The 112,269-nt window shown below is 66.6% G+C and carries 105 protein-coding genes and 1 tRNA gene (2 of these 106 running past the window's edge); 74 read left to right on the top strand and 32 right to left on the bottom strand.

All coding sequences use genetic code 11. The features are described 5' to 3' along the window. The 7 genes in view from folB to ACFVVC_RS16810 are tightly spaced (each overlapping or abutting the next) and all read left to right on the top strand, a layout consistent with a single transcriptional unit that may run on beyond the window. Positions 1-232, top strand: partial view of a dihydroneopterin aldolase gene (gene folB, locus ACFVVC_RS16840; protein ID WP_387455736.1) — the 3' portion only. It extends 161 nt beyond the left edge of the window; 232 of the gene's 393 nt are visible here — the last part of the coding sequence; its start codon lies beyond the left edge, outside the window; the stop codon is at positions 230-232. Continuing rightward, the gene (gene folK / locus ACFVVC_RS16835) at positions 229-774 is read left to right on the top strand and encodes a 2-amino-4-hydroxy-6-hydroxymethyldihydropteridine diphosphokinase (RefSeq protein ID WP_387455733.1); all 546 of its coding nucleotides are present in this window, start codon (positions 229-231) and stop codon (positions 772-774) included. Before folB ends, folK begins: the two co-directional genes overlap by 4 nt. Then, a complete protein-coding gene (locus ACFVVC_RS16830; RefSeq protein WP_387455730.1) occupies positions 771-1,316 on the top strand; it encodes a DUF3180 domain-containing protein in 546 nt (181 codons plus the stop codon). Before folK ends, ACFVVC_RS16830 begins: the two co-directional genes overlap by 4 nt. Continuing rightward, entirely contained in the window at positions 1,297-1,809 is a 513-nt protein-coding gene (locus tag ACFVVC_RS16825) for a PH domain-containing protein (RefSeq protein ID WP_387455727.1), read from the top strand. Before ACFVVC_RS16830 ends, ACFVVC_RS16825 begins: the two co-directional genes overlap by 20 nt. Next, a complete protein-coding gene (locus ACFVVC_RS16820) occupies positions 1,806-3,368 on the top strand; it encodes a PH domain-containing protein (protein ID WP_387455724.1) in 1,563 nt (520 codons plus the stop codon). The genes ACFVVC_RS16825 and ACFVVC_RS16820 overlap by 4 nt, the downstream gene beginning before the upstream one ends. Then, entirely contained in the window at positions 3,361-4,254 is an 894-nt protein-coding gene (locus tag ACFVVC_RS16815) for a Rossmann-like and DUF2520 domain-containing protein (RefSeq protein WP_387455721.1), read from the top strand. The genes ACFVVC_RS16820 and ACFVVC_RS16815 overlap by 8 nt, the downstream gene beginning before the upstream one ends. Next, positions 4,255-5,181 (top strand): 4-phosphopantoate--beta-alanine ligase, encoded by a 927-nt coding sequence (locus ACFVVC_RS16810; protein ID WP_387455718.1) that lies wholly within the window; start codon positions 4,255-4,257, stop codon positions 5,179-5,181. A gap of 37 nt (positions 5,182-5,218) precedes the next feature. Here the strand turns inward: ACFVVC_RS16810 and ACFVVC_RS16805 are convergent, their stop codons facing one another. After that, the gene (locus tag ACFVVC_RS16805; RefSeq protein WP_387455715.1) at positions 5,219-5,485 is read right to left on the bottom strand and encodes a hypothetical protein; all 267 of its coding nucleotides are present in this window, start codon (positions 5,483-5,485) and stop codon (positions 5,219-5,221) included. Positions 5,486-5,793: 308 nt separating this feature from the next. Between ACFVVC_RS16805 and ACFVVC_RS16800 the strand changes: the two genes are divergently transcribed. Both ACFVVC_RS16800 and ACFVVC_RS16795 read left to right on the top strand, forming a co-directional pair. Continuing rightward, on the top strand, positions 5,794-6,360 hold the full coding sequence (locus tag ACFVVC_RS16800; RefSeq protein ID WP_387455712.1) for a type 1 glutamine amidotransferase domain-containing protein: 567 nt from the start codon (positions 5,794-5,796) through the stop codon (positions 6,358-6,360). A 128-nt stretch (positions 6,361-6,488) separates the two neighbouring features. Further along, positions 6,489-7,979 (top strand): DHA2 family efflux MFS transporter permease subunit, encoded by a 1,491-nt coding sequence (locus ACFVVC_RS16795; RefSeq protein WP_387455709.1) that lies wholly within the window; start codon positions 6,489-6,491, stop codon positions 7,977-7,979. Between the two features lie 16 nt (positions 7,980-7,995). Here the strand turns inward: ACFVVC_RS16795 and ACFVVC_RS16790 are convergent, their stop codons facing one another. Both ACFVVC_RS16790 and ACFVVC_RS16785 read right to left on the bottom strand, forming a co-directional pair. Next, positions 7,996-8,832 carry an alpha/beta fold hydrolase gene (locus ACFVVC_RS16790; RefSeq protein ID WP_387455706.1) on the bottom strand — a complete coding sequence of 279 codons (837 nt, stop codon included), beginning with the start codon at positions 8,830-8,832 and terminating at the stop codon, positions 7,996-7,998. Between the two features lie 56 nt (positions 8,833-8,888). Beyond that, complete coding sequence (locus ACFVVC_RS16785) at positions 8,889-9,560, bottom strand: TetR/AcrR family transcriptional regulator (RefSeq protein WP_387455703.1); 672 nt, start codon at positions 9,558-9,560, stop codon at positions 8,889-8,891. A gap of 229 nt (positions 9,561-9,789) precedes the next feature. Here ACFVVC_RS16785 and ACFVVC_RS16780 point away from each other — a divergent pair, with 229 nt between their 5' ends. Genes ACFVVC_RS16780 through atzF form a run of 5 tightly spaced genes read left to right on the top strand, consistent with a single transcriptional unit; the run spans position 9,790 to position 18,494 of the window. Next, a complete protein-coding gene (locus ACFVVC_RS16780) occupies positions 9,790-11,295 on the top strand; it encodes an amino acid permease (RefSeq protein WP_387455700.1) in 1,506 nt (501 codons plus the stop codon). A gap of 44 nt (positions 11,296-11,339) precedes the next feature. Beyond that, a complete protein-coding gene (locus tag ACFVVC_RS16775; RefSeq protein WP_387455697.1) occupies positions 11,340-12,215 on the top strand; it encodes an urea amidolyase associated protein UAAP1 in 876 nt (291 codons plus the stop codon). Then, entirely contained in the window at positions 12,212-12,883 is a 672-nt protein-coding gene (locus ACFVVC_RS16770) for an urea amidolyase associated protein UAAP2 (protein ID WP_387455695.1), read from the top strand. Before ACFVVC_RS16775 ends, ACFVVC_RS16770 begins: the two co-directional genes overlap by 4 nt. Then, positions 12,880-16,617, top strand: a complete 3,738-nt coding sequence (gene uca / locus ACFVVC_RS16765) for an urea carboxylase (RefSeq protein WP_387455692.1) — start codon at positions 12,880-12,882, stop codon at positions 16,615-16,617. The genes ACFVVC_RS16770 and uca overlap by 4 nt, the downstream gene beginning before the upstream one ends. Further along, a complete protein-coding gene (gene atzF, locus ACFVVC_RS16760) occupies positions 16,614-18,494 on the top strand; it encodes an allophanate hydrolase (RefSeq protein ID WP_387455689.1) in 1,881 nt (626 codons plus the stop codon). The genes uca and atzF overlap by 4 nt, the downstream gene beginning before the upstream one ends. On the opposite strand, the gene ACFVVC_RS16755 is transcribed toward atzF, so the two are convergent. Further along, positions 18,472-19,386 (bottom strand): alpha/beta fold hydrolase, encoded by a 915-nt coding sequence (locus ACFVVC_RS16755; protein WP_387455686.1) that lies wholly within the window; start codon positions 19,384-19,386, stop codon positions 18,472-18,474. The genes atzF and ACFVVC_RS16755 overlap by 23 nt on opposite strands. 68 nt (positions 19,387-19,454) lie before the next feature. On the opposite strand from ACFVVC_RS16755, the gene lysS reads away from it, so the two are divergent. The 10 genes from lysS to ACFVVC_RS16705 all read left to right on the top strand — a co-directional run bounded on the left by lysS (position 19,455) and on the right by ACFVVC_RS16705 (position 30,047). Beyond that, entirely contained in the window at positions 19,455-20,993 is a 1,539-nt protein-coding gene (gene lysS / locus ACFVVC_RS16750) for a lysine--tRNA ligase (protein WP_387455683.1), read from the top strand. Positions 20,994-20,995: 2 nt separating this feature from the next. Then, on the top strand, positions 20,996-21,172 hold the full coding sequence (locus tag ACFVVC_RS16745) for a hypothetical protein (protein ID WP_387455680.1): 177 nt from the start codon (positions 20,996-20,998) through the stop codon (positions 21,170-21,172). Between the two features lie 141 nt (positions 21,173-21,313). Next, on the top strand, positions 21,314-21,646 hold the full coding sequence (locus ACFVVC_RS16740) for an Lsr2 family protein (RefSeq protein WP_285243237.1): 333 nt from the start codon (positions 21,314-21,316) through the stop codon (positions 21,644-21,646). Positions 21,647-21,989: 343 nt separating this feature from the next. After that, positions 21,990-24,482, top strand: a complete 2,493-nt coding sequence (locus ACFVVC_RS16735; protein ID WP_387455677.1) for an ATP-dependent Clp protease ATP-binding subunit — start codon at positions 21,990-21,992, stop codon at positions 24,480-24,482. A gap of 87 nt (positions 24,483-24,569) precedes the next feature. Then, on the top strand, positions 24,570-26,696 hold the full coding sequence (locus tag ACFVVC_RS16730) for a prolyl oligopeptidase family serine peptidase (protein WP_387455674.1): 2,127 nt from the start codon (positions 24,570-24,572) through the stop codon (positions 26,694-26,696). 34 nt (positions 26,697-26,730) lie between these two features. After that, the gene (locus ACFVVC_RS16725) at positions 26,731-27,240 is read left to right on the top strand and encodes an amino-acid N-acetyltransferase (RefSeq protein ID WP_387455671.1); all 510 of its coding nucleotides are present in this window, start codon (positions 26,731-26,733) and stop codon (positions 27,238-27,240) included. A 238-nt stretch (positions 27,241-27,478) separates the two neighbouring features. Next, positions 27,479-28,480, top strand: coding sequence for a dihydroxyacetone kinase subunit DhaK (gene dhaK, locus ACFVVC_RS16720; protein ID WP_387455668.1), 1,002 nt, complete (start codon positions 27,479-27,481; stop codon positions 28,478-28,480). Between the two features lie 2 nt (positions 28,481-28,482). Then, complete coding sequence (gene dhaL / locus ACFVVC_RS16715; RefSeq protein WP_387455665.1) at positions 28,483-29,115, top strand: dihydroxyacetone kinase subunit DhaL; 633 nt, start codon at positions 28,483-28,485, stop codon at positions 29,113-29,115. Beyond that, positions 29,112-29,804: a dihydroxyacetone kinase phosphoryl donor subunit DhaM gene (gene dhaM, locus ACFVVC_RS16710; protein ID WP_387455662.1), complete on the top strand. Its 693-nt coding sequence runs from the start codon at positions 29,112-29,114 to the stop codon at positions 29,802-29,804. Before dhaL ends, dhaM begins: the two co-directional genes overlap by 4 nt. A gap of 69 nt (positions 29,805-29,873) precedes the next feature. Further along, a complete protein-coding gene (locus ACFVVC_RS16705; RefSeq protein ID WP_387455659.1) occupies positions 29,874-30,047 on the top strand; it encodes a hypothetical protein in 174 nt (57 codons plus the stop codon). A 7-nt stretch (positions 30,048-30,054) separates the two neighbouring features. Here ACFVVC_RS16705 and ACFVVC_RS16700 read toward each other — a convergent pair whose 3' ends face one another. The 3 genes from ACFVVC_RS16700 to ACFVVC_RS16690 all read right to left on the bottom strand — a co-directional run bounded on the left by ACFVVC_RS16700 (position 30,055) and on the right by ACFVVC_RS16690 (position 32,053). Next, positions 30,055-30,537, bottom strand: coding sequence for a hypothetical protein (locus tag ACFVVC_RS16700; protein WP_387455656.1), 483 nt, complete (start codon positions 30,535-30,537; stop codon positions 30,055-30,057). Between the two features lie 79 nt (positions 30,538-30,616). Continuing rightward, complete coding sequence (locus ACFVVC_RS16695; RefSeq protein WP_387455653.1) at positions 30,617-31,048, bottom strand: DUF3592 domain-containing protein; 432 nt, start codon at positions 31,046-31,048, stop codon at positions 30,617-30,619. Positions 31,049-31,108: 60 nt separating this feature from the next. Beyond that, complete coding sequence (locus ACFVVC_RS16690; RefSeq protein ID WP_387455651.1) at positions 31,109-32,053, bottom strand: A/G-specific adenine glycosylase; 945 nt, start codon at positions 32,051-32,053, stop codon at positions 31,109-31,111. Between the two features lie 148 nt (positions 32,054-32,201). On the opposite strand from ACFVVC_RS16690, the gene ACFVVC_RS16685 reads away from it, so the two are divergent. Beyond that, a complete protein-coding gene (locus tag ACFVVC_RS16685; protein ID WP_387455648.1) occupies positions 32,202-32,885 on the top strand; it encodes a hypothetical protein in 684 nt (227 codons plus the stop codon). 46 nt (positions 32,886-32,931) lie between these two features. On the opposite strand, the gene disA is transcribed toward ACFVVC_RS16685, so the two are convergent. From disA to ACFVVC_RS16670, 3 genes are all read right to left on the bottom strand, one after another. Next, on the bottom strand, positions 32,932-34,008 hold the full coding sequence (disA, locus tag ACFVVC_RS16680) for a DNA integrity scanning diadenylate cyclase DisA (RefSeq protein ID WP_018763186.1): 1,077 nt from the start codon (positions 34,006-34,008) through the stop codon (positions 32,932-32,934). A 245-nt stretch (positions 34,009-34,253) separates the two neighbouring features. Further along, on the bottom strand, positions 34,254-34,757 hold the full coding sequence (locus ACFVVC_RS16675; protein ID WP_387455644.1) for a 2'-5' RNA ligase family protein: 504 nt from the start codon (positions 34,755-34,757) through the stop codon (positions 34,254-34,256). Positions 34,758-34,797: 40 nt separating this feature from the next. Next, positions 34,798-35,040: a hypothetical protein gene (locus ACFVVC_RS16670; RefSeq protein ID WP_387455641.1), complete on the bottom strand. Its 243-nt coding sequence runs from the start codon at positions 35,038-35,040 to the stop codon at positions 34,798-34,800. Between the two features lie 195 nt (positions 35,041-35,235). Between ACFVVC_RS16670 and ACFVVC_RS16665 the strand changes: the two genes are divergently transcribed. Together ACFVVC_RS16665 and ACFVVC_RS16660 are read left to right on the top strand one after the other, a co-directional pair. Further along, positions 35,236-36,849 carry a peptide chain release factor 3 gene (locus ACFVVC_RS16665; protein ID WP_285246791.1) on the top strand — a complete coding sequence of 538 codons (1,614 nt, stop codon included), beginning with the start codon at positions 35,236-35,238 and terminating at the stop codon, positions 36,847-36,849. 19 nt (positions 36,850-36,868) lie between these two features. Then, the gene (locus tag ACFVVC_RS16660) at positions 36,869-38,095 is read left to right on the top strand and encodes a beta-ketoacyl-[acyl-carrier-protein] synthase family protein (protein ID WP_387455637.1); all 1,227 of its coding nucleotides are present in this window, start codon (positions 36,869-36,871) and stop codon (positions 38,093-38,095) included. Positions 38,096-38,315: 220 nt separating this feature from the next. On the opposite strand, the gene ACFVVC_RS16655 is transcribed toward ACFVVC_RS16660, so the two are convergent. Beyond that, positions 38,316-38,957 carry a TetR/AcrR family transcriptional regulator gene (locus tag ACFVVC_RS16655; protein WP_387455634.1) on the bottom strand — a complete coding sequence of 214 codons (642 nt, stop codon included), beginning with the start codon at positions 38,955-38,957 and terminating at the stop codon, positions 38,316-38,318. A gap of 184 nt (positions 38,958-39,141) precedes the next feature. On the opposite strand from ACFVVC_RS16655, the gene ACFVVC_RS16650 reads away from it, so the two are divergent. The 14 genes from ACFVVC_RS16650 to ACFVVC_RS16585 all read left to right on the top strand — a co-directional run bounded on the left by ACFVVC_RS16650 (position 39,142) and on the right by ACFVVC_RS16585 (position 58,518). Then, positions 39,142-40,497, top strand: a complete 1,356-nt coding sequence (locus ACFVVC_RS16650) for an MFS transporter (protein ID WP_387455631.1) — start codon at positions 39,142-39,144, stop codon at positions 40,495-40,497. 30 nt (positions 40,498-40,527) lie between these two features. Continuing rightward, a complete protein-coding gene (locus ACFVVC_RS16645) occupies positions 40,528-43,200 on the top strand; it encodes a family 78 glycoside hydrolase catalytic domain (protein WP_387455628.1) in 2,673 nt (890 codons plus the stop codon). A gap of 51 nt (positions 43,201-43,251) precedes the next feature. Continuing rightward, positions 43,252-44,484: a glycoside hydrolase family 1 protein gene (locus ACFVVC_RS16640; RefSeq protein ID WP_387455625.1), complete on the top strand. Its 1,233-nt coding sequence runs from the start codon at positions 43,252-43,254 to the stop codon at positions 44,482-44,484. After that, entirely contained in the window at positions 44,481-45,302 is an 822-nt protein-coding gene (locus tag ACFVVC_RS16635; RefSeq protein ID WP_387455622.1) for an SDR family NAD(P)-dependent oxidoreductase, read from the top strand. Before ACFVVC_RS16640 ends, ACFVVC_RS16635 begins: the two co-directional genes overlap by 4 nt. Before the next feature lie 128 nt (positions 45,303-45,430). Continuing rightward, positions 45,431-46,492, top strand: coding sequence for a LacI family DNA-binding transcriptional regulator (locus ACFVVC_RS16630; RefSeq protein WP_387455619.1), 1,062 nt, complete (start codon positions 45,431-45,433; stop codon positions 46,490-46,492). Positions 46,493-46,626: 134 nt separating this feature from the next. Next, positions 46,627-47,280, top strand: a complete 654-nt coding sequence (locus ACFVVC_RS16625; RefSeq protein WP_387455616.1) for a TetR/AcrR family transcriptional regulator — start codon at positions 46,627-46,629, stop codon at positions 47,278-47,280. Between the two features lie 356 nt (positions 47,281-47,636). Continuing rightward, positions 47,637-49,196 (top strand): ABC transporter substrate-binding protein, encoded by a 1,560-nt coding sequence (locus ACFVVC_RS16620; RefSeq protein WP_387455613.1) that lies wholly within the window; start codon positions 47,637-47,639, stop codon positions 49,194-49,196. Positions 49,197-49,304: 108 nt separating this feature from the next. Beyond that, positions 49,305-50,246: an ABC transporter permease gene (locus ACFVVC_RS16615; protein WP_387455610.1), complete on the top strand. Its 942-nt coding sequence runs from the start codon at positions 49,305-49,307 to the stop codon at positions 50,244-50,246. Beyond that, on the top strand, positions 50,243-52,024 hold the full coding sequence (locus ACFVVC_RS16610; protein WP_387455607.1) for a dipeptide/oligopeptide/nickel ABC transporter permease/ATP-binding protein: 1,782 nt from the start codon (positions 50,243-50,245) through the stop codon (positions 52,022-52,024). The genes ACFVVC_RS16615 and ACFVVC_RS16610 overlap by 4 nt, the downstream gene beginning before the upstream one ends. Then, positions 52,024-52,884 (top strand): ATP-binding cassette domain-containing protein, encoded by an 861-nt coding sequence (locus tag ACFVVC_RS16605; protein WP_387455604.1) that lies wholly within the window; start codon positions 52,024-52,026, stop codon positions 52,882-52,884. The genes ACFVVC_RS16610 and ACFVVC_RS16605 overlap by 1 nt, the downstream gene beginning before the upstream one ends. Next, positions 52,881-54,353 carry a family 43 glycosylhydrolase gene (locus ACFVVC_RS16600; protein ID WP_387455601.1) on the top strand — a complete coding sequence of 491 codons (1,473 nt, stop codon included), beginning with the start codon at positions 52,881-52,883 and terminating at the stop codon, positions 54,351-54,353. The genes ACFVVC_RS16605 and ACFVVC_RS16600 overlap by 4 nt, the downstream gene beginning before the upstream one ends. A 157-nt stretch (positions 54,354-54,510) precedes the next feature. Then, on the top strand, positions 54,511-55,551 hold the full coding sequence (locus ACFVVC_RS16595) for a Gfo/Idh/MocA family protein (RefSeq protein WP_387455598.1): 1,041 nt from the start codon (positions 54,511-54,513) through the stop codon (positions 55,549-55,551). Between the two features lie 76 nt (positions 55,552-55,627). Then, positions 55,628-57,484 carry a beta-glucuronidase gene (gene uidA, locus ACFVVC_RS16590; protein WP_387455595.1) on the top strand — a complete coding sequence of 619 codons (1,857 nt, stop codon included), beginning with the start codon at positions 55,628-55,630 and terminating at the stop codon, positions 57,482-57,484. Further along, on the top strand, positions 57,481-58,518 hold the full coding sequence (locus tag ACFVVC_RS16585; protein WP_387455592.1) for an SDR family NAD(P)-dependent oxidoreductase: 1,038 nt from the start codon (positions 57,481-57,483) through the stop codon (positions 58,516-58,518). The genes uidA and ACFVVC_RS16585 overlap by 4 nt, the downstream gene beginning before the upstream one ends. 113 nt (positions 58,519-58,631) lie before the next feature. On the opposite strand, the gene ACFVVC_RS16580 is transcribed toward ACFVVC_RS16585, so the two are convergent. The 4 genes from ACFVVC_RS16580 to ACFVVC_RS16565 form a co-directional block, all read right to left on the bottom strand. Beyond that, positions 58,632-60,251 carry an aldehyde dehydrogenase (NADP(+)) gene (locus ACFVVC_RS16580; protein ID WP_387455589.1) on the bottom strand — a complete coding sequence of 540 codons (1,620 nt, stop codon included), beginning with the start codon at positions 60,249-60,251 and terminating at the stop codon, positions 58,632-58,634. Positions 60,252-60,288: 37 nt separating this feature from the next. Further along, the gene (gene kdgD / locus ACFVVC_RS16575) at positions 60,289-61,203 is read right to left on the bottom strand and encodes a 5-dehydro-4-deoxyglucarate dehydratase (RefSeq protein WP_387455586.1); all 915 of its coding nucleotides are present in this window, start codon (positions 61,201-61,203) and stop codon (positions 60,289-60,291) included. A 161-nt stretch (positions 61,204-61,364) separates the two neighbouring features. Beyond that, on the bottom strand, positions 61,365-62,249 hold the full coding sequence (locus ACFVVC_RS16570; RefSeq protein WP_387455583.1) for a LysR family transcriptional regulator: 885 nt from the start codon (positions 62,247-62,249) through the stop codon (positions 61,365-61,367). Between the two features lie 104 nt (positions 62,250-62,353). Next, positions 62,354-62,842: an NUDIX domain-containing protein gene (locus ACFVVC_RS16565; RefSeq protein WP_387455580.1), complete on the bottom strand. Its 489-nt coding sequence runs from the start codon at positions 62,840-62,842 to the stop codon at positions 62,354-62,356. A gap of 116 nt (positions 62,843-62,958) precedes the next feature. Between ACFVVC_RS16565 and ACFVVC_RS16560 the strand changes: the two genes are divergently transcribed. Next, positions 62,959-63,198 (top strand): hypothetical protein, encoded by a 240-nt coding sequence (locus ACFVVC_RS16560; protein WP_387455578.1) that lies wholly within the window; start codon positions 62,959-62,961, stop codon positions 63,196-63,198. A 17-nt stretch (positions 63,199-63,215) separates the two neighbouring features. On the opposite strand, the gene ACFVVC_RS16555 is transcribed toward ACFVVC_RS16560, so the two are convergent. From ACFVVC_RS16555 to ACFVVC_RS16545, 3 genes are all read right to left on the bottom strand, one after another. Beyond that, positions 63,216-64,904: a sensor histidine kinase gene (locus ACFVVC_RS16555; RefSeq protein ID WP_387455575.1), complete on the bottom strand. Its 1,689-nt coding sequence runs from the start codon at positions 64,902-64,904 to the stop codon at positions 63,216-63,218. Positions 64,905-65,015: 111 nt separating this feature from the next. Continuing rightward, positions 65,016-66,389 (bottom strand): DNA repair protein RadA, encoded by a 1,374-nt coding sequence (gene radA, locus ACFVVC_RS16550; protein ID WP_387455572.1) that lies wholly within the window; start codon positions 66,387-66,389, stop codon positions 65,016-65,018. Between the two features lie 69 nt (positions 66,390-66,458). Then, positions 66,459-67,586, bottom strand: coding sequence for an aromatic acid exporter family protein (locus ACFVVC_RS16545; protein ID WP_387455569.1), 1,128 nt, complete (start codon positions 67,584-67,586; stop codon positions 66,459-66,461). 251 nt (positions 67,587-67,837) lie between these two features. Between ACFVVC_RS16545 and pstS the strand changes: the two genes are divergently transcribed. The 5 genes from pstS to ACFVVC_RS16520 all read left to right on the top strand — a co-directional run bounded on the left by pstS (position 67,838) and on the right by ACFVVC_RS16520 (position 72,502). Next, entirely contained in the window at positions 67,838-68,959 is a 1,122-nt protein-coding gene (gene pstS / locus ACFVVC_RS16540; protein ID WP_387455567.1) for a phosphate ABC transporter substrate-binding protein PstS, read from the top strand. A 104-nt stretch (positions 68,960-69,063) separates the two neighbouring features. Further along, positions 69,064-69,996, top strand: coding sequence for a phosphate ABC transporter permease subunit PstC (pstC, locus tag ACFVVC_RS16535; RefSeq protein ID WP_387455564.1), 933 nt, complete (start codon positions 69,064-69,066; stop codon positions 69,994-69,996). Further along, the gene (gene pstA, locus ACFVVC_RS16530; RefSeq protein ID WP_387455561.1) at positions 69,997-71,109 is read left to right on the top strand and encodes a phosphate ABC transporter permease PstA; all 1,113 of its coding nucleotides are present in this window, start codon (positions 69,997-69,999) and stop codon (positions 71,107-71,109) included. It abuts the gene before it with no gap. 78 nt (positions 71,110-71,187) lie between these two features. Continuing rightward, entirely contained in the window at positions 71,188-71,967 is a 780-nt protein-coding gene (gene pstB / locus ACFVVC_RS16525; RefSeq protein ID WP_018763202.1) for a phosphate ABC transporter ATP-binding protein PstB, read from the top strand. Between the two features lie 97 nt (positions 71,968-72,064). After that, a complete protein-coding gene (locus ACFVVC_RS16520; RefSeq protein WP_387455557.1) occupies positions 72,065-72,502 on the top strand; it encodes a hypothetical protein in 438 nt (145 codons plus the stop codon). On the opposite strand, the gene ACFVVC_RS16515 is transcribed toward ACFVVC_RS16520, so the two are convergent. From ACFVVC_RS16515 to ACFVVC_RS16505, 3 genes are all read right to left on the bottom strand, one after another. Further along, positions 72,485-73,495, bottom strand: a complete 1,011-nt coding sequence (locus ACFVVC_RS16515; protein ID WP_387455554.1) for an anion permease — start codon at positions 73,493-73,495, stop codon at positions 72,485-72,487. The two genes, ACFVVC_RS16520 and ACFVVC_RS16515, sit on opposite strands and share 18 nt — an antisense overlap. A gap of 1 nt (position 73,496) precedes the next feature. Beyond that, the gene (locus ACFVVC_RS16510) at positions 73,497-74,114 is read right to left on the bottom strand and encodes a DUF47 domain-containing protein (protein WP_387455884.1); all 618 of its coding nucleotides are present in this window, start codon (positions 74,112-74,114) and stop codon (positions 73,497-73,499) included. Positions 74,115-74,417: 303 nt separating this feature from the next. After that, the gene (locus ACFVVC_RS16505) at positions 74,418-75,077 is read right to left on the bottom strand and encodes a hypothetical protein (protein WP_018763206.1); all 660 of its coding nucleotides are present in this window, start codon (positions 75,075-75,077) and stop codon (positions 74,418-74,420) included. A 210-nt stretch (positions 75,078-75,287) separates the two neighbouring features. Between ACFVVC_RS16505 and ACFVVC_RS16500 the strand changes: the two genes are divergently transcribed. Together ACFVVC_RS16500 and ACFVVC_RS16495 are read left to right on the top strand one after the other, a co-directional pair. Next, positions 75,288-75,360 (top strand) — tRNA-Lys (locus tag ACFVVC_RS16500). Positions 75,361-75,530: 170 nt separating this feature from the next. Beyond that, entirely contained in the window at positions 75,531-76,544 is a 1,014-nt protein-coding gene (locus tag ACFVVC_RS16495; RefSeq protein WP_387455551.1) for a LacI family DNA-binding transcriptional regulator, read from the top strand. A gap of 55 nt (positions 76,545-76,599) precedes the next feature. Here the strand turns inward: ACFVVC_RS16495 and ACFVVC_RS16490 are convergent, their stop codons facing one another. Further along, positions 76,600-77,547: an ANTAR domain-containing protein gene (locus tag ACFVVC_RS16490; RefSeq protein WP_387455548.1), complete on the bottom strand. Its 948-nt coding sequence runs from the start codon at positions 77,545-77,547 to the stop codon at positions 76,600-76,602. A gap of 309 nt (positions 77,548-77,856) precedes the next feature. Here ACFVVC_RS16490 and ACFVVC_RS16485 point away from each other — a divergent pair, with 309 nt between their 5' ends. The 11 genes from ACFVVC_RS16485 (at position 77,857) to ACFVVC_RS16435 (ending at position 87,500) form a co-directional block, all read left to right on the top strand. Next, complete coding sequence (locus ACFVVC_RS16485) at positions 77,857-79,383, top strand: alpha-N-arabinofuranosidase (RefSeq protein WP_387455545.1); 1,527 nt, start codon at positions 77,857-77,859, stop codon at positions 79,381-79,383. 59 nt (positions 79,384-79,442) lie between these two features. Further along, positions 79,443-80,030: an HhH-GPD-type base excision DNA repair protein gene (locus tag ACFVVC_RS16480; protein WP_387455543.1), complete on the top strand. Its 588-nt coding sequence runs from the start codon at positions 79,443-79,445 to the stop codon at positions 80,028-80,030. Beyond that, entirely contained in the window at positions 80,030-81,034 is a 1,005-nt protein-coding gene (locus ACFVVC_RS16475) for a LacI family DNA-binding transcriptional regulator (protein ID WP_387455541.1), read from the top strand. The genes ACFVVC_RS16480 and ACFVVC_RS16475 overlap by 1 nt, the downstream gene beginning before the upstream one ends. Positions 81,035-81,121: 87 nt before the next feature. Further along, positions 81,122-81,424: an urease subunit gamma gene (locus ACFVVC_RS16470; RefSeq protein ID WP_285245108.1), complete on the top strand. Its 303-nt coding sequence runs from the start codon at positions 81,122-81,124 to the stop codon at positions 81,422-81,424. 11 nt (positions 81,425-81,435) lie between these two features. Further along, the gene (locus ACFVVC_RS16465; RefSeq protein WP_387455537.1) at positions 81,436-81,774 is read left to right on the top strand and encodes an urease subunit beta; all 339 of its coding nucleotides are present in this window, start codon (positions 81,436-81,438) and stop codon (positions 81,772-81,774) included. After that, complete coding sequence (gene ureC / locus ACFVVC_RS16460; protein ID WP_387455534.1) at positions 81,771-83,513, top strand: urease subunit alpha; 1,743 nt, start codon at positions 81,771-81,773, stop codon at positions 83,511-83,513. Before ACFVVC_RS16465 ends, ureC begins: the two co-directional genes overlap by 4 nt. 17 nt (positions 83,514-83,530) lie before the next feature. Then, the gene (gene ureE, locus ACFVVC_RS16455) at positions 83,531-84,010 is read left to right on the top strand and encodes an urease accessory protein UreE (protein ID WP_387455531.1); all 480 of its coding nucleotides are present in this window, start codon (positions 83,531-83,533) and stop codon (positions 84,008-84,010) included. Between the two features lie 147 nt (positions 84,011-84,157). After that, positions 84,158-84,826, top strand: coding sequence for an urease accessory protein UreF (locus ACFVVC_RS16450; protein WP_387455528.1), 669 nt, complete (start codon positions 84,158-84,160; stop codon positions 84,824-84,826). 42 nt (positions 84,827-84,868) lie between these two features. After that, positions 84,869-85,486, top strand: a complete 618-nt coding sequence (gene ureG, locus ACFVVC_RS16445) for an urease accessory protein UreG (RefSeq protein ID WP_387455526.1) — start codon at positions 84,869-84,871, stop codon at positions 85,484-85,486. Between the two features lie 146 nt (positions 85,487-85,632). After that, positions 85,633-86,463 (top strand): urease accessory protein UreD, encoded by an 831-nt coding sequence (locus ACFVVC_RS16440; protein ID WP_387455523.1) that lies wholly within the window; start codon positions 85,633-85,635, stop codon positions 86,461-86,463. Beyond that, positions 86,463-87,500, top strand: a complete 1,038-nt coding sequence (locus tag ACFVVC_RS16435) for a HoxN/HupN/NixA family nickel/cobalt transporter (protein ID WP_387455520.1) — start codon at positions 86,463-86,465, stop codon at positions 87,498-87,500. The genes ACFVVC_RS16440 and ACFVVC_RS16435 overlap by 1 nt, the downstream gene beginning before the upstream one ends. A gap of 66 nt (positions 87,501-87,566) precedes the next feature. Here the strand turns inward: ACFVVC_RS16435 and ACFVVC_RS16430 are convergent, their stop codons facing one another. Next, positions 87,567-89,414 carry an adenylyl cyclase gene (locus tag ACFVVC_RS16430; RefSeq protein WP_387455881.1) on the bottom strand — a complete coding sequence of 616 codons (1,848 nt, stop codon included), beginning with the start codon at positions 89,412-89,414 and terminating at the stop codon, positions 87,567-87,569. 260 nt (positions 89,415-89,674) lie between these two features. Here ACFVVC_RS16430 and ACFVVC_RS16425 point away from each other — a divergent pair, with 260 nt between their 5' ends. Beyond that, positions 89,675-90,727, top strand: a complete 1,053-nt coding sequence (locus ACFVVC_RS16425; protein WP_387455518.1) for a LacI family DNA-binding transcriptional regulator — start codon at positions 89,675-89,677, stop codon at positions 90,725-90,727. A 34-nt stretch (positions 90,728-90,761) separates the two neighbouring features. Here the strand turns inward: ACFVVC_RS16425 and ACFVVC_RS16420 are convergent, their stop codons facing one another. From ACFVVC_RS16420 to ACFVVC_RS16400, 5 genes are all read right to left on the bottom strand, one after another. After that, on the bottom strand, positions 90,762-91,211 hold the full coding sequence (locus tag ACFVVC_RS16420; RefSeq protein ID WP_387455515.1) for a transferase: 450 nt from the start codon (positions 91,209-91,211) through the stop codon (positions 90,762-90,764). 113 nt (positions 91,212-91,324) lie between these two features. After that, entirely contained in the window at positions 91,325-91,984 is a 660-nt protein-coding gene (locus ACFVVC_RS16415; RefSeq protein ID WP_387455879.1) for a GntR family transcriptional regulator, read from the bottom strand. A 119-nt stretch (positions 91,985-92,103) separates the two neighbouring features. Continuing rightward, entirely contained in the window at positions 92,104-93,114 is a 1,011-nt protein-coding gene (locus tag ACFVVC_RS16410; RefSeq protein WP_387455512.1) for a transketolase family protein, read from the bottom strand. Next, a complete protein-coding gene (locus ACFVVC_RS16405; RefSeq protein ID WP_387455509.1) occupies positions 93,111-94,022 on the bottom strand; it encodes a transketolase in 912 nt (303 codons plus the stop codon). The genes ACFVVC_RS16410 and ACFVVC_RS16405 overlap by 4 nt, the downstream gene beginning before the upstream one ends. Before the next feature lie 36 nt (positions 94,023-94,058). Further along, positions 94,059-95,396: an MFS transporter gene (locus ACFVVC_RS16400; RefSeq protein WP_387455506.1), complete on the bottom strand. Its 1,338-nt coding sequence runs from the start codon at positions 95,394-95,396 to the stop codon at positions 94,059-94,061. Positions 95,397-95,583: 187 nt separating this feature from the next. Between ACFVVC_RS16400 and ACFVVC_RS16395 the strand changes: the two genes are divergently transcribed. The 5 genes from ACFVVC_RS16395 (at position 95,584) to ACFVVC_RS16375 (ending at position 100,042) form a co-directional block, all read left to right on the top strand. Further along, positions 95,584-96,408: a sugar phosphate isomerase/epimerase family protein gene (locus tag ACFVVC_RS16395; protein WP_387455503.1), complete on the top strand. Its 825-nt coding sequence runs from the start codon at positions 95,584-95,586 to the stop codon at positions 96,406-96,408. 25 nt (positions 96,409-96,433) lie between these two features. Next, entirely contained in the window at positions 96,434-97,207 is a 774-nt protein-coding gene (locus ACFVVC_RS16390; RefSeq protein ID WP_387455500.1) for an SDR family NAD(P)-dependent oxidoreductase, read from the top strand. 35 nt (positions 97,208-97,242) lie between these two features. Further along, positions 97,243-99,012, top strand: a complete 1,770-nt coding sequence (locus tag ACFVVC_RS16385; protein ID WP_387455497.1) for a dihydroxyacetone kinase family protein — start codon at positions 97,243-97,245, stop codon at positions 99,010-99,012. Continuing rightward, positions 99,009-99,500: an RpiB/LacA/LacB family sugar-phosphate isomerase gene (locus ACFVVC_RS16380; protein WP_387455494.1), complete on the top strand. Its 492-nt coding sequence runs from the start codon at positions 99,009-99,011 to the stop codon at positions 99,498-99,500. The genes ACFVVC_RS16385 and ACFVVC_RS16380 overlap by 4 nt, the downstream gene beginning before the upstream one ends. A gap of 101 nt (positions 99,501-99,601) precedes the next feature. Then, a complete protein-coding gene (locus ACFVVC_RS16375) occupies positions 99,602-100,042 on the top strand; it encodes an SRPBCC family protein (RefSeq protein WP_387455491.1) in 441 nt (146 codons plus the stop codon). Here ACFVVC_RS16375 and ACFVVC_RS16370 read toward each other — a convergent pair. Next, entirely contained in the window at positions 100,020-101,567 is a 1,548-nt protein-coding gene (locus tag ACFVVC_RS16370) for a carboxylesterase/lipase family protein (RefSeq protein ID WP_387455488.1), read from the bottom strand. The two genes, ACFVVC_RS16375 and ACFVVC_RS16370, sit on opposite strands and share 23 nt — an antisense overlap. Before the next feature lie 51 nt (positions 101,568-101,618). After that, positions 101,619-101,915: a hypothetical protein gene (locus ACFVVC_RS16365; RefSeq protein ID WP_387455485.1), complete on the bottom strand. Its 297-nt coding sequence runs from the start codon at positions 101,913-101,915 to the stop codon at positions 101,619-101,621. Between the two features lie 126 nt (positions 101,916-102,041). Between ACFVVC_RS16365 and ACFVVC_RS16360 the strand changes: the two genes are divergently transcribed. The 3 genes from ACFVVC_RS16360 (at position 102,042) to ACFVVC_RS16350 (ending at position 103,595) form a co-directional block, all read left to right on the top strand. After that, positions 102,042-102,743: an AAA family ATPase gene (locus tag ACFVVC_RS16360; protein ID WP_387455876.1), complete on the top strand. Its 702-nt coding sequence runs from the start codon at positions 102,042-102,044 to the stop codon at positions 102,741-102,743. A gap of 94 nt (positions 102,744-102,837) precedes the next feature. Next, complete coding sequence (locus ACFVVC_RS16355) at positions 102,838-103,122, top strand: hypothetical protein (protein ID WP_387455482.1); 285 nt, start codon at positions 102,838-102,840, stop codon at positions 103,120-103,122. 35 nt (positions 103,123-103,157) lie between these two features. Then, a complete protein-coding gene (locus ACFVVC_RS16350) occupies positions 103,158-103,595 on the top strand; it encodes a universal stress protein (protein WP_387455479.1) in 438 nt (145 codons plus the stop codon). On the opposite strand, the gene ACFVVC_RS16345 is transcribed toward ACFVVC_RS16350, so the two are convergent. Beyond that, a complete protein-coding gene (locus tag ACFVVC_RS16345) occupies positions 103,570-104,424 on the bottom strand; it encodes a methyltransferase family protein (RefSeq protein ID WP_387455476.1) in 855 nt (284 codons plus the stop codon). The two genes, ACFVVC_RS16350 and ACFVVC_RS16345, sit on opposite strands and share 26 nt — an antisense overlap. 297 nt (positions 104,425-104,721) lie before the next feature. On the opposite strand from ACFVVC_RS16345, the gene ACFVVC_RS16340 reads away from it, so the two are divergent. Beyond that, positions 104,722-105,546 (top strand): nucleoside hydrolase, encoded by an 825-nt coding sequence (locus tag ACFVVC_RS16340; RefSeq protein ID WP_387455473.1) that lies wholly within the window; start codon positions 104,722-104,724, stop codon positions 105,544-105,546. A gap of 61 nt (positions 105,547-105,607) precedes the next feature. Here ACFVVC_RS16340 and ACFVVC_RS16335 read toward each other — a convergent pair whose 3' ends face one another. Next, complete coding sequence (locus tag ACFVVC_RS16335; protein ID WP_387455470.1) at positions 105,608-106,867, bottom strand: glycoside hydrolase family 1 protein; 1,260 nt, start codon at positions 106,865-106,867, stop codon at positions 105,608-105,610. Positions 106,868-107,085: 218 nt separating this feature from the next. Between ACFVVC_RS16335 and ACFVVC_RS16330 the strand changes: the two genes are divergently transcribed. From ACFVVC_RS16330 to ACFVVC_RS16315, 4 genes are all read left to right on the top strand, one after another. Continuing rightward, positions 107,086-108,642: an ABC transporter substrate-binding protein gene (locus ACFVVC_RS16330; RefSeq protein ID WP_387455468.1), complete on the top strand. Its 1,557-nt coding sequence runs from the start codon at positions 107,086-107,088 to the stop codon at positions 108,640-108,642. A gap of 65 nt (positions 108,643-108,707) precedes the next feature. After that, positions 108,708-109,661: an ABC transporter permease gene (locus tag ACFVVC_RS16325; protein ID WP_350224059.1), complete on the top strand. Its 954-nt coding sequence runs from the start codon at positions 108,708-108,710 to the stop codon at positions 109,659-109,661. Then, positions 109,658-111,763, top strand: coding sequence for a dipeptide/oligopeptide/nickel ABC transporter permease/ATP-binding protein (locus tag ACFVVC_RS16320; RefSeq protein ID WP_387455465.1), 2,106 nt, complete (start codon positions 109,658-109,660; stop codon positions 111,761-111,763). The genes ACFVVC_RS16325 and ACFVVC_RS16320 overlap by 4 nt, the downstream gene beginning before the upstream one ends. After that, positions 111,760-112,269, top strand: partial view of an oligopeptide/dipeptide ABC transporter ATP-binding protein gene (locus ACFVVC_RS16315; RefSeq protein WP_387455463.1) — the 5' portion only. It continues 498 nt past the right edge of the window; the window shows 510 of its 1,008 coding nt (coding positions 1-510); its start codon is at positions 111,760-111,762; its stop codon lies off the right edge, out of view. The genes ACFVVC_RS16320 and ACFVVC_RS16315 overlap by 4 nt, the downstream gene beginning before the upstream one ends.

The following is a 112,269-nucleotide window of genomic DNA, read 5'->3' as shown; positions in this document are numbered from 1 at the left end:
CGAGGTGGCGCAGCGTATTACCGACTGGATCGCCGGGGAACCCCTGAACCTCATCGAGGCCTTGGCCGTGCGCATTGCCGAGGGCCTGCTTGACGAATTCCCGCTCCAGGCGGTGGACATCACCGTCCACAAACCCCAGGCTCCCATCGAGGTGCCCTTTGGCGACGTCGCCGTGACCGTCCACCGGAGCCGTATCCCGGCCGCCCGCGTCCTGTCCGGGGAACAGGCATGAACGGCCTGTACACGAAGGCCGTGCTTGCCCTCGGAAGCAACCTTGGCGAGCGGAACGAGACCCTGACCGAAGCCGTGGCAGACCTCGTGGATCCGCCGGAAGTCCGGCTCCTGGCTGTTTCCCCGATCGTCCAGACCAAAGCCGTGGGCGGCCCGTCCGGCCAGCCGGACTTCCTGAACATGGTGATTACCGTGGAAACCAGCCTGGGTCCGCAGGAACTGCTGGAGCACTGCCAGGCGGTGGAGAACAAGCACCTCCGGGTCCGCGAGGTCCGCTGGGGGCCGCGGACACTCGACGTCGACATCATCACCTACGGCGACCTGCACAGCGACGATCCGGCGCTGACCCTCCCGCATCCCCGCGCTGCCACCCGGGCCTTCGTCCTGTACCCGTGGTCGCTGATCGAACCCGCCGCCACGCTGGGCGGGGAGCGGATCAGCGCCTTGGCGGTCCGGGCCGCGGACTTTAACGACCTTGCCCCGTTCGACGGTTTCGGGGACTTCGACGGGATGCCGACGGCGGGAGCGGTGGAGCCGCGATGAAACCCATCAACCCGCTGCGCCTGATGCTGATCGGCGTCATCCTTGCCGTCGCGGGCTGGTCGGCGACCGTGGTCACCAGCCGCTACAGCGTTGCCACGCCCGTCCTTCCCTCCACCGCGCTGGCCACCATGGGCGTCATCGTCATCATCACGCTGATCCTGGGCATCCGGGTCTTGCGGTGGCGCAACAGCCTCAAGCCCGGCAGCAAGGCAAAGAAGACCCAACTGGATCCGCTGCTGGCGGCGAGGACGCTGGTCCTTGCCCAGGCGTGCGCCTACGCTGGCACAGTCCTGCTGGGCTGGCACGTGGGCATCTTCCTGGACCAGTTGAGGATCTGGAGCCTGCGGAGCGACCAAGGCATCACCTGGCTTGCCTTGGCCATGGCCGGGGGCGGGCTGGTGATGATCGTGGTGGGACTCGTGGTGGAGCGGTTCTGCCGGATTCCCCCGGAGGACGGCGACACAACCAGCGCCGACGGCAAAGGCCGCCCTGCCCGCGGGGAGGCCGCCGGGGAAGGCGAATATGCGTACCGAGGCGATTGACCCGCCCGGTATTGCCTGGCAGCGGGTGTCGTCGCGGTACGTCACTGTCCGGCTGGCGGAGTGGGCCCTGGGCAACCTGGTTGCGGTGCTGCTCCTGTCCGCTCCGCTGGTGTTTGTCCTCCTGGGCTGGTGGTCCTGGCCGCCGCTGTGGCTTGCCGTGACCGTCCCGGCCGCCATGCTGGTGCTTGCCCTGTGGCGGCTGGTGCTCATTCCGCGGCAGGTCCGGGCTATCGGCTACGCCGAACGGGATGAGGACCTGCTGGTCAGGGGCGGCATCTTCTTCCAGCGCACCATGGCCGTGCCGTACGGCCGCATGCAGTACGTGGATATTGCCGTGGGGCCGGTGGAGCGCGCGCTGGGCCTGTGCACACTGAAGCTCCACACCGCCTCGCCCGGCACCCACGCCCGCATTCCCGGCCTGCCGGCGGCTGAGGGCGCCCGGCTCAGGGAAGAGCTGACGGCCCGCGGCGAAGCCAGGCTGGCCGGGCTGTGACCGCTGACGGCCCGCTGCCTGCGATGCCGCCCGCAGCGGCCGGCCGGGACACCGTTGCAGCGTCCGACGACGGCTGGCAGCGGGTGCACCCCGCGTCGCCGTTCGTCAGGGGCTGGTTTGCCCTGGCCGCCATTGCGTTCTTCTTTGGGCGGGACATCTTTGAAAGGGCCCTGCAGGGCCAGCCCGTTTTCGAGGAAGGCCTGGGGCGGCGCGCCCCGTGGCTCCTGGGCGGCGGCGCGGCCGTGCTGGTGGTGGCGGTGCTGGGGTTCGTGCTGACCTGGTACTTCACCAAATACCAGGTGTCCGGCGGCTACGTCCGGGTCACCAGCGGCCTGCTGTTCCGCCAGCACCGGCAGGCGCGGCTGGACCGGGTGCAGGCCATCGACATCGTGCAGCCGTTGCTGGCCCGCATCTTCGGGCTGGCCGAACTCAAATTCGAGGTGGCCGATGCGGGGGAGTCCGCGGTGCGGCTCGCCTACCTCAGGATCGACGATGCGCGCCAACTGCGTGCCACCATCCTGGCCCGCGCATCGGGTGCCGCAATCGTCGCCGTGCCCGGGGCCGGCGCCGCGTCCGTCGACGGACAGCCGGCCCCGCCCGCCTCCGAGGCACCGGAATTGGCGGTACTTGCGGTCCCGCCGTCGCGCCTTCTCGGGTCGTTGCTGCTGAGTGAGCAGAGCTTCTTCGTGGTGGTGGGCGGCGCCGCCTCCGTGGTGTTGTCCGCGGTGACGGACAACCGCGCCTTCTATTTCTACCTGGTGCCGGCGGTGCTGGGCCTGGCGGCGGGCTACTGGAATTTCTTCAACAGGGGCTACAACTTCACGGCGGCCGTCTCACCGGACGGCATCCGGCTGAGATACGGGCTGCTGGACACCCAGGCGCAGACCCTTCCGCCCGGCCGGATCCAGGCGGTGAAGGTGGCCCAGTCGCCGCTGTGGCGCCCGTTTGGCTGGTACCGGATGCAGGTGAACGTGGCCGGTTACGGGCAGTCCGGCAACGCCGTCGAGGGGAATACCCGGACCGTCCTCCTGCCGGTGGGCAAGCTTCCCGACGTCCTGGCCATGCTCTCCCTGGTGCTGCCGGACCCCGGCACTGACCAGCCCGCGGCCGTCTTTGCCGCCGGCTTGAACGGCAGGGATTCCGACGGCGGGTTCATCACGACGCCGCGGCGGGCGTGGCTGCTGGCACCCTTCGCCTGGCGCCGCAACGGCTTTGCCGCCACGGACACCGCCCTGTTGATCCGTTCCGGGCGCTGGTGGCGTGAGCTGGTGCTGGTTCCCCACCAGCGGACGCAGTCGCTCGCCCTGCAGCAGGGGCCTGTGGCGCGCCGGTTCCGGGTGGCGGACCTGGTGCTCCACACCACCGCCGGGCCCGTGGCCCCGCGGCTGGCCCAGGCGGGACTGGATGAGGCCCGGCAACTCTTCAACGACCAATCCGCGCGTGCCCGGCTGGCTCGGAAACGGCAAACCACGGAGCAGTGGCTCCAGCAGGTTGCCCCGGCCGCAGGACCAATGACCACCCGCACCCCTTACCGACAGGAAGGCCAGCAGCATGGCTAAACCCGGACGCCTCGGCGTCGGAATCATCGGCGCCGGAAAGGTGGGGGCCGTGCTGGGTGCGGCCCTGCGCGCTGCCGAGCACGCCGTCGTCGGGGTCTCGGCGGTCTCGGACGCAAGCCGGGAACGGGCTGAGGCCCTGCTGCCGGGCGTTCCCATCCTGGAGGTGCAGGACATCGTGGAGCGCGCCGAGCTGGTGCTGCTGGCCGTGCCCGACGACGCCCTGCCGGGTCTCGTGGAGGGACTGGCAAAGCTTGGCGCCTGGCAGCCCGGCCAGCTGGTGGCCCATACCTCCGGACGGTTCGGCGTCGGCGTGCTGCATCCCGTCCGCGCCGCCGGTGCCATTCCATTGGCGCTGCACCCTGCCATGACGTTCACCGGCATGAGCCTGGACCTCACCCGGCTGCTGGACTGCACCTTCGGGGTGACAGCCGATGCCGCCATGCTGCCGATCGCCCAGGCGCTGGTGGTGGAGATGGGGGCGGAGCCGGTGGCCATCGCCGAAGCGGACAGGACGCTCTATCACGCTGCCTTGGCCCATGGTTCCAACCACCTGGTCACCCTGGTGGCGCAGGCGTCCCAGCTGCTGCGCGAGGTGGGGGTGGAGCTGCCGGAGCGCATGCTCGGCCCGCTCCTGCGGGCAACGCTGGAAAACGCCCTGGCTTCCGGCGAATCCGCGTTGACCGGCCCGGTGGCCCGCGGCGATGTGGGGACGGTCCGTGCCCACGCGGAAGCGCTGCGGGAGTTCGACGGCGGCGGGCACGGTGACGTGCTGGAAGCTTACCTCGCGATGGCCCGGGCCACAGCCCTGCGGGCGGAGGGCCGCGGACTGCTTAAACCCGACCAGCTTAAGGGGCTGCGCGAGGCCCTCGACCCGAAGGAAGACTGAATGTCCATTCAACTCGTCACCACCGTCGCCGGCCTGCACGCGGCGAGCGCCCGGCTGCTCGCCGCCAAGAGTGGTGTCTCACAGGGGCTGGTCCCCACCATGGGCGCACTCCATGATGGCCATGCCGCGCTGGCGCGAACCGCCGTCGAGCACAACGACGTGGTGGTGGCGAGCATCTTCGTCAACCCCCTGCAGTTCGGCGACGCCGGGGACCTGGACCGCTACCCGCGGACGCTCGAGGCGGACCTTGCCCTGCTGGAGGAACAGGGCGTGGACCTGGCCTTCGCGCCCTCCGTGGAGGAGGTCTATCCAGGCGGGGAACCGCTGGTTCGGATCACGTCCGGCCGCCTTGGCGAAAAGTGGGAGGGCGCATCGCGTCCCGGCCATTTCGACGGCGCGTTGACCGTGGTGGCGAAGCTGCTGCATTACGGCATGCCCGCTGCCGGTCTTCCGGCCGGGGCCGCAAACCCGGCTTTGCCTGGTGGACTCCCGGCGTACCGGGCTTACTTTGGGCAGAAGGACGCCCAGCAGCTGGCCCTGGTGCGGCGGATGGCGGCGGACCTGAACTTCCCGGTGGAGATCGTCGGGGTGCCCACGGTGAGGTCGGCGGACGGGCTGGCGTTGTCCAGCCGCAACCGCTTCCTGTCCGCGGACGAGCGGGACGCTGCGTTGGTCCTGTCCCGGGCACTGCGGCTGCTGGAGGAGCGCGCGAATGCTCACGAACCGCTGGACCTGGAATCGGCACTGGCCCTGGTGGAGTCACAACCGCTGGTGGAACTGGACTACTTCGACGTGGTGGACCCCGGCACGCTTGAGCCGTTGGCGGAGAACTGCAGGGAGACCCCGTTCCGCGGCGACGCCCTTGCCCTCATTGCGGCCAAGGTGGGGCCGGTCCGCCTGATCGACAACATGCCGCTGAGTTCCTGAGCGCCGGGGGCTTGGCGCCCGCGGGATGTGGCCCGGGCTATAAACCTGGCCTGTCCGGGCTGTTCATGAGCTGTTCGAGGAGTGCGCGCTCCGGACGCCCGGGATTCCTGGCCACGCACCCGCGGAGCCGGTCCCGCACCCACTCTTCCCGCGGATCCCTGCTGCAGAGCACCTCATCGATGATCTCCTGCGCCTGCCACCGGAGCGATTCGATGGCGAACTGCCGGACGTCCTCGGGAGTGTCGCCGGACATCCAGGGGTCCGGGTCCGAGGGAACACCTTGGAACATCCGCTCTACTGTCATCGGGGCCTCCTTGCACCAATCCGAAGCGGCCCGTGGGGTGGCCGCTGCGGCGTCGAGAGCACTGCGCGTAGGTGAAACCTTACTGCCGGAATCCGGGTTCTGTCTGTACCCCGATCCCGCAGAAAACCGCAGCACCAGAGTCGAAGGTCCCGAGTAGGAAACCGGTCCGTAGCGCCGCCTGGAATCCAATATAGTCAGCTTGCTTATTACTTTCACCTTTCCTAGGGTGGAAATTGTCAGGAATTCAACTCTGGAAGCGGATCCGGGCACCGCGTTGGTGCGTGGTCCGCCGCAGGCAAGGAGGAGCTATGTCGGAGCACAACATCGCAGGCAAGAAGGTCGCATTCCTGCTGACTGACGGCGTGGAGCAGGTGGAGCTCACCAGTCCCTGGCAGGCCGTGAAGGACGCCGGCGGCGAGCCCACCCTCTTGGCACCCAAGAGCGGCAAGCTGCAGGGCTACAACGGCACGGACAAGGGCGATACCTTCGACGTCGACCTCGCGGTGGCGGAGGCAAATCCCTCCGATTATGACGCGCTGGTTCTTCCTGGCGGGGTCGTCAACGCGGACCATCTGCGGGTGGACAAGGACGCCCAGGCCTTCACGCGCAGCTTCTTTGAGCAGCACAAGCCGGTGGCGTCCATCTGCCACGGGCCGTGGCTGCTGATTGATGCAGGAGTCATCAAGGGCCGGAACGTCACGTCCTACTTCACCCTTGAGACGGACCTGAAGAACGCCGGCGCCAACTGGTCGGACCAGGAAGTGGTGGTGGACCAGGGCCTGGTGACCAGCCGCAACCCGGATGACCTCCCGGCATTCAACAGCAAGCTGGTGGAGGAGATCTCGGAAGGCCGGCACGCGGGCCAGACGGCCTGAAGCCCCAACTGTTCCCTCAGGGTTTAGGCGAAATTCCCATGCCGGGGAATTACTCCAGCGGGTAGAGTGTTGGCATCTGCAGCGGCGCCGACCGCGCATCACTTCCAAAAACCCCTGAGGGAACACCCATGTCTACCGAAGTCTCTCCCACCGCCGGCGGCCAGTCCGTTCCAGTCGCAGGAACCGTGGCGGAACCCCGCACAGGCACCCCGCCCGCTGCGCCGGAGAAGATGTCCCGGGAGTCGGTGACCATCATCAGCACGCTGCTGGTGGCGACGTTCGTGGTGATCCTCAACGAGACCATCATGAACGTCGCCCTGCAGCGGCTCATGGTGGACCTCCGAGTGGACGCGCCCACCGTCCAGTGGCTGTCCACCGGGTTCATGCTCACCATGGCCGTGGTCATCCCCACCACCGGCTTCATCCTGCAAAGCCTGACCACCCGGGCCGTGTTCATGCTGGCCATGGGACTTTTTGCGGGCGGTACCGCACTGGCGGCCGTGGCTCCCGGATTCGAAGTCCTGCTGCTGGCACGCATCGTCCAGGCGGGCGGCACGGCCATCATGCTCCCGCTGCTGATGACCACCATCCTCACCCTGGTCCCGCTGGCCAAGCGTGGCGCCGTCATGGGCAACGTCAGCATCGCCATCTCGGTCGCCCCCGCCATGGGCCCCACTGTTTCCGGGCTGATCCTTGAACACTTCACCTGGCGCTTCATGTTCGTGTTCGTGCTGCCGGTGGCCCTGGCTGCCCTGGCCATCGGCGCGAAATTCCTCACCAACGTGGGCGAGGCGGAAAAGACCAAGCTGGACTTCTTCTCCGTACTCCTCACGGTCCCTGCGTTCGGCGGCCTGGTTTACGGGCTCAGCCAGATCGGCGGCGGCCAGTCCGGTCCCGGCGCCGCAGCCATCGCCGCCCTGGTCATCGGGGTGGCCGCCCTTGCGGTGTTCGTCCTCCGCCAGGTCCGCCTGCAGAAGGCCGCCGCGCCACTGCTGGACCTGCGTGCCTTCAATTTCCGGATGTTCACCGTCTCGGTCCTGCTGATGGTGGTGGCCATGATGGCACTGTTCGGCGGGGTCATCCTGCTGCCGCTCTACCTGCAGGAAGTCCGCGGCCTGGGTTCGCTGGAAACCGGACTCGCGCTGCTCCCCGGCGGCCTGGCCATGGGCCTCCTCGGTCCGGTGATCGGCCGCGCGTTCGACAAGGTGGGCCCGTTGCCGCTCACCGTGACGGGATCCGTCCTGATGGTGGTGACGCTCTGGCAGTTTTCAATGCTCGACGCCGGCACGGCGGTGTGGTGGATCATCACCCTGCACGTCGGGCTGAGTTTCGGCCTGGCCCTGCTGTTCACCCCGGCCTTCACCACGGGGCTGAACCCGCTGCCGCCGCACCTCTACTCGCACGGCTCGGCGATCATGAGCACCACCCAGCAGGTGGCCGGCGCTGCCGGCACGGCGCTGCTGGTGTCCATCTTCGCGGTGGTGAGTGCGACGTCGGGACTCGTCGCCGGGATGAGCGCCGCCTTCCTGACGGCAACGGTCATAGCCCTTGCCGCCGTCGTGCTGTCCGCGATGATGCGCAAGACCGAAGGCGCCGAGGCAGGGCGCGGCGCGCACTAGCCCAACCGCGCCGGGGTCAGCCGGCGAAGAAGTCGCTCAGTTCCTTGATCAGCTTGTCCGGGGCCTTGATGGCGCCGTCGTGGCCGAAGCCGGGCAGGATGGTGTAGCTGGAGCCGGAGAGGACGTCGTGGATCTGGCCGCACGCGATGCCGAAGTAGGCCGGGCTCTTTTCGCCCACCACAATCAGCGTCTCCAGGGGGAGTGCCTGGAACGGTTCGGCCGGCATATCGGCGGCGATGATGGCTTTGATTTCGCGGACGCCGGTGCGCATCAGTTCGCGTTGCTGTTTGCCTTCCGTGGTGCCCGCGGTCAGCTTGTTGGCCAGCGTGAGCATGGACAGCGGCATGCGCGAGGAGAACGCGCCGCCGGCCTCAAGGCCGCGCTGGATGACCGCGAGGGCGCGGTCGTCGTCTCCGGCGGCGATGGCGCGTTCGTATTCCACAATCCAGCTGGCCGTGACGCTGCCGTTCACGGAGACGGCGGGGTCGTAGACGGCCAGCCGCTCCACCGGCAGGGTCCGTGCCGCGTGCAGGGCAACTGCCCCGCCGAAACTGTGGCCGAAGACGTCGGTGCTGGCGGTGTGCTTCATGACCGTGTCCAGGTCCCGGATGTCCACGTCCAGCGTGTAGTCCTCGGGCTGCGGGGACGATGAGCCGCGGCCGCGACGGTTGAAGGTGTGCACCGGCCTGCCCAGGGCGGCGCTCAGTTTATGGGCAAATTTGGTGTAGTCCGCAGCCGTCACCATGGAGGGCGGCACCACCACCACGCCCGAACCTGCCGAAGCGAGTTCCGCACCGGTGGAGAAGAGCTCCACAGTGCCGCCGTCGGGGGTCCTGATGTTCTCTCGCGTCATGTTCCGAGCCTAGCCGAGCAAGCCGGGTGCGGGCATCACGGACGGCGCGGCCGGGCTCAGGCGAGCCGCCCGATCAGTTCCCGGCTGGCCGTGCGGATGGCCGGCAGTTCCGGGCCGAGTCCGCAGAGGATGAGTCCGGCGTCCGCCGCCTGCAGTGCTGATTCTGCGTTGGCGGCTCCATCGGCGCGAAGGTAGATCAGCGATTCGACCAGGCGGAAGGTGAAGTCGCCGCCGTCCGGTCCGGAGGCTGTGGCCGACAGGCCGCTGCCAAGTTCCCCGTAGAGCCGCCGCAGTTCGTGCCGGTCGGCCAGGAAGCGGGCAAAGCGCGTGCTGCGGACCTCGGGCAGGTGGTACAAGACGCCGAGGTTCCAGCGTGCGCTGCACAGTTGCGTGCCGTCATAAAGCGCGACGGCGTGCAGCCGGCTCCCAGCCGGGCTTTCGGTTCCTGCGCTGCCGGCGGGCAGCGCGGCCACGGCCCGGGCGAACTCCAGGCCACCGGATACCGTCCCCTCGAGCAGGTCCTCGAGGATGTCGTCCTTGGTCTTGAAGTGGTGGTAGAGGGATGACTGCCGGATCCCGACGGCGTCCGCGATGGACCGGGTGGAGGTGCTGGCGAAACCCTGGGTGGTGAACAGTTCCGCGGCGGCGTCGAGGATTTCGTCGCGTGCGGTGGCGCCTGGCCGTGAGGGCTGTTGGTGGCGGGGGCGTCCCGGTCCGGCGTAAGTCACCGACTCATTCTTGCACCGCAAGGCGTGCTCGAAGGTGCCCGGCAGGGGCGGTGAGGGGACGGAAATGTGCCCGAAACAAGATGTCTATCCGCCTTTTACAGAGGTGAAACTGTTTGGGGACATCGCGCTGGAAAACTATCAAGTGACCGGTAATCCGCAGCCTTCGGCCGAGCGCTGCGCTGCCGGAAGGCTTCGCCCCCAAGACCCCTTTCCAGCCCCGGAGATTCCCATGACATCAACCGTTCTCCCCACCGTCCACCAGGACGATGCAGACCTGACGTCCCTTGGCTACCAGCCCACCCTGCACCGAAAGCTCGGCCGCTACGCTTCCTTTGCCGCCGGCTTCTCCTTCGTCTCCATCCTCACCACCATCTTCCAGCTCTTCGCCTTCGGCTACTCTTTCGCAGGTCCCGCGTTTTTCTGGACCTGGCCGGTAGTGCTGGTCGGCCAGCTCCTGGTGGCCCTCAACTTTGCCGAACTCGCCGCCCGCTATCCGCTCTCCGGAGCCGTCTACCAGTGGGCGCGCCGCGTCGGCGGGGAAGCCGTGGGCTGGTTTGCCGGCTGGTTCATGGCCATCGCGCAGGTGGTCACCGCGGCCGCCGCTGCCATCGCCCTGCAGGTGGTCCTGCCCCAGCTGTGGGACGGATTCCAGGTGGTGGGCGGCGACCCGGCCCTCAACACCGTCACCGGGGCTTCGAACGCCGTGATCCTGGGCGCCGTGCTGCTGGTGGCCACCACCATCATCAACTCCCTGGGCGTCAAGCTCATGGCGCACGTGAACTCGGTCGGTGTCACCTGCGAAATCGTCGGCGTCGCAGCCGTGATCCTTGCCCTCGTCAGCGCCGCACAGCGCGGACCGGACGTGGTGGCGGACACCACCGTGCTGCAAGGATCGGACCTGGGCGCCGTGGGAGCCTTCCTGGTCTCGGGGCTGATGGCCGCCTACGTCATGGTGGGCTTCAACTCCGCCGGTGAGCTGTCCGAGGAAACCAAGGACCCGCGCCGCACCGCACCCCGCACCATCCTCTCCGCCCTGCTCATCTCCGGCATCGGCGGCGCCCTCATGATCATCACCGCCCTGATGGCCGCCCCCAGCCTCGACGACGGCCGCCTCGCCACCGAGGGCCTGCCCTACGTCCTCACCGCGGTCCTGGGCACCTTCTGGGGCAAGGTCCTGCTGGTTGATGTTGCCATCGCCATCTTCGTCTGCACCCTGGCCATCCAGACCGCCGGTTCCCGGCTCGTCTTCTCGATGGCCCGCGACGGGAAGCTCCCGGCGTCGGCCCTGCTCTCCTCGGTCCACCCCACCCGGGGCACTCCCATGTGGCCCTCCATCGTGATCGGCGCGCTGGCAGTTGCCGTGCTGGCCATCAACGTGGGCAACGCGGCCCTGTTCACCACCCTGTGCAGCGTCTGCATCGTGATGGTCTACATCGCCTACCTCCTGGTGACCATTCCGCAACTGGTCAACCGGCTCCGCGGGGACTGGGACCGGGTGGGCCAGACCATGCCCGCCGGCCTCTTCTCGCTGGGCCGCTGGGGACTTCCGGTCAACATCCTCGCCGTCCTCTACGGAGGCGTCATGGTGGTCAACCTCGCCTGGCCCCGGCCCGAGGTGTACGACCCCTCCGGCGACAACGGGCTCCTCCTGTGGTCCGCGCCGCTGATGGTCGCCGCCGTCCTGCTCCTGGGCGTCGGGGTCCGGCGCCGGAACCTCGCAGCCGCCAAGGCCTGACACCCACTTCCCCCACCATTCCCGACACAAACCAGGACTTGACCATGACACAGACCATCGACACGGCTGCCACCGGCACCGCCACCACGGCCGGCGCCCGCGCCCACGCCAGGGACCAGCACGGCAAGACCGCCGAAACCATGCGTTTCGTCCCGGCAGCCTCCGCGCCGGGTCGCCTCCTGGCAGGAATGCCCGACGGCGTGTCCCCCAGTTGGGCGGAGTCCTTCGCCTTTGGCCGCTACACCACCATGGCATTTGCCCGCGGAACCCGTATTCGGCTTACCGATACCGCCGGCGACGCCTGCGTCCACGCCCTCCTGTACCGGACCGGCGCCACCCACGAACGACTGAACGTCGCCGACACCGTCAAGGTCCCGTGGCAGGCCTATCCCGCTGCCGGGCACCCGCTGCTGTCCGACGCCGGCCGGCTGATGGCCACCATCGTGGCCGATACCTCCACCCGGCATGATGCCCTGACCGGGGCCACCACCCTCGCCGGCAACACCGCGAGATACGGCGCCGGAACAGCCCACAGCGCATCCCCGGCCGCGCGCGAACTGCTTACGCTGGGCGCCCTGAAAAACGGGATGGGTCCGCGGGACGTCGCTCCGTCGCTTTCCTTCTTCAAGGGCATCACCGTTAACCCGGCCGGCAGCATCACCTTCACCGGCAGCGCCGGGCCCGGTGCCGTCGTCGAACTCCTCCTCCATATGGACGCCATCCTGGTCCTGGCCAACACCGCGCACCCGCTGGACCCCCGCCGGGAGTTCACCGGAACCGCCGTGGACATCCTCGCCTGGCACGCGCCGCAGGACCTTCACGAAGTCGAAGCAGGCCGCCTGGTGGGCCCGCTGGCCCCGGAACACCTGCAGGCCCTGCTCAACACCGAACACGATCTCACGGCAAGGAACGCCCGATGAACACCGCCATCAAGACCCGCCCGGACGCTGCAGGCACCGCGCTGGCCCCCGGCACCGTGATCCTGGATGAATTCGTCGAAGCCCGCGGCCCCTGGTCGGCAGTGGTGGCAGCCGGAGACGTCCTGACCATCGTGGACCTGGAAGGCAACCAGGCCGTGGACTGCCTGCTCTACGCCGCCGGGGACACCGCCGTGCGCTACTCGGCGGCCGCCACCATCGCCGCGCAGCAGTCCATCGTCCTCACCACCGGCTCCGTCCTCCGGGCGGACACCGGGACCCCGCTCATGACCGTCGTTGCAGACGAAGTAGGCGTGCACGACACCATCGGCGGCGCCTGCTCGCAGGAATCCAATACCCTCCGCTACGGCCAGCACACCCGTGAACAGCACGCCTGCGTGGAGAACTTCCTGATCGAGGGCTCGCGCTGGGGCCTGGGCAAGCGGGACCTGGTGTCCAACATCAACTGGTTCATGAACGTCCCGGTGGACCCGGACGGCGCCCTGGGGATCGTGGACGGACTGTCCGCCCCCGGCAAGCGCGTGGCCCTGAAGGCGGAGGTGGACACCCTGGTGCTCGTCTCCAACTGCCCGCAAATCAACAACCCGTGCAACGGCTTTAACCCCACGCCCGTCCGCATGATCGTCACCCGGCCGGAGGCTGCACTGTGAATACGTTCGACACCCTGCTGGTCGCCAACCGCGGCGAAATCGCGTGCCGCATCATCGAATCCGCCAAGAAGCTCGGGCTCCGCACCGTGGCCGTCTTCTCCGAGGCGGACCGGGGCGCCAAGCACGTCCGGCTCGCCGACGCCGCCGTGCTCCTGGGCCCCGCACCGGCCAAGGAGTCCTACCTCCGGGTGGACGCACTCCTGGCAGCGGCCAGGGAAACCGGCGCCGGCGCCATCCACCCGGGCTACGGCTTCCTCTCCGAGGATGCGGCTTTCGCCGGGGCCGTGGAAGCCGCCGGCCTGGTCTTCGTCGGTCCCACCCCCGAACAGCTGCGGATCTTCGGTACCAAGCACACGGCCCGCGACGCCGCCCGGGCAGCCGGGGTGCCCATGATCGCCGGTTCCGGGCTGCTTGAGGACGTTGATGCGGCCGTCGCGGCGTCCACCGCCATCGGCTTCCCGCTGATGCTCAAGGCTACCGGCGGTGGCGGCGGGATCGGCATGACGGTCTGCCGCACGGAGGCCGAGCTCGTGGACAGCTTCCCCCGCGTAGCCCGGCTTGCCGGTGCCAGCTTCGGAACGGCAGGGGTTTTCGCCGAACGGTATGTGGAGAACGCCCGCCACGTGGAGGTGCAGGTCTTTGGTGATGGCGAAGGCCGGGTGGTCAGCCTGGGCGACCGGGACTGCTCCCTCCAGCGGCGCCACCAGAAAGTCCTCGAGGAGGCCCCCGCCCCGGACCTGCCCGCCGATCTGCGTGAGGAACTGCACCGCAGCTCCCGCGCCCTCTGTGCCTCCCTCAACTACCGCTCCGCCGGCACGGTCGAGTTCGTCTACGACTCCGCCCGCAAGGAAGCCTCCTTCCTGGAAGTCAACGCCCGGCTCCAGGTGGAGCACCCCGTCACCGAGTCCGTCACCGGGGTGGACCTGGTGGAATGGATGCTCCGGCTGGCCCAGGGCGGCGCCGAAGCGCACACGGTGTTGGCGGACGTGCCGGATGCGTTGCCGGTATCCGGGCACGCCGTTGAGGCCCGGGTCTACGCCGAGGATCCCGCGCGCGGCTTCCAGCCCAGTGCCGGAACCGTCACCAACGCCGCCTACCCGGGGCCGGAGGAAGCACGCGTGGATGCGTGGGTGGAAACCGGCACCGACGTGTCCACCAACTACGACCCCCTCCTGGGCAAGATCATTACCTCCGGCGCAAGCCGCACCGAGGCCTTCGACCGGCTCGCCGCCGCCTTGGAAGGCACCCGGATCGACGGCATCGAGACCAACTTGGGGCTGCTCCGCGCCGTCACCGGAATGGAGGTGGTCCGGAACGTCGGGCACTCCACCGGCACGCTTGATTCAGTGGGGGACCCCGAGCCGCGGATCACCGTGGAACGCCCCGGGCTGCAGACCAGCGTGCAGGACTGGCCGGGACGCACCGGGCTCTGGCAGATCGGCGTTCCGCCCAGCGGCCCCATGGATGACCTCTCCTTCCGCCTGGGCAACACGGCGCTGGGCAACCCCGAAGGGGCCCCGGGCCTGGAGTTCACCATGACGGGCCCGCGCCTGGTGTTCACGCATGCCACCACCGTCTGCGTCACGGGCGCCGAGGTCACGGTGACCGTTGACGGCGCGGAGGTGCCCGCCTGGACCCCCTTGACCGTCCCGGCCGGAGGGACGCTCGACGCCGGCACGGCCACCGGCAAGGGCCTGCGCGGTTACATCCTGTTCCAGGGCGGCCTGGACATCCCCACCTACCTGGGCAGCGCCTCCACTTTCACCCTGGGCCAGTTCGGCGGCCACGCCGGACGGGTGCTGCGCGCCGGCGACGTGCTCCGGGCGGTCACGGCGGATGGCGCACCCGGAGCAGTCCCGGCCGCAGCGGTGCCTGCCGACAGCCGCCCCGCCCTCGTGTCCTCCTGGGAACTGGCCGTGGCCGAGGGGCCACACGGAGCCCCCGAGTTCTTCCAGCGCGAAGACATCGAAGAACTGTATGCCGCGGAGTACGAGGTGCACTTCAACTCCGCCCGCACCGGCGTCCGGCTCATTGGCCCGAAACCCCGCTGGGCACGGACCGACGGCGGCGAGGCGGGCCTGCACCCGTCCAACATCCACGACACCGCCTACTCGGTTGGCGCGCTGGACTTCACCGGTGACACTCCCATCCTGCTGGGCCCGGACGGACCCAGCCTGGGCGGCTTCGTGTGCCCCGTCACTGTCGTGACTGCCGAACGCTGGAAGCTCGGCCAGCTGCGCCCGGGGGACAAGGTCCGGTTCGTTCCCATCAAAGCCAGCCAGGCGCCGTCGGCCACGGACCTGGGACCCGGCCGCCAGCTGGTCCTCCCGGGCGACGCCGGGTGGCCGGGCAGTGCCGCACTGAACCTTCCGGCGGGGGCAGCGGCAGGGCCGCGGCCGGTCCGCGGAGATGGCGACGACGGCGTCCTGGGCCGGGTGCCGGAAGAAACCGGCCGGCCCGCGGTCACCTACCGCCGCTCGGGCGATGACAACCTGCTGGTCGAATTCGGGGACATGGTGCTGGACCTTGGCCTGCGCGCCCGGGTTCATGCCTTGCACCAGCAGATCGAGGGGCTCCGCCTGCCCGGCATCGTGGACCTCACGCCGGGAATCCGGTCCCTGCAGATCAAGGTGGACCCGTCCGTCCTGTCCACCACGCGGCTGCTGGACCTGGTCCGGGAGGTTGAGGCAGCCCTGCCCGCGAGCTCCGAACTGGTGGTTCCCAGCCGCACCGTCCGGCTGCCGCTGTCCTGGGACGACCCCGCCACCCGCGAAGCGATCGAACGCTACATGGCCGGCGTCCGGGACGATGCCCCCTGGTGCCCGTGGAACATCGAGTTCATCCGCCGGATCAACGGCCTGGACTCCGTCAACGACGTCTTCGACACCGTCTTCAACGCCGAATACCTGGTCCTGGGCCTGGGCGACGTGTACCTGGGTGCCCCCGTCGCCACGCCGCTGGACCCGCGGCACCGGCTGGTCACCACCAAGTACAACCCGGCGCGCACCTGGACCCCGGAGAACGCGGTGGGCATCGGCGGCGCGTACATGTGCATTTACGGGATGGAAGGCCCCGGCGGCTACCAGTTCGTGGGCCGCACCACCCAGGTGTGGTCCCGGTACGCCGATTCCGCTCCCTTCGAACCCGGATCGCCCTGGCTGCTCCGCTTCTTCGACCGGATTTCCTGGTACCCCGTCAGCCCCGAGGAACTCCTGGACCTGCGCGCCGACATGGCCGCCGGCCGCGGCCGCGGCGTGGAGATCGAGGACGGCACGTTCTCGCTCGCTGAGCACGAACAGTTCCTGGCCGAAAACCGCGTGTCCATCGACGCGTTCCGGGACAAGCAGGGTGCGGCTTTCGCTGTGGAACGGCAGGCCTGGGCCGACGCCGGCGAGTTCGACCGTGCCGAGGCGCTCGCCGCCGTCGCCGCCCCCGCAGCAGATGACGTGGTGGTTCCGGACGGCGGGTCCCTGGTCTCCGCCCCGTTCGCCGCGAGTGTTTGGAAGGTGGATGTGGCCGAGGGCGACCGTGTGGCCAAGGGGCAACCCCTGGTGTCACTGGAGGCCATGAAAATGGAAACAGTCCTGGAGGCGCCGTGCGACGGGGTGGTGCTCAGGGTCCTGTCCACGGCGGGTTCGCAGGTGGTTGCCGGCGAGGCAGTGGTTGTCCTCGGCGGCAGCGACCTGGCGCTGGCCGAGGTTGAGGACCTGGAACTGGAAGGGGCAACGGTATGAACCCGCCACCCACCGGCGCCGCCACGCGGCGCGCCGAAGCAGCACTGGCCGCGGTTGACGCCGTGGACCGCCCGGAAATCTGGATAACGCTCCGCAGCCGCGAGGACGTCCTGGCCGAAGCGGCAACCATCGACGCCGCCGTTGCCCGGGGTGCGCACCTGCCGCTGGCCGGGCTGGTATTGGCCGTGAAGAACAACGTTGACGTGGCCGGGATCCCCACCACGGCGGCCTGCCCCGGCTTCGCGTATGTGCCGGAGCAGGACGCCGATGCCGTGGCGCGGCTCCGCGGCGCCGGTGCCTTGGTGCTGGGCGCCACCAACCTTGACCAGTTCGCCACCGGTTTGGTGGGGACCCGCAGCCCCTACGGTGCCGTCCGGGATTCCCGCCGTCCGGACCGGATCTCCGGCGGGTCCAGTTCCGGGTCTGCCGTGGCCGTGGCGATGGGGCTGGTGGACATCGCCATCGGCACCGACACCGCCGGCTCGGGCCGGGTGCCCGCTGCCCTGCAGGGCATCGTCGGGATCAAGGCAACCCTGGACGTGGTCTCCACGGCAGGGGTGGTGCCGGCCTGCCGGTCCTGGGACGCCGTCACGATTTTCGCCCGGCACCTGGCCACGGCCGAGCTCGCCATGGGCATCATGGCCGGCGGTGCCCGGGCATGGCCCGCGGACACAAAGCTCGCGGCGACGTCCCGGCCCCGGGTGGCCTACCCCGCCAGCCTCCCGGCCCTGCCGCCGGAATGGGCTGCGGAGTTCGCCCGCCAGGTTGACCGCCTCCGGGAGACGGGAGTGGAGGCCCGGCCGATCGAATTCGACGCCTTCCTCCAGGCAGCACGCCTCCTCTATGACGGTGCCCTCGTCGCCGAGCGCCACGCCGCCGTGGGCGGCTTCCTTGAAGCGTCCCGGGGCATGGAAACCTCCGACGGCGGGTCAGCAGGGCAGGCAGGCATCGATCCCACCGTGGAAGGCATCATTCGGGCGGCGGGAAAAGTCCCGGCGCACCGGTACGTCGCCGATACCGCCAGGCTGGAGGAATTGAAGGCCACCGCCATGGCCCGCCTCCAGGGCTTCGATGCCCTCCTGGTTCCGACGGCACCGTTCCACCCCACCCTGGCCGAGGTGGCCGCGGATCCGGTGGGCGTGAACTCGTTGATGGGCACCTACACGAATTTCTGCAACCTGTTCGATCTTTGTGCCGTGGCTGTCCCGGCCGGCGAGGTGGACGGCGCCCAGTTCGGCGTCACGGTGGTGGGCAGGGCGTTCGATGACGCCGTGGCGGCGGACATCGCCCGCCGGCTGGAAACCATTCCGGCGACGCCTGGACTCTTCGCGGCCGGGGCAGCGCCGGGTGCCGCAGGACTGGAGGCAGCCGCAGGAGCCGCCCGGCCGTCGTCGCCCATTCCCTGGCCGGTCGCCGCCGGCGCAACGGCCTTGCCGCTGGTGGTGGTGGGCGCGCACCGCAAGGGCCAGCCGCTGGCCCGGGAGCTTGAGGAACTCGGCGCCTTCTGGGACGGGCCCGTCGGCACCGCTGCGCGCTACCGGATGGTGGCCTTGGACACGGTGCCGCCGAAGCCCGGCGTATACCGGTCCGACGACGGCGCAGAGCTGGCAGGGGAGCGGTGGCTGCTGCCGCCCGCGGCCTTGGGGACGTTCCTGGCCGCCCTTCCTGAGCCAATGCTGCTCGGGTCGGTCCAGCTCCGTGACGGGACGGCCGCCGTCGGGTTCGCCTGTGACGCCGTGGCCGCTGCGGGCGGGGAGGACATCACCGCCTGGGGCGACTGGCTGGCTGACCGGAGCAAGGAACCCAGGCCGCGGACCGTGTGGCGGGACTTGGGAGTTGCCGCCCTTGCAGGCTTCAGCCGCGGGGAACGGGCATAGCTCCGGTGGCGTCCGGGCGGGGCGGCCCGTCCGGATTCCCTCCCGTGAAGTACGCGGAGATATCAGCTACGAGCTCCTTGACCGCCGCCGGGATGGAGCCGTGGAAGCACTTGGGGGAGAGCTGGTGGGTGCTGCCCGGGACGGCTGCGTGCAGCCGCTCCGCGGTCACCTTGTAATAGTCGGGGCTCTTCCCGCCGGCCATGAAGTGGGTGCCCGCCGGCAGCACGCTGAAGTCGCGGGCGTGGTCCTTTTCGTCGAAGGCCGCGCGCAACTCACCCACTCCGCTGGGCATCACCTGGCGGAACACGGTGTTCACCTTGGTCCGCGACAGCACGGCCATCAGGCCCGCCAGTACGGGATCGGGGATCCGTGCCATGACGGAGCCGGGGCTGGTGGCCTTCTTCATGTACGCCAGGGCCCGGCCCACCTTGCCGTTGTTGACGGCGTCCTCGAATCCGTCCAGCCAGCCGGTGTCGATGCTGCCGTCGATGTTCACCGCGGCGTCGTACACCGCCAGCTTGTCCGGCACGTAGCCGGTGCCGGTGAACTCCTGCACGGCATTGAGCGCCACCGCCCCGCCGAGGCTGTGGCCCAGGATGTTCCGTGCGCCGGTGGCATCCATCACGGTCCGGACATCGGCGATCTCGGTGGCCATGGAGTAGTCCGGGGGCTGCTCGGAGGAGTTGCCCCGGCCGCGCCGGTCGTACACGTCCACCGCCCAGCCGTCGCCCAGGCCCTTCGCCAGTTCCACGGAGAAGGGCCGGTAAATCGAGGCGGTGAGGAACGCGCCGCCGATCAGCACGACGCGCCGTTCTCCCGGCGCATCCTCGGTGCCGTAGCTGTATACAGCCAGCCTGCCGCCGTCGTGCGTTGGAAGTACCCGTTCTTTCACCCGCCCATCCTAGGCGGCAAGCCTGCGGGCCAGCTGAAAGTCCGGATGGCCAAGTCCCGGTAAACTTGATGATTGTGACTTCCCAAAACACCCCCGCGCCCAAGAACGCCCCGGAGCCCCTCGACGCCAGCGAGCAGATGCGGATCCGCATGGAAAAGCGCGCCAAACTTCTTGAGCGCGGCGCGGAGGCGTACCCCGTGGGAGTGGAACGCACGCATTCCCTCGCCGAGATCAGGGAAAAGTACGCCCACCTCGAGGCGGACGACACCACCGGGGACACCGTGGGCGTCACGGGCCGCGTGGTCTTCGTCCGGAACACCGGAAAGCTCTGCTTCGCCACCCTGCAGGAGGGCGGCACCGACGGCAAGGGCACGCGTCTGCAGGCCATGCTGAGCCTGGCCAACGTGGGCGAGGAAGCCCTCGCGGAATGGAAAGCACTGGTGGACCTTGGCGACCATGTGTTCATCAAGGGCGAGGTCATTTCCTCCCGCCGCGGCGAACTGTCCGTCATGGCCGAATCCTGGTCCATGGCCTCCAAGGCCCTCCGCCCGCTGCCCGTCCTGCACGCGGACCTGAACGAGGAAACCCGCGTCCGCCAGCGCTACGTGGACCTGATGGTCCGTGACGAAGCCCGCGAAATGGTCTACACCCGCGCCGCCATTACCCGCTCCATCCGCGAAACGCTGTTCCGCCGCCGTTACGTGGAAGTGGAAACGCCCATCCTGCAGCTGGTCCACGGCGGCGCCCTGGCACGCCCGTTCGAGACCCACATGAACGCGTTCGACCAGAAGATGACCCTGCGGATCGCCACCGAGCTATACCTCAAGCGTGCAGTGGTGGGCGGCATCGACCGCGTCTACGACATGGGCCGCGTGTTCCGCAACGAGGGCGTGGATTCCACCCACAGCCCCGAATTCACCACCCTTGAGTGCTACGAGGCCTGGGCCGACCAGTTCGTCATGGCGGAACGGATCAAGGAGATCATCCTCGATGCCGCGGACGCCGTGGGGGCCGGACGCGTGCTGCAGACCGAGGCGGGAGAGATCAACCTCGACGGCGACTGGGCCTGGCTGCCCGTCTACCCGGGGCTTTCCGAGGCCGTCGGGCAGGAGATTACGCCGGACACCTCCGTGGAGGTGCTCCGTGAGCTTGCAGCCAAGCACGAGGTCAAGGTCGATCCCAAGTGGGACGCCGAGAAGCTGGTGGTTGAGCTCTTCGGCGAAATCGTGGAGCCCACCCTGCTGAACCCCACCTTCGTGTACGACTACCCGCCCTCCGCCCAGCCGCTGGCCCGCCCGCACCGTGAGGACGGCCGGCTGATCGAGGCCTGGGACCTGATCATCGGCGGCATGGAACGCGGCACCGCCTTCTCCGAGCTGATCGACCCCGTCATCCAGCGCGAACGCCTCACCGAGCAGTCCCTGCACGCGGCCGCCGGCGACGTCGAAGCCATGCAGCTGGACGAGGACTTCCTGCGCGCCCTTGAGTACGGTGCCCCGCCGATGGGCGGCATCGGCCTGGGCATCGACCGGCTGGTGATGCTCTTCACCGGAGCCGGTATCCGCGAAACCATCCTGTTCCCGCTGCTGAAGCCCGAGGGGCACTGACCATGGAATACGTAGCAGTCATTCTTCCCTCCCTGGTGGTGGGCCTGATTTTCTGGTTTGCCATGAAGGCGATCTTCAACGCGGACAAGGCCGAACGCCAGGCCGAGGCCCGTGCGCAGGCTGAGGCGGATTCCCTCCCGGCGCAGCCCTCAGACGGCCCGCGGCCGGATTCACAATAGATTAAATCCCGCCGACTTTCTGCCTTTATCCACCGGGAACCAAAAGGCGCTTTGACGCGTTGCCAACATAAGAGTCATACTTTTTAGGGAAACATCCTGCTTTTCTGAAAATCGAACTTTCCAGCAAGAGGAAGACTTTTAATGGCACAGAAAGTAAACATCATCCTCGTTGATGATCTGGATGGGGGATCCGCAGACGAGAATGTTAAGTTTGGCCTCGACGGGGTCAACTATGAGATTGACCTGTCGGCAGCCAATGCCGCTGAACTCCGGTCTTCGCTGGAGCGGTTCATTGGCGTCGCACGCAAGGCTTCCGGAGCGGCCAGGGCCCAGCGGGCCAAGGCGCCCGCCGGCGGCCGCGGCCACGATTCGGCGCAAATCCGGCAATGGGCCCGGGACAACGGCTACACGGTTAACAGCCGCGGCCGAATTCAGGCCGAAATCCAGGAAGCCTACCAAAAGGCAAATTCCTAGCCCGGGCTTTAGCTCCGCAGAAACCCCGCTTACCGCCGCCAGGCGGGGCGGGGTTTTTCCATTGTGAATAAGCCGGCCGCATGGCCCGCGCGCTGCTTTGCCCATTTGGTTTTTAGGCGGGCTTCGATCGCGCCCGCCCGCCGGAACATTTGGGCCGCCCGGGCATTGGAACAGCCAGCCCATGCGGGCCTCAGGCTCCCGGTATTGCCCGGGTGCGGGGCGCCCCGTCCTGCCGCCGCGGTTATTCCCGCAAGCGGCCCGGTTTCCCCTGTGGCGAACACGCTCCACAACTCCGGACCGGGCACGTAGCATCAAAGTACGTCGTAGCTAGGAGTGTGGCGAAATGTTTGAGCGATTTACGGACCGTGCCCGTCGCGTAGTTGTGCTTGCCCAAGAAGAGGCACGCATGCTGAACCACAATTACATCGGTACCGAACACATCCTCTTGGGTCTGATCCATGAAGGTGAGGGCGTTGCCGCCAAAGCTCTTGAGTCCTTGAGCATTTCGCTCGACGGCGTTCGCGAGCAGGTGCAGGAGATCATCGGGCAGGGCCAGCAGGCTCCCTCCGGCCACATCCCCTTCACCCCCCGCGCCAAGAAGGTACTGGAGCTCTCGCTGCGCGAGGCCCTCCAGCTGGGCCACAACTACATCGGCACGGAGCACATCCTGCTCGGCCTCATCCGCGAGGGTGAGGGCGTCGCCGCCCAGGTGTTGGTCAAGCTCGGCGCAGACCTCAACCGGGTCCGCCAGCAGGTCATCCAGCTCCTCTCCGGCTACCAGGGCAAGGAAACCACCGGCGCAGGCGTCGGCAGCGGACAGCCCGAGGGCGCACCCGCCGGTTCCGTGGTCCTGGACCAGTTCGGCCGCAACCTGACCCAGGCTGCGCGCGAGAACAAGCTGGACCCGGTGATCGGCCGCGAGCAGGAAATGGAACGCGTCATGCAGGTCCTTTCCCGCCGCACCAAGAACAACCCTGTCCTCATCGGCGAGCCCGGCGTCGGCAAGACCGCCGTCGTGGAGGGCCTGGCCCAGGCCATCGTGCGCGGCGACGTCCCGGAGACCATCCGCGACAAGCAGCTCTACACCCTGGACCTCGGCTCCCTGGTGGCAGGTTCCCGCTACCGCGGCGACTTCGAAGAGCGCCTCAAGAAGGTCCTCAAGGAGATCCGCACCCGCGGTGACATCATCCTGTTCATCGACGAGATCCACACCCTGGTGGGTGCCGGCGCCGCCGAGGGCGCCATCGATGCGGCCTCGATCCTGAAGCCCATGCTGGCCCGCGGCGAGCTGCAGACCATCGGTGCCACCACGCTGGACGAGTACCGCAAGCACATCGAAAAGGACGCCGCGCTGGAGCGCCGCTTCCAGCCGATCCAGGTCAAGGAACCCTCCGTGGCGCACGCCATCGAGATCCTCAAGGGCCTCCGCGACCGGTACGAGGCACACCACCGCGTCACCATCACCGACGGCGCCCTGGCCTCCGCTGCAAGCCTCGCCGAGCGCTACATCTCGGACCGCTTCCTGCCGGACAAGGCGATCGACCTGATCGACGAGGCCGGCGCCCGGCTGCGCATCCGCCGGATGACCGCTCCGCCGGAGCTCAAAGCCCTGGACGAGCGCATCGCCAAGCTGAAGATGGAGAAGGAATCCGCCATCGACGCGCAGGACTTCGAAGGTGCCGCCGCGCTCCGCGACAAGGAGCAGAAGATGATCTCCGAACGTTCGGAGAAGGAGCGGCACTGGAAGTCCGGCGGCATGGACGACATCTCCGAGGTGGATGAGGATCTCATCGCCGAGGTGCTGGCTAACTCCACAGGCATTCCCGTCTTCAAGCTGACCGAGGAAGAGTCCTCGCGGCTCCTCAAGATGGAAGATGAACTGCACAAGCGGGTCGTCGGCCAGGACGAGGCCATCAAGGCGCTCTCCCAGGCCATCCGCCGCACCCGTGCAGGGCTCAAGGACCCCAAGCGCCCCGGTGGCTCGTTCATCTTCGCCGGCCCCACCGGCGTCGGCAAGACCGAGCTCGCCAAGGCACTCGCGGAGTTCCTGTTCGGTGAAGAGGACGCCCTCATCACCCTGGACATGTCCGAGTACTCCGAGAAGCACACCGTTTCCCGGCTCTTCGGTGCCCCTCCGGGCTACGTGGGCTACGAGGAAGGCGGCCAGCTGACCGAAAAGGTCCGCCGCCGCCCGTTCTCCGTGGTGCTGTTCGACGAAGTGGAAAAGGCCCACGCGGACCTCTTCAACTCGTTGCTGCAGATTCTCGAAGACGGCCGCCTGACCGACTCCCAGGGCCGCGTGGTGGACTTCAAGAACACCGTGATCATCATGACCACCAACCTGGGTACCCGGGATATCTCCAAGAGCGTCGCCACCGGCTTCCAGTCCGGCACCGACACGCAGACCGGCTACAACCGCATGCGTGCCCGTGTGACGGAGGAACTCAAGCAGCACTTCCGCCCCGAGTTCCTGAACCGTGTTGACGACGTCGTGGTGTTCCCGCAGCTGACCCAGGACGAGATCATCGAGATCGTGGACCTGTTCGTCACCCGCCTGGAGAAGCGCCTCAAGGACAAGGACATGGGCATCGAGCTCACCAAGGCCGCCAAGGTGCTCCTGGCAACCCGCGGCTACGATCCCGCCATGGGTGCCCGGCCGCTGCGCCGCACCATCCAGCGCGAGATCGAGGACCAGCTCTCCGAGAAGATCCTGTTCGGCGAGATCCACCCCGGCGACATCGTCGTGGTGGATGTCGAGGGCGAAGGCGACGAAGCGAAGTTCACCTTCGCGGGCAACGCCAAGCCGCGCATCCCGGAGATCGCCCCGAGCGTGTAGCCGCCACAGCCAAAGCCCCGCCACTCCCCAGGGAGCGGCGGGGCTTTCGCATTGTGATCGGCGGCACAAACCGTGTTGAATCGGGGCATGGCTAACTTGGACCCGGTGATCCCGGATGAGCAACCACTGACCCCCTTCCACGACCTCGACCACTACCTCTCCATCCCACGGGTAAGCGGCCTCGCCCTGAGCCCTGACGGCTCACGGCTGGTCACCACCGTCAGCACCCTGAACGGCAAGGGCACCGAATTCGCCACGGCGCTGTGGGAGCTGGACCCCGCGGGGCAGAAACACGCCCGCCGCATCACCCGCAGCGCCAAGGGCGAAGCGGGTGCCGCCTTCGCGGCCAACGGTGACGTGTACTTCACGTCCGCACGGCCGGACCCGGACAGCCCGGATGAGGAGCCTGTCAACGCGCTCTGGATGCTTCCGGCCGACGGCGGCGAGGCCCGGGTGGTCCTCAGCCGGCCGGGCGGCATCAGCCGCATCATGACGGCCAGGGACGCCGATGCAGCCTTCGTGACGGCAGAGGTCCTGGCCGGCTCCGCCGACGAAGGCGACGACGCCGAGCGGCGCAAGTCCCGGAAGGACAGGAAGGTTTCGGCCATCCTGCACAGCGAATATCCGGTCCGCTACTGGGACGCGGACCTGGGGCCGGCGCAGCCGCGCATCTTTGCGGTCGAACCGGGGGAGGACCAGGCGCCTGGCAAGCCCGCCACGGTTGACGCCACCGTCCCCCTTGCCCTGCGCAACCTCACGCCCGACGCCGGTCCCCGGCTGCGTGAAGCGGAAACTGTGGCCGGCCCGGACGGGAAAACCATCTACAGCAGTTACACCAAGCCCCTCGCCAAGGCTGACAGCCGCTCCATCCTGGTGGCGGTGGATGTTGCCTCGGGCGGCCTGAAGGTGCTGCTCGACCACGAAGGCATGAGCTACTTTCCGGGGCCAGTCAGCCCCGACGGCAGGACGCTCGTGGTGGTCAGCGAGTCCGACTCCACCCCGCATAAGGCGCCGGAGATCAAACTGCACCTGCTCGACGTGTCCGGTGACGCCGCCGTCGACGACGCTGCCAGCCTGCGGCCCCTCGCCCATGACTGGGACCGCTGGGCCAAGCCCGCAGCCTGGCTTCCCGACGGCTCCGCCATCCTCGTCACGGCGGACGACGACGGCGCGTCGCCGGTTTTCCGGGTCAGCGTTCCGTCCGCTGCCGCCCAGGTGGGCGTCACCCGGGTGACGCAGGACGCCGCGGCGTACACCGACGTCGTCATCTCGCCGGAGGGACGCCACGCGTACGCCCTCCGCAGCTCCTACGCCTTCCCTGCCGAGGCCGTGCGCATCGACCTGGCCACCGGCGAAACCACCCGCCTGCCCGCTCCGGCCGAACGCCCGGCCTGCCCCGGACGGCTGGAGCGCATCGCAGCCTCCGCTGCCGACGGTTCCCGCGTCCCCGCCTACCTTGCGTTGCCGGAGGGCGCCTCTGCCGAGTCCCCGGCGCCGCTGCTGCTCTGGATCCACGGTGGTCCGCTGGGCTCCTGGAACGCCTGGACCTGGCGATGGAACCCCTGGCTCCTGACCGCCAAGGGCTACGCCGTCCTGCTCCCGGATCCGGCGTTGTCTACCGGCTACGGGCAATCGCACATCCAGCGCGGCTGGGGTTCCTGGGGCAAAGCGCCGTTCACCGACCTCATGGCCGTCACGGACGCCGCCGTGGAACGCCCGGATATCGACCAGGCGCGGACCGCCGCGATGGGAGGCTCCTTTGGCGGCTATATGGCCAACTGGGTTGCGGGCAACACGGACCGGTTCAAGGCTGTGGTCACCCACGCCAGCCTGTGGGCCCTGGACCAGTTTGGTCCCACCACGGATGCCTCGCAGTACTGGCTCAAGGAAATGACCGAGGAGATGGCACTGGAAAACTCCCCGCATCTCCACGCGGAAAACATCAGCACTCCCATGCTCGTGATCCACGGCGACAAGGACTACCGCGTGCCCATCGGCGAGGGGCTGCGCCTCTGGTATGAGCTGCTGTCCAAATCCCGGCTGGCCGCGGACGACGACGGGCAGACGCCGCACCGGTTCCTCTACTTCCCGGACGAGAACCACTGGATCCTCAAGCCGCAGCACGCCAGGGTCTGGTACCAGGTGGTGGAGTGGTTCCTGGCAAAGAATGTCCTGGATCAGGAGCGGCCCCTGCCGGCAGAACTCGGCCTCTAAATTCCCGGCCACCCCGACCTCGTAGGATGGCTTTGTGACTGACTCTTTCCACATCCGTCCTGCACGAACCAGCGACGTCCCGGCCATCAAGAAGCTGGTGGCACCCCTGGCCGAGGAACGCATCCTGATGGCGAAGGAGACGGTGGCCTATTACGAAAGCCTCCAGGAGTTCCGGATCGCCGAGTCCAGCGATGGGGAAGTGATCGGCTGCGGGGCGCTGCACGTCATGTGGGAGGACCTTGCCGAAATCCGCACCCTCGCGGCCTCCGGGCAATGGCGGGGCAAAGGGGTGGGGCACGTCCTGGTGGAGAACCTGTTGGAGGAAGCCCGGGCCCTTGGCGTGGCCCGGGTCTTCTGCCTTACGTTCGAGGTGGACTTCTTCAAGCGCCACGGATTCGAAGTGATGGCCGACCAGTCCGCCGTGGACCCCGAGGTGTACTCGGAGCTCCTGCGCTCCCACGACGAAGGCGTTGCGGAATTCCTGGACCTGGCCCGCGTCAAGCCGAACACCCTGGGCAACACCCGGATGATCCGCATCCTCTGAACGGCGACTTTGCAGGGAAGCAATGACCCGTCCTTGCGTTATTCGAATTGATGGATAAACTATTCGTGGCCGGGATATGGGGGGCCTCAGCAAAGGGACAGTCATTGGGGGCTGTCCCTTTGCTGCGTCCGGGGCAGCTGTCCTGGGAAAACCGGGACGGACGAACCTACCGCCGGCGGTGACCCCGGTAGTAGGGTCGAAAAACACATCCTCCAGGAGCGCAGCCAGGAGCACCGCCATGAAGAAACTCATCAACGATCCCAAATCCGTCGTCGAGGAAGCCGTCCAGGGGTTTGGCCTGGCCTACGCCGAACTCGTCACGGTCAGCGAAGACCCCACCTACATCACGCGCAAGGATGCGCCCGTGGCCGGCAAGGTGGGGCTGGTTTCCGGCGGAGGCAGCGGCCACGAGCCGCTGCACGCCGGCTATGTGGGGAAAGGAATGCTCGACGCCGCCGTGCCCGGGGCCGTGTTCACCTCACCCACGCCGGACCAGATCCTTCCGGCCACCCTGGCCGTCAACTCCGGAGCCGGGGTGGTGCACATCGTGAAGAACTACACCGGCGACGTCCTGAACTTCGAGACCGCGGCCGAGCTCGCTGAGGCCGAAGGCGTCAGCGTCCGCACCGTCCTGGTCAACGACGACGTCGCAGTGGAGGACTCGCTCTACACGGCCGGCAGGCGCGGTGTGGGCGGCACGGTCCTGGTGGAAAAGATCGCCGGGGCCGCAGCAGAACGCGGCGACGACCTCGACGCCGTGGCCGCCGTCGGCGAGAAAGTCAATGCCAACGTCCGGACCATGGGCGTTGCGCTGTCCGCCTGCACCGTTCCACACGCCGGCACCCCGAGCTTCGACCTTGCCGACGACGAGATCGAAATCGGCATCGGCATCCACGGCGAACCCGGCCGGCACAAAATCCCGATGGAAAACGCAGACAGCATCACCAACCGCCTGCTGGAACCCGTCCTTGCCGACCTGGACATCAGCGCCGGGGACAAGGTACTGCTGTTCGTCAACGGTATGGGCGGCACCCCGCTGAGCGAGCTCTACATCGTGTACCGGCGGGCCGTGCAGGTGCTCTCCGATGCCGGCGCCACGGTGGAGCGCTCACTGGTGGGCAACTACATCACCGCGCTGGAAATGCAGGGCTGCTCCATCTCGGTGCTCCGGCTCGATGACGAGCTCACGGAACTGTGGGACGCCCCCGTCCACACCGCTGCCCTGCGCTGGGGCCTGTAGCCATGGGGCTGGATGCGAACTGGGCCGTGAAATGGCTGACCCTCTGCGCGCAGGCCATGGCGGAGCACCGGGTGGAACTGATCGAACTGGACCGGGCCATCGGGGACTCGGACCACGGCGAGAACATGGACCGCGGCTTCCAGGCAGTCCTGGCCAAGCTCGGCGAATCCACGCCCGAGACGCCCGGCGCGGCCTTGAAGATGACGGCAATGACCCTTATGTCCAAGGTTGGCGGCGCTGCCGGCCCCCTCTACGGCACCGCGTTCCTGCGTGCCGCCACGGCGGTGGGTGATGCTGCCGAGATCGATCCCTCCACCTGGGCCGATGCTCTGGCAGCCGCCCGGGACGGGATCGTGGCCCGCGGGAAAGCGGAAACCGGGGACAAGACGATGGTGGACGCGTGGACACCTGCGGTTGACGCTGCCCGGGCCGCCGCGGATGGCGGCAGCGCGGACCTCCTTGGCGTCCTCTTGGCGGCGGCGGAAGCTGCCGAAGCCGGTGCCGTTGCCACCGATCCGCTCATTGCCCGCAAGGGCCGCGCCAGCTACCTGGGTGAACGCAGCGCCGGCCACCGGGACCCCGGCGCCGTCTCCAGCGCACTGATCCTGCGCGCGGCAGTCGGGGCTGCTGCGTGACCGTAAGCATCGTGGTGGTGTCCCACAGCGCAAAGATTGCCGACGGCGCCATAGAACTTGCCGCCCAGATGGCACCTGACGTGGTGCTCCTCGCTGCCGGGGGCACCGACGACGGCAGGATCGGTACCAGCCTGGAAAAGGTCCTCGCCGCCCTGGAGGGCGCCGGCGGGGACGGGACCGTGATCCTCACGGACCTGGGGTCGGCCGTGATGACCGCCGAATCGGCTCTCGAGTTCCTTGGCGATCCCGAGGGCGTCCTGCTTGCAGATGCACCCCTGGTGGAGGGCCTGGTGGCCGCAGCCGTGGCCGCGCAGGGCGGGGCGGACGCGCGGGCAGTCAAGCGTGCAGCGGAGGCGGCATTGGGACCGGCCCGCCAGCTGGAGCCGGGTTCCGTGGAGGCCGCCGGCGAGGGGCCGGGCGCCGGCACGCCGCCGGACTGCACGGGCGACTTCGAACTGGTAAACCAGGCCGGCATGCATGCGCGGCCTGCCGCGAAAATGGCAGGCGGCCTGTCTTCCCTCGACGCGGAAGTAACCATCAACGGCGTGGACGGCGCCTCCATGACGGGCCTGATGACCCTCGGCGCCGGCAAGGGGTCGGTCCTGCATGTGGAGGCCTGGGGCGCGGACGCCGAACGGGCCGTCAGCTACGTGGGCGCCCTGGTGCAGTCCGGCTTCGGTGAGCCGTGACGTTCCAATCCAGGGCTCTGCGGTGTGTTCCGGAGGCCTGCGCGCTTTCCTGGCAATAAGCTCGATGCCATGGAACGGCCGCCTGCAGAGAACTCCCCTGATATCGAAGTGCTGGACGGCCAGATATCCGTCGAGGAGCTGCTCGCGGAACTTGGGTTCGAATGGAGCGCTGAACCGGTGGACAGCGGTGCGGCGCCCGGAACCCCGGCAGGGGAACCCTTCAGCCAGCCGGCACTCTTCTAGCCCCAGCTCAGGCCCGCGGGTGCAGCCCCGAGCTGTCCAGCGTGACCGATGCCGACACCACCTTGCCGCATTGCTTCCCGAAGGGATATGCCGCCGGCGGGTGGAATTCGAGGGTCCGTACGGGCAATGTGGACCCGTCCGCGGCGGCGCCGGAGGCCGTGATGGCCATGGGTGATTCCGTCAGGGTATCCAGCATGAGTATCCCCACCAAAGTGCCGTCGGGCGACGCCGTGGCCGAACAGAACTCACCAGCGCACCCGGGGTCAATGGATGCGCTGCCGGGCCGCAGTTCGAGGTCCCCCTCCTTGCACGAACCGTCCTGGCAGGCGCGAAGATGCAGCCTGCTGACGTGCGCAGCGTAGTCGGCGCTGACCGTGACCGAGACGGCCGTGGCCTGCGCGATCATCGGGCAGGCGCCAGGGACGGGTCCGCACGCCGGAAGGGACACCACTGCGGTGATCAATGCCAAGAGGAGCCCGGGCCTGCCCATGATTTCAGGCTACGTCCGCAAGGGGCATCGCGGAGCGGTGCCTGCAGGATTGGCGGCAACATCGTTACGCGCCACGCCTTCAGCCGAGCGGGAAAATTCCGATGAACCAGAACAGGGCGATGGCAAAGACGGCGAAGAACGGGATCAGGCACCCGAGGGCGGCACGGGACGACGAGGAGACCTGGAACGACTCGTTGGGGTTCGCCGGGTTGTACGCCACCTCCACGAAGGATCCCGGGACGGGCTGCCCGGCCAGGGAGACTTCGGACTTGCCCATAAAGAGGGTGCCCTGCGTGTCCGTGAACTGGTAAGTGGGGTAGTAGCGGAGGTTCCGGCTGGAGCCGCCCGCGCCGCTGGTCCAGCCGGTGGTACTGCCGGTCACGGTGGCCTGCGTCTTGGGCCAGGCCGCGGTCAGTTGGTCCTGCTGCCTGGTTTTGCGTACGGCGCGCACCAGCGCGACGATGGCGGCGGCAACGAACAGTGCCCACACGATGTACAGAACGATCTTCATGGCTTCCCCCGGTTCCGGTCACCAAGAAGTATGCCATCCCGGTCCTGCGTGCCGGCCCCGTCAGGCCGGGAGCCGGTAACCGCCGCCGTGCATCTCTGCCAGGCCGTCCGCGAGCAACCCGGCCAGCGCCCGTTCCAGCTGCTCGGGCGCGGAGTTGAGCCGGTGGAGGGCGGCGAGCGGTACGCCGACGCCTTCCGGGGCGAAGCCGAGATCGGCGGGCTCGCGCTGGAACATCTCCGGCGGCACGGGCGCATCGGCCAGCCGCAGGACGGCCAGCACGGCGCCGCGGACCTGCCGGTCGGTGCCGTGCCAGGCCTGGCCTTTGGGCACGTACGACGGCGGCGGCTCACCCGCGGCGAGCCAGGCGCAGGAGTCCTTCACCGGGCACGCGGCGCACTTGGGTGCCCGGGCCGTGCACACCAGCGCCCCCAGCTCCATGACCGCAGCGTTCCAGCGCACGGAGGTGTCGTCGTCGTCCGGCAGCAGTGCCGTGGCCAGGCGCATCTCGGCCGCGGTCAGCGCGGGGGCCGGAAGGGCGACGCCGGAGACCAGCCGGGCGTGCACCCGGCGGATGTTGGTATCCACCACGGTTTCCCGGCGGCCGTATGCGAAGGCGGCCACCGCCGCCGCCGTATAGCTGCCCACCCCGGGAAGCGCCAACAGGTCCGCATAGGTGTCCGGGACCTTGCCGCCATGGTCCTGCACGATTGCCGTGGCCGCGGCGTGCAGCCGGAGTGCCCGCCTGGGGTAGCCAAGCCGGCCCCAGGACCGCACGGCTTCGCCCGCCGGTTCGCCGGCCAGGCCGGCCGGAGTGGGCCAGCGCTTGAGCCACTCGTGCCAGACGGGAAGCACCCGCACCACGGGGGTCTGCTGCAGCATGATCTCGCTGACCAGCACGCCCCAGGGGGAGCAGTCAGGCTCACGCCAGGGGAGGTCTCGGGCGATGCCGGCGAACCAGCCGTTGATCCGGTGATGGAGCAGCTGCAGGTCCTCCGGGCCACGCATGGCCGGGGTGGTGGAGGTGGTTTGAGTGTCGATCCCAACACTGTAGTTGATCGCTTCGGGCCCGCTGAAAACCGGTTGTGACCAGAGCGATGGCGGCCCGGCGGCGTGGTGGCGGTGCAGAACCTGGGGCGTTCCCTAGCCTAGGAGGATGGGCAGGCAAGGCAATTCATCAGCACGCGGCACGGCATCCGGTTCCAGCACCGTCCGGAAGCCGGGCCCGGCCGTGTACCGTCGCCGCCGGCTGGTAGCCGGCGGCGCCCTGCTCCTGGTGATCGCCCTGGTGGTGGGCGGCTTCGCCTTGGCCGCTGCCTTCAAGGGCGGCTCCCAGCAGGCTTCGTCCACCCAACCTTCCGCCGCTGATCCGGCGGCTTCCCCGACGCCGTCCGCCGCCCCGCCCGCGACGCCTTCCACCGCGCCGTCGCCCACTGCCGCGGCCACACCCACATGCAACCAGAACCTGGTGACGGTGACTGCCTCCACGGACAAGGCCTCCTACGGCGCGGGAGAAAACCCGATGCTTACGCTGAAGGTCACCAACGGCGGAACCGTGCCTTGCGAAGTGAACATCGGAACCTCGCAAATGGAGTTCCTGGTGACCAGCGGCTCGGACCGGATCTTCTCCTCCAAGGACTGCCAGGCGTCAAGCGAGGACCTGGAGAAGGTCATTGCCCCGGGCGCCAGCGAAACAGCCAACTTCCCGTGGGGCCGGAACCGCAGCGCCGATGGCTGCAAGCCCGTCTCGGCAGCACCCGGCGGTGGCGGGGCGTACTACATCTTCACCGCGAAACTGGGCTCGCGGGCCAGCCCGAAGGCCGTGTTCCAACTGAACTGAGGCTCCCCCTTGCATCGATGGCTGAGCACCGGTGCCGGGTTGGGGATCAGAGGAAACGGTCCAGGAGGCTGGCTTCGGCCATCCGGCTGAGGCCCTCGCGGACGGTGCGGGCGCGCTGGTCACCGATGCCGTCCACGGTCATCAGGTCATCAATGGTGGCGGCCATCAGGAACTGCAGGCCGCCGAAATGGTCCACCAGGCGGTCGGCCACGGCCTTGGGAACTGCCTTCAGGCCGGACAGCAGCCGGTAGCCGCGCGGCTGCACGACGGCATCGAGGTTGGCCTCGCCGCCGGCGAATCCCACGATCGCCGAAATCTTGCCCAGGTCGATCAATTCCGTAGGCCCCAGGTTCACCAGTTCGCTGACGGCCTTCTCGATGTCCTCCGCGGAGGCGTTGGGGCTGGCGTAGTCGCGGATGATCACGTCGCTGCCGGGGCCCCGGCCCACGGTGAGCTCGTCGAGTTGGAGGGACAGAAGCCTGCCGTCCTCACCGAGTTCCAGGACATACTGGGAGATTTCCTCGGAGATGCGGCGGACCATCTCCTGCCGCTGCAAGGTCACAGCTACATCCCGGACCGTCACCATGGCCTCGATTTCCAGGGCCGAGAGGGAACTGGTGACCTGGTCCAGCCGGGCGCGGTAGCGCTCAAGGGTGGCAAGGGCCTGGTTGGCGCGGGCCAGGACGTTTTCGGAACCCTCCAGGACGTGCCGGAGACCGTTGACGTAGAGGGCGATGATCTGCATTGACTGGCTCACTGAGATCACGGGGACGCCGGTTTGCTTGGCCACCCGCTCCGCCGTGCGGTGGCGGGTACCGGATTCCTGCGTCTCAATGCTTGAGTCCGGGACCAGCTGGACGGCTGCCCGCAGGATGTTGCCGGCGTCCTTGTCGCAGATGATGGCGCCGTCCATCTTGGCCAGCTCGCGCAGCCGGGTGGGGGAGAATTCGATGCCGATATCGAAGCCGCCGGAGCAGATGGAGTCAATGGTCCGGTCGGAGCCCAGGACGATCAGCGCACCGGTACGCCCGCGGAGGATGCGTTCCAGGCCGTCGCGGAGGGGCGTTCCGGGGGCCACCCTGCCCAGAGTGGCCCGCAGGGATTCTTCGGGGCTCCGCGCCATAGGTGTTTCCCTTCAAAGGTGCGGACCGCCGGCCGCGGGAATGCCGGCATCCGCAGTTGGCCGGCAGGATCAAAAAGTGCGCTGATTCCCGCAAGCTCAATGATAGGGGTAAGAAACGCCACTTCCGCACGGGCAAGCCCCAAAGTGCCTCATTAGGGGGTGCGCGGAACACCTGGGAAAGTCCCCGTTGGGGCCGCGCCCGGGAGGGCATTTTCCCGCCCGTTGGGACCGGGCCCAGGCCCTGCTCAGGAGGATCCGTTGGCCAGGGGCGTCACGGTCCTTGTGCTCCCGTCCCAGAGCCTGGCACCGGTGCACCGGCCCTCGACCCGCAGGTCCAGCAGGTCCATCGCTGTTCCGAGTTGAGGTCCGGCGATGCGGCGGGCAATGGTGACGTGCGGCGTCCAGGCTCCCGGACGCGTCAGCGGAAGCGCCCCGGACACCTCCCGGTGCAGCGCACGGTGCAGGTCCAGCAGGGCGGGATCCAGCAGGACCGACCGGGCCAGGACGTACTTCCCCGTACCCGCAGGGAAAATGATCGCCCCGGAGAACGTCACGTCCAGGGGCAGCTGGTCCCAGGGCCCATCCGGACCGGCCTCCAGCTCTGCGCCTGCCGCCAGGGTGATGTGCGGGCTGTTGCTGGGCGAGGTGTGCGCCGCCAGGCTGGGGAGGCCGGCGGCCGCAAGCCGTGCCCAGTCGGCCCTGACCAGGGAATCGGTGGGGTCATCGAAGACCAGCTCGATGCTGCGCATGAACACATCATGCCGTTCCCGCGGCACGATGGCGGGAACTTCAGCGTTTACGCTCCCTGAGCATCCGCTCCAGATCACGGCTGACTTTGGAGAGGGAAGCTGCCCGCAGCGCCTTGTGTTCGGCGGCCGACTGGATCCCGCGCTTCCGCGCCGCCCCGGGGTGCCTGGCGGGAGCCGGGTCGGCAGTTCCGGCGGTGGCCAGGCCTGCCGCGAGGTTGTTGCCGAGGTTTGTTGCCAGCGGATCGAAGAAGAGGTTGCCGGAGAAGGTGGGAGCGTGCATCATCCGGCCAAGCTAGCCGGTACGCATTTCGTGGCCTTGAACGCCCGGTTTCGCACTCGTTAAGCGGAACGGCTCCCGTTTGCGGCCCTGCGATAAACTTGTACTTTGGCCGCTTGCCAATGACATTCCCCGCCCTCGAGCCGCAGCGCACTACCCGACAGGCCCCTGGGCAGCCACAACCGCAGCGAAAGTAGCACCGTGTCCCAAGATGTCCTGACCCCCGCCCGGATCTCCGAGATTCACAAGGAAGCAGGCCGCCGCAGGACCTTCGCCGTCATTTCCCACCCGGACGCCGGCAAGTCCACGCTCACCGAAGCCCTGGCCCTGCACGCAAAGGTGATCGGCACGGCCGGCGCCTCCAGCGGCAAGGCCAACCGCAGGGAAACGGTCTCGGACTGGATGCAGATGGAAAAGGACCGCGGTATCTCCATCAGCTCTGCGGCACTGCAGTTCTCCTACCGGGATACCGTCATCAACCTGCTGGACACCCCCGGCCACGCCGACTTCTCCGAGGACACCTACCGCGTGCTCGCCGCCGTCGACTGCGCCGTGATGCTGGTGGACGCCGCCAAGGGCCTGGAAACCCAGACCATGAAGCTCTTCGAGGTCTGCAAGCAGCGCAACCTGCCCATCATCACCGTGATCAACAAGTGGGACCGGCCAGGCCTGGATGCCTTGGCGCTGATGGATGAAATCACCGAACGCACCGGCCTGCAGCCCATGCCGCTGACCTGGGCCGTGGGCATCTCGGGCGATTTCCGCGGCGTCTGGGACCTCCGCAACGACCGCTTCGCCCGGTTCCAGCGCAACAACGCCGGCGCGCAGATCGCCATCACGGAGTACTTCACTCCCGAGGAAGCCGCCGAAAACCAGGGCAGCAACTGGTCCGACGCCGTGGACGAGGCCGGGCTGGTCATCGAGTCCAACCTCGAGTTCGACGTTGACGCCTTCCACGCCGGCAAGGCCACCCCCATCCTGTTCAGCTCGGCCGCACTCAACTTCGGCGTCAAGGAACTGCTGGACGCCCTGGTGGACTTCGCCCCGCCCGCAGCTCCCCGGCCGGACATCGACGGCAACCCCCGCGCGGTGGAAGCACCGTTCTCCGGCTTCGTGTTCAAGGTCCAGGCCGGCATGAACAAGGCGCACCGCGACCATGTGGCCTTCATCCGCGTCTGCTCCGGCGTCTTCGAACGCGGCATGGTGGTCACCCAGACCCGCACCGGCAAATCCTTCGCCACCAAGTACGCGCAGCAGGTCTTTGGCCGCGAACGCGAGGTAATCGACGAGGCCTACCCCGGGGACGTGGTTGGCCTGGTCAACGCTTCCTCGCTGCGGGTGGGCGACAGCCTGTTCCTCGAGGAAGCGGTGGAATACCCGGCCATCCCGCTGTTCGCCCCGGAACACTTCCAGGTGGCGCGGTCCAAGGATCCCAGCAAGTTCAAGCAGTTCCGCCGCGGCATCGAACAGCTCGAGCATGAGGGCGTCATCCAGCTGCTCCGCTCCGACCTCCGCGGCGACCAGGCGCCGGTGCTCGCCGCCGTCGGACCCATGCAGTTCGAGGTGGTGGAGGACCGCATGGCCCACGACTTCAGCGCCCCCATGCGCCTGGAGCGCCTGCCGTACTCCCTGGCCAGGATTTCGACGGCGGACGCCATGCCTGCCCTGGCCAACGTACCCGGCGCGGAGGTGCTCCTGCGGTCCGACGGCGAATACCTCGCTTTGTTCAACGACGTCTGGGCGCTGCGGCGGATCGAGAAGAACCATCCAGACCTGACGCTCGTGCCCATCGGCACGCACAACCCGGCGAAGTAGGGCGGCTCCGTTGCCTGACATGCCTGTACAACCACGCGTCCTGGTCACCGGCGCCGGAACCATCAACCCGCTCGGGTCCACCGTCAAGGAGACCTGGGAGGCCCTGCTGGACGGGCGCTCCGGGATTGCGGAGCTGACCCAGGACTGGGCGGAACAGTTGCCGGTCAGGATCGCGGGGCAGGTCGCGGCGGACCTTTCGGAGCACCTGGGCACCCGTGAAATGAAGCGGATGGACCGCTGCGGCCAGCTGGCCCTGGTCGCGGCGCGGGAAGCCTGGACGCAGGCCGGTGCCCCGGACGTGGACCCCGAGCGGTTCGCCGTGGTGATCGGCTCTGCCTATGGCGGCCTCGGCTCCACCATCGAGCAGGACCGCGCGCTGGGCCGGTCCGGCCCGCGCAAGGTGTCCCCGCACACCCTCACCCGGCTGATGGTCAACGGCCCCGCCGCCTGGGTGTCCATCGACCTTGGTGCCCGTGGTGGCGCCCGGACCCCCGTCAGCGCCTGCGCGTCCGGGGCTGAGGCGATTGTCCAGGCCGCCGAAATGATCCGCGCGGGTGCGGCCGACGTCGTGATTGCCGGCGGGGTGGACGCCTCGGTGAACGACCTCGTGATCAGCGGCTTTTCGCAGATCCGTGCCCTGTCCACGCGCACCGGCGATCCGCAGCGCGCCTCCCGCCCGTTCGACGGCGGCAGGGACGGCTTTGTGCTGGCCGAAGGCGCCGCTGTGGTGGTGCTGGAGAGCGAGGCACACGCACGGGCGCGCGGTGCCACCGTGCTGGGTGCCGTTGCCGGCGGCGCCGTGACCTCCGACGCCAACGACATCGTGGCCGCGGACCCGGCCATGCAGCGGCGGGTCATGCAGAAGGCGCTGGACTCTGCGGGCATGCTGCCGCAGGACATCGGGTTCGTCCATGCGCATGCCACCTCCACTCCCGTTGGCGACCGGCTTGAAGGCCAGGCCATCAACGCCGTTTTCGGCGCCGATGTGCCGGTCACCTCCACCAAGGGGCACACCGGCCACTTGCTGGGCGGCGCCGGTGCGCTTGCCGCCGTCGTGGTCATCGAAGCCCTGCGGACCGGCCAGGTGCCGGGAACGCTGAACGTGGAGGCGAAGGACCCCGAAGTCGACCTTAACGTGGTCACCGAAGGCACCCACCGGCTTCCGCCGGGATTTGCCCCGGCAGGGTTGGTGAATGCCTTCGGTTTTGGCGGCCACAGCGTGGCCCTGGTGATAACGGGCGCGTAGGTTACGCGCCCAGCGCGGCCGCCTCTTCGGCGGGCGCAACCTCGCCGTTGATGATCGTCAAGGCATCCTACGGTGCTCAAGGTCAGCCCACCCGCACCTCTTGCCCGCCCGTCCGTTTAGAGCGCAAGCCAACCTGTCACACGAAGCCTTGCTGACTTCCAGAAGTGGGGGGCGTACACCCGTCTACTGCGAGTCTGAATATTTACCGAGTATCCCTGGATCAACTGGACGCACTTTGGGTTTGCTCTGGTGACGCGATGAACTGCATGAGGGTGTCCATAAGGTGAAGTGTCGGCCGTTGGGGGTCGAGGAGGAACTGTATCCGGAGGCCGTCGACCATGGCCATCACCATGGTTACCTTGTCGTCCGCGCTGAGTTCCTTACTGTCCTGGGTGGTGGCGAGTCTCTTGCTTGTGAAGTGTTGTCGCATGCGTTCCCGTCGGGCGACAAAAAAATCGTGGGCGGGGTGGCTTGGATTTGTTGCAGCGATGGTGATGGCGAGCCAGTTCCGCAGGTGTTCAGGATTGGCAAATTCCTCCTGAAGGATGTTGCTCATGACCTTTTCCTTGGGGACTTTTGATTCGAGGATGCGTCGGGCGAGCTCCTCGTCGTCGGCGTCGCGCTGGGCTAGGGCTGATAGGAGAAGATCGTCCTTGGTGGGGAAGTGGCGGAGCAATGCGGCGTGGGTCAGGTTTGCCCGGCCGGCGATATCCCTGAGGGAAGCCCGCTCGTAGCCGTGCTCGGCGAAGCTGGCGGAAGCGGCCCTGACGATCTCCGCCCGGCGGGCAGGAGTTGATGCGTAGGGCCCGCGGCGTCGTGGGCCGGCCTTTTCTCCGGCTTGTTGCTCTGCGGTGGTGGTCACGGTGCGGGTCTCTTTTCTGTGGCTGGTCTTTTCTTCCCGGGGGCTATTGCCAATTGTAACCACCGTGACTACTATTTATCGAAGAATAACCACGATGGTTACTATTTACTTGGCTTTCGACGCTGCTGTCGTCCGGGACCTGCGCTGCAGCAGGGCTGGAAGCCATTCGATTAAGGAGTCATAGGTGACTACGAACGACCACGAGGCTTCTGGCCTCGCTGGCGGCATCGCGGCCGCTCAACCGGTGCCCGACAGCCAAAATCCGGGCGAAGCTTCCGACAGTTTTTTGACCGTGCCCGAGGAACCCCAAACACCAGTGAGCAGGAGTTATATTCTCTGGCTGATGCTTGCCAGCTTTGGGGCATCTATCGCCATGATGGTCCCGCTCTCGTACGGCATCGCAGTGCGGATCAGCGAACTGGCCCCCGGCCACGAAGAGGTTCTTGGGTACATCACCGGCACGGCCCAGCTGATCTATCTGGTGATCAGCCCGATGGTGGGTATCTGGAGCGATCGTATGCGGTCCGGCCTTGGCCGCCGCACCCCGTTCATATTCCTCGGCACAGGGATCGGCTTGGCAGGGCTGGTGGTGATGGGGCTGGCTCCCGATCTGCTGATCGTGGGAGCGGGCTGGGTGCTGGGCATGTCCGGTTGGTCGATTTCAGGCGCGGCTATCCAGAACCTGATGGCTGACAAGTTGCCGGACCAGCAGCGCGGGCGGGTTTCAGCGCTGACATCGCTTATGACTCAGAGCGCGCCCGTCCTGGGCATCGGGGTGGCTTACGCGGTCTCGTCAAACACCCTGCTGGTCTTCGTCCTCCCTGGCGTGATCGGCGCCGTGCTGCTGGCCTTGCTTCCGGTCATCAAGCCGGAGGGCAGCTCCAGGGACCTTGCCGTTACCTCCCGGGTCACTGCAAAGTCGGTGGTTGCTGGTTACGGCTTCAACGTGAGCAAGTACCCGGACTTCGCGTGGAACTGGCTGGGCCGTTTCGTGTTCTTCATCGGGCTGTACTTTAACACCACGTTCGGCACGTTCTTCTATGCCCAGCGGCTCAACCTGCCGGTGCGGGAAGTAGCCGGGGTAGTCGCGACCATCGGTATGCTCGGCGTCGTGGCGGCCGCAGCGGGCGCGCTCTTGGGCGGGTTCCTGTCCGATAAGCTACGGCGCCGCCGCCTGTTCGTGATGATCGCCGCGCTGCTTTTTGTAGGCGGTGCGCTGGCTGAGGCAACTGCGTGGTCCTTGCCCCAGCTCATCGTCGGTGCCGTGCTGATGCAGACGGCTATCGCCGTCTTCGCGACAGTTGATCAGGCGATCATTTTCGCGATCCTGCCGAACCGCAGCGAAACCGGGCGGTACATGGCAGTGGTGGCCTTCGCGCAGAAGATTCCGAGCGCGGTAGCTCCACTCATCGCGTCCCTGCTTATTACTATCGGCGCCACGGGTGCGGAGAAAAACTACACGCTCCTGTACCTCACTGGCGCCGTCTTGGCCCTGCTGGGCGGTACCGTGATCGCGCTCAAGGTCAAAGCAGTCCGCTAAGACGCCATTACAAAGGAAGAAGGACCACCCATGGGCGGAACGCCCTACGATCTGGCCGTCGACAGCGGCGGGGACCAGTTCCCTGTCACGGGGCCCGCCCCCAGGCTGTCCTGGAAGGTACCAGCGGATTCTACGGCTTCTTATGAACTCGAAGCGACCATCGACGGGGTACTTCAGCCCGCGGCGACGACGGATCAGCGCCTGTACGTGCCCTGGCCGTGGCCTGCCCTGAGCAGTCGGCAGCGGGTCCAGTGGCGGGTCCGGGCCCGAACCTCGGGCGACTGGTCCGCGTGGTCCGCTTTCGAAGCCGGGCTCCTGGCCGCGGACTGGACCGCCGCCTGGATTTCCCCGGTCGAGCCGGAGGACCCGGGCTACGGCCGCCGGCCCGCCTACCTCCTCACCACCCATTTCGAGCTGGCGGCTGCCGTGACGTCTGCCCGGCTCTACGCCACGGCACTCGGCGTCTACACGGCGGCGCTCAATGGCGAACGGGTGGGTACAGCGGAACTGTCCCCAGGGTCGACGTCGTATGACCGTACGCTCTACGCGCAGGCTTTCGACGTAACATCCTTCCTCCTGTCAGGACACAACCGGGTGGATCTTGAATTGTCCGACGGCTGGTACCGCGGCCAGGTGGGCGCGTTCCGGCTGCCCGCCGGCTGGGGAACCACCTTGGGAGCACGTGTAGAACTGCACATCGAACTCGGCGACGGAACCCGCCGGGTCATCCGCACCGACGACACGTGGACGAGCGCCCCCTCTACCACCACCCGTGCCGACCTGATGGACGGGCAAAGCATTGACTTCGGGAAAGCCGCCTTGGCAACGACGACAGTACTCGTGGACCAGGTCGAGGCGCCGCCCATCGACTGGTCGCCCGCGCCACCTGTGCGTGTCATTGATTCCCGTCCGCCGGAAAACGTGCATGAAATCAGGCCGGGTGTGTGGGTGGCGGACTTCGGCCAGAACGCATCCGGGTGGATCCGGCTGACGGACCTCGGATCAGAAGGCACATGCACGGTGATCGAGTACGGCGAACACCTTGGCCCGGACGGGGACCTCTCAACCTCCCACCTCGATTCCCACCGGCCGGGCGAGCCGCCCAGGATCTTCTCCCAACGTGATGAAGTGACAGCAGGACCTGTTCCCGCAGTCTTCGAACCGCGCCACACGGTCCACGGCTTCCAGTACACCCGCATCAGCCGCGACGGGGCTCCCTTGGACCCCTCGGCGCTGACCATGCAGGTGGTCCATACCGACCTTCGCCGTACCGGAGAATTCTGGTGCAGCGATCAGGACCTGAACCGCCTGCACAGGATGGGCGAATGGAGCTTCCTCGGGAACGCGGTGGACGTGCCCACCGACTGCCCCACCCGGGAACGGTTGGCCTGGACCGGTGACTACCAAGTATTCGTCTCCACAGCCACACGGCTTCGGGACGTGCACGGCTTCAGCCGGAAATGGCTCAAGTCGGTCCGCGATGACCAGCTCGAGGACGGCCGGGTCGCCAACTTTTCCCCCGACGGGCGCCGCATCAAAAACAACCTGGATGACCAGTTCGCGATGATGACCGGATCTGCCGGCTGGGGCGACGCGATTGTCGCAGTTCCCTGGGCGCTCTACGAGGAGTACGCCGATGAGGCGGTCCTCGCCGAGAACTGGGACGCCATGGACCGATGGGTCCAATGGGCCCTCGAGAAAGCCCGCACCACCCGCCACCACGCCCGCTCCCACGTCACACCCGAGCCGGAACCCTTCGAAGAGTACCTTTGGGACGGCACCTTCCACTGGGGCGAATGGACCGAGCCGAAAAAGCGCGACGCCGATGGGAAACTGATCGACCCCGTCCAGGACAACCCGATGGCCTGGTTCATGGAAGACAAGGGCGAGGTGGGTACGGCATACCTCTACCGTTCGGCGGCAACACTTTCCCGGACCGCGCACGTCTTGGGACGCACGGAAGATGCAGCACAGTACGCGGACATCGCGGAGTCCGTCCGGCAGGCGTGGCAGGACGCCTATCTTCGCGCGGATGGAAACACCGCCACGGACAGCCAGGCCAGCTACGTCCGGGCGCTCTCATTCGGCCTCCTGCCGGACGAAGCCCGCGGGCCAGCCACCGACCGGCTCGTCGAGCTGATCCGGTCCGAGGACGTGCATCTCGGAACCGGGTTCCTCTCCACGGGAGACCTCCTGCCGGTTCTCGTAGAGGCCGGCCGGGAGGACGTCGCCTACGAGCTGCTCCTGCAACGCAGCACACCGTCTTGGCTGAACATGGTGGACAAAGGCGCCACCACCATCTGGGAATCCTGGGAAGGAATAGATGAAGACGGTAACGCCCACGAGTCCCTGAACCATTACAGCAAAGGCACAGTGCTCCGGTTCCTTCACGAATTCACGCTCGGCCTGCGACAGGATCAGGGGTCGGTGGGCTGGCGCTCCATTGTCATCGCTCCAACCCCCGGGCCGGGACTTACCTGGGCGCGCGGGTCGCACGAGACGCCCAACGGGAGCATCAAGGTTCACTGGCAGCTCGATGGTGAAGAACTAGGGATCGACGCCGACATACCTGCCGACACTACGGCCCGCATCGTCTTCCCTGACGGCGCCGAATATGCCGCTGGTCCCGGCAGGTTCCGCGCGACCGGCGCCCTCGCACAAACAAACACGGCAGACCCACACCGCTCAGCGGCACCAGTTTAGGAAACCTGCCCGTCCTGGGCGCCACGACAAATACTCAGATCAGAGGATGACATGACTACTTTCCCCGAAGGCTTCCTGTGGGGCGCCGCAACTGCCGGCCACCAGATTGAAGGCAACAACGTCAACAGCGATTGGTGGGCCCGCGAACTGACCATGCCCGGCATGGAGCTCTCCGGCGACGCCTGCGACAGCTACCACCGTTACCGGGAGGACATTGACCTCCTGGCCGACGCCGGCCTGACTTCTTACCGGTTCAGCCTTGAATGGGCCCGGATCGAACCAGTCCCCGGGCGCTTTTCCACGGCGGAGCTGGCACACTACCGCCGCATCATCGAGTACTGCTTCGAACGAAACATCACCCCTGTCGTCACCCTGCAACACTTCACCACGCCGCAGTGGTTTGCCAATGACGGCGGCTGGTTGGCTCCGGATGCGTCCGAAAAGTTCCAGCGGTATGTCACAGCCACCACAGATATCCTCGAAGGTGTTGAGTGGGTCGCCACGATGAACGAGCCGAACATGCAGGCGGCCATCATGACGGCCATGCGCCGCATGCAGCAGAATCAGGGTGCCCAGTGGCAGAGCCCCACCGTGGAAGGAGAGGGGGAGCAAAAAAAGACCCACAGCGAATTCCTCACCTATGCCGACCCGGAAATTGGGCGTACCTTCACTGCCATCCACCACGCCGCCCGGGACATCGTGCGCGCACGCACCAACGCGAAGGTCGGATGGACCATCGCCGCCGGAGCCCTTACCCCTGCCTCCGGCGGGGAGGAGAAGCTCCTTGAAATCCGGTACGGCAAAGAGGACGTCTACTGGGAAGGGAGCCGAGGCGACGACTTCGTCGGCGTCCAGGCCTACTCCAGCCAGGAAGTAGACGCCCACGGCCTCGTCCCGCACCCGCCCCACCCCGACAACACACTCGTCGGCACCGCCTACCGCCCCGACGCCCTCAGCATGGCCGTCCGCCACGCATGGGACATCACCGGAGGTGTTCCGGTCCTGATCACGGAGAACGGCATCGCCACCGCTGATGACGAACAAAGGATCCGCTACACCATGGAGGCGCTTGTTGGCCTCCACGAAACCATGGCTGAGGGCATCGACGTGCGCGGTTACCTGCACTGGTCACTCCTGGACAACTTCGAGTGGGGACACTGGGAGCCCACGTTTGGTCTCATCGCCGTCGACAGGGGCACCTTCGCCCGCACCCCAAAGCCCAGCCTCGCCTGGCTCGGAGGCGTCGCCCAACACAACGCACTGGACGCCGAGGTCCGTTCATGAGAACTGCTTTCGCCGACGTCTCCGCCGCACCACTGACTGACCTCCTGTCCCTGGCCGGCCGGCACGCGGTCGTCACGGGCGGGGCTCAAGGGCTCGGCAAGGCCATCGCATTCCGGCTTGCAGAGGCAGGCGCCAGTGTTCTCATCGGCGACATCAACGCGGACCGGGCACAAGCAACAGCGGACGATATAGCTGCACGTTTCCCGGTGCGTGCATTGGGAGTGGCAATGGACGTCACCGACGCCGACTCGGTCCGAGCCGCCGCTGCTACGGCGTCCGAAGAATACGGTGGCATCGACATCTGGGTGAACAACGCCGGCATCTTTCCCAGTGTTCCGGTACTGCAGACATCGGACGGCACCTGGGAGCAGGTCTTCGCCGTGAACACCCGCGGCGTCTTCAACGGATCCCGCGAAGCCGCACGCCAGATGGCCGGGGGCAAACGAGGCGGGGTGATCATTAACATTGTTTCCACCGCCGGCTTTACAGGCACAGCTCCCGGGCTCTCCGCCTATGTGGGCTCCAAGCATGCCGTCCGCGGAATGACGAAGCAGATGGCACTCGAATTCGCGCCCCTCGGAATTCGCGTGCTCGGAGTCGCCCCCACTTTCGTGCCCACCGAGGGCAACATGGCCGCGGTGGCTGCGCACACGCCCGCTGAAGAATCCGACCGTGCTGTGGCGGTGATGACCAACAACCTCATCGGACGAATCGGAACCCCCGACGATATCGCACGCGTGGTGCTCTTCTGCGCAAGCGACATGTCCACCATCATGACCGGAAGCACTCTCCTCGTAGACGCAGGACAGACGATCTGATCAGCAGAGGACACTTGGAGAAGAAATTGAATGACAAGAATTCTGCCTTGAAGCCGGGTTATCCCCTGAAACGTGGCTCAATTGTTTAGCGTTCGTCAACTGCGACAATCAGCACAGAGTTAAGCTCCGTGAGCGCTGACGCCGCACCTGGGGAAGTTCTTTCGAGTGGAAGCAGATTCAAGGAAAAGGAGGGTGAGAAAAAGAAGTCAGTTACCATTTACGACATTGCAAAAGTTGCCGGCGTTAATCCTTCAACGGTTTCCCGAGCACTCAACAAACCCGGAAGGGTGAGTGCGAAGACTCAAAGGCTAGTCGAGGATGCGGTCGACAAATTTGACTTCCGCGCAAATCCATTTGCTCGCGCGCTTCAAACAGGGCAGACCAAAAACCTGGGATTGATCGTCGCGGACATCACCAACCCAACGTTCTTCGAAATTATCCGAGGTGCGGGAAGGTCAGCCGCACTGCGTGATTACACGCTGGTGCTTGCGGAATCATCTGAGTCAGGTGATGCAGAATTGACGGCAGCCCGCCGGATGCTCGGGACTGTCGATGGCCTCATCCTCGCCAGTCCCCGCATGGACGACGAGGACATCCGAATCCTGGCCGGTGACAAGCCGGTTGTGGTGATCCACCGGGAGATTCAGGGCATCCCGTGTGTCATTCCCGATGCGGCGAAGGGGATAAGCCAAGCTGTGCGTGCCCTGACCGCTCATGGGCACAAGAAGCTGGTGTACGTCGCCGGACCTCCCCGCTCCTGGATGTCAGACCGCCGGTGGGAGGGCATTCACGCTGCTTGTGAATGGTCGAGTTTGGTGGCCACACGGATGGATTCCACGGCGCCCACACTTGAAGGCGGACGTCGGGTAGCCCGGGCGGTAAGGGAAAGCGGTGCGACTGCCGTCATGACCTACAACGATCTTCTGGCCATAGGGTTGATGCAGGAGCTGCAGGCTGCGGGTGTCGAAGTGCCCGACGCCCTCAGCATTGTAGGCTTCGATGACATTTTTGGCGCTGACTTCACTACGCCATCCTTGACGACCATTCGCTCTCCCTTGGGCGAATGCGGTTCTCTGGCGGCCCGGCTCATGCTGGACCTTCTAGGCGGGTCTGAAAGCGAGACCCAAACACTCCTCGCCGAAACTGAGCTGGTCATGCGAGGCTCCACTGGGCGCCTCCTGACTGTCTAAGGTGGTCGAGTGTGTCACTCATACCCGAGCGGTGCTCAGTTTTAATATTCCAAAGGGGCCGCATTTTGGCTCAAGGGCATGAATTATCGGCCTCCACTATAGTGTATCGCTCGGTTTTGATCTAAAATTCAGTTATGGAGTCGACGACCGCACGTGCAAGAAAGACTTACGCCAAGACTGTTGAACGCCGGTCAGCCATTGCACGTGCCGCTCTCGATGTCGTTCTTGAGAAGGGGCACCGGGCCCTGACCACGTCAGAGGTTGCGTCCCGGGCAGGCATGAGTGAAACCGCAATGCTGTATCACTTCCCTACCCGTGATCACATCCTCGTTGCTGCCATGGAGTTGGCCGACCAGGATAGTCGGACGTTGCTCACACATGAGTTTCTGGGTAGTGAAGCCGAAAAGGATGAATGGCCTCCGAGGGCACTTGCAAGTCTTAGCTCTGAAGAGGTTGCAGTGACGCGGCTGTTCTTCGCGCTTAGCGCCGAGGCCGTGAATCCTGATCATCCGGCACGCGGGTTCCTAAAGGACCACCAGGAGCGAGCGGTCGCCGAGTTCGCAGGAGGTATCCAAAGACGGCAGCACGAAGGGTTGGCCTTGCCGGGGTTGGATCCTCAGGCTGCTGCCCGCAAAGTAGTGGCCGTGTGGAGCGGGTTGCGCATGCAATGGCTCATTAATCCATCCTTCGATGTGGCTTCGGAGGTCGCCCATGCGTTTAAGGCCATCACGGGGCAACAGGTAATGGAAGCACAGCGCAGAATTGCAGGGGTAATATCAGAACTCTAGTTCTTTATATTGACGGCATTAAACCTTAGCCGGCCGGCCATGCTGAGATAATCACTTTCTGAGGCATGCGGGCAATCGTAACTGCCCGTGTCGCAATTCCGCATAAATCTACATTGCTGCCTTGGGGCGCGTGAAATCCGCAGCCTCATGGGCCGCATTCGTGCGTCCAATCTCGGTCATTCAGCTGAATATTGATGGCGCGAAAAAACTTGCCGAATTTGAGGGCAGCCGGTTGTCTTTAATCACATTGAATGCTTTCATTGTGATGCTGCTCACCACAAAATGTTCTGTGGTGAATTTGCTCCCAAAATACCCACTGTCTTTACACCCCCCCAATGACAAAGGAGTCTCCCGACATGATTTCTGTCTTGTCCCGAGTGAAATCGCTGACACGTGCGGCTTCCGCCGCAACGGCTGTTGCTGCTCTGCTGGCGACCGCCGCCTGCTCCTCGCCCGCCACCGGCTCGGCCCAGCAGCAGGCACCGTCCCGTGACCAGGAGCTGAGCATTGCCGTGCAAGCACCGCCGGCATCCCTGGACCCATCGCAGCTTGCCGAAGGGCAGCAGTCCTACGTGTGGGCGTCGATTTTTGACACACTGCTGATGGTTGACAAAAACGGGAAAGTCCAGCCCAACGCGGCTGAAAGCTGGAAATACTCGGATGACCTGCGCACCTTGACCCTCAAACTTCGTGGCGATCTGAAGTTCAGTACTGGGGCTCCTGTCACTTCCAAAGACGTTATGGCCACTCTTGAACGCACCCGCACGACTCCTGGCCAGCAGCAATCCAAGCTTGCAAAAGTGACATCAGTTTCGGCGCCTGACGCATCAACAGTTGCTATTCAACTGTCATCTCCCGAGCCGTCCTTGTTGAACTACCTGGCTCAGGCTACGGGCGTTATCGGGGATTCTCAGTCGTTGTCCTCGGCAACATCGAAGCTTCGCCCGACCGGGTCGGGTCCCTACGTCTTGTCCGACGCCACAACTGACGGTACCGAGTACGTTATGGAGCGACGCGACGATTATTGGAACGCGGCAGCATTCCCTTTCAAAACGGTCAAGGTGAAGGTCATCGCGGACCGGACGGCGCAATACAACGCGCTCCAGGCAGGTGAGGTGAAAGCGGCTCTGATTCAGGCTCCGCAGCGGAAGCAAGCCGAAGGTGCCGGGTTCACGGTGAAAGAGGTGCAGGCAACTGCTGCCCTCGTTCTCGTCTTGGCTGACCGGAAGGGCGAACTCGTCCCGGCCTTGGCCAATGAAAAGGTCCGACAGGCCATCAACATGGCCTTTGACCGCGAGCAGATCGTAAAAGCACTGCTCAACGGGGTCGGCAAACCGACGATCCAGGTGTTCAACCCCAACGGGGACGCATACAACCCCGCACTCGAGGGCACCTACGGGTTCGATAAGGAGAAGGCGCGCAAACTTCTGGCAGAGGCCGGCTACCCGGACGGGTTCTCCATGACGATGCCCAGCACCGTCGTCTCGCAAAGCTTTGAACCCGTCATCACCCAGGCATTGGCAGATATCGGAATCAAGGTCACGTGGGAGCCCGTACCCCCGCAGAACACCGCTGCCTCCGTTGCCTCCAAAAAGTATCCGGCCGTGCTCTGGTTCGCGGGCCTCAACGAAGCGGGGCGCGAGGTCGGGGACATGTACACCCCGCAGGCCTTCCTGAACCCCTTCAAGTGGCAGGACCCTGAATTCGACAAGTTGCTCCAGGACGTCGCCAACGAGCCGAATGACGGCGCACGAGCGGACCTCTACAAAAAGGTCAGTGAATTTACGGTCAAGCACGCGTTGAACGCCCCGATTGCGTATGTAGGCACGCTCTGGGCGACCGCCCCCGGCGTCGACTTCCTCCCCTCGGTGGTTGTGCTGCCCACGGTCCGCGATTTCGCGGTATCCGGCCAGTAGCTTCCCAACCGGCGAGGGCGGCTCACCGGCCGGCCATTCCATCCCCATATCCGTGCCCCACACAATAAGGAGTTCAAAGATGCCAGTGGAAACGTCCCGGGGCAGCGCATGATCGGGTACGCGCTGCGTCGTCTTGGCGCAGGCATCGTCCTGGCGCTAATGGTTACCCTGATCACGTTCCTCCTCCTCAGCGGCTCCCTGGAATCCGTCGCCCGCGAACGACTGGGGAGCGCAGCCACCCCCGAGTCGGTCAAAGGCCTCATGACCAAGCTCGGCTTCGACAGGCCCGCCGTTGTCCAATACCTGGATTGGCTGGGTAACGTGCTGACCGGCAACTTCGGAACGTCCCTCTTCACCAGCCAGCCCGTCGCACCCGCCGTAGCTTCCCGATTGGGTGTCACCCTTTCGCTGGTCGTTACCGCGCTGATCATCACCGTCATCATTAGCGTCGCCCTGGGTGTATGGTCGGCCTCACGCGGCGGTGTGGCCGACAAAGTATCCCAGGGATTGTCCCTGGTCGGTCACATCGTCCCCGGCCTGCTCATTGCCATTGCCCTCGTGGCAGTTCTGGCCGTGAACCTGAAGTTGCTTCCCGCGACGGGCTTCACCCCCCTCGCGCAAAATCCCGCTAAGTGGGCGGCTTCGATCACCATTCCTGTGATTGTGCTGGTCATTGGGGGAGTGGCCAACATGGCTGCCCAAGTCCGAGGGGCCATGATCGATGAACTCCGGAAGGACTACGTACGGACACTGCGGACCCGCGGCATCCGCACCCGGTCGGTCGTGCTCCGTCACGCGCTGCGGAACGCGGCGAGCCCGGCGCTGACCGTCCTGTCCCTGGAGTTCATACAAATGCTGGGCGGCGCGCTCATCATCGAAAACGTGTTCGCGCTGCCGGGGTACGGCCAGTACGCGTTCAACGCGTCCCTGCAGGGCGACATCCCCGTCATCATGGGCATCACCTTGTTCGGCGTCATGCTCGTGGTGACGGTGAACCTCATTACCGATGTAGCAAACGGCTGGCTCAACCCGAAGGCGAGAATCTCTTGAGCATCGAAGAACTCAGTATCGACCCCGGGCTGGCAGCCCCGCCAAGGAAATCTCCGTTGCGGAAACTCCTCAAGGACCCTCAGGCGGTCATCACCTCCGCGCTGCTGCTGGTCATCATCGTTCTCGGACTCCTGACCCCATGGATCGGCCCGCATGATCCCAACGAGGCCCAGCTCAACGCGATCAACGCGGTGCCAGGAACGCCCGGTTACCCGCTGGGCGCTGATCAGAACGGCCGCGACATCGCATCCAGGCTCCTCCATTCAATCAACACGAGCATCATCGCAGCCCTGATCGGCGCAAGCGTCGCCCTCGTCATAGGGGTGACCTTCGGCCTGATCGGAGGCTACTTCGGGCGGCGGCTGCGCAGTGCGACAGAATGGGTCTTCAGCCTCATTATGACGTTCCCCGGGCTGCTGCTGCTCATCGTCCTGATGCCTATCACCAAGGGCGACTACCGCGCCACCATGCTTATCTTTGGTGTGTTGCTTTCACCGGGGATCTACCGTCTGGTGCGGAACCTCGTCGTCGGCGTGAAGAATGAGCTGTACGTGGATGCCGCAAGGGTATCCGGGCTGTCCAACCTGAGGATCCTGGCCCGGCACGTCCTTTTCGTTGTCCGCGGCCCGATCATCATCGCCACGGCGTTCCTGGCCGGTTCCGCCATCAGTCTGCAGTCAGGCCTTGCCTTTCTGGGTGTCGGGTCGAACCTCGTTCCCAGCTTCGGCGCGATGATCTCCGAGGGCTTCACCAACTTGTATGTCGACCCGACCCAATTCATCTGGCCCAGTGTCCTGCTCGGTACCCTCACGGCTTCACTGGTCCTGCTCGGCAACTCCCTGCGGGACGCCTTCGAGGGTGTGAAGCTGAAACCAGCACGATCGGCCAGGCACACAGTTGCGAACCAGACATCGCACGCCGGCCATGACGGCAAGGGGAACCTGCTGTCCGTGAAGGACCTGGCTGTTGCCTATCCCACACCGTCCGGGGAACTGAGGGAGGTCGTAAAAGGGGTCAGCCTCGACCTTCGCGCAGGCGAGATCCTTGGCCTGGTCGGGGAGTCCGGTTCAGGCAAAACCCAAACCGCCTTCTCTGTCCTGGGGGTGCTCCCGTCGGAGGCAGTTGTGGTGCGTGGCTCCATCGGGTTGGAGGGACGCGAGCTGCTGGGGCTGAGGGAGCAGGACCTTCGCCCGCTACGCGGCCGCGGAATTTCATACATACCCCAGGAGCCGATGTCGAACCTGGACCCCTCCTACACAGTCGGGGCCCAACTCGTGGAAGGTCTCCGCGCCTCCTCCCGCATCTCCGGGGCGGATGCGAAAGCCAGGGTGCTCGCACTGCTGGAGCGCGTGGGAATCCAAGATCCCCAACGGACGTTCGGGTCCTACCCGCACCAGATTTCCGGGGGAATGGCGCAGCGTGTCCTGATTGCCGGGGCGGTGGCGAGCCGTCCGAAGCTCCTTATCGCCGATGAACCCACAACCGCACTCGATGTGACAGTCCAGGCCGAAATCCTGGACCTGCTGCGGGACCTCCAGACTGAACTGAACATGGCGGTCTTGCTGGTCACGCATAACTTTGGTGTGGTAGCGGACATCTGTGACCGTATTGCTGTGATGCAGGACGGCCGGATTGTCGAGTCGGGCACGGCCCGTGAGCTGTTCCGCGAGCCCACGCACCCGTACACACAAAAGCTTCTGGGCTCGATCCTTGACGAACACACCGTACGAACCGACCCGCCAGTGCCCGTCGCGGCGGCTTCTGGGGAGAGAAACTAATGACGACGCCACTACTGGACGTGACTGACCTTCGCGTGGCCTTCACCGGCCGCGGATTCCGTCCCAAGTCAATTGAGGTCCTGCACGGGGTTTCCCTGAGCATCGGCGAGGGGGAAACTCTGGGCGTCGTAGGCGAATCCGGGTCCGGGAAAACCACTATCGGCCGGGCCGTCCTGGGTCTAGTAAGGCCCAGCGGGGGCCGCATCACCTTCAACGGCTCCGACATCACCCACGCCCGCCCCAAAGACCGCCGAATCCTGTCCAAAGATATTCAGGTCGTGTTTCAGGACCCCTACACCTCCCTGAACCCCTCCCTGACCATCGGGGACACCCTGAGCGAACCCCTCATAGTCCAGGGCGTACCCGCCAGCGAAGCAAGAACCCGCGTCCAAAACCTGCTGGACCAGGTAGGACTTCCGCGCGACGCTGCCGAGCGCCTGCCCCGGGAGTTCAGCGGTGGACAGCGTCAGAGAGTCGCCATCGCCCGCGCCCTCGCCCCCAAGCCTAAACTCATCGTCTGCGATGAGCCGGTCTCGGCCCTGGACCTTTCCACACAAGCTCGGGTCATGAACCTGTTCATCGACATCCAACGCCAGACAGGAGTCGCATATCTGTTCGTCTCCCACGACCTGGCAGTCGTACGCCACATCAGTCACCGCGTCAGCGTCGTCTATAGGGGAGACATCGTCGAAACAGGACCAGCGGACCTGGTCACATCCACCCCGAAACACCCCTATACACAGAAACTGCTGCTCGCGGCACCGATCGCAGATCCCGCGGAGCAGGCGAAACGCCGCGCTGAACGCCACCGCCTGGCCCAGCTCCACCGAGAACAACACGTCCAGGCAGGAGTCGCATGATGGGGACAACACCTATACTCCCCGGTTTCCACCCCGACCCTTCAATTTGCCGGGCTGGCGGGGACTACTACTTGATCAACTCAAGCTTCGAGTACTTCCCCGGCGTCCCCATATTTACCAGCACGGACCTGCTCACCTGGCGACAGATCGGCAACGTCCTGGACCGCGAAAGCCAGCTCAACGTCAGTCCCGGCCTCTCCGGGGCAGGCAAAGGCATCTACGCGCCGACCATCCGTTTTCACGACGGAAGGTTCTGGATGACAACAACCAACATCACGGACGTGGCCGAGGGACACCTCGTCGTTCATGCCCAGGACCCGGCCGGACCCTGGAGCGAACCGGTCTATACAAGCGGCGTCATCGGATGGGACCCGGACCTGTTCTGGGACGAGGAAGGACACTGCCACCTCACCTGGGCCGACCCGCGGGGCGGCATCGCCCACGCCCTCATCGACCCACTCAGCGGCCGGTTGTTGTCCAAGACCGAACTGATCTGGCAAGGAACCGGCCTCTCATCCCCCGAAGGCCCTCACCTGTTCCGTAAGAACGGCTGGTGGTACCTCCTGGTCGCCGAAGGCGGAACAGGTCGCGGCCATGCGGTCACCATCGGTCGCGCCCGTTCAGTCACGGGCCCCTATGAGGCTCATCCTGAGGGCCCGATCCTCACACACCGCAGCACCTCCCACCCGGTACAGAACACGGGCCACGCCGACATGGTCGAACTCAAAGACGGCACCTGGGCCATGGTCTACCTGGGCGTACGCCCAAGAGGGGAATTCCCGCGCTTCCACGTCAATGGACGCGAAACGTTCCTCGCTGCCGTGGACTGGACCGGCGACTGGCCCGCTGTTGTCCCGGACCAATACCAGGAACCCCAGCCAGCCACGTCTTTCATTGATGACTTCACCGGAACCGAATTGCATCCCCGCTGGATCTCCCCCGGAGTCCCTCCCGCCAGTTTCTGCCGCTCCGACACGAACGGGGGTGTCACCCTGGACGCGGGGCGCAGCCCCGAAGAAAAGGAAGCCAAACGGCTGCTCGCGGTCAGAACAAGGGACGCCCAGTGGCAAGTGAACGTAAAGGCGCCCGCCGGCAACCTTGCCCTCATCCTCCGCATAGACGACTCCCACTGGACGGGGATCGAGCGCCACGGTGACGTCGTCTCCGCCCGCGCCGTTATTGGACCAATGGACCAAATCCTGGCATCAGCAACCGGCATCCCGCTGACAGCGCCCCTCGCACTCCGGACGATGGAAAGCCCGCAACAGCACGGCGTCCGCACGGGTCCGGACCGGGTTGAGCTCGGCTACGAACAGGACGGATTCAAACTACTCGCGACCCTTGATGGCCGGTACCTCTCGACAGAAGTCGCCGGTGGGTTCACGGGAAGAGTCATCGGGGTAGAGGCGCTTGGCCGGGAGGCCCGCATCAGCCGCTTCGAATACCTGGCCACTGCCACCGGCGCATAGGCGGCCAGATGCTGGGGGAGTGCCAACACCCACAGCAAGGTTCGTCCCAGGACGAGGACTTCCGAGCGCATCAGCAACCTTGGCGGCTGGACCCGGGCTGAAGCCCGAGTTTCTTCAATCCCGCAATCCGATACTTTGACTCCAGATAGGTGAACTCATGGACCGTACAGTTCTCGATCCTGACGGTACTTTGCGGTGGGCCATCGCCGGGGCCGGCAGCATCTCCCGCAGCGTTGTGCCCGATCTGCAGCTCATTCCCGGCAACCACGTAGAGGTTGTCTTCAGCAGGGACGGCGCAAAAGCGGCCCGGTTCGCCCACGAATTTGATCTGGCCCGCTGGACTGAGGACTACACATCATTGGTCAGGGACCCCCTGGTCGACGTGCTGTACCTTGCCACGCCCTTCGCCACCCACGCTGCAATGGCGCGGGAGGCGTTGATGGCCGGCAAGCACGTGATCATCGAAAAGCCCATGGCAATGAACACGGATGAGGTCGAGGAACTATTCACCCTCGCTGAAAATCGGGGCCTTTTCCTCATGGAAGCCATGTGGATGAAATTCAACCCTGCGTTCCAGCACCTTTTCGAACTCCTGAATTCAGGGGTGGTCGGGAAACCATCAAGCCTGCGCGCCGGTTTCGGCTTTCCGTTGATCCCTGACGGCGGCAGCAGATGGGACCCAGCGCGCAGTGGTGGAACATTGCTGGATCAAGGGATCTACCCTGTGACGCTGGCCCACACGATCTTCGGCGAACCGACAAACATCCATGCCCGAGGACGGCTCAGAGCAGACGGCCTCGACTACGCCGAACACTTCACCCTTGGCTTCGAAGACGGCCGATTTGCCCAAGGCGCGAGCTCGATGACGGAATTCGTTGACCCATCCGCGTCAATCAGCGGCACCCTAGGGTGGATCACTATCCCGGGCATGTTTTGGACATCGACAACCCTTCTGATCCATGCCGGTTCCTGGGCCAAAATGTTCACCCCGGAACCGGTAGAGCACGACCGTGAAGGCAATGGATACGTCCCCATGCTCCGGGCCGCCGGAGAGGCCATCCGTTCAGGAGCCTCACAGCATCCGATACATCCCGCGTCCGACACGATCGCCGTATTCCGAACCCTCGACGCCGTCAGTAAGCAAGTTAAGGAATCAGCCGCAACGGCTCAATGCGATGGCCGAACCACACATGTCTGAATCGAAGGATGGCCGGCCGCCGCAGGGTCCATCCCACTTCATCAACCCGTACCAATATCCTTCAGGAGGAAACGCAGTGCTAAAACCCCGCCCCACACTCACCAGAGAACTTGTAAACCTCGATGGTCTCTGGCGCTTCGCCATCGAAGACGCAAACGTACCCAGGCCGTGGACCGGCACCCTGCAAACCAGGCTTGAAGCCCCCGTGCCGTCCAGTTACAACGACCTCTTTACCGACCAGCAGATCCGCGAGCACGTCGGATGGGTGTGGTACCAGCGGACCGTACGTGTTCCCCGCGGCTGGGCAGGGGAGCGCGTGCTTCTTCGCTTGGACGCGGCCACCCACGAAGGAGAAGTTTACGTCGATGACGTCCTCGTAGCCCGGCACGTCGGAGGCTACACGCCCTTCGAGGCCGACATCACCGACCACGTCGCAGCAGGCGCAGAATTCAGGCTTACGGTCGGGGTGAACAACGAACTGACCAGCGCGACCATCCCACCCGGCAGCATCAGCGTGACCCAGGACGGGCGGCGCCAGCAGACCTACCTGCATGATTTCTACAACTACGCAGGCCTGGCCCGGTCGGTGTGGCTCTACAGCAAACCCCAGCGACACATCAACGACATCACCATCGTCACCGGTGTCATCGGCCAGACAGGTGTCGTCGATTATTCCGTAACTGCCAGCCACGAAACGAAGGTCCGCGTCCGAGCCCTGGATGCCACAGGACACGAAGTCGCCACCGCAGAGGGAGGCAACGGAACCCTCAGCATTGAAGCCGTCCGGCTCTGGCAGCCGGGCGCCGCCTACCTCTACGACCTCGTGGTGGAACTCCTCGACGGCGACGAGGTGATCGACAGTTACACCGAACCCTTCGGTGTCAGGACCGTCGAAGTCCGCGGAACCGAATTCCTGATCAACGGCAAACCGTTTTATTTCACCGGGTTCGGCAAGCACGAGGATACGGCGGTCCGCGGAAAGGGTCATGACAACGCCTACCTGGTACACGACTTCCAGCTGCTGGAGTGGGTGGGGGCCAACTCGTTCAGAACCTCGCACTACCCATACGCCGAAGAGGTGCTGGAATTCGCCGACCGCCACGGCATCGTCGTCGTCGACGAAACAGCCGCAGTCGGCCTGAATCTGGGGGTCCAAGGCGGACTCACCGGGATAGGCCCAAAGCCCACCTTTTCACCGGAAACCTTCAATCACGACACACAGGCCGCCCACGCGCAGCACCTCCGTGAAGTAATAGCTCGCGACAAGAACCACCCCAGCGTCGTGATGTGGAGCATCGCCAACGAGCCCGCCTCCAACGAAGAAGGAGCCCGCGAGTTCTTCGAGCCGCTCGTCCATCTTGCGCGCGAACTGGACCCCACCCGTCCGCTGACCTACGCCGCGGTCATGTTCGCCACCTTTCAGAACGACAAGATCGCCGACCTCTTCGACGTCCTCAGCATCAACCGCTACTACGGCTGGTACGTGTTCACCGGCGACCTCACGACCGCCGAACGATACCTCGAACGGGACCTACGCGGTTGGGTTCAGGCCTTCGGCAAACCCATCATGATGAGCGAATACGGGGCCGACACCATGCCAGGGCAGCACTCGGTGTGGGACATGCCTTGGAGCGAGGAATACCAGCAGTCCTACCTCACCATGAACCACCGCGTCTTTGACAGGATCGAGGCCTTCATCGGAGAACACGTCTGGAACTTCGCCGACTTCCAAACCTCCAACGGCATTCACCGCGTGGACGGCAACAGAAAAGGCATCTTCACCCGGGACCGCAAGCCTAAAGCCGCCGCCCACACCCTTCGGGCCCGGTGGACGGGCCTGGACGGCACAAAACCCTCCGCGAATGAAACAGCAGCATCCGGCAACGCAAAAACAACAACTTCCTCCGTACATGCTCTGGAAGGAGCAAAATGACTGAAACCACACGCGCACTGACCGGTTCCCGTCCAATCCGTGAATGGCTGGACCATCCGAAGGGAGGCCCGATGCTGCGGGGAATGCTCGCCGGTGCCGGACAGGACGAAACTGCCCTCAAACCCATCGAACATTTCGCCCTCCAAAAGCTGGTCGAACTGGGCGGCGGTCAGTTTCCGCAAACACTCCTTGATCATCTGGTGCGCGAAGTCAACGGGGGAGTGCTCCCGGAGAATGACAAGGAGGACGATCATGCCACTGCGCAGGCAGGTCAGTGGGCGGAACGAATCTCGGACGGGCGTTTCTCCGGCAAGACGGTAATCGTCACCGGGGCGGGGTCCGGCATCGGACGCGCCACCGCATCGAGGATCGCGCGGGAAGGGGGCAGAGTCGTGGCCGTGGACATCGCCGCTGACCGACTCGATGGGTTGGTCACTGCGCACCCCCAGGCAGACATCCTCGCAGTGCCCGCCGACATCACGAAGGATCAGGACATTGCCCGCATTGTTGAGGGTGCCGGCGCCCGGATCGACGCGCTTGCCAACGTCGCCGGGATCATGGATGACATGACGCCGCTGCACGAGGTTTCCGACGAGGTCTGGAACAGGGTGTTCGCGGTAAATGTCGATGGGATGTTCCGCCTGACCCGTGCAGTCCTTCCTTCGATGGTCGCCGCAGGACGGGGATCGATCGTGAACGTCGCTTCCGAGGCGGCCCTGCGCGGCAACTCTGCCGGGTTGGCTTACACCGCGTCCAAACACGCCGTTCTTGGGATGACCCGCAGTACCGCGTTTATGTACTCACCACATGGTATCCGGGTCAATGCAGTAGCGCCGGGTCCGGTTGCGACAGGAATCGAAGCCACCTTCGGCTCCGAGCTCGGCGCGAGACGGCTCAGCCCGTTCATGCAGATGATCCCTCCCGTGGCCGAGGCGTCCCAGTTAGCCGCGTCGATCACCTTCTTGCTCAGTGATGACGGCACGAACATCTCCGGCGCTGTCCTGCCCTCAGACGGTGCGTGGTCTGTGCAATAGAGCTAGGTCTGGAAGGTGCCCCATAGCTGCCGGCACCTTCCCGCCCGGCGCAGAGTCCATGCGGCAGCGGGTGGGAAGTCCGCTGCTCCCCCTATGGCGCTGCTACGTGGCGGCTACATGTAGCTTGCGGCGTCTTGGTTTTCCGACGCGGGCGCAACCTCGCCGTTGATGCGCCGGTTCAGGTGCCAGGGGTTGGCGTCCTGCAGGGCTTCGGGGAGCAGTTCCTGGGGCAGGTCCTGGTAGGCCACCGGGCGCAGGAAGCGGTTGATGGCCAGGGTTCCCACCGAGGTGGTGCGGGTGTCGGACGTGGCGGGGAAGGGGCCGCCGTGGACCATGGCGTGGCCTACTTCCACGCCGGTGGGCCATCCGTTGACGATGATGCGTCCCACCTTCTGTTCGAGGATGGGGATCAGCCGTGCCGCCGTCGGGTAGTCCGCTTCGGTGAGCTGCAGGGATGCGGTGAGCTGGCCCTCTATCCGGGAGGCAGCCTGCAGCAGGTCTTCGATGCCGTTGTAGCGGATCACCAGGGACGTGGCCCCGAAGATTTCCTGGTGAAGGATGGGGTTGCCGGTGAATTGGTCCACGGAGGTGCCGTAGATGGCCGGCGCGGGGGCGTTTTCGGTAGGGCCCGGAGCTCCCTGGCCGATGAGTTCGACGCCGGCGGCCGAGTTGAGCGCGTCGGTTCCGGTGTTCCAGGACGCGGCGATGCCTTCGGTGAGCATGGTCTGCCCGGTGCTGGCGGCGATGGCGCGTTCGACGGCGGCGGCGAGTTTGTCTCCCGGCTCGCCTGCGGGGGCGAACAGCAGGCCCGGCGAGGTGCAGAGCTGGCCTGCGCTGCCCGTGACGGAGGCGACGTACTGCCGTGCCAGGGCGTCGACGCTTTCGGGGCTGCCGGCGAGGGCGCCCTCGAAGACGAAGACGGGGTTCAGGGACGACATTTCCGCGTAGACCGGGATGGGTTCCGGGCGGGCGGCGGCGGTACGCATCAGGGCGATGCCGGCGGACTGGGATCCGGTAAACCCGACGGCCTTGATGGCGGGGTCTGCCACAAGAGCCTGGCCGATGCTGGAGCCCGGGCCGTAGATCAGCGAGAACACGCCGGGGTGCAGGCCGTGGTCCTTGACGGCTTTGGTGACGGCGTGGCCGACGAGTTCGCTGGTGCCGGGGTGGGCGTTGTGGGCTTTGAAGACGACCGGGCATCCTGCGGCGAGGGCCGAAGCGGTGTCCCCGCCCGCCGTCGAGAAGGCGAGCGGGAAGTTGCTGGCGCCGAACACGGCCACCGGGCCCAGCGGGATCTGCCGCTGGCGGATGTCTGCGCGGGGGAGTGGTGTGCGGTCGGGGATGGCGGGGTCGATGCGGACGCCGCGGAAGTCGCCTTGGCGGACCACTCCGGCGAACAGGCGCAGCTGGCCGGTGGTGCGGGCACGTTCGCCTTGGAGCCTGGCTGCGGGCAGGCCGGTTTCCTGCCCGGCGCGGGTGATGAGGTCATCACCGATGGCGTCGATGTTGTCCGCGATGGCTTCCAGGAACGCGGCGTGGGTTTCCGGGTCCAGGGCGCGAAAGGAAGGGAACGCTTCGGCGGCTGCTGCCGTTGCGGCCTTGAGCTGTTCCGCGTTGAGCAGGGAATAGGCCGGTTCCAAGGCCTGGTTGGTGGCGGGGTTGAAGCCGGTGGTGGTCTTGCCTTCGCCTGCCACCGTCCGGCCGGCGATGAGTGAATGTCCGGTGAGGGTCATGGGTTCCTCCTGTGGTGGGAGTGGTGCTGTCTGGCGGTCAGGAAACGGTGGCGATCAGGGTTTTGAGGTCTGCGAGGTCCTGCGGAGCCAGGTTCTGCAGCGGCGTGCGCACCGGCCCTGCCGACCGGCCGATGGCGTCCAGGCCGCCCTTGACGATGGACACCGAGTAGCCCTTCACGCGGTCGCGGATGTCCAGGTAGGGGATCACGAACTCGTTGAGCTTCTTGTTGACGGCGGCGCGGTCGTTGTTGCGGACGTCCTGGTAGAAGTCCAGGGCGAACTGCGGGACGAAGTTGTACATGGCGCTGGAGTAGGTACTCATCCCCAGCTGGAGCAGGGGCAGGGCGAAGGTTTCGGCGGTGGGCAGGCCGCCCAGGTAAAAGAGCCGGTCGCCGAGCTTGGCGTAGACGCGGGCGTCGTGTTCCAGGTCCCCCACGCCGTCCTTGAACCCGATCAGGTTCCGGTGCCGTTCGGCCAGGGTTGCCACGGTGGTGTCCTTGTAGATGGCGTTGGCGCGGTTGTAGATGATGACGCCGAGCGAGGTTGCGCGGCAGACGGCGCTGACGTGCTCCGCCAGCCCGGCCTGGTCCGCTTCGGTCAGGTAGGGCGGCAGCAGCAGGATGCCTTCTGCTCCGGCGGCTTCGGCCGCCTTGGCGTTTTCGATGGCCTGGGCGGTGGACCCGCCGGCCGATGCCAGCACGGGGACCCGGGCTCCCACTTCGTCGACGGCGGTGCGCACCACCCGTTCCGATTCGGCCGGGGTGAGGGAGAAGCCTTCACCGGTGCCGCCGGCAGCGAACAGACCGGCCACCGGGAAGCTTGCCTGCCACGCGAGGTGCTTACGGTAGTTCTCTTCGTCGAACTGCAGGGTTGCGTCGAATGAGGTGACGGGGAAGGACAGCAGGCCTTCCTTGAGCGTGGCCGCCAGTTCCTGGGGTGTGTACCTTGCCATGGGGGTCCTCCGGTGTGTAGCCGCGGGCGGCGGGGCTGGGTGGTTTTCTCCAGCCTAGGAACCCTTGTTGATGCCTGTCCAAGTGCATTTTTAGATGCTTTGATACCTTTCCAGCATGGCGCGAGCCGGCCTCTTGCCTGTGCCGGTCCCGGGAAGCGGAATTACTCCATGGCGAATGCCAGGTCCCGCAGCAGGAGGGAAAGCGCGGGGTTGGTGATCCGCCGGTTCCACAGGGCGTGGAGTTCCACTGGCTCGCGGCTCCCGCCCTCCAGTGGCAGGAAGCCGACGCCGTGGATGCCCAGCATGGTGGCCGAGTGCGGAACGAATGCCAGCCCGCGTTTCGCGGCCACCAAGGACACCATGGTGAGGATCTGGCTGACCGTGTGGACCACGTTGGCGTGCCGGATGGGGAACATGCGAACCACGAGGTCATAGAAGTACCGTGCCTGGGTGGGGGAGTGCATGATCAACGGCTCGTCGGTGAGATCGTCCGCGGTGACCGGCCGGTCCAGCAGCGAGAGAGCGTGCCCTGCGGGCACTGCAAGCACCATGGATTCCCGGTAGAGCAGGCGCGAGTCAAAGGTGGCATGGTCGAAAGGCGGACGGCCGAGGCCCAGGTCCAGTTCTCCGGTCAGCAGCCCCGTCAGTTGCTCGCCGGTGACCAGTTCCTGCAGTTCGATATCGACGTCGGGGATGATGCGTGACAGCTCGTCCAGCACCGGGCCCAGGATGCTGAAGCCGCTGGCCGCCGTGAAGCCGACCCGCAGCAGGCCCGACCGTCCGGAGGCGATCCGGCGGGCCGTTGCCGGTGCACGTTCTGCCAGTGCCGTGAGCCGGCGCGCCTCGTCCAGGAACGCCCGGCCCGCGGAGGTGAGCGCGACCTTGCGGTTGTCCCGCTCCAACAGCTCGGCCCCGACGATCTTCTCCAGCTTTTGGATCTGCCGGCTCAGGGGCGGCTGCGTCATGTTCAGGCGCCCGGCCGCCCTGCCGAAGTGCAGCTCCTCTGCTACGGCGATGAAACCGGCCAGCTGGTCGAAAGTAAACATGATGCCTTTCGGGTATCAAGTGCTGATGACTTCAGCTTAGCCGGGCATCATGGCGTCCTGGGTCGCCATGAATGCGGTGCCAAGAGGGACACGGCAAGCGTCCCTTAAGCCAGCGAAAGGTCCTGGAGCAGAGCGTCCAGGATGGGCAGCTGGCCTTTCACGAGTTTGAGCCGGGCCTCCTGCTCCGGAAACCACCGGGCGTCGTCGATCTCGGGGTAGTGCTGGATCTTTCCCGATCCCTTGGGCCATTCAAGGGGAAAGGTGTTGCTGCGGATGGCTTCCGGTGCAAACCCGGCCTGGGCCGCGAAGACGGTAATGATTTTTCCCGATGACTGCCGGAATTCGCCCAACAGGCGGTATTCGGCCTCAGGGGCGGGAACGCCCATTTCCTCGGCGAATTCGCGCAGCGCCGCGGCCAGGGCGTCCTCGCCGTCGGAGTACTCTCCTTTGGGGATGGACCAGGCGTGGGCGTCCTTGCGGCTCCAGAACGGGCCGCCCATGTGGGCGATCCACACCTGCAGTCCATCGGCGGCACCGGCTGTGCGGTCCGGCGGCCGCTGGTACAGCAGGATTCCTGCACTTCGAACGGGCATATGGATCCCTTCCCGGATTCTCTTGATGACGTTCAATCGCCGTCCGCCGTTAACGTGGTATTCACGGCCCTGCTTTAGGTTATTCCTTCAGGCACTCTGCTCGAAGGGACCCGGTCATGGCCAATATTGCTGAGGTTTTGGGACGGCTCACGCCGGAGGAATTTGCTGAACTCCGCAGCCTTGGTCCGCAGGGCCACCTGCCCCGGCACCTGGTGGAGGCGCTGGACCGCGCCGCCGGAGGAACAGGATCGGGCCGCGGCTACTACGTGGCAAACGGCAACGTCAGCTCAACCGGCGGCCCGCTTATGGTGTTGCGCAGTGACGTCTCGAACTGGTTGACCGGCTCCGGTTCCTGATTGCCGCCCTGGGCGGCTCATGATTCCGGCAGGATGAAGGTGGCGCTTGTGCCTGCACCGGGTTTGCTGGCCAGGCTGATCGATCCGCCGTGGCCTTCCACGATGGTCTTGCTGACCGGCAATCCAAGGCCCGCCCCAGGGATGGCGGTGGAACGTGAGCGCGCGGAGCGGAAGAACTTGGTAAACGCCTGCTCCTGCTCTTCTTCGCTCATGCCCATGCCGGTGTCCGTGATGGAACAGACCAGCCCGGCCTCGGTCCTGGCGGCGGTGGCGGTAATGAGCCCACCGTCCGGGGAGTATTTGACGGCGTTGGACAGCAGGTTGTTCAGGACCTGGCTGATCCTGGCCGGGTCTGCGCGGACAGGCAGGGGCCGTTCCACCTCGAGCTTCACGTGCAGGCCATTCCCGGCCGCGCGGGGGAGGGCGGCGTCCACCGCGCGGGTCACCAGCTGGGCAAGGTCCGTCTCCTCCAGGGACAGTTCCACGCGCTCGGAGGCTACGGCAATGAGGTCGTTGACCAGGCCCATCAGGTGGCCGGCGTTGCGCCGGACCACCAGCAGCTCTGTGCGTATGTCGTCGTGGCCGGGCTCGTCGAGGACCAGTTCCAGGTAGCCGAGTATTGACGTCAGGGGAGTCCGCAGCTCGTGCGAAACTGTGGCCACGAAGTCGTCCTTGGCCGCCAGGGCGCTGATCAGGTCGGTCACATCCGCGAAGGTGATGACCCCGCCGGCGTCCTGGCCGCCGGCGGCGGGAAAGCCGTGAGAACTCACCGAATATGCGCGCTGGCCGTCCGCGGGTCCGGCCCAGTAGAGCTCGTCCATGAACGCCTCCCCGGCAGCCGCGCGCTCAGCAGGAAGCGAACCGGCCCGAACACACGTGGTGCGGTCTGCCGCCAGCAATTGGCTATCTCCGCCGCCTGGTCCAACAATCCCGGCCAGGGCGGGGTCGGACTGCAGGGTCTTGTTCGTCAGCACCGTCTTGCCGTTGCGGTCCACCACCCAAACGCCTACGCCCACGGCGCCGAGCACCGCATCGAGCAGGTTCTGGCGCCGGACGCTTTCGTCCAGCGTCCGGCCAAGGTGGTTCTCGCTGTCCATCAGCTTGATCCGGTGCCGGCGGATGGTGGTGGCCACCACATGTGCGGTTATGGCCATCACTGACATGACCAAGGGAAGGATGAGGACGCGGATCATCGAGCCCGCAGCCGGCGGCGACCCCAGGGCTGCCGTCGGCACCACGGTGCTGAGGATGGTCCCGGCAATCGCCAGGACGGGCATGAACGGCCGGACCTGAGCCGAGAGCCAAATGACGGGGAACACCAGGGTCAGGCTCAGGACGCTGAACGACGGGCCCCCGGCCTCGCGGGTAAACCCGATGGCGAGGCAGTCAAGAAGCGGGATGACGGCGAAGGCCCCGGAGGGGAGCCGGCCCCACGGTACGGCGACGCACGCGACGGCGATCGCCAAGTGGAACAGCAGTGCATTCAGGAACCTGCTGTCTGCCAGGGTCCACGGGCTGAACATGGCTGCCGCCACCACAACCAGTGCCACGGTCAGGGTGACGGGCAGTTGGCTGGCCATCACCCGCTGGCGGCCACTGAGGCTGCCAAAGAGTCCGTCCAGGCGGTCCGATACAACGGGTTCGGGCAGCGCCTTGTGCGCCTGGCCGGACACATCGGTGTTGCCCTGCTCTTCCCGGATTACCACGCTGCCCCCAGCACAGAAATGTCATGCCTCCGTTTGCAAGAAGGTCCTGCAGCCACAGTACCCGGGTGAACGCAGGTTCCCGCGCTTGGCGCCGGGTTTATTGGCATGCCGCTATCCGATCAAAAGGCTCAGCGCCTCCGTCAAGTGTTCCACTTCCCGCACCGAGAAACCGGCGGGCACAGGGCCGGGCCCCGTGTGGCTGGCGGGCACCACCGCATGCGTGAATCCCAGCCTGTGGGCCTCCTGGATGCGCTGGTTGATCCCCGGGACCGGACGGACCTCGCCGGCCAGCCCCACCTCGCCGAAGGCAATCAGCCGGATGGGCAGCGGTTTGCGGGCCTTCGCCGATGCCACGGCGAGGGCCACGGCGAGGTCGGTGGCCGGTTCGCTGAGTTTCACCCCGCCCACGGTGGCAACATAGGAGTCATCCTTGTGCAGCATGGTCCCGGCCCGCTGCTGCAGGACGGCCAACAGCATGGACACCCGTGAGCTGTCCAGGCCGCTGGTGGCCCGCCGCGGCTGCGAGTTGGGGCTTTCGGCGAGCAGCGACTGCACCTCTGCCAGCAGTGGGCGGCGGCCTTCCATGGTGACGGTGATGCAGGTTCCCGAAACCGGGTCCTTGGTACGGCTGACGAACAGCCCGCTGGGGTCGGCGAGGCCCTCGATGCCGTTCTCATTGAGGTCGAAGCAGCCCACATCATCGGTGGGTCCGTACCGGTTCTTCACGGCGCGCAGCATTCGCAGCCGGGAGTGCCGCTCGCCCTCGAACTGGCACACCACGTCCACCAGGTGTTCAAGGAGCCGCGGCCCCGCGATGGAACCGTCCTTGGTGACGTGCCCCACCAGCAAAGTGGTCATGTTCCGCCGCTTGGCCGCGGCAATGATGGAGGCCGCCACCTCGCGCACCTGGGAAACGCCGCCGGCGCTGCCATCCACGTCCGCGCTGCTGAGGGTCTGCACGGAGTCCACGATCAGCAGCCGCGGTTCAATCTGTTCCACCTGGCCCAGCGCCTGGCCCAGGTCCGTCTCCGCGGACAGGTACAGGGATTCCGCGACGGCGTCGATCCGCTCCGCGCGAAGCTTCACCTGCGCTGCCGATTCTTCCCCGGTGACGTAGAGGACGTCCTGCGCTGTCCGGGCGAACTTGGCGGCCACGTCCAAAAGCAGCGTGGACTTGCCCACTCCGGGTTCGCCTGCCAGCAGGATCACCGCGCCGGGAACCAGCCCGCCGCCCAGGACGCGGTCCAGTTCGTCCACGCCGGTGGGCAGGAACGCCGCTGTGGTGGCGTCCACATCCGCGATCCGGCGCGCCGGCTCCACCACCGTTGTGGCGGCCGTAGTCCGGGCCACCGCGGTGCCCGTCTCCTCAACCGTGCCCCACGCCTGGCACTCGCCGCAGCGGCCCACCCATTTGGCGGTGGTCCAGCCGCATTCGGCGCATTTATAGGCCGGCGCCTTGGATGCCCGGGAAGTCTTTGTTGCCATGGGTTCAACCCTAGTGGCGGGCACTGACATCAGGGTCCACGCCGGATTCGTCCCCGGCCGCAGGGTTTCCTACAGGGCGGGCAGGACGTCCCGTGCCTCGGCCGCGTCCATGCCGGTTGCTTCCAGCAGGTCCACCATGAGGGGGCGGAACAGCATGACCACCGTTTCGCCCTCCAGCCGCTGCACCTCCAACAGCTTCGGGTGCAGCCGAAGCGCTATTTCGCTGAGGTCGCGCCGGGCCGTGCGCAGGTGGGCGCGCCGGACGCCGTCGTGCGTTTCCGCCAGGCCCAGCGAGAGCTCATCAATGGCGGCAGCGGTCTCCTGGAGCACCCCGGCGATGCTGTCCGTTGCCTCGTCCGAAAGGGCAGTGTGGTTGATGGCGCTGGTCAGTCGCCGCGCGAAGACCCGGCTGTTCCGCAGCGCGAGGTCGATGAAGTCCAGCGACTGCTTCAGCCGGTCCAGCTCGTCCCGGTGCCGCCGGTAGGCAGGCGCCAGCGTGGCCACCTCACCGGACGCCCGCAGGGACTGGCGCATGGCATCCACCAGGGGCTGGCAGTTCCTGCCGCGGATCAGCGCGTGCCAGGCCTGGGTGGAATCGCTGTTCACCAGCGCACCGGCGCATTCCCGCAGGACCTCGGCCAGTTCGTGCAGCAGTTTTTGGACGTCGCGCCGCGGCTCGCGGCGGGGGTCCTTCGGCGCCAGGATGGTCACCAGCAGCGCGCACAGGCCACCCACCACGGCGTCGATGCTTCGGGTGAACGGGCCGCCGGAGGGCGCCGGCAGCAGCACCACCAGCAGCGATTGCAGCGCCAATTGGGTGGTGAAGATATTTCCGCTGTCCAGGAACCGGGCCAGCAGGATGGAGAAGAGGAGCACGACGGCGGCCACCCAGATGTCGCCGCCCAGCCAGTGCAGGAGCAGGTCGCCCACCGCGATGCCGATGGTGCAGCCAAGCCCCACCTCCATCACCCTGCGAAGCCTCGGTTCACGCGAGAATCCGAGGGCGATCAGCGACGACGTGGCGGCGAACAGGGGGCCGGAATGGCCCAGGACGTACTCCGCGAAAGAGTAGGCGCCCACGGCGCAGACGGTCATCTGGATGGCGGGCACGAAGGAGTTGCGGCTGCGGATCAGCCCGGTCCGGATGCGGGTGCGCAGGAACCGCCGGCTTGCTGAGAGTCCTGCTGGGATGGCCATGCGGTCAAGTCTATTCAGTGCCCGTCCGCTGCCGGGTAAAGGCCCACTACGGCTGGACGTGTGATCTGCGCAATGGTGACCCGGCATTTGTCAGCCAATATCCTGCCGTCGTTAATCATCCGTTCACTTTGGACAGCCCATCCCGTTACCTGCGGCCCATAACTTTCTTGAAGGTACACAACGTACGCATCGCGCAGCAGGGTTCTCCGTCCCTGTCCCGCACCTGAATAACCCTGGAAGGGGTACATCTAGTGAAGGCACTTCGCTTCGGCCGCCACGCGGCTATCGCTGTTATCGCTGCGGGCGCACTCGCGCTGTCCGCCTGCGGTTCGGACAACGCCACGGGCACCGCGCCTGCAGGCAACCAGGCTTCCTCCGGCACCAAGGTCACCGGCACGCTGACCGGCATCGGCTCCTCCGCGCAGGGTGCGGCCATGGACGCGTGGAAGACGAACTTCGCCTCCGCCAACTCCGGCGCCAGCGTGCAGTACTCCCCGGACGGCTCCGGCGCCGGCCGCAAGGCCATCCTCGACGGCTCGGCGCAGTTCGCCGGCTCGGATGCCTACCTGAGCGATGCCGAGTACGCTTCCTCGAAGGACAAGTGCGGCACCGACGGCGCCATCAACGTCCCGGTCTACATCTCCCCGATCGCCGTGGCCTTCAACGTTCCCGGTGTCACCGACCTGAAGCTGGACGCAACCACCGTTGCCAAGATCTTCCGCGGCCAGATCGCCAAGTGGAACGACCCCGCGATCGCTGCCTTGAACGCAGGCGTGTCGCTGCCGGACCTCAAGGTCACCCCGGTGAACCGCTCCGATGACTCCGGCACCACCCAGAACTTCACGGACTACCTGTCCGCCGCGGCCTCCGATGTCTGGACCGACAAGTCGGCCGGTGTCTGGCCCGCCAGCCTCCAGGGCGAGAACGCCAAGGGAACCTCCGGCGTCGTCAAGACCGTGACGGACACCCCCGGTGCCGTGACCTACGCTGACGACTCCGCCGTGAGCGGCAAGCTGGGCGTTGCACAGATCAAGGTGGGCGATTCCTTCACCAAGATCTCCGCCGATGCCGCCGCCAAGGCAGTGGACGCCGGCAAGTCCGTTGAGGGCCGCGCCGCCAACGACCTCTCCATCAAGCTGGACCGCAAGACCACCATTGCCGGTGCCTACCCGATCGTCCTGGTGTCCTTCCACGTCCTGTGCACCACGTACGACAAGCAGGAGACCGTTGACCTGGTCAAGGCATTCGAGCACTACGTAGTTTCCGCTGACGGCCAGAAGGCTGCTGCGGACTCGGCCAAGTCGGCACCGCTGTCCTCCGACCTCGCAGCCAAGGCCGTCAAGGCCATCGACTCGATCAAGGTCAAGTCCTAACTATCGCCGCAAAAACCGGGTTCCCCGCCTGCCGGAAGGCAGTGCGGGGAACTTGGCTTTGCACCCTGCTTCCTTAATCCAGCAACGAATCGAAGGGCCGTCGAATGACCGCCACCTCCCTGACCAGTAAACAGGGCGCCGGACGCACCGGGGACAAAGTCTTCTCCGGAGCCGCACTGGCCGCCGGCTGCCTGATCCTTGCCGTCCTCTTCGGCGTCGCACTCTTCCTGGTGGTCCAGGCAGTTCCCGCGCTGACCGCACCCGCCGACAAGATCCAGGGCGGACAGGGCTTCTTCGCCTACATCTGGCCGATTGTGATCGGGACCCTCATCGCAGCCGTCATCGCGCTGGTGATCGCCACGCCGGTCGCCATCGGTGTGGCGCTGTTCATCTCGCACTTCGCGCCCCGCAGCCTCGCCTCCGGGCTCGGTTACGTCGTGGACCTGCTCGCGGCGATCCCTTCCGTGGTCTACGGCGCCTGGGGCGCGGCGTTCCTGGCCAAGCAAATCTCCCCCGCCTACGGGTGGCTCGCGGAGAACATGGGCTGGCTCCCCATCTTCCAGGGCCCCGCCTCCACTACCGGCAAAACCATCCTCACCGCTGGCATCGTCCTGGCGGTCATGGTCCTGCCGATCATCACCTCGCTGTCCCGCGAGATCTTCCTGCAGACCCCCAAGCTGCATGAGGAGGCGGCACTGGCGCTCGGTGCCACCCGCTGGGAAATGATCAAGATGGCTGTGCTGCCCTTCGGCCGCCCGGGCATCATCAGCGCGGTCATGCTGGGGTTGGGCCGCGCGCTGGGCGAAACCATGGCTGTCGCCCTGGTCCTGTCCTCCGGCGCCCTGACCGCGAGCCTGATCCAGTCCGGCAACCAGACCATCGCGGCCGAGATCGCCCTGAACTTCCCGGAAGCAGGCGGCATCAAGGTCAGCACCCTGATCGCCGCCGGCCTGGTCCTGTTCGTCATCACCCTGGCCGTGAACATGATCGCCCGCTGGGTCATCACCCGGCACAAAGAATTCTCGGGAGCCAACTAAATGACCTCCACGCTTACCCCTGTCCGCAGCAAACGGTCGGCGCTCACCAAGGGCCAGCTGCCCAAGTACGCCCCTTACGCCGTCCTTGCTGCGGCGTTGATCGTCGGCGCAGCCATCCTTGCCCTGGTCGGCTTCAACGCGTTCGGCTGGGGGGTTGTCTCGGCCTTGCTCTTCGCCCTCGGCCTGGTGTCCTGGAGCGCCGTGGTGGAAGGTTCCCGCAGGGCCAAGGACAAGCTGGCCACCTGCCTGGTGGTTGGCTCGTTTCTGGTAGCCCTCCTGCCGCTCGTTTCGGTGATCTGGACGGTGCTGGTGAACGGCATTCCGGGACTCATGGACCCCGGATTCCTCACCACCTCCATGAACGGCGTCACGGGCGCGTTCGACAACAAGGCCGTGGAGGGCGGCGGCCCGGTCATGGGCGGCATCTACCACGCCATCCTGGGCACCGTGCAGATCACCCTGCTGGCCACCGTGATCTCCGTACCCGTGGGGCTGCTCACGGCCATCTACCTGGTGGAGTATGGCCACGACGGCCGCGTGGCCAAGGCCATCACGTTCTTCGTGGACGTCATGACCGGCATCCCCTCCATCGTGGCCGGCCTCTTCGCCGCCGCATTCTTCTTCGTGGTGGTGGGCCCGGGCACCAAGACAGGCGCGGTGGCCGCCGTCGCCCTTTCCGTCCTGATGATCCCCGTGGTGGTCCGCTCCAGCGAGGAAATGCTCAAGATTGTCCCCAACGAGCTGCGCGAGGCCGCCTACGCCCTGGGCGTGCGCAAGTGGCGGACCATCCTCAAGGTGGTCATCCCGACGGCGATCTCCGGCATCGCCTCCGGCGTCACCCTGGCGATCGCGCGTGTCATCGGCGAGACGGCGCCCATCCTGGTCACCGCTGGCTTTGCCACGAGCATCAACTCCAACGTCTTCGGCGGATGGATGGCATCACTGCCGACGTTCATTTACACCCAGATCCTGAACCCCACCTCACCGTCCAACCCCGACCCGTCCTCGCAGCGGGCGTGGGGTGCGGCGCTGGTGCTGATCATCCTGGTCATGGTCCTGAACCTGGTGGCCCGCCTGATTGCCAGGATCTTCGCTCCCAAAACCGGCCGGTAACCAGGCCGCCGGCCCGGCCTTCCGCCCCGCCGCGGCGGATCCTAGACTCAACCCATACCCAGTAAGTGAAGGAACACCATGTCTAAGCGCATCGACGTCAAGGACCTGAACGTGTACTACGGCGACTTCCTCGCCGTGGAGGACGTCAGCATCAACATCGAGGCCAAGTCCGTCACCGCGTTCATCGGCCCGTCCGGCTGTGGCAAGTCCACGTTCCTGCGGACCTTGAACCGCATGCACGAGGTCATCCCCGGTGCCCGAGTGGAAGGCGAGGTGCTGCTGGACGGCGACAACCTCTACGGCCCCGGCGTGGACCCCGTGACGGTCCGTTCCCAGATCGGAATGGTTTTCCAGCGCCCCAACCCGTTTCCCACAATGTCCATCCGGGACAACGTCCTGGCCGGCGTCAAGCTGAACAACAAGAAGATCTCCAAAGGCGAGGCCGATGTCCTGGTGGAGCGCTCGCTCAAGGGCGCCAACCTGTGGAACGAGGTCAAGGACCGGCTGGAGAAGCCCGGCTCCGGCCTCTCCGGCGGCCAGCAGCAGCGGCTCTGCATTGCCCGCGCCATCGCCGTGGAGCCGCAGGTGATCCTGATGGACGAGCCCTGCTCCGCCCTGGACCCGATCTCCACCCTGGCCATTGAAGACCTCATCAATGAGCTGAAGGACCAGTACACCGTAGTGATCGTGACCCACAACATGCAGCAGGCTGCCCGCGTCTCGGACAAGACGGCCTTCTTCAACATTGCGGGCACGGGCAAGCCGGGCAAGCTGATCGAGTACGGTGACACGCACACGATCTTCAGCAACCCGGTGCAGAAAGCCACCGAGGACTACGTCTCCGGACGATTCGGATAAACGGCTGATCCGGCCCTGTTGGCGAACCCCGACAGCATTTAGTACGCTGAACTAGATACTTTTTAGACTAGTAGTAAGCCAGCTTAGGAGTTTTGCCATGACGCAGACGGCCAGCAATCCCGGCCCCCAGCTTACGGTTTCCGTGCCGGCTGCGGGCACACTGGCGCAGCCCGCCGCGCACGTGCAGGACTTTGACGCGGCCGCCGGGCTCGCGGCCACCCTTGGCGGTGGGCCGCTGGTCCCGCAAATTGACCCGGAGGCCCTGGTGGCTGCGGGAGACCCGGAGGACGTGCTCGCGGAGGTGTGGCGGACCAGTTCCTACCTTGAAAGCAAGCAGTGGGAGCTGGACAGTGCTTTGGACGCGCTGAGCCAGGCGGTCCAGAAGGCGTCCTCTGCGGGCGTCAGCCGGGATGAGCTCTGCACGGCCGCGAACCTGTCTGCCGATGAGCTGGCCGCGATCCTGCCGGCCCCGGACGCAACTCCAGCTGTCATCCAGGACCACGCCTTCGGTCCCTGGCTATCCCGCCAGCGGTGACAGCGCCAGCGCCAGTACGAAGGCCAGGGCGCAGGTGGCCACCGGCGTCAGGACCCAAAGCCAGAGGATCCTGATGACCAGCTTCCGGTTGGTCACTGAGAAATGCTGGTTTTCGCCCGCACCCAGGGTGCCGGCCGTGACGGTGTGGGTGGTGGACAACGGCCAGTGCAGCCCGATGGCACCCACAAACAGCATCAGGGCGCTGAAGGTCTGGGCCACGGAGCCGCGGAGGGGATCGATCCGGGTGATCTTGTAACCGATGGTGTACGAGATCCGCCACCCCCCGAACAGTGTGCCGGCGGTCATCATGACCGCGGACAACAACGCCACCCAGGTGGGGATCCCGCCGTCGGCATACCCTGCCGCGAGCAGCGCCAGCAACAGCACGGCACTGACCCGCTGCCCGTCCTGCAGGCCGTGGCCGAAAGCCACCGCGCCGGCAGCGATGGCCTGGCCCCTGCGGAACCGCTGGTTCACCACATTGGGTTGGGTGTAGCGCGCACCCCAGGTGGCCGGATAGACCAGCAGGAAGGATCCGCTGTAGGCCACGAGCGGGGAAAGTACCAGCGGCAGGACCACCTGGAACAGCAGGGACTGGTCCACGCCCGCCACCCCCGGGCCTCCGACCGCAAGGCTGGCCAGCCCGGCCCCGGCGAGTCCCCCCACCAAGGCATGGGTGGAGGAGGCGGGGATGCCGCGGCGCCACATCAGCAGGCCCCAGGCGCAGGCGCTGGCCAGGCCGGCCACCAGGATGGCGAGGCCGCCCGGCCCGGCCGGAAGGTTGATCCAGGTCCGGCTGGCGGCGACGGCGAGCATCGCGCTCAGCAGGGCGCCCACGAAGTTGAAGAACGCGGCCAGCAGCACTGCCACGCTGGGCGTGAGGGCGCGGTTCCGCACCGCAAGGGCCACCGAGGTGGATGCGTCACGGAAGCCGTTCAGAAAGGCAAACGCTGCGGCCAGCAGGACCACCGCAGCGAAGATGGCTGCCGCCACGTCAGGATTCCTTGACGATGATGCTGCCTACCTGGGTAGCCACCCGCCGCATGTCCTTGGTGACCTCCACCAGTTGGTTGGCGATGTCCCGGTTGCGTGAGTACTGCGCCCACTTCATGTCGGCGATCATGTCGGCAACCCACACCCGGTGGGTGCGCTCGGCGCGTTTGGCAAGGCGCAGGATCTCGATCCAGTAATCCTCGAGGTCATCCAGGTCGTTGAGCCGGCGCATGGCATCAACTGTCAGCTCCGCCTGCCGGCTGATGATCTCCAGCTGGTCGGCCGCCCGCTTGGGCAGGCGGTCCAGCTTGTACAGGGCCACCAGTTCCGCCGCCGCGTCCATCTTCTCCATGGCCTCGTTGAGGTAGCGGGACAGGGCGTACATGTCTTCGCGGGGGAGGGGGTTCACGAAGCTGGTGCGCATGTGGGTCAGGAGTGCGAAATGCAGTTCGGCGGACTTGGCATCGAGGTTGTGCATGTCCTCGACGAGCTTGCCGTGTTCGTTTGCGGGTACGCCAAGGATTTCGGCCAGGGTTGCACTGGCCAGCACGATCTGTTGTGCCATCTGCGAAAGGAGGTTCAGCCCTGCGGGCTCCTGGGGAAAAAGGCGCAGCTTCACGTGTTTACCGGTCTCCGGGGACTGTTCAAGGCGGGCGTTGCTGCCGTGTGACTTGACGCCGACGAGCAACTGTCGCCTACTCTACCGGCCCGTAAGAGTGTGGCTTGAACTGGCCGCCGGGAAGAGGGCAGAAAAATGGTGCCGAACCGGATACGCCTCTCGGCGGTAGGCCGCTCTAGGCGGCTAATTGTTGAAGCCCGGGGGTTTCGCGGCTCGGCACCGGTTTCAGTCTTCTACTTCGCCCCGCTCAAGTCAATCTTGACAGCGGGCGCCCGGCTGGTCAGCAAAACGGCGCGGCAGCGGTCAATCGAGTTCGCCCAGGCGCCACGCGTTGGCGGCGTGTTCCAGGTCTTCGGCGGTCTTGACCAGCTGGTGGGAATTGCGGGTCAGCTTGCTGGCGTGGGCTTCGTTGGCGTGCTCGGCGCCGTCCGCGAGCGTCGCCTGGCCGAGCGCCACCACCCGGCAGAAGGCGGCCGAACGTTCCAGCGCGACGTCGAAATCGCCGTCGAACGCGCCCGAGAGGATGGCGTCTGCCATGGTTCGCATTTCATCCGCGCCCGGCGGCTCGGCGGCCCCGGCCACCACGTTGGACACCTGGGCGGTGTCCCGGCCGGCGCGGAAGTAGACCGAGATCCGCTCGGGGTCACGGACCGTGGCGGCGCGGAGGGCGTAGAGCCGCCAGAGCGCACCGGGCAGGGAACGGGCCGGGCTTTCAGCCCACATCTCGGCGATGGCATCCAGGCCCTGCTCGTCGGCGAGCTTCACCAGGCGTTCGGTGATGACGGGATCGTCGCTGTCCCGGCCATGGCGGACCAGCGCCTGCGCGGCAAGGTGGGCGGCCTCCGAGACGCGGGCGGGATCGGCGCCGCCGGCGAACGGCTCGAAATCCATCGGGGCGAACGGCTTCGGCTTGTGGTGCCGGTTGCTGCCGCCGTAGGGGCTGGTTCCTGCTTGCTCGCTCATGCCCCCACGCTACTCCTGTGCCACGGTGTAAATCGAGCATGGGCGGCGCCTGCCAGGGGTGCCTGGACCGGGCCTTGGGTGGGCCGGGAAAGCGGCCGACGGCGGCGGCCGGGCCGTGTGCGAAGACGCCGGAACCATGGGTTAGAGTATTAACGTCCAGAAATGGATTGGGCCGGACGGAACGACACAGCGTGTCTGACCGGCCGGCAGGGGCCTTTAGCTCAGTTGGTAGAGCATCGGACTTTTAATCCGTGGGTCGTGGGTTCGAGCCCCACAGGGCCCACCCATACTTCACCCGGCGCGCTTTGCGCCGGTATTCCGACGGACCACTTCGGCGTCCGGACCGCGGAGTCATCGTGACGGACTGCAAGTGCGTCACGATTGTATCGGCGGCACCATTTTGCCAACCGGGCGGGGAGCTGCCGCCAATCGGGCAGCAGGCACAATAGGCACATGGCAAAAACCAGCAAGGGCCGGATGCCGCGCCTGGAAGACGTGGCTGAGCGGGCCGGCGTCTCCCACCAGACAGTGTCCAGGGTGGTCAACAACCATCCCAATGTCAGCAAGGCGACCCGTGAAAAGGTGGAGGCGGCCATCGCCGAACTGGGGTACCGGCGCAACACCGCGGCGCGCAGCCTGGTCACCCGGCGCTCGCAGACCATTGGCGTCCTGGCAAGCGAGCTCTCCCAGTATGGTCCCGCCAACACGCTCCTTGGCGTGGAACAGGCCGCCCGCGAAGCCGGCTACTTCGTCAGCATCGCGGCCTTGCGTGAGGTGGGCCCGGATTCCATTGCCAACGCGGTGAGCCATTTCATGGACCAGGCAGTAGACGGCATTGCTGTGCTGGTGCCACACTCGGACACCCTCGCCGTGCTGGAGCAGATGGACCTTCCGGTTCCCGTGGTGGCAGTCGGATCCGCCGGAAGCGACTCCGTCAGCGGAGCCATGGTGGACCAGCGCGCCGGGGCCACCCTCGCCGTCGAACACCTCATCAAGGAAGGCCACCTGAAGATCGGACATGTCGCGGGTCCGCCCGACTGGACGGACGCCGTTCAGCGCGCCGAGGGGTGGCGGGCTTCGCTTCGGGCGGCCGGACTGGACGAGTCCCTGCTGGTGGAAGGGGACTGGAGCGCGGGAAGCGGCTATGCAATCGGCCGCCGGCTGGCGAAGGGATTGACAGCCACGGCCATCTTCGTGGGCAACGACCAGATGGCCCTGGGCCTCCTGCGCGCCTTCACGGAAGCGGGGATCAAAGTGCCCGACGACGTCTCCTTGGTGGGCTTTGACGACCAGCCGGAAGCGGGCTACTTCACCCCGCCGCTGACCACCGTCCGGCAGGACTTCGAGGAGCTCGGGCGGCGCTGCATGGACATCATGCTCAAAGAGATCGAGTCGGGCGCGGCCGTGAGCTCCACCGTGGTCCCGCCCGGACTGGTGCTCCGTGCCAGCACCGCAGCGCCGGCGTAGCAACCGCCCCTGACGTGGGCCTTCCAGGGCTCGGCGCACAGCTCCCCGGGAACGGTCAGTGGCCGAAGTGGGGCGGCGGGGCTCCTTCCGGAAGCCGTTCCAGGATGCCTTCTGCCACCTTGCGGACCTTGACGTTCCGGTGGCTCGACGCCTTGGCGAGGATGGCGAACGCGTCCTCGTAGGAACACCTGTTCTGGGCCATGATCACGCCGCACGCAACATTGATGGACGTCCTGCTGTCCAAGGCCGACTGGAGGTCGGCTGCGAGGGCGCGGGCGGTATGGAGGTCGATGGCCATGCGGAGGCTCCTGCCCGCCAGGGCAGCGAAGCCGCGGGCCTCGGCGATGACCTGGAGCGGGAAGGCTTTCGCGTCCAGCGCGAAGAAAACGAGGGCCGCTGCCATCCGGCCGGGGTCGCCGTCGCCAGGAGAAGTTTCCGTCGCCGGAAGCCCGGGGTCCAGCTGGAGCCGTACCGCCAGCGCGCTGCCGAATCCGGCGGACTGCAACTGGCCGGAGTACCGGCGCCAGCGGAAGTCCCCGTTCCGTTGAAGCACCGCTACCGGATGGCCGCCGGCGAGGACATCGGTCACCGGCCCCTCCGACGCCTCGCGTTCCCACCGGAGCAGGCGGAGCACTTCATCGGTGGTGCCCGACAGTGCCGGACTCCGCCTGGGCTGGTGCAGCACCAGGCCGCAGCCGACCTCAATCCCCGCGGTCTTCGCGACGTGCCCGGCGGACGCAGCCGCCAACAGGTCCAGGGAGTCGGCGAGGGTTTGGGTGCCGTTGACGACGTCCAGTAAGAAGGCCGGATTGCGGCGGCCTTCGGGTCGCGGGTTGGCAGGCGCAGCAATGGCAGTGCTGCCCCTGCGGGAGGCCGCTGGCGATGGAGGGCCGGCGACGGCTGGGGGAGAGCCCTTGGTCTCAAAGGGCTCCTCGTCGCCGGCCCCGCTTAGTACCCGGGCCCTGTGGGCCGGGAAACCAGTGCCTGCGTGTGGTGCATTCATTACCAGTCCCACACCCCCCTAACGAGCCAGGTACCGGGAGACGGAACCGGTATTGCCTCTGGGAAAAACCTAGTGGCCAGGCAGCCTCCGGTGAATGCGTAGTTGATACCTGTCTTTGGGATTGGGTAGTACTTGGAATGCTGCTGCCGCGGCCCCTTCCGGGCATTGCCGCAGGTGGGGGACTGCCCCACCAGGCCTTCCCGGGGATCCGGGTAAAACACAGCGGAGGCGGCCATCCCTTGACTGGCCCGGCAGAACCGCAAACAATACTTCTATAACGTTGTAAAAATCTGAGACAAGGATGTTTTCGTGACCCCAGCAGAATCCGCCCCGGCGACGATCACCATCGATCCCGCCTTCACCGTGGGCCCCGTCCGGCGGCGCACCTTCGGCGCCTTCGTTGAGCACCTCGGGCGCTGTGTGTACACCGGGATCTTCGAGCCGGACCACCCCGACGCCGACGAGGACGGCTTCCGCAAGGACGTGCTTGAGCTGACCCGCGAACTGGGGGTTTCCACGGTGCGGTATCCCGGTGGCAACTTCGTCTCCGGATACCGCTGGGAGGACGGCGTGGGACCGGTGGACCAGCGGCCCGTCCGGCTGGACCTGGCCTGGCACTCCACCGACCCCAACTCCGTGGGCGTGGACGAGTTCGCCAAATGGTCCGCCAAGGCCGGAGTGGAACCCATGATGGCCGTCAACCTGGGCACCCGCGGCGTCCAGGAAGCCCTTGACCTGCTGGAGTACTGCAACATCGACGGCGGCACCGCGCTCTCCGAGCAGCGCCGGGCCAACGGTGCCGCCAACGGCTACGGCATCAGGATGTGGTGCCTGGGCAACGAAATGGACGGGCCCTGGCAGATCGGGCACAAGAACGCCCAGGAGTACGGCAGGCTGGCCGCGGACACCGCCCGCGGAATGCGCATGATCGATCCAGGCCTGGAACTCGTGGCCTGCGGCAGCTCCGGCCCCACCATGCCCACGTTCGGCGAGTGGGAGCGCGTTGTCCTGACCGAAACCTACGACGTGGTGGACCTGGTCTCCGCGCACCAGTACTTCGAAGACTCCGGCGACCTCCAGGAACACCTCGCCGCCGGGCACAAGATGGACGCCTTCATCCGAGACATCGCCAGCCACATCGACCACGTAAAGTCCGTCAGGAAATCCACCAAACAGGTCAACATTTCCTTCGATGAGTGGAACGTCTGGCACATGAGCCGCGGCGAATCCAAAGTCCCCAGCGGCAATGACTGGCCGGTGGCCCCGGTCCTGCTGGAGGACACCTACACGGTGGCCGACGCCGTGGTGGTGGGGGACCTCCTGGTCACGCTGCTCCGGAACACGGACCGCGTCCACTCGGCAAGCCTGGCGCAACTGGTGAACGTCATCGCCCCCATCATGACCGAACCCGGCGGCCGCGCCTGGAAGCAGACCACCTTCCACCCGTTCGCCCTGACCTCCCGGCATGCGTCCGGCACCGTCCTTCAGCTCGCCGTCGAATCCCCCCTGCTCAGCGGCGGTACGACGGCCGACTTCGCAGCCCTGTCCGCCGTCGCCACCTATGACGCCGCCAAGGGCGAGGCGGTGGTGTTCGCCGTCAACCGCTCGGCCGCCGCGGCACTCAGCCTTGACGCCGCCGTCGCCGGCCTGGGCAACGTCAGGGTCATCGAGGCGCTGACCTACTCCAACAAGGACCCCTACTGGCAGGCCACGGCCGAAGATTCCAGCTCCGTCCTGCCGACAGAGAACGTCACGGCCAAAGCCGACGGCGGACACCTTACGGCCGAGCTCCCGGCCGTGTCCTGGTCCATGATCCGGCTCGCCGTGGAGGGCTGACCGGGCCGCGCGCCAAGGCGGAGGCGTCCTTGTGACGACGACGGCCCGCAGGTGGGAGGATGGACGGCATGGAACTGCACATCACGGGCGATCCCGCCGCGGACAAGTTGTTGAGTGAGGACGCCTTCGCGCTGCTGACCGGCATGCTGCTGGACCAGCAGGTCACCATGGAATCGGCCTTCGCCGGACCGGAAAAGATCAGGACCCGGGTGGGCGCCCTGACGCCCGAGGCCATCGCCGGGCACGATCCCGCGGAGTTCGTGGAAATCTTCAAGGAACGGCCCGCCGTCCACCGCTTCCCCGGATCCATGGCCGGCAGGGTGCAGGCGCTCGCCGAAGCTGTCCGGGACGACTGGGACGGCGACGCCGCAGCCATCTGGACCAAGGGCTCACCCGACGGTGCAGAGGTGCTGAAACGGCTCAAGGCACTGCCCGGCTTCGGCGAGCAAAAAGCAAAGATCTTCCTGGCCCTGTTGGGCAAGCAGCGGGGCCTTGACGCGCCCGGGTGGCGGGAAGCGGCCGGCCACTACGGGGACGAGGGCTCCTACCTGTCCGTGGCGGACATCGTGGACCCGGAATCCCTGGCCAAGGTGCGGGCCAGCAAGCAGGCGGCCAAAGCGGCGGCGAAGGCAGGAAAAGAACGTTAATGGCAGTCACCATGAACGACGTCGCCCGTGCGGCCGGCGTTTCGCTCAAAACGGTCTCGAACGTCCTGAACGACTACGAGTTCATCCGCCCGGCCACCAAGCAGCGTGTGCAGGACGCCATTGCCGAGCTCGGATATGAGGCCAACCTCACCGCCCGCAGCCTGCGCTCGGGCAAGACGTCCATGCTGGGCCTGGTGTTCTCCGACCTCTCAGCCCCCTATTACGCGGAGCTGGCGTCCAGGCTGATGAAGGCCGCATCACGCCACGGCTACCGGGTGCTGGTGGAACAGTCCGGCGCTGACGCGTCCGTTGAACTCAGTGCCCTGCACGGGACGTTCCGGCAGCTCACCGACGGGCTGCTCTTTACGCCGCTGGTGCTGGACGCTGGCGCCATCGCCGCCCGCGCCGGCACCAAACCCTTGGTGATGCTCGGCGAGCACATCATGGACCCCCGCTTCGACCTGGTCACCATGAAGAACGAGGAAGCCGCTGCTGCACTGACCACGCACCTGCTGCAGGCCGGCCGCCGTCGTATTGCAGTGATCGGCGCCCACCCCGGGGAGTCCACCGGGACCGCGGGACTGCGCATGAACGGGTACCGGAAGGCGCTGGAACAGGCGGGCGTCCCGTTCGACGCCGACCTTGTGGCCCCCGCTGAATGGCGCCGCGACACAGGTGCCGCCGCCGTGGCCGGCCTGATGGCATCGGGCGTTCAGTTCGACGCCGTCTTCGGCCTGAACGACGTCCTGGCCCTGGGCGCCATGCACGAACTGTTGATCAGGGGCGTCAACGTGCCGGCGGACGTGGCGGTCGCAGGCTTCGACGACATTGACGAGGCCCGCTTCGCGTCCCCGTCCCTGACCACCATCTCCCCGGGCATGGACGAGATCGCGGAGCGTTCGATCAGCCTGCTGCTGGACCGCATCGGCGGGCGCGAAACGTCGGGGCAGGGCGTGCACGTGGAATCGGGATTCGAACTGAAGATCCGGGAATCCGCGCCTTAGGTTCCGTCCGGATGATGGACCTTAAACCTGGCGGAAACCTGACCGGCTTAGGCTGGCAGCACGCCCCAGGCCGTCGAAGGGAACCCCATGCATCTGATGCCGCGTGAGCAGGAAAAGCTCCTGATCGTGGTGGCCGCCGACCTCGCCCGCCGCCGCCAGGGGCGCGGACTCAAGCTCAACTACCCCGAAGCCGTGGCCATCATCAGCTACGAACTGATCGAAGGTGCCCGGGACGGCAGGACCGTGGCCGACCTCATGAGCTACGGCACCACGCTGCTGGGCCGTGACGACGTCATGGAAGGGGTGCCGGAGATGATCCATGACGTGCAGATCGAGGCCACCTTCCCTGACGGCACCAAGCTGGTCACCGTCCACAACCCGATCCGCTAAGGAGCGCCGCAATGATTCCAGGCGAGTACATCCTCCGGCCTGAACCCGTGACGGCGAACCCCGGCCGCGAGGCCATCGACGTTGCGGTGACCAACACCGGCGACCGGCCCGTCCAGGTGGGGTCCCACTTCCACTTCGCCGAGGCCAACGCCGCCCTGTCCTTTGACCGGGAGGCGGCCTACGGCCGGCGCCTGGACATTCCGGCCGGAACGGCCGCCCGGTTCGAGCCCGGCGACTCCCGCAGCGTGCGGCTGATCGAACTGGCCGGCGCACGCGAGGTGTACGGGCTCAGCAACGCCGTCAACGGAAAGCTCGCCGGCGGCACCCGCCTTGAAGGGGGCGCCAAGTGAGCTTCGAGATTCCACGCCGGCAATACGCGGACCTCTACGGCCCCACCGCAGGGGACAGGATCCGCCTGGCGGACACCGACCTGTTCCTCGAGATCGAAAAAGACCACACCGAGTACGGGGAAGAAGTGGTGTTCGGTGGGGGCAAGGTGATCCGCGACGGCATGGGCCAGAACGGCCAGGCCACCCGGGACCAGGACATCCCCGACACCGTTATCACCAACGCCGTCATCCTTGACTACACCGGCATCTACAAAGCCGACATCGCGCTCAAGGACGGCCACATCTTCCGCATCGGCAAGGCGGGCAACCCGCAGATCACCGACGGCGTGGACATCGTGATCGGCGCCAGCACCGAGATCATCGCCGGCGAACGGAAGATCCTCACCGCCGGCGGCATCGACACCCACATCCACTTCATCTCCCCGGACCAGGTGCCCACCGCCCTGGCCAGCGGCGTGACCACCATGATCGGCGGCGGCACCGGCCCGGCCGAAGGCACCAAGGCCACCACCGTGACCCCCGGAAAGTGGCACATCCAGCGGACGCTGCAGGCAGCCGAAGGGTTGCCCATGAACATCGGCCTGTTCGGCAAAGGCCACGCGTCCGCCGTCGAACCCCTCGCCGAGCAGATCCGCGCCGGCGCCATCGGCCTGAAAGTCCACGAGGACTGGGGAGCCACCACCTCCTCGATCGACACCTCCCTTACGGTCGCCGACGAATACGACGTCCAGGTGGCCATCCACACCGACACCCTGAACGAGTGCGGCTTCGTGGAGGACACCATCCGTGCCATCAACGGCCGGGTGATCCACACCTTCCACACCGAAGGCGCCGGCGGCGGACACGCACCGGACATCATCAAGATCGCCGGCATGCCCAACGTCCTGCCCGCCTCCACCAACCCCACCCTGCCCTACACCCGCAACACCATCGAAGAACACCTGGACATGCTCATGGTGTGCCACCACCTCAACCCGGACATCCCCGAGGACGTGGCCTTCGCGGACTCCCGCATCCGCGCCGAGACCATCGCCGCCGAGGACGTCCTGCAGGACCTGGGCATTTTCTCCATCACCTCCTCCGATTCCCAGGCCATGGGCCGGGTGGGCGAGGTCATCACCCGCACCTGGCAGGTGGCGGACAAGATGAAGAAGCAGCGCGGAGCCCTGGACGAGGGCGACGGCGGGACCGGCCCGGGCAGCCACGGCTCGCCAGGCAGCGACAACTTCCGGCTCAAGCGCTACGTGGCCAAGTACACCATCAACCCGGCCATCGCGCAGGGCATCGCGGACTCGGTGGGCTCCGTGGAGGTGGGCAAGTTCGCCGACCTGGTGCTCTGGGACCCGGCCTTCTTCGGGGTCAAACCTGAACTGGTGCTCAAGGGCGGCCAGATTGCCTACGCCCTGATGGGGGACGCCAACGGGTCCATTCCCACGCCACAGCCACGCACCATGCGGCCCATGTTCGCCACATTCGGCAAGGCCATGCAACAGTCCTCCATCACCTTCCTGTCCCAGGCCGCCATCGACGCCGGCGTGCCCGGGGAACTGGGACTGGAAAAAGTCATCCGGCCCGTCTCCGGCATCCGCAACCTCACCAAAGCCGACCTCAAATACAACGACGCAACCCCGGACATCCAGGTGGACCCGGAAACCTACCAGGTGACGGTCGACGGCGAGGACGTCACCTGCGAACCGTCCAACGTCCTGCCCATGGCGCAGCGCTACTTCCTGTTCTAGAGCCCCGGAGAAACCCCATGATCATCGACAAAGTCCTCGGCAACCTGCACGAACTGCCGGACCCCGGAGCGTACGACGGACTGCACCAGGAAAAGGTGGTCCTGCCCAGCGCCCAACTGGTCAAACGCATCCAGCGCGCCACCACGGACCACGGCAAGGAGATCGGCATCCGCCTGCCCGCCGGGTCCGGTGACCTGCGCGATGGCGACATCCTCCACGTGGAAGATTCCAACATGATCGTGGTCTCGGTCCTGCCCACCGACGTCCTGGTCATCGCACCCCGCACCATCCACGAAATGGGCGTCACCGCACACTCCCTCGGCAACCGGCACCTCCAGGCACAGTTCTTCGACGCGGCCTCCGAATACGGGGCCGACGTCATGGTGTGCGCCTACGACCACACCGTCGAGGACTACCTCCGCCACAACTCCGTGCCCTACACCCGCCAGGAACGCGTCATGCCTGTGCCTTTCCGCCATGCTGAACACTCGCACTAGGTCCTGCGTCGCGCTGCGCGCTCCAATGCCGCTGGGGGCTTGGGACGCCGCGAGGGATATGGGGCCGTGCCCGCTCCGCGGTGCCCGCCACGCCGCGGCCCCATATCCCTCGCGCCGCTTGCTTGTCTCACCTTTGGCGGCGGTTTAGTGAGCGGGTATCAGCTTGCTCTTCAGCAATTGGTGGACTCTGCGCTTCCTACGGGAGCTTTTGCCCACTCGCTTGGGTTCGAGACCTATGTCGACGCCGGGGTGGTCGCTGATGAGGCTTCTTTTGGGGTGTGGCTCGGTGCTTTTGTGTCGCAGCAGCTGACTTACTCGGATGGGCTTGCTGTTCGGTTCCTTTATGAGGGGGCTGATGTGGGGGAGGTGGATACTCTTCTTTCCGCTTCCCTCCTGCCGCGGCAGGTCCGGGAGGCGAGCTGCAAAATGGGGCTTCGGTTACTGGAAATCGGTGCTGAAGTGTTTCCCTCACCTGCGCTCGACCTGTACCGGGGCCTGGTGGCCAGCGGCCGGGCCGCCGGGCACCAGCCGCTGGCGTTCGCCGTCGTCGCCCGTTCCCTGAACGTTCCCCTACCCGAGGCGCTCGCCGCCTACCTCTTTGCCACTGTGACATCCCTGACGCAGAACGCGGTGCGCGCCATTCCGCTGGGCCAGAACGCCGGGCAGCGGGTGCTGCGGGCAGCGCACGACGACGTCGCTGCCGCCATCGACACGATCGCGCACCTCACACCGGACGACTTCGGGGCCGTCAGCCCCGGGCTGGAAATTTCGCAAATGCGGCACGAACGCCAACGTGCCCGGATGTTCATGAGCTGACCGTGCTTGAAAATACTGTGCTTTTGAGTCAAAGGAGGACACATGTCTGAACCCATCAAGATCGGCATCGGCGGACCCGTCGGAGCAGGCAAGACGCAGCTCGTGGAGCGGCTCACCCGGCACATGAGCGGGGAGATCTCCATGGCCGCCATCACCAACGACATCTACACCATCGAAGACGCCAAAATCCTCGCCGCCAACGGCATCCTCCCCGTGGACCGGATCATCGGCGTCGAAACCGGCGGCTGCCCGCACACCGCCATCCGCGAAGACACCTCCATGAACACCGCGGCCATCGAGGAACTCAAAACCCGCCACCCTGACCTGCAGGTCATCTTCGTCGAATCCGGCGGCGACAACCTTTCCGCCACCTTCAGCCCCGAACTCGTGGACTTCTCCATTTACATCATCGACGTGGCCCAGGGCGAAAAGATCCCCCGCAAAGCCGGCCAGGGCATGATCAAGTCCGACCTCTTCATCATCAACAAAACCGACCTCGCACCCCACGTCGGGGCTGATCTGGCCATCATGGAGCGGGACTCCAAGGAATTCCGAGGCAACAAACCGTTCTGCTTCACCAACCTTAAAACCGACGAGGGCCTGGACAAGGTCATCGACTGGATCCGGCACGACGTCCTGATGCTCGATTTGGCGCAGTAGGCATGGCTACACCGGACCTCCACGAAGGTGACCTATGTGCTGAGGCGGCGAGGCCGGATTTTGGGGCCGCGGCGTGGCGGGCACCGCGAAGCGGGCACGGCCCCAAATCCGGTGAAGCCGCCGGACCCAGCCACGGACAGTCACCGATGGGACGGCTTGAGTTGGGCGTCAGTTTGCGGCACGGCAGGTCGGTTGCCTCGCACCAGTTTCATCAAGGGGCGCTTCGGGTACTCCGTCCTCACTACCTCGATGACTCCGGGCAGGTTTGTTATGTCGTCGTCAATCCTGGTGGGGCCTTTCTGGGGGCTGACCTGTTCTTGGTGGATGTCGAGGTGGGTGACTCTGCTTCCCTGCTCCTCACTACGCAGTCTGCGACCAAGGTTTACCGGACGCCTGGCTCGTTTGCCGAGCAGCGGATGGCCATGCGGTTGGGGGAGGGGGCGCGGCTGGAATTCATGCCGGACCAGCTCATCGCCTACCGGGAGGCCAGCTACCGGCAACAGACCTCCGTGACCCTGCGTCCGTCGTCGAGCCTTGTCATGGCTGAGGTGGTGACTCCCGGCTGGTCGCCGGACGGTTCGGCTTTCCAATACCGGGAAGTGCGGCTGCGCAACGAAATCCGCGTCGAAACCGACGGCGGAACCCACTTGCTGGCCTTGGACAACCTGCTGATCCGGCCGCCACTGTACGACGTCACGGGGCTCGGATTCATGGAAGGCCACAGCCACCTCGGGTCCCTGGTGGTGGTGGATGCGAGGGTGGACCAGGCGCTCGCCGACGAACTGCATGGGCTCACCGCCGGCCGCGACGCGCTGACCGGCATCTCACTGACGCGCCCAGTTGCGGGGACTGCCGGGCTGGTTCTGCGGAGCCTCTCCAACAGCACCGACGAACTGAACCGGCTGCTCCGGTCCTGCACCGACTTCCTGCGCAGTCGCTGGTTCGGCCAAGGCCCGCTGGACCTGAGGAAGCACTGATGACCAGCATCGCCGCGCTCTACCGGGACCGGGACTTCCTGCCGCTCCGGACCCGCGCGCTGTTCACTTTCGGCGCGGTGGCCGCCCTGCACGCCGCCGCCGTCGTCCTCCTGCTCGCCGGCACGGCCGACGGCGGCGGCCAACCGCTGACCTGGGGCCTGTTCCTCACCGCCTACCTGGCCGGTGTGAAGCACAGCTACGACTGGGACCACCTGGCCGCCATCGACAACTCCACCCGCAAATTCGTGGCGCAGCGTCAAGACCCCGTCAGCGTTGGCTTCGCCTTCAGCCTGGGGCACAGCTCCGTGGTGACCCTCGCCGGGGTGCTGGTCATCGCTGGGGCATCCCTGGTGGGCGGACTGATGCAGGACGGTTCGGCCGGCAACCTGGTCCTGGGCCTGATCGGCAGCGGCGTGTCCGGCCTGTTCCTGCTGGCCATGGGACTGTTCAACGGCTCCGCTTTCGTCCGCTCCGCCGGCGCCTACCGCCGCGCCCGCAACGGCGCCGCCGTCGAGCCCCGGGACCTGGAACCGCAGGGCGCGGTGGCGCGGCTGCTGGCGCGGCCGCTGTCCAGGGTGCGTCGGCCGCGGAACATCTACGTGATCGGGTTCCTGTTCGGCCTGGGCTTTGACACTGCCACCACTATCGGGCTGCTGATGATGACGACGGCGGCCTCGCTGGCCGGGGTGCCGCCGTTCGCCTTGCTTGCGCTGCCGGTCGCCTTCGCCGCCGCGATGACCCTCTGCGACTCGGTGAACGGTATGGCCATGCTGCGGATGTACCGCTCCGCGCTGGACGCCCCCCGGCGGAAGCTCGGTTTCAACGCCTTGGTTACGGGCATCTCGGCGGTGTCCGCCCTGTTCATTGCCGTGATCACGCTGGGCGGCTTCCTGCATGCCGCGTTGTCCCTTGACGACCCCGTGACGGAGTGGCTCGGATCGGTCGACCTGGGCGACGCCGGCCTGCTGCTGGTGGCCTTGCTGCTGGCCGTCTGGGCCGGCGCGGCGCTGAAGGGCAAGGCGTTCCGAACCCAGTGACGGGGCGCGGTACCGCCGGCACCGCGCCCCGCCAGGTCCGGACCTTACCGGACGGAATCAGCTTGGTCAGCCGAAATCGGCCACGTAGCTGGGAACACCCACGGCGTTGGTTGAGACCGGCGCTCCCGTGTCGTTGACCACGTGATCCAGCGTGCCTGCGCCGAGGTTCACCGTCAAAAGGCTGTGCAGCTTCACGCCGGGCGTTGCCGGCACCTCAAAGCCACGGGTGGCGTGGATGGTGGGATCCACGTTGGTGTACACATAGCTGCCGCCGCCCCAGAGCTCGTGGGTCCTGACGGTGTCTGCCACCTTGTAGCCTGCCCAGCCCAGGACCCCTTCGTGCTGCCACGCGGCCTGGTTGGGGGCGTCGTAGGGCAGCTCGTTCTGGAAGAAGACCGTCCTGCCGCCTTCTCCATTCCAGATGACGTTGTACTGCTGGTAGTGCTCCACGAACAGGCCCGTGGCGGTGACGTTGTTGCCGTTGACGATCACGCCGTTCGCGCCGGTGTTGGTGGTCCAGCCGACGCCGTTCCCGTGGTCGGCTCGCCAGGCCCAGATGTGGTCCAAAAGGACGTTGTCGCTGTTGACTTCCAGGCTGACCGAGGCTTTGCCGCCATGCGGCCCGCCGACCCGGAAGAACACATCATGGAGCGTGGTGGGGTTTGCCGGGTCAGTGTGCACGGATGAGTTGGACGGCCCGCTCCCATTGCCCTTGCCGATGCGCATCAGGGCAGGCGAATTCACCTCGCCGGCGTCCACCGTGACGGCGGCGATGTCCACGCCGGGCACATCTGCCACCGTCAGGGGAACTGAGCCGTTGACGGCCGAAAGCGTTGCCATCCCGAGTCCCAGGACCACGGTTCCGGCCCGCTTGACCTCGATGCTCCGGTCAACGTCGTACACCCCGGGGGTCAGGAGCAGGTTTTTTCCGCGGGCCAGTTGGGCGTTGATGGCCTGCGCTGAATCGGCGGGCGTCGCGACGTAGAAGTCTGCCAGGGGGATGCTGCGGCCGGCTGTCGGGCCGTTCTCCCAGGTGGTCCCGGCCGAATCGCGCCGGACGTCGGGTACGAAGACGCTGTACTGGCTGGCCGGATCCACGGTCAGGTATGGCTTCTCGCGGCTGACCGTGGTGCTGTCCAGGGTGGTGTAGGGCGGGTTCGGAAAGGAATCGGCCGGTGCGCCGTTGACGCCTGAGAACACTTGGTTCCAGACTCCGTTGGACCAGCTCCCGATGCTGCTGTTGCGGACCAGGTACTGCTGCTGGGAGCCGTTGATGACGGTGCCCGTCTTTGAATCAGCGATGAAACCACCGCTGGCGTACTGCGGACCGGCCGTGCAGTAGTCCATCAGGGAGAGGTTGCCGCCGGTGACGTTGACCCGGCGCATGGGGGAGGCCTGGGAGGCAGCCCAGAAGTTGGCGGAACTCCGGCAGCCCTCGAGGCCCGTGACATTGATGGTGAGGTTGGACAAGGAGCGCCAGAAGTTGTCGAGCGCGATGCAGTTGTCAGCGGCCAGGCACCGGTTGTAGACGTCGACGTGCCCGTTGATGGTGACGTCGGTGGGGGCAGCGCCCAGGCCCGCAACCTCGGTGGAGTACCCCACCTGGATGATCAGCGGCTCTTGGGGCGTGCCATAGGTGCCGGGCTTGAACAGCAGGGAGTAGCGCTTGGTCCCCATTTCGTCGTCCACTTGTTGCGCCGCAATGGAATCCACCGTGGCCTTGATCCGGGCCACCGGCATGCTGGGATCGAACACGTAGGTGTTTGGTCCGAAGGGATTTCCTGCGGCCGGGGCCGGGGCCGGGGCCGGAGCCGGGGCTGCGGGCGGTGGCGACGCCGGGGCCTGGCCTGCCGGGCCCACGGCCGGTGCTGCGGCCTGCGCGGGAACTGCCCCGCCGGCGGCGAAGATCCCCATGAGCAAGGCGGTGACGGCGGCAATCGTTCCGGCCCGATGCAGGCGCTGTGACGGTATGGGGTGGGGTGTATCAGGGCGTGGGGCTAGCGGCATTGCTGGTCCTGTCAGTGATGGGGCTGGACGGCCATGGCGGCTGCCGGTGGCAGCCGGGGCCGGGTGGTGGGAGCGCTCCCGTCGGGGAAGCGTAGCATTGCCTTTTTGCCCCGGCAAGGCTTTGCGGGAGCGCTCCCACAAACCCTGGGTGTCGTATTGTCGGTGTAATGAACGCAAACTCCAGCCGCCCGGGCACGCCACGGGCGGGGCGGCCCAGTCCCACGCTGGAGGACCTGGCGTCGGCCGCCGGGGTGTCCCGTTCCACCGCATCGCGCGCCATCAATGGCGGGTCCAAGGTGAGTGCGCAGGCCCAGGCCGCGGTCGAAGCCGCGATCGTGGCGTTGGGCTACACGCCGAACCGTGCTGCACGAAGCCTGGTCACCCGGCGCGCGGGTTCGGTGGCGCTGGTCATCCCTGAACCTGACGCCCGGGTCATGATGGACCCCTACTTCGCCGCCGTGATCACCGGAGTCAACGAAGCACTCCGCGACACCGACCTGCAGCTGGTGCTGCTGATGTCCCGGGCCGGGGACGACTCCGCCCGGACCCTCCGCTACCTGCGCGGCGGGCATGTGGACGGTGCCATCGTGGTGTCCCATCACCGAACGGACGATTGGGTGGAAACCTTGGGTGCCACGGGGCTGCCCACCGTCTTTATCGGCAGGCCCTGGGACACGGGATCGGGAATTCCCTACGTGGACCTGGACAACTTCGAGGGCGGCCGGCTGGCGGCGCGGCACCTGGCGGCCATGGGCCGCACCACGCTCGCAAGTGTTGCCGGCCCCACCGACATGACGGCCGCCGTCGACCGCCTTGAAGGCTGGCTCCAAGGACTCAGGGAAGCGGGCCTGCAGCCCGGGCCCGTCATCCACGGGGACTTTACGACGACGGGAGGCGCCGCCGCGGCGGAGCGCCTGCTGGCCCAGGCGCCCGGGGTGGACGGGGTTTTCGCCGCCTCAGACCTCATGGCGCTCGGCGTCGTGGATACCCTTCGGGGCATGGGTCGGCGCGTACCGGAGGATGTGGCGGTGGTTGGCTTCGACAACCACGCCATCCAGGCATCAAACGGCCTGGGACTCACCACGGTGGCGCACCCCATGGTGGACATGGCGGCTGCGGCAGGACAACTCCTGGTCAGCGCGATCGGAGCCCCCGGGGAGCATGTGGACCCGGTGATCTATCCGGCGGAACTGGTGGTGCGCGCAAGTACGGTTCCATGACCGCTCCGGCCCGCGTCCCTGTAGAGGCCGGGGCCTATGCCGCGATTTTTCCCTTGGCATTGCGGTGCGGCCGGTGCGCGGTGGCGGCCAGGCGCGAGTGCGCCCCGGCCAGGACCTCGCTGCCGTCCGGCACGGTGCTGTCCGTGACCAGGTGGGCGCCGTGCTCCACCAGGACGCCGGAGCCGATCCTGGAATGGCTGCCAATATGGACCCGGTTGCCAATGACCGTGCCGCGGCCGATGCGCACACCGTCGCCGATCACCGTCCGGTCACCGATCCGTGCGTCACGGTCAATCCAGCTGCCGTGCCCGATCCTGCAGCCTGAACCCACCTGCGCGCCGTGTTCCACGTAGCTCATGGGGCCGATCCGGGCGCTGTCAGCCACCTTCGCTCCTGGAGCGATGAGTCCGCCGCCGTTGTCATGGCGGGCATACCGGGTGACTTTTCCGGCGTCGTCCTCAACTGACACAAACTTTGCGGTCATACCGTCCCTCGTTAACGCTGCGGCACTCTACCGCACAGTAGGTTAACGGCCGGGAGCTTTTGAGGATTCCCAAACAGGCCCAGGCGGGGCGGTTTTGGTGCCGCCGCCGGGCATCAGGCCACCAGGTTGGCGGCAGCCGTGTCCATGTGTTCCAGGATGGTCTTCCGGGCCAGCGCGGCATCGCCGGTATCGATGGCGGCCACAATGTCCTTGTGCCGGTCCACGCTCATGTTGCTGACGCCCTTTTCCAGGCCGGCGAACATGATGGACATCCGGATGGAGCCCTCCAGTGACTCCCAGGAGTGGAGGAGCGTTTCGTTGCCCGTGAGCCGGCACAGGGTGCGGTGGAATTCGAGGTCGGATTCGATCCGCTCCTCCAGGCTGCCGCTGGCTGCGGCATCCATCGCGTCGATGGCCTTGTGGAGGGACTCGGTGACCTGCTGCCGGTCGGGCAGCTCGCACAGGGTCCGGGCGGCGAGCGACTCAAGCGCGGCGCGGACGGCGTAGATGTCCCGGATTTCCTTCTCGTCCAGGTGCCGGACCGAGAGCCGGCCGCGGGGGCCTGCGGAAAGCAAGCCCTCCTGTTCCAGCTGGCGGAGCGCCTCCCGCAGCGTGCCGCGGCTGATCTGCAGCATCTCGGACAATTCGGTTTCCACCAAGTGCCGGCCCGGTTCCAGTTCGCCGCTGGTGATGGCCGTCCTCAGTGCCGAGAGCGCCTGCTCGCGCAGGCTTTTCTTTTCCAGTCCCAGCAGCGGGGCGGTCAGTCCGGCCATGGCTTCTGTCCTCAATGTCATAAGTCGACTGTTTACAGTCGGTAGTGGTTTCGATAGTACGGCAGAAAGCACGGCTCCGGCCTCGGACCGGTGCCGTGCTTTCTCCATCGGGGGTGCCTTTAGCCGAGCTCGGCCAGTACCTTGGCCACGATGCGGTCCACGGCCAGGCCGTAGCGATCGTGCAGGGTGGGCAGGGCGCCGGCGTCCAGGAACTGGTCCGGCAATGCCACGGGCACCACGCGCTTGCCCAGGCCGGCGGTGACGACGGCGGAGGCGACGGTTTCGAACAGGCCGCCCACGACGGAGTGGTTTTCCAGGGTGACGGCCAGGCGGTCCGTGTTGATCTCCGCGAGGACGGTTTCGGCGTCGAACGGCTTGATGGTGGGGGTGTGCACGACGGCGACGTCCACGTTGTGTGCCGCGAGGGCCTTGGCGGCCTGGAGGGCACGCATGGTCATCAGCCCCGAGGAGACGAACACGACGTCGTTGCCGCCGCGGAGGACCTTGGCCTTGCCGAGTTCGAAGGTGTAGCCGTACTCGTCGAGGACCGTGGGAACGTTGCCGCGCAGCAGGCGCAGGTAGGTGGGGCCTTCCGACGCTGCCAGCTGCGGCACCGCCTGCTCGATATCCACCGAGTCGCAGGGGTCCACGATGGTCAGATTGGGCATGCCGCGGAAGATTGCCATGTCCTCGGTGGCCTGGTGGCTGGGGCCGTAGCCGGTGGTGAGGCCCGGCAGGCCGCCTACGATGTTGACGTTCAGGTTTGGTTCGGCAGCGTCCAGGCACAGGAAGTCGTAGGCGCGGCGGGCCGCGAACACCGAGTAGGTGGACGCGAACGGCACCAGCCCGGTTTCAGCCAAGCCGGCTGCGGCGCCGAAGAGCAGCTGCTCGGCCATGCCCATCTGGAAGAACCGCTCCGGGAAGGCCTTGGCGAAGATGTGCATGTCCGTGTATTTGCCGAGGTCAGCGGTCAGGCCCACGATCTTGTCGTTCTCCTGCGCAGCCTTGACCAGGGCGTGCCCGAACGGCGCGGAGGAGGTTTTCTGGCCGGGGTCGGCGAAGGAGGCGATCATTGCCGAAGTCTTCAGCTTGGGCTTGGCGTGCGTGGCCGTCGTCGTGGTGGTGCTCATGCTGAAGCCTTTCCTTCATAACCGGCGGTGAGCTGCTCGCGGCACACCTGCCATTCGTCTTCTTCGATGCGCATGAAGTGCGCCTTTTCGCGTTCCTCCAGCAGCGGGACGCCGCGGCCCACCTTGGTGTCGCACAGGATCACGGAGGGACGTCCGACGGCGGCGGCCTGGGCGGCTGCGTTGTCGAAGGCTGCAAGCAGCGCGCCGACGTCGTTCCCGTCCACCCGCTGGGTGTACCAGCCGAACGCTTCCCATTTTTCGGTGACCGGCTCGGTACGGAGCACGGTGTCCGTCTTGCCGTCCGCCTGCAGGGCGTTGATGTCCACCATGGCGGTGAGGTTGCCCAGCTGGTGGTGATGCGCGCCCATGGCGGCCTCCCAGGTGGAGCCCTCGTCCAGTTCCCCGTCGGAGAGGAAGTTGAACACCCGGGCGTTGGAGCACTGGCAGCGCAGGCCCAGGGCCATGCCGACGGCGATGCTCAAGCCGTGGCCCAGGGAGCCGCCTGAGATTTCCATGCCGGGGGTGTAAGTGGACATCCCGGACATCGGCAGCCGCGAATCATCGGAGCCGTAGGTTTCCAGCTCCTCAACCGGGACGATCCCGGCCTCCGCGAGGGCGGCGTAGTGGCCGATCGCGTAGTGGCCGGTGGAGAGGAGGAACCGGTCGCGGGCCTCCCAGTGCGGATCCTCCGCCTTGAACCGCAGCTGGTCCCCGTAGACGGTGGCGAGCATGTCCGCGGCGCCCAGGGCCTGGCCCACGTAGCCCTGGCCCTGGACCTCGCCCATGTTCAGGGCGTGGTGCCGGATGCGGTACGCGGCGGCGCTGATCTTGTCCACCCGTTCCGGGGTCACGCCGGCCTGATGTGTCTGTCGCTGCGGGGCGGCGTCCTGGACGGTATCTGTAGGCATTGCTGGCTCCGTGATTCTCTGGTGCATGGTGGTCATTCAGGCGTTGACCGTGTTGGGGGTGCTTTTGGTGGCTTCGTCAGCGAGCTGCCGTTCCCGCTTGCCCCAGGTTTCCCGGGTGGCGATGGCGGCCCAGAGGCCGATCAGGGCGTAGGCGCCGAAGAGCAGCGCCGGGCCCATCCAGCCGAAGCTGACGAACAGCAGGGTGGTGATGAACGGCGTGAAGCCGGAAACCATGGCGGAGATCTGGTAAGCGAGGCTGGCACCGGAGGCGCGGGTCTTGGCCTGGAAGAGCTCGGGGAACCAGGCGCCCTGGGCGCCGGCCAGGGAGTTCTGGCAGACCGCGTAGGAGATCACGATGGTGAGGATGATGGCGATGAACAGGCCTGTGTTGACCAACAGGAACATCGGGATCGCGAACAGTGCGGCGAAGGCCGTGGACCAGATGTACAGCGGGCGGCGGCCGATGCGGTCCGTCAGCGCAGCCCAGGCCTGGGTGGCGAAGATGCCGATCGCCGAGGCGATGCAGAGCGCGACGAGGGTCTGGGTCTTGTCCGCCAGGTGCTGGCTGTTGAGGTAGGAAATCATGTAGGTGATGGATACGGCGTAGCCGGCGGTCTCGGCGATGCGCAGGCCGATGCCCTTGACGATGTTGCGCCAGTCCGTCTTGAGGACCTCGACGATGGGTGCCTTCACGATGGTGCCGCTGTCCTTGACCTCGTCGAAAACGGGGGACTCGGGAACCTTGGACCGGATCACCAGGCCGACGGCGACCAGCACGATGCTGGCCAGGAACGGGATGCGCCAGGCAAGTTCACCACCGAGGCCGGCGCTCGCGAGGAACGTCAGGTTGGCCAGCAGCAGGCCCACGGGGAAACCGGCCTGGACGATGCCGGTGTACTTGCCCTTGGTCTTCCAGGGGGCATGCTCGTAGCTCATCAGGATGGCGCCGCCCCATTCGGCGCCGAAGGCCAGGCCCTGGACGATGCGGACGAAGACCAGCAGTGCCGGAGCCAGCAGCCCGACGGCGGCGTAGGTGGGGAGCAGGCCGATGGCGAAGGTGGCCAGGCCCATCAGGATCAGCGAGGAGACCAGGACAGGCTTGCGGCCCACCTTGTCGCCGAGGTGGCCGCCGATGATGCCCCCGAGTGGGCGGGCGGCGAAGCCGACGCCCAGGGTGGCGAACGAGGCGAGGGTTCCCGAGACGGGATCGCTGCCGGGGAAGAAGGCGGTGCCGAAGTACAGTGCGGCAGCGGTGCCAAAGCCGATGAAGTCATAGGTTTCAATCACGGCACCCACGCCGGATCCGATGGCAACGCGACGGGCGTCCTTGGTGCCGTGGACCGGACCGCGCATGGTCAGAGCATCTTTGCTCATGGTGGTTCCCTTTCGAAAAGCGGCTGCTGGAGGTCGGCCGCTGTCGACTGTTAACAAATGGTACGTCCCAGTGTGACCTCCATCATGCTGCACTGTCAACAGTCAACTTTTAGGGTTGACTGTTGACAGTTAACTTCGCTACTGTGGTGCCCATCACTACCGCTTGGCACGAACCAAAGGATCAACGATGTTCCATTCCAGACTTGGGTGCTCCTCCATCAGCTTCCGGCACCAGGATCTGGGCAGTGCCCTGCGCACCATGACGGCGCTGGGTTTCGAGGAAATCGACCTCGGTGCCCTGCCCGGCGTGTGCGACCACGTCCCCTACGAGCTGGACGCGGCGGCCGTGGCGGAGGTATCAGCCGAGGTCAACGCCTCCGGACTCCGGGTGCGTTCCGTAAACGGCGACGTCGGGGACCTTAACCGGGTCCTGGACGCCGGCGGCCAGGCGGCGCGGCAACGCCACCTCGACGCCCTGCTCGCCCTGACCGCCGCCGTCGGCGCGAAAGCGCTGGTCCTCCCGTGCGGCGCCCTGGACCACAACCCTGTCCGGAGCGTGGACGAGGACCTGGACCTCGTCGCCGGACAGCTCATCGACGCGGCCGAACGCGCTGCCGGGTTCGGCGTCGAACTCTGGACTGAATCGCTGCACTTCCTGCGGTTCTGCTGGAACCTGGACCGCGCCGGACTGCTCGCGGACCGGCTGGCCGGATCCGGCGTCGGAATCGTCATGGACTTCAGCCACATCGTGGCCTCCGGGGAAGACATCCAGGCGTACCTTGACCGGCACCACGGCCGCATCAGCCACGTCCACCTGCGCGACGCCGTGCCCGGGAACATCAACCTCAGCATCGGCAACGGAGACGCCGACTTCGCCGGAGGCCTGAAGCGTCTCGCGGCCGACGGCTACACCGGCCGCTTCTCGCTCGAGCTCGAAACCCGGGACGTCACCCATGACGAACGCCCGGCCGCCGCCGCCAAAGCGGCAAGCTTCATCACCGACCTCATCTGACCTGAAACAACCAAGGAGCATCACCATGACCACCATCCAGCGCACCGCCGTCCTCACCGGAGCCACTTCGGACCGGGGCATCGGCATCACCACCGCCCGCCGCTACGCCCGTGAAGGCTGGGGCATCGTCATCCTGGACCTCGACGGCGAGAAGTCCGCCAAGGTCGCCGCCGACATCGGCAACGAATTCAATGTCCCCGCGTTCGGCCACGAGATCGACGTCGCCAACGAAGCCTCCGTCACCGCAGCCCAGGCCGCCGTTGCCGCCGAAGTGGCAGCGGGCAACCTGCCGCCGGTGGGTGCCCTGGCCAACATCGCCGGCATCACCTCCCCGATTCCGTTCCTGGAGACCACCCTGGAGCTGTGGCACAAGGTCATGGACGTCAATGCCACCGGCACCTACCTCGTGACCAAGGCCTTCCTGCCCGGCATGATCGACAACGGCTGGGGCCGGATCGTGAACATGTCCTCCGTCTCGGCCCAGCGCGGCGGCGGCGTCTTCGGCAAGGTTCCCTACTCCGCTGCAAAGGCAGCGATCCTGGGCTTCACCAAGGCCCTCGCCCGTGAACTCGGTACCACCGGCGTCACCGTCAACGCCATCACACCCGGCGCCGTGGACACCAACATCCGCGTGGGCAGCACCGACGAACAGGAAGCCGCCATCAACGCCGGGATCCCGCTGGGCCGGAACGCCACCACCGAAGAAGTGGCCTCCGTGATCACCTTCCTGTCCTCCGAGGATTCCGCCTACCTCACCGGCACCACCATCGACATCAACGGCGGCAGCCACATCCACTAACAGCCGGCCCCGGCGCCAGCCAGAAAGCTCCCTCCATGACAAAGATTTTCAACGACCCCTCCGACTTCGCCGAAGAAGCCCTCGCAGGGTTCTGCGACGTCCACTCGGACCTGGTCCGGCAGGTTCCCGGCGGTGCCGTGCGCCGCTTCCGGCCGGCACAGCCCAAGGTGGCCGTCCTGGCCGGCGGCGGCTCGGGCCACTACCCGGCCTTCGCCGGGCTGATCGGTGCCGGCTTCGCCGATGGCGCGGTGGTGGGCAACATCTTCACCTCGCCGTCGGCGCAGCAGGCCTACTCGGTGGCCAAGGCCGCCGAGTCCGGCGCCGGCGTCGTCTTCACCTACGGCAACTACGCCGGCGACGTGATGAACTTCGGCATGGCCAGCGAGCGCCTGGCCGCCGAGGGTATCGCCGTGGAGAACGTCCTGGTCACCGACGACATCGCCAGCGCCCCGCCGTCGGAAGCCGCCAAACGCCGCGGCATCGCCGGTGACTTCACGGTCTTCAAGGTCATGGGTGTCGCCGCCGAGAACGGCGCGGACCTGGCCGAGGTGGTCCGCCTGGGCCGGAAGGCCAACGAACGCACCCGCACCATCGGGAGCGCCTTCGCCGGGTGCACCTTCCCGGGCGCCGAATCGCCTTTGTTCACCCTGCCCGAGGGGCAGATGGGCCTGGGCCTGGGCATCCACGGCGAACCCGGCCTGCACGACACCGACCTGCCCCCGGCCAAGGAACTGGGCCACGAACTGGTGGCCCGCGTACTCTCCGAAACCCCGCCGGACGCCGGCACCCGCATCGCCGTCATCCTCAACGGCCTCGGCTCCACCAAGCATGAGGAGCTCTTCGTCCTCTGGGGGACCGTGGCGCCGCTGCTGCGTGCGGCCGGCTACACGCTGGTGATGCCCGAGGTGGGCGAACTGGTCACCAGCCTCGACATGGCCGGCGTCTCGCTGACCGTCACCTGGCTTGATGGGGAACTGGAACCCCTGTGGGCTGCCCCGGCAGAGACCCCCGCGTACCGCCGCGGCAGCGCTGCCCGGGAAACCGGGGCCCGTGGCGTCGAGGAAACGTCCGACGGCGGCGCGGCCGCTGCTGCGTTCGTCGCCACCGAGTCCTCCCGCGGATATGCCACGGCCTGCGTAGCGGCCATCGACGCCGCCCGTTCGTCGCTGCACGACGCCGAAGAACGGCTGGGCCGCATGGATGCGATTGCCGGCGACGGCGACCATGGCCGGGGCATGGTCCGCGGCGTGGACGCGGCCGCCGCAGCCGCAGCCGCCGCACTGGGCCACGGCGCCGGAGCCGGCGATGTGCTGGCTGCCGCCGGGGACGCCTGGGCGGACAAGGCAGGCGGCACGTCCGGTGTCCTGTGGGGCGCTGGGCTGCGGGCCTTCGGCGAGACGGTGGGCAATGCCTCCGCACCCGCACCCGGTGCCCTGGCGGCAGCAGTGACGGCGTTCGCGGACCGGATTGTCCAGCTGGGTAAAGCCGAAATGGGGGACAAGACCATGGTGGACGCCCTGCTGCCCTTTGTTGCCGGGTTCAGCCGCGCGGTGGGCTACGGCGTGGAACCGGGCCGGGCATGGCAGGACGCGGCACGCGAGGCGGCCATCGCCGCGGAGGCCACCGCGGACCTCCTGCCGCTCAAGGGCCGGGCCCGGCCCCTCGCGGAAAAGAGCCTGGGCACGGCGGATCCTGGCGCCACGTCGCTGGCCATGGTCTTCGCCGTCATGGGGCCGCACTTCACCGGTGCCGCCGGGTCCGAGGGCAGTCCGATCACCATTGCGGCGGCGGCCGCTGAGTCATGACAACGGAAGGAAACACCATGGGGCTGCGGCTCATTGTCGGCGCGGATGAAGCGGGCGTGGACTACAAGGACAAGGTCCTCGCGGACCTGCGGAACGATCCGCGCGTCAGCGAGGTCATCGACATTGGCGTCAACCGGAGCGACGCGCCGGATGACTTCACCAGGCCCTACCCGTACATGGGCATTGCCGCCGGCGAGATGATCCGGGACGGCGCCGCTGACCGGGCCATCCTGTTCTGCGGTACCGGAATCGGCGTCGCCATCGCTGCCAACAAGGTGGAAGGCATCCGCGCCACCGCCGCCCACGACTCCTTTTCCGTGGAGCGTTCAGTCCTGTCGAACGACTGCCAGGTCCTCACCATGGGCCAGCGTGTGGTGGGCATCGAACTCGCCCGCCGCCTCGCCAGGGAATGGATCGGCTACACGTTCGACCCGGCGTCGGCCTCCGCCGGAAAGGTGAAGGTCCTCACCGACTTCGAGTCCTGCTGACAGGTCCTGCCCCGGAGCTGGGTGGTCTCCAGCCGCCCAGCTTCGCGCGCAGGCCCGCAAAATGGCCGCCGCGCCGCTCCGTGGCCTCCTACACTGGGGTGATGATCACAGTCACCGGAAGTGTGGAAACCAACCTGTCAGCGGAGAAGGCCTTTGCCTTCCTGAGTGAGTTCGAGAACACCAGCACATGGGACCCCAACACCCCCGTCATGGACAAGATCACGCCAGGACCGGTGGCCGTGGGGCACAAGTACCACGCCGAATCCGAGTTTCGCGGCAAACGCCAGTCCCTGACCTACGTGGTCGTCGAGCTCTCGGATAACCACATCAAGCTCCGGGGCGAGAACAAGACCGTCACCTCGTTCGACTCCATCGACGTCCGTGCCAGCGGGGCAGGTTCTGTGGTCACCTACACGGCCGAGTTCAGCATTAACGGGCCGGCCAAGATCATCCAGCCGCTGCTGAAACCGGCCTTCAATTCACTGCGGGACCCCGCCTTGAACGGCATCCGGGACACGCTTAACTCGCTGGCAGCGGGCTGACGGCCTCAAAAAACGCCCGGAGCGCAGCGCGCGGATCCCTCTCAAGGCGCGTCTTGTCGTCGAGCACCATGGTGCTGTGCCCGTCCCCGTGCTCGGGCCACGCAAGCTGAGCCGTGTCCGGTGACCCCGTCCGCGCAAAGGATGCCCACGCCGCGCTCATGGCGTCGCTGAGCTGGCGTGGCGCGCGGCCCCGGGTGAGGAAAGCCGCCGCCGGTTCGTCCAGGTGCCGGAAGACGAACGGGATCTCCAGGGCGTGGCAGGCTCCGAGCTTGCCGCCCATGGCCGGGCTGCGCCACGTGAACAGGTAGGCAAAGCTCTTCCCGGCGGCCCCTGCCGCGCGCCGGGCTGCCAGGAGCCGGTTACTGGGCTGCCGGTACAGGGAATCGGCGATGGCCGCCTCCAGGAGTTCCTTGCCCGCCGGTTCCCGCTGCAGTACCTCCTGGAGCGCGGCCGCGTACCCGGCGGCGTGGGTGGCAGGAATCCCGGCCCCGGCCAGGACGGCGGCGGCACGCTCCGGGTAGCCGGGATCGGCCGGAGAGGGCGGACGCATCTCCACCGCAAACGAGCCCTCGTTGAGGTTGGTTCCGATCAGCAGGTCGACGCCGCTGTTCACCCCGTTCCGGACCGCGTCGAGCGGCGGCGCCGGCAGTGACGGCGTCCCCACTGTTGGCTGGAAGGGAAGCGGGACTGCGTAGGATTGCGCGGCGAAACGCTTCTCGAGGCCTTTTTGTGCTGCCAGCAGCTGCTCAACCGGGAGGGTGAGGAGTTCCGCTGCGGCCGAGGGGGCCAGGCCGCACAGGTCCAGGAACGCCGAGCTGATCCGCCCAGATTCCTCCGGGTGGCGGTACCGCTCTGCCGTTCCGCTTTGCATGATGGCCCGGCGGAACAGCCCTTCCGACGCCGGCATCCCCAGCAGGGTGCCGATCGCCGCGGCTCCTGCCGACTCGCCAAAGATGGTCACGTTCCCCGGGTCGCCGCCGAAGGCGCCGATGTTGCGGCGGACCCAGCGAAGGGCCTCCAGCTGGTCCAGCAGGGCCAGGTTGGACGACTCGCCGTACCCGTCCCCCAGCAGGTCTGCCAGGTGCAGGAAGCCCAGCGCGCCTAGCCGGTAATTGATGGACACCACCACCGCGCCCGCCGCGGCGGCGAGCCTGGCGCCGTCGTACATGGCATCGCTGTTGGCACCGAGCAGGTACGCGCCGCCGTGGATCCACACCATCACCGGCCGTGCCGGGATGTCAGTCTCCGGCGTCCAGACGTTCAGGTTCAGGCAGGCATCCTCGCTCCATGTCCGGGGCACGGCGCCTGGAGGTGCCGGGGATTCGGGGTTTTGCGGTGCCGCGGGACCGGCGGCGGTGCAGTCCAGCACCCCGTCCCACGGCGCCACGGGCACGGGCGGACGGAAGCGGTTGGCGCCCGACGGCGGGCCGGCGTAAGGGATGCCAAGGAACCGGTGGACGGTGGTCCCGCCAGTCCCGAGGGAGGTGCCGCGGATGGAACCGCCGGGGGTGGAGAGGAGGGTCATGGTTGACAGGTTACGTTGTGGCCGAGGCCCAGTGCGGCCCCGGGGACCTGCCTAGCCCGGCAGGCCTCCCGACGGGGAGTCCTTCCGGGTGCCCAGGACGAGCAGGGCGGAACTGCTCAGTGGTGCCCGGAGCGGCAGGCCCTCGGCAGTGCAGTGCTCATTGACGGCCAACGCCAAGGCGTCCCGCTCCTTGGCCGACAGGGTGGCTTCGCCGGCGCAATACGCACGGATGAGCTGTTCCGAGGCGTCGCCGCCGAGCCCCACGAACTCGAGCCACAGCTGCGAGATATCCAGCCGGTGCTCTTTGATGACGGCCCCCGTCAGGGCTTGCTGGTCCACGGCATCCATTGTCCCGTCCTAGCTTTCGGTACACCTCTTCCGAACTACTTCGGAGCGGAAGCCGGGGGTGGATGGGTGAAATACGAAAAAAACTTTTCCTGCAAGAATGGGCCCATGCCCCTGCGCACCTAGCCGATCCGGCGGCTGGCAGAGGACCCTTCGAACGTCCTTGACCGCGCACGCTGGCCGGCCGCCCTGCCGCCGGTGGCCCAAATCCTCGACCAAGGGCTCGACCTGGGGCCGGCCACCATCCTGGTGGGCGAGAACGGCTCGGGAAAATCCACGTTGGTGGAAGCCATCGCGCTCGCCTACGGGCTCTCCCCGGAGGGCGGGTCAACAGGGGCCAGGCACACCACCCGGCCTACCGAATCCGTCCTCGGCGACCATTTGCAGCTGGTCCGGAACCCAGGCGCCACCCGGCGGGGTTACTTTCTCCGGGCCGAGACCATGCACGGGTTGTACACGTACCTGGAAAAGAATCCCAGCACGTTCATGCCGGACATCCCGTTCCATGACATGTCCCATGGCGAGTCCTTCCTGCAGCTGGCAGCCGACCGGTTCCGCGGAGCCGGGCTGTGGGTCCTGGACGAACCGGAGTCCGCCCTGTCCTTCTCCGGCTGCCTGGGGCTCCTGTCCGTCCTGAAGGACCTGTTGGCCGGCGGCCAGTCCCAGGTGATCATGTCCACCCATTCGCCGCTGCTGGCCGCGTTGCCCGGCGCGACCATCCTGGAAGCGGGGCCTTGGGGTTTGCGGGCCCGGTCCTGGGCGGAGCTGGAGCTCGTGGCGAACTGGCAAGGGTTCATGGACTCGCCCGAACGCTACCTCCGCCACCTCTAGCTGCCGGAGGACCTTCGCCCCTAGGCAGGAAAAGGCCCCAAGCGGTCAACTTGATTGTCCGGAACAGGCAGCAACAAAACAGGAGGCAGGGACCATGGGCGCGTGCGATGTCTGCGGCAGCAGCGAGGGCCGCATGTTCACCGTCAGTATGGGAAACCAGACCGGCACGTTCGACAGCTTTGAATGTGCAATCCACATGATGGCACCGGCCTGCGAGCACTGCGGCTGCCGGATCCTGGGCCACCCCGTTGAAAGCGAGGCAGGCATCTACTGCTGCCTCCACTGTGCCAAGGAGGCGGGAAATCCGCATCAGGCCGCCAAATCCGAGCACTCGACCGTGGCCGTTCCGGCCCAAGGCACCCCGGCCGGCCAGGGCTGACCCGGCCCGGAACTCTGGAATGGAAACGGGGAACCATGGCCGGTAACGGAAAATACAAGATCGTGGTGGGAGTGGACGGATCGGATCAGTCCCGGGCCGCCATGGACTGGGCAGTGCAGGAATCCAGGCTGCGGCAGGGTGAGGTGCAGGCCGTAACCGCCTGGAACTTCCCCTACGTCAGCGATGCCCTCGGCACCGCCTGGGACTATGAAATCTTCGAGAAGGACGCGCAGGCGATCCTGGAGGCGGAGCTGGAACGCGTCAAGGACCAGGACGTGGCCATCACCGGCCGCATCGTGGAGGGAAACCCGGCTTCGGCGCTCATCGACGCTTCCCGGGACGCCGACCTCATAGCGGTGGGCTCCCGCGGCCACGGCGGATTCACCGGCATGATGCTTGGTTCCGTTTCGCACCAGACCATCCACCATGCACACTGCCCTGTGCTGGTCATCCGCGAACCGGCCGTTGGTTAGAGGTGCCGGTACGGCGGGTGCCGGGAAAAGCCGGGATCCAACACCGTACGGTTTCACGGTAGTGCTGGAATTCCTCACCGAAACGTTCCGAGAGATCTGCTTCTTCGAGTGGCCTGACGGCAAAGTTCCACACCAGTGAGCCCAGCACCGCATAGCCAACCACCAGCCACGACTGCAGGATGAGCCCCACGGCGGCCCCCTGCACAATGCCCGCCACCGCCATCGGGTTTCGGATCCAGCGGTAAGGCCCGGCAATCACCAGGCGGTTTGCCATCACGGACGGCAACGGCGTCCCGTCCCCGAGGGTGGACATGACGGCGGCAGACCAGATCCCCAAAGCGCTCGCAAGGATGAGGATGGCGACGCCGGCCGGGACGGCAACTGCCGGGAAGTCCAGGCCCAACCTCCAGCGCTGTTCGAGAACGGCCAGACAGGCCGGCACCAGCCCCAGGAAGAATCCCCAGAACAGGACAATCTGTCCGAACGTGGCGGCCACATGGACTCCTGCGTTCGTGCGTTTCCGGGCCGGACGGAACGCAAACGGCCCCCGGACTATCCACGTCGTGGGGACGCGGCCCAACAGCACCAGGCACAGTCCGGCAACCGACCCCGCCGTGGCGGCGCCCATGGCCAGCACACCGAGGCCCGCCTGGGTGCTCACCGTGGCATAGACGGCCAGGGTGCCGGCCACAAGTGTGGTCCACGCGGTGCCGGCAACCGCTGCGGACCGCACTCCGCAGGCCGCGGCCGCAGAGGCAAGAACAAATAAAGGAATGTCGAATACGGCAACAAGGAACGGGTCCAGCCCTCCCAGCGTTGCCCGGCGCACCGCTGGGTCCAAGAAGACCGCAATCCACCACAAACACCCGGCGACAGATTGAACGGCAAAGTACGCCCTGCCCCACTGGACTGACCGCGGCACAGATCCCCCCGAATCTCTAGCAGGCACAAGGACTGAATCGGCCTGGTCTGTCTTTTCTGAGGCAGCGTTCCGGTGAATGAAAGCTGCGTCCGCCGCCATCCGCCTGGCGGCAAGACTTGCTCCTGAGACTACCCGTTGAGCCGGGAACCGCGCCCATGCCGGCGCTTGGCTGACACGGACCCAAGAGAATGGACCAGGATGGACATGATCCGCGTTGCAACGCGCTGCAGGGTGATTATCGACAACGACTGGGCCGGTGATCCGGACGGGCTGGTGGCCCTGGCCCACCATGCGCTGTCCCCCGCCAACCGGATTGTCGCCGTCACGAGCTCGCTGACCAACCCCATGTTCGGACCGCCCGCCGGCATGGCACAACGGGGCTCGGAGCTGGCGGGCAGCCTGCTCCGAGCCCTGAACCTGGCAGACCTCGCCGAGGTGGATTCCGGACCGGATACCACCTTCACCGGGAAGCCGCGAGGGAATCCAGCCGCACAGGCCATCGTGGAGGCGGCCGCAACCGGTGGGGACCTCCCATTGATCCTTGTTTGCGCCGGCCCCCTCACGAACGTGGCTGATGCACTCCTGCTGGATCCGGGCCTCGCCTCCTCCCTCACGCTGGCGTGGGTGGGCGGGGCTGCCAGGAACGAGGAAGAGTACAACTATTTCACCGACCCGGCAGCCGCGGACTTCGTCTTCGGAAACCCCGAGTTGGCCATCTGGCAGTTCCCGGCGGAAACTTACCGGCAGGTTGTGGCCTCGGTGGCCGAACTCGACCACTCCCTGCAGAATGCCGGGCCTGCCGGAAGGTGGCTGTGGGAACACTTCAACAGCCTGGAGGTGCCGGACTTCGTGCAGTTCGGACCGCTGTGGTGCCTGGGAGACAGCGCACCTTTGGCAGTCACCGGGTTGGACGGCGCCACGAGCACTTTCACGGAGACGGGAACCGCACCGCAGCGGCGGACCTACACTTCAGTGGATTCGAGGCTTGTCGTGGCGGACCTGGCCGCAAGGCTGCGCATGCTTGGGTAGGCGCAACACGAAAGGCAATGGTCCGGGCTTCCCATGGAAACCCGGACCATTGCCCTTGGTGCTAGGCGGGCTGAGGCGCCCCGGCCTGGGCGTGCTCCCTGGCCAGGTTCCCCAGCCAGCGCGCACTCTCCTTGGGCGTCCGTTCCTGGGTGGAGCGGTCGACGGCGATCAGGCCGAACTTGGGCCCGTAGCCGAAGATCCACTCGAAGTTGTCGAACGCGGTCCAGGCGATGTACCCGCGGACATCGATGGCGTCCGCAAGGCAGGAAGCAACGCCGTCGACGGCTGCCTGCAGGTACGCCACCCGCTGCGTGTCATCCTCGGTGGCCAGGCCGTTCTCGGTGACGATCACCGGGATGCCGGCGATCCTGTGGGCCTCGCGGATGGTGGCCTCCAGCGCCTGGGGATAGATTTCCTCGCCCATCTGGTTGGTGGGGACGCCCTCCGGTGCCGGGGCATGGCCTTCCGGGCCGTACACGGTGCGCCCGTAGGTCTGGATGCCCACGAAGTCGTCGCCGCGGGAAGCCTCAAGGAACCGTTCGTTGACGTCGCGGCGCACCCGGTTGGCAATGTCCTCGCCGCCGGGGATGGCCTGGATATCGGAGTTTGCGAGCGTCCAGCCCACCTGAAGGTCCGGGCGATGGGCCTTAATGGCTTTGGTGGCGGCCCGGTGCGCGGCCAGCTTGACGTCGAAACCGGCTTCAGTGGAGCAGAACTGGAACGGCGCGATGGTGGCTGCAGCCACGCCCAGACGGTCGGCGGCGGCGGCCCAGATGGGCACTGAACCGCGGTTCTCCGGAGCTTCGCCGCCGATGCCGAATGACTCCAGCAGCCACGGGAGGTTGGGCTCGTTCAGGGTGCAGGCGACGCCGATCAGATCACCGAGGTGGGCCATGACCCGGTCGCAGTAGCGTGCGAAGAGTCCGGGCGTCCGGCTGCCCTCCCAACCGCCGATCCGAAGGAGCCACAGCGGTGACGTGAAGTGGTGGAACGTGACCACCGGGGTGAGTCCATGTTCGTGGCAGGCTTCCAGCACCCGCTTGTAGTGGTCCAGTGCTGCCACCGAGAACTGGCCTTCCTCCGGTTCGATCCGGGCCCATTCGACGGAGAAGCGGTAGCTGGTAAAACCGAGGCCGGCGATCAGTGCGATGTCCTCGCGGTAGCGGTGGTAGTGGTCCACGGCATCCCCGGACGGCTCCGCGAAAATGGTTCCGGGAAGGTGCTCCAGGAACCAGGTATCGCTGTTGACGTTGTTGCCTTCCACCTGGTGGCCGGCGGTGGCCACGCCCCAAAGGAAGTCGCGGGGGAACGGGTTGGTCATGGGGTTCCTTTCGTGATGGACGCATGCAGGCGTCCGAGGCTTCGCTGCCCTTCCTCCATCCTGTCGCCCGGCGTGACCGCCGCCACAATACCTTTTCAATCAATGACATTGTCATGTTTGGCGCCTGCGGCCGCGGCTGATTCTTGAAGGGAGCCGGCGAGCAGCCAGCCCCCAGAACCGTTCCTCCGTCATCACATCAGAATGCAAAGGCGCACTACATGAAACTTCCGAACTCCACCGCCCGTGCGAGCTCCGCCGTTCTGGCCGGTGCCCTGCTGATGGGTTCCCTGGCCGCCTGCGGCGGCGGGTCCAGCCAGGCCGCCGCGAAGGCTGACACCAGCAGCCTGACCCTGGCCATCGACAGCGACTCAGCCTCCTTCGGTTTCGACCCGCTGCGCGTCTCCGCCGCCCAGCGCCAGTTCTTCGAAGGCCTCTACGACAGCCTGATGACCCTTCAGCCGGACGGGTCCGCAGGTCCGGGCCTGGCCAAGGACTTCAGCTACAACGCGGACAACACCGTCCTGACGCTGAACCTCAAGGACGACGTCACGTTCACCGACGGCTCCAAACTGGATGCCGCCCTGGTCAAAGCCAACCTGGACCGCCGGTCCGATCCCGCGCTGAGCGCCTACTCCGCCGTCGCCAAGGGAGGCGCCCAGGAAATCACCTCCGTGGACGTGGTCAGCCCCACCCAGGTGGCCCTGACCTTCGCCAAGCCGCAGCCCGGATTCGAGAAAAACCTGGCCTCCACCACCGGCATGATCGTGGGCAAGAACGGTGTCACGGACACCTCCAGCCTCGCTGCGACGCCTGACGGTTCCGGCCCGTACACCCTTGACTCCTCTACCGTGAAGGGCAACAAGTATGTCCTGGTGAAGAACGACAAGAGCGCTGACGCTTCCAAGTACGCCTACAAGAAGGTGGTGTTCAGCGTTGTCCTGGATCCCCAGGCCCGCGCCAACGCCCTGGTCTCCGGCCAGGCCGACGTGGCCATGCTGACCTCGAACACCGTTGACTTCGCGAAGTCCAAGGGCGTCGGCGTTTCCCAGATCGGCGGCACCGTCAACACCATGATCTCCTTCGACAAGATCGGCAAGACCGCCCCGGCGTTCGCCCAGGAGAAGGTCCGCCAGGCCATCCAGTACGCCATCAACCGCCAGGCCCTGGTGGACGCCCTGCACAAGGGTGACATCCCCGCCTGGAATGCCCTCCCCAAAGATTCGGCCGGCTTCACCAAGGACCTCGAAACCGAGTTCGCGTACAACCCGGACAAGGCGAAGAGCCTGCTGGCCGAGGCCGGCTACCCCAACGGTTTCGAGTTCACCATCATCGCCGGCGCGCAGACCCAGACGGACCTGCAGGCAGTCCAGAAGGACCTCGCCGCCGTGGGCATCACCATGAACGTGAAGATGGCCGCCTCCACCGACGAAGCCTTCGCCGCCGTCGCCACCACGCCGCTGGGCTACGCGCCGCTGAACTGGGACAACCCCGTCGGCGTGATGTACGGCGCCATCCTCAACGGCTTCACCAACGTCCAAAAGGCCACCGATGACCGGCTCAGCGCCGCCACCGGCGAGCTGGCCGCAGCGAAGGACGACGCCGCCGTGAAAGCCGCCGCCACGAAGCTGAACACCCGGCTGGTGGAATCCGGCTGGATGATCCCGCTGTACGAGGCCTTGACCATCCAGGGCTACAACACCAAGAAGGTGGCGCAGGTGAAGTTCGCCGGCACCAACGCCTACCCGCTCCTCTCGTCCTACACGCCGGCCAGCTGATACCCGCACCGTCCCGGGCGGCCCTTGTCCACCAGGGCAAGGGCCCCCCGGGACGGGCCTGACCGATGGAGGTCACCATGGCACTATTCATTACCAAGCGCCTTCTGATGGCGCTGGCCACCGTGCTGGTGGTTGCGGTACTGGCATTCCTGCTGGTGCACGCAATGCCGGGCAGCCCCGGGGCCGTGTCCCTCGGCGCCGGCGCCTCCCAGCAAGCGATCGACGAGGTCAACCAGCGGATGGGCTGGAACGATCCGCTGCCGGCGCAGTTCTTCACCTGGCTCGGTTCCGCGGTCCAGGGCGACCTGGGGGTCTCGCTCATCGACGGCCGCTCGGTCAGCGCCGACCTCGCCAGCCGGCTTCCCGTCACCGCCTCGCTGGCTGCCGGCGCCACCGTTCTCAGCGCGGTCCTTGGCATCGGCCTGGGCGTCACCGCAGCGGTCCGCGGCGGCGTCGTGGACCGGATCATCGGTGGGGTGGCAGGCATGGCCGTTGCCCTGCCCGCCTTCTGGATCGGCATCATCTTCGTCTACCTTCTGGCAGTCCAGTCCTCCGTGTTCCCGGCGACCGGCTATGTTCCCTTTGACGCCTCCCCACAGGACTGGGCCCTGTCCCTGGCGTTGCCCGTGATCACCCTGGCTGTGGGCGGTGGGGCATTCATCGCCCGCCAGACCCGTGCCTCCATGCTCGAGGCCCTGCAGCAGGAACACATCCGCACACTGCGTGCCACGGCCACACCCACCTGGAAAATCCTCTACGTCCATGCCCTCCGCTACGCCAGCCTCCCGATTGTGGCCGGCATCGCCCTGCAGTTCATCCAGTTGTTCGGCGGTTCGGTCATCGCGGAGCAACTGTTCGCCATGCCCGGCCTGGGCCAGGCCGTCCAGAACTCCGTCAGCACCCATGACGCCCCGTCCGTGCAGGGCGTGGTGGTGATCGCCACCGTGGTGGTGGTCGCCGTGAACCTGGTGCTGGAACTCGCCACCAAGTTCCTCGACCCGAAGTTGCGTGCCTCATGATTCCCAACGTTGCCCCCGCGCCCGCAGACCAAGCACAGCCGACGACGGCCGCGGACCTTCGCAAGACACGTCGCCAAGGCGCGCCGAAGAAGTTCACCGGCAGCAAGCTGTTCGGCTCGCCCGGGAGCATCGCCGGGGTGGCCTGGCTGGCCGTCCTCGTGGCCGCCTCCCTGACCGCGCCGTTGTGGCTGCCGTTCAAGACCGAGGACCAGGACTTCACCGCCGTTCTCTCCGGCCCGACCGCCGCGCACTGGCTTGGCACGGATGAACTGGGCCGTGACCTCCTGAGCCGGATCTTCGCCTCCGCCGCCGGCACGCTCGGAACGTCAATGATCACGGTGATTGTCGCCGTCGGACTCGGAACGCTCCTTGCGATGCTGGCCGCAGCCGCCGGCGAGCGCGTGGAGAACGCCGTCAGCCGCATCACCGAGATCATGATGTCGCTGCCCGGCACCGTGATCATCCTGGCCGTGATCGGGGCCGTGGGAACCAATATTCCGATGATCATGGGAATCCTGGGCGTGCTGATCTCGGCCGGTATCTACCGGGTGATGCTGGGTCAGGCCAAATCCCTGCAGTCGCAGCTGTACGTGGACGCCGCCAAAGTGGACGGCGTCAGCACCGCGGGTATCAGCCTGCGCCATGTGCTGCCCGGCCTGACCAACACCATCGTCGTCCAGGCGGCGCTGATCTTCGCCGTCGGCATGCTGATCCAGGCAGGCCTGGCGTTCATCGGATTCGGGCCGCCCATCCCGCAACCCAGCTGGGGCGGAATGATCCAAGGCGCCTCCCAGCACGTCTATGACGCACCCTGGATGATGGTGCCCACCGGCGCCGTGCTGGCCCTGACCGTCCTGTCCGCCAACGCCATCGGCAACGCCCTCGGCAAGGCGCCCAACGCCACCGCCTCACATCTGCCTTCCGCCGCTGCCCGGCGCCAGCGCGCCAAGGCAGTTGCCGCGATCGCTTCAGCAGCCCCCGCCGCCGCCGCACAGGACGGTGGGGCGAAGGGGACGCTCAGCGTCCGCAACCTGTCCGTCGGCGTCGACAGTAGCGGTGCGGGCAGCGGCGTCCGCCTGGTCACCGACGTCTCGTTCGACGTCGAACAAGGCACGGTCCTGGGGCTGGTGGGGGAGTCCGGCTGCGGCAAGACGATGACCGCGCTGTCCCTGCTCGGACTCCTGCCGTCCGGGGTCTCCGTCACGGGCGGCCAGATCCTCTGGAACGGCAGGAACCTTGCCGCCACCACCGACAAGGCCATGGAAACCGTCCGCGGCCGGGAAATTGCCCTGATCAGCCAGGAACCCATGCGCGCCCTGGATCCCATGTTCACTGTGGGCTACCAGCTCACCGCCACCATCCGGCGGCTCCGCGGCATGGGCAAGGCGGAGGCCCGGGAGGAAGCCCGGAACCTTCTGGAGAAGGTGGGGATCGTGGACGCCGCACGCATCCTGAAGACCTACCCGCACCAGATCAGCGGCGGCATGGCCCAGCGCGTGGCCATCGCCCTGGCGCTTGCCGGGCAGCCGAAACTGCTGGTGGCTGACGAACCAACCACCGCCCTGGACGTCACGGTCCAGGCCGAAATCCTGTCCCTGCTCCGCGCCCTGGTGACGGACACCGGCATGTCCGTGGTGATGGTGACGCACGACCTCGGCGTGGTGGCGGACATCTGTGACCAGGTTGCCGTCATGTACGCCGGCCAGGTGGTGGAGAACGGCAGGACGGACAGCATCCTGGACAATCCCCGGCACCCCTACACCTTGGCTTTGCTTGCCGCAGACCCGCACGCCAACCATGCAAACGACATGCCGGAACGCCTCGCCACGATTCAAGGGCAGGTACCCCAGCCCAAGGACTGGCCCACCGGGTGCCGGTTCGCCGCCCGCTGCCAGTTCGCCGGGTCCGCCTGCCTGGAACCGGTCCCGCTGCTGTCCTCGGGTGCCGGTACAGGCGTGGTGCGGTGCGTCAAAGCGGACCAGCTCGCCGTCGAAGGCATGGACTGGCTGGCCACGGACGTACCCGCCGCCCGCGCCCTGGAAATCACCCCCACGCATAATCCGCGCAGTTTGCAGACCATCGTCGAAAAGGACCTGGCATGAGCACCGCAGTCACCGAACGCCGCGATTCCACGCCGCCTTCCGCCGCCACCCCCATGCTGGAGGTCAAGGACCTGGTGGTCCGCTACGGCCGGGGCCGGAAGGCAGCCGCGGCCCCCGCCGCCGTCGACCATGTCAGCTTCAGCATCGCACCCGGGGAGACCGTGGGTCTGGTGGGGGAGTCCGGATCCGGAAAGTCCACCATCGGCAAGGCAATCCTTGGCCTGCAAAAGGTCTCCGGCGGCACCATCACCTACCAGGGGAAGGACATCACTTCCGCCGGCGCCGCGGAGCGCCGGGCCCTGGGCGGGGACCTGCGGGCAGTCTTCCAGGACCCCAACTCCTCACTGAACCCGCGGAACACCGTTGGCACGTCCCTGGCGGAACCGCTGCGCCTCCGCGGCGTGTCGGCGGCAGAGGCGCGCGCCAAGGCGGAGGACATGCTCGAACGCGTGGGCCTGCCGCGGGACGCCGTGGACCGGTACCCCAGCCAGTTCTCCGGCGGCCAG

The sequence above is a fragment of the Pseudarthrobacter sp. NPDC058196 genome, from assembly GCF_042882685.1.
Lineage (GTDB): Bacteria > Actinomycetota > Actinomycetes > Actinomycetales > Micrococcaceae > Arthrobacter.
This window is presented reverse-complemented; position numbering and strand designations above follow the sequence as displayed.

What these genes read in the sequence shown, in the direction of transcription:
- folK (WP_387455733.1), top strand. Translation starts at nt 229, where the DNA reads ATGAACGGCCTGTACACGAAGGCCGTGCTTGCCCTCGGAAGCAACCTT.
- ACFVVC_RS16830 (WP_387455730.1), top strand. Translation starts at nt 771, where the DNA reads ATGAAACCCATCAACCCGCTGCGCCTGATGCTGATCGGCGTCATCCTT.
- ACFVVC_RS16825 (WP_387455727.1), top strand. Translation starts at nt 1,297, where the DNA reads ATGCGTACCGAGGCGATTGACCCGCCCGGTATTGCCTGGCAGCGGGTG.
- ACFVVC_RS16815 (WP_387455721.1), top strand. Translation starts at nt 3,361, where the DNA reads ATGGCTAAACCCGGACGCCTCGGCGTCGGAATCATCGGCGCCGGAAAG.
- ACFVVC_RS16810 (WP_387455718.1), top strand. Translation starts at nt 4,255, where the DNA reads ATGTCCATTCAACTCGTCACCACCGTCGCCGGCCTGCACGCGGCGAGC.
- ACFVVC_RS16805 (WP_387455715.1), bottom strand. Translation starts at nt 5,485, where the DNA reads ATGACAGTAGAGCGGATGTTCCAAGGTGTTCCCTCGGACCCGGACCCC.
- ACFVVC_RS16800 (WP_387455712.1), top strand. Translation starts at nt 5,794, where the DNA reads ATGTCGGAGCACAACATCGCAGGCAAGAAGGTCGCATTCCTGCTGACT.
- ACFVVC_RS16795 (WP_387455709.1), top strand. Translation starts at nt 6,489, where the DNA reads ATGTCTACCGAAGTCTCTCCCACCGCCGGCGGCCAGTCCGTTCCAGTC.
- ACFVVC_RS16790 (WP_387455706.1), bottom strand. Translation starts at nt 8,832, where the DNA reads ATGACGCGAGAGAACATCAGGACCCCCGACGGCGGCACTGTGGAGCTC.
- ACFVVC_RS16780 (WP_387455700.1), top strand. Translation starts at nt 9,790, where the DNA reads ATGACATCAACCGTTCTCCCCACCGTCCACCAGGACGATGCAGACCTG.
- ACFVVC_RS16775 (WP_387455697.1), top strand. Translation starts at nt 11,340, where the DNA reads ATGACACAGACCATCGACACGGCTGCCACCGGCACCGCCACCACGGCC.
- ACFVVC_RS16770 (WP_387455695.1), top strand. Translation starts at nt 12,212, where the DNA reads ATGAACACCGCCATCAAGACCCGCCCGGACGCTGCAGGCACCGCGCTG.
- atzF (WP_387455689.1), top strand. Translation starts at nt 16,614, where the DNA reads ATGAACCCGCCACCCACCGGCGCCGCCACGCGGCGCGCCGAAGCAGCA.
- lysS (WP_387455683.1), top strand. Translation starts at nt 19,455, where the DNA reads ATGATTGTGACTTCCCAAAACACCCCCGCGCCCAAGAACGCCCCGGAG.
- ACFVVC_RS16745 (WP_387455680.1), top strand. Translation starts at nt 20,996, where the DNA reads ATGGAATACGTAGCAGTCATTCTTCCCTCCCTGGTGGTGGGCCTGATT.
- ACFVVC_RS16740 (WP_285243237.1), top strand. Translation starts at nt 21,314, where the DNA reads ATGGCACAGAAAGTAAACATCATCCTCGTTGATGATCTGGATGGGGGA.
- ACFVVC_RS16735 (WP_387455677.1), top strand. Translation starts at nt 21,990, where the DNA reads ATGTTTGAGCGATTTACGGACCGTGCCCGTCGCGTAGTTGTGCTTGCC.
- ACFVVC_RS16730 (WP_387455674.1), top strand. Translation starts at nt 24,570, where the DNA reads ATGGCTAACTTGGACCCGGTGATCCCGGATGAGCAACCACTGACCCCC.
- dhaK (WP_387455668.1), top strand. Translation starts at nt 27,479, where the DNA reads ATGAAGAAACTCATCAACGATCCCAAATCCGTCGTCGAGGAAGCCGTC.
- dhaL (WP_387455665.1), top strand. Translation starts at nt 28,483, where the DNA reads ATGGGGCTGGATGCGAACTGGGCCGTGAAATGGCTGACCCTCTGCGCG.
- ACFVVC_RS16705 (WP_387455659.1), top strand. Translation starts at nt 29,874, where the DNA reads ATGGAACGGCCGCCTGCAGAGAACTCCCCTGATATCGAAGTGCTGGAC.
- ACFVVC_RS16700 (WP_387455656.1), bottom strand. Translation starts at nt 30,537, where the DNA reads ATGGGCAGGCCCGGGCTCCTCTTGGCATTGATCACCGCAGTGGTGTCC.
- ACFVVC_RS16695 (WP_387455653.1), bottom strand. Translation starts at nt 31,048, where the DNA reads ATGAAGATCGTTCTGTACATCGTGTGGGCACTGTTCGTTGCCGCCGCC.
- ACFVVC_RS16690 (WP_387455651.1), bottom strand. Translation starts at nt 32,053, where the DNA reads ATGCGTGGCCCGGAGGACCTGCAGCTGCTCCATCACCGGATCAACGGC.
- ACFVVC_RS16685 (WP_387455648.1), top strand. Translation starts at nt 32,202, where the DNA reads ATGGGCAGGCAAGGCAATTCATCAGCACGCGGCACGGCATCCGGTTCC.
- disA (WP_018763186.1), bottom strand. Translation starts at nt 34,008, where the DNA reads ATGGCGCGGAGCCCCGAAGAATCCCTGCGGGCCACTCTGGGCAGGGTG.
- ACFVVC_RS16675 (WP_387455644.1), bottom strand. Translation starts at nt 34,757, where the DNA reads ATGCGCAGCATCGAGCTGGTCTTCGATGACCCCACCGATTCCCTGGTC.
- ACFVVC_RS16670 (WP_387455641.1), bottom strand. Translation starts at nt 35,040, where the DNA reads ATGATGCACGCTCCCACCTTCTCCGGCAACCTCTTCTTCGATCCGCTG.
- ACFVVC_RS16660 (WP_387455637.1), top strand. Translation starts at nt 36,869, where the DNA reads ATGCCTGTACAACCACGCGTCCTGGTCACCGGCGCCGGAACCATCAAC.
- ACFVVC_RS16645 (WP_387455628.1), top strand. Translation starts at nt 40,528, where the DNA reads ATGGGCGGAACGCCCTACGATCTGGCCGTCGACAGCGGCGGGGACCAG.
- ACFVVC_RS16640 (WP_387455625.1), top strand. Translation starts at nt 43,252, where the DNA reads ATGACTACTTTCCCCGAAGGCTTCCTGTGGGGCGCCGCAACTGCCGGC.
- ACFVVC_RS16635 (WP_387455622.1), top strand. Translation starts at nt 44,481, where the DNA reads ATGAGAACTGCTTTCGCCGACGTCTCCGCCGCACCACTGACTGACCTC.
- ACFVVC_RS16625 (WP_387455616.1), top strand. Translation starts at nt 46,627, where the DNA reads ATGGAGTCGACGACCGCACGTGCAAGAAAGACTTACGCCAAGACTGTT.
- ACFVVC_RS16620 (WP_387455613.1), top strand. Translation starts at nt 47,637, where the DNA reads ATGATTTCTGTCTTGTCCCGAGTGAAATCGCTGACACGTGCGGCTTCC.
- ACFVVC_RS16615 (WP_387455610.1), top strand. Translation starts at nt 49,305, where the DNA reads ATGATCGGGTACGCGCTGCGTCGTCTTGGCGCAGGCATCGTCCTGGCG.
- ACFVVC_RS16605 (WP_387455604.1), top strand. Translation starts at nt 52,024, where the DNA reads ATGACGACGCCACTACTGGACGTGACTGACCTTCGCGTGGCCTTCACC.
- ACFVVC_RS16600 (WP_387455601.1), top strand. Translation starts at nt 52,881, where the DNA reads ATGATGGGGACAACACCTATACTCCCCGGTTTCCACCCCGACCCTTCA.
- ACFVVC_RS16595 (WP_387455598.1), top strand. Translation starts at nt 54,511, where the DNA reads ATGGACCGTACAGTTCTCGATCCTGACGGTACTTTGCGGTGGGCCATC.
- ACFVVC_RS16585 (WP_387455592.1), top strand. Translation starts at nt 57,481, where the DNA reads ATGACTGAAACCACACGCGCACTGACCGGTTCCCGTCCAATCCGTGAA.
- ACFVVC_RS16580 (WP_387455589.1), bottom strand. Translation starts at nt 60,251, where the DNA reads ATGACCCTCACCGGACATTCACTCATCGCCGGCCGGACGGTGGCAGGC.
- kdgD (WP_387455586.1), bottom strand. Translation starts at nt 61,203, where the DNA reads ATGGCAAGGTACACACCCCAGGAACTGGCGGCCACGCTCAAGGAAGGC.
- ACFVVC_RS16570 (WP_387455583.1), bottom strand. Translation starts at nt 62,249, where the DNA reads ATGTTTACTTTCGACCAGCTGGCCGGTTTCATCGCCGTAGCAGAGGAG.
- ACFVVC_RS16565 (WP_387455580.1), bottom strand. Translation starts at nt 62,842, where the DNA reads ATGCCCGTTCGAAGTGCAGGAATCCTGCTGTACCAGCGGCCGCCGGAC.
- ACFVVC_RS16560 (WP_387455578.1), top strand. Translation starts at nt 62,959, where the DNA reads ATGGCCAATATTGCTGAGGTTTTGGGACGGCTCACGCCGGAGGAATTT.
- radA (WP_387455572.1), bottom strand. Translation starts at nt 66,389, where the DNA reads ATGGCAACAAAGACTTCCCGGGCATCCAAGGCGCCGGCCTATAAATGC.
- ACFVVC_RS16545 (WP_387455569.1), bottom strand. Translation starts at nt 67,586, where the DNA reads ATGGCCATCCCAGCAGGACTCTCAGCAAGCCGGCGGTTCCTGCGCACC.
- pstC (WP_387455564.1), top strand. Translation starts at nt 69,064, where the DNA reads ATGACCGCCACCTCCCTGACCAGTAAACAGGGCGCCGGACGCACCGGG.
- pstA (WP_387455561.1), top strand. Translation starts at nt 69,997, where the DNA reads ATGACCTCCACGCTTACCCCTGTCCGCAGCAAACGGTCGGCGCTCACC.
- pstB (WP_018763202.1), top strand. Translation starts at nt 71,188, where the DNA reads ATGTCTAAGCGCATCGACGTCAAGGACCTGAACGTGTACTACGGCGAC.
- ACFVVC_RS16520 (WP_387455557.1), top strand. Translation starts at nt 72,065, where the DNA reads ATGACGCAGACGGCCAGCAATCCCGGCCCCCAGCTTACGGTTTCCGTG.
- ACFVVC_RS16505 (WP_018763206.1), bottom strand. Translation starts at nt 75,077, where the DNA reads ATGAGCGAGCAAGCAGGAACCAGCCCCTACGGCGGCAGCAACCGGCAC.
- ACFVVC_RS16495 (WP_387455551.1), top strand. Translation starts at nt 75,531, where the DNA reads ATGGCAAAAACCAGCAAGGGCCGGATGCCGCGCCTGGAAGACGTGGCT.
- ACFVVC_RS16490 (WP_387455548.1), bottom strand. Translation starts at nt 77,547, where the DNA reads ATGAATGCACCACACGCAGGCACTGGTTTCCCGGCCCACAGGGCCCGG.
- ACFVVC_RS16480 (WP_387455543.1), top strand. Translation starts at nt 79,443, where the DNA reads ATGGACGGCATGGAACTGCACATCACGGGCGATCCCGCCGCGGACAAG.
- ACFVVC_RS16475 (WP_387455541.1), top strand. Translation starts at nt 80,030, where the DNA reads ATGGCAGTCACCATGAACGACGTCGCCCGTGCGGCCGGCGTTTCGCTC.
- ACFVVC_RS16470 (WP_285245108.1), top strand. Translation starts at nt 81,122, where the DNA reads ATGCATCTGATGCCGCGTGAGCAGGAAAAGCTCCTGATCGTGGTGGCC.
- ACFVVC_RS16465 (WP_387455537.1), top strand. Translation starts at nt 81,436, where the DNA reads ATGATTCCAGGCGAGTACATCCTCCGGCCTGAACCCGTGACGGCGAAC.
- ureE (WP_387455531.1), top strand. Translation starts at nt 83,531, where the DNA reads ATGATCATCGACAAAGTCCTCGGCAACCTGCACGAACTGCCGGACCCC.
- ureG (WP_387455526.1), top strand. Translation starts at nt 84,869, where the DNA reads ATGTCTGAACCCATCAAGATCGGCATCGGCGGACCCGTCGGAGCAGGC.
- ACFVVC_RS16440 (WP_387455523.1), top strand. Translation starts at nt 85,633, where the DNA reads ATGGGACGGCTTGAGTTGGGCGTCAGTTTGCGGCACGGCAGGTCGGTT.
- ACFVVC_RS16435 (WP_387455520.1), top strand. Translation starts at nt 86,463, where the DNA reads ATGACCAGCATCGCCGCGCTCTACCGGGACCGGGACTTCCTGCCGCTC.
- ACFVVC_RS16430 (WP_387455881.1), bottom strand. Translation starts at nt 89,414, where the DNA reads ATGGGGATCTTCGCCGCCGGCGGGGCAGTTCCCGCGCAGGCCGCAGCA.
- ACFVVC_RS16425 (WP_387455518.1), top strand. Translation starts at nt 89,675, where the DNA reads ATGAACGCAAACTCCAGCCGCCCGGGCACGCCACGGGCGGGGCGGCCC.
- ACFVVC_RS16420 (WP_387455515.1), bottom strand. Translation starts at nt 91,211, where the DNA reads ATGACCGCAAAGTTTGTGTCAGTTGAGGACGACGCCGGAAAAGTCACC.
- ACFVVC_RS16415 (WP_387455879.1), bottom strand. Translation starts at nt 91,984, where the DNA reads ATGGCCGGACTGACCGCCCCGCTGCTGGGACTGGAAAAGAAAAGCCTG.
- ACFVVC_RS16410 (WP_387455512.1), bottom strand. Translation starts at nt 93,114, where the DNA reads ATGAGCACCACCACGACGACGGCCACGCACGCCAAGCCCAAGCTGAAG.
- ACFVVC_RS16405 (WP_387455509.1), bottom strand. Translation starts at nt 94,022, where the DNA reads ATGCCTACAGATACCGTCCAGGACGCCGCCCCGCAGCGACAGACACAT.
- ACFVVC_RS16400 (WP_387455506.1), bottom strand. Translation starts at nt 95,396, where the DNA reads ATGAGCAAAGATGCTCTGACCATGCGCGGTCCGGTCCACGGCACCAAG.
- ACFVVC_RS16395 (WP_387455503.1), top strand. Translation starts at nt 95,584, where the DNA reads ATGTTCCATTCCAGACTTGGGTGCTCCTCCATCAGCTTCCGGCACCAG.
- ACFVVC_RS16390 (WP_387455500.1), top strand. Translation starts at nt 96,434, where the DNA reads ATGACCACCATCCAGCGCACCGCCGTCCTCACCGGAGCCACTTCGGAC.
- ACFVVC_RS16385 (WP_387455497.1), top strand. Translation starts at nt 97,243, where the DNA reads ATGACAAAGATTTTCAACGACCCCTCCGACTTCGCCGAAGAAGCCCTC.
- ACFVVC_RS16380 (WP_387455494.1), top strand. Translation starts at nt 99,009, where the DNA reads ATGACAACGGAAGGAAACACCATGGGGCTGCGGCTCATTGTCGGCGCG.
- ACFVVC_RS16375 (WP_387455491.1), top strand. Translation starts at nt 99,602, where the DNA reads ATGATCACAGTCACCGGAAGTGTGGAAACCAACCTGTCAGCGGAGAAG.
- ACFVVC_RS16370 (WP_387455488.1), bottom strand. Translation starts at nt 101,567, where the DNA reads ATGACCCTCCTCTCCACCCCCGGCGGTTCCATCCGCGGCACCTCCCTC.
- ACFVVC_RS16365 (WP_387455485.1), bottom strand. Translation starts at nt 101,915, where the DNA reads ATGGATGCCGTGGACCAGCAAGCCCTGACGGGGGCCGTCATCAAAGAG.
- ACFVVC_RS16355 (WP_387455482.1), top strand. Translation starts at nt 102,838, where the DNA reads ATGGGCGCGTGCGATGTCTGCGGCAGCAGCGAGGGCCGCATGTTCACC.
- ACFVVC_RS16350 (WP_387455479.1), top strand. Translation starts at nt 103,158, where the DNA reads ATGGCCGGTAACGGAAAATACAAGATCGTGGTGGGAGTGGACGGATCG.
- ACFVVC_RS16340 (WP_387455473.1), top strand. Translation starts at nt 104,722, where the DNA reads ATGATCCGCGTTGCAACGCGCTGCAGGGTGATTATCGACAACGACTGG.
- ACFVVC_RS16335 (WP_387455470.1), bottom strand. Translation starts at nt 106,867, where the DNA reads ATGACCAACCCGTTCCCCCGCGACTTCCTTTGGGGCGTGGCCACCGCC.
- ACFVVC_RS16330 (WP_387455468.1), top strand. Translation starts at nt 107,086, where the DNA reads ATGAAACTTCCGAACTCCACCGCCCGTGCGAGCTCCGCCGTTCTGGCC.
- ACFVVC_RS16325 (WP_350224059.1), top strand. Translation starts at nt 108,708, where the DNA reads ATGGAGGTCACCATGGCACTATTCATTACCAAGCGCCTTCTGATGGCG.
- ACFVVC_RS16320 (WP_387455465.1), top strand. Translation starts at nt 109,658, where the DNA reads ATGATTCCCAACGTTGCCCCCGCGCCCGCAGACCAAGCACAGCCGACG.